The 115,343-nt window shown below is 65.1% G+C and carries 85 protein-coding genes and 6 pseudogenes (1 of these 91 running past the window's edge); 43 read left to right on the plus strand and 48 right to left on the minus strand.

What is annotated here, in order from left to right; translation table 11 throughout:
- The 3 genes and pseudogenes from SSPN_RS0134330 to SSPN_RS60900 all read right to left on the minus strand — a co-directional run.
- A pseudogene (locus SSPN_RS0134330) lies at positions 1 to 333 on the minus strand (hypothetical protein); the annotation flags it as partial.
- Between the two features lie 299 nt (positions 334 to 632).
- Positions 633 to 1,013: a hypothetical protein gene (locus tag SSPN_RS0134335; RefSeq protein ID WP_029536013.1), complete on the minus strand. Its 381-nt coding sequence runs from the start codon at positions 1,011 to 1,013 to the stop codon at positions 633 to 635.
- 178 nt (positions 1,014 to 1,191) lie between these two features.
- Positions 1,192 to 1,755: a hypothetical protein gene (locus tag SSPN_RS60900; RefSeq protein ID WP_420188569.1), complete on the minus strand. Its 564-nt coding sequence runs from the start codon at positions 1,753 to 1,755 to the stop codon at positions 1,192 to 1,194.
- Between the two features lie 812 nt (positions 1,756 to 2,567).
- On the opposite strand from SSPN_RS60900, the pseudogene SSPN_RS52735 reads away from it, so the two are divergent.
- Positions 2,568 to 2,994, plus strand: a pseudogene (locus SSPN_RS52735) (transposase); the annotation flags it as partial.
- Here the strand turns inward: SSPN_RS52735 and SSPN_RS58000 are convergent.
- Positions 2,919 to 3,479 (minus strand): hypothetical protein, encoded by a 561-nt coding sequence (locus SSPN_RS58000; protein WP_029536014.1) that lies wholly within the window; start codon positions 3,477 to 3,479, stop codon positions 2,919 to 2,921. The pseudogene SSPN_RS52735 and the gene SSPN_RS58000 sit on opposite strands and share 76 nt — an antisense overlap.
- Before the next feature lie 432 nt (positions 3,480 to 3,911).
- Positions 3,912 to 4,226 carry a hypothetical protein gene (locus SSPN_RS0134365; RefSeq protein WP_237710897.1) on the minus strand — a complete coding sequence of 105 codons (315 nt, stop codon included), beginning with the start codon at positions 4,224 to 4,226 and terminating at the stop codon, positions 3,912 to 3,914.
- 93 nt (positions 4,227 to 4,319) lie between these two features.
- Between SSPN_RS0134365 and SSPN_RS57235 the strand changes: the two genes are divergently transcribed.
- Positions 4,320 to 4,574 carry a hypothetical protein gene (locus tag SSPN_RS57235; RefSeq protein WP_010313964.1) on the plus strand — a complete coding sequence of 85 codons (255 nt, stop codon included), beginning with the start codon at positions 4,320 to 4,322 and terminating at the stop codon, positions 4,572 to 4,574.
- Positions 4,575 to 6,071: 1,497 nt separating this feature from the next.
- Here SSPN_RS57235 and SSPN_RS63090 read toward each other — a convergent pair.
- Together SSPN_RS63090 and SSPN_RS0134375 are read right to left on the minus strand one after the other, a co-directional pair.
- Positions 6,072 to 6,173 (minus strand): annotated as a pseudogene (locus SSPN_RS63090) (IS5/IS1182 family transposase); the annotation flags it as partial.
- Positions 6,137 to 6,478 (minus strand): hypothetical protein, encoded by a 342-nt coding sequence (locus SSPN_RS0134375; RefSeq protein WP_010313968.1) that lies wholly within the window; start codon positions 6,476 to 6,478, stop codon positions 6,137 to 6,139. The gene SSPN_RS0134375 and the pseudogene SSPN_RS63090, both read right to left, overlap by 37 nt.
- Before the next feature lie 675 nt (positions 6,479 to 7,153).
- On the opposite strand from SSPN_RS0134375, the gene SSPN_RS0134380 reads away from it, so the two are divergent.
- Positions 7,154 to 7,771: a helix-turn-helix transcriptional regulator gene (locus SSPN_RS0134380; protein ID WP_029536016.1), complete on the plus strand. Its 618-nt coding sequence runs from the start codon at positions 7,154 to 7,156 to the stop codon at positions 7,769 to 7,771.
- Between the two features lie 742 nt (positions 7,772 to 8,513).
- On the opposite strand, the gene SSPN_RS0134390 is transcribed toward SSPN_RS0134380, so the two are convergent.
- The 5 genes from SSPN_RS0134390 to SSPN_RS47250 are packed head-to-tail and all read right to left on the minus strand — an operon-like array spanning position 8,514 to position 27,784.
- The gene (locus SSPN_RS0134390; RefSeq protein ID WP_010313974.1) at positions 8,514 to 14,903 is read right to left on the minus strand and encodes a type I polyketide synthase; all 6,390 of its coding nucleotides are present in this window, start codon (positions 14,901 to 14,903) and stop codon (positions 8,514 to 8,516) included.
- A gap of 5 nt (positions 14,904 to 14,908) precedes the next feature.
- Entirely contained in the window at positions 14,909 to 20,878 is a 5,970-nt protein-coding gene (locus SSPN_RS0134395; protein ID WP_029536017.1) for a type I polyketide synthase, read from the minus strand.
- A gap of 60 nt (positions 20,879 to 20,938) precedes the next feature.
- Positions 20,939 to 22,507, minus strand: coding sequence for a PfaD family polyunsaturated fatty acid/polyketide biosynthesis protein (locus SSPN_RS0134400; RefSeq protein ID WP_237710898.1), 1,569 nt, complete (start codon positions 22,505 to 22,507; stop codon positions 20,939 to 20,941).
- A gap of 5 nt (positions 22,508 to 22,512) precedes the next feature.
- Positions 22,513 to 26,001 carry an FAD-dependent oxidoreductase gene (locus SSPN_RS50100; RefSeq protein ID WP_010313979.1) on the minus strand — a complete coding sequence of 1,163 codons (3,489 nt, stop codon included), beginning with the start codon at positions 25,999 to 26,001 and terminating at the stop codon, positions 22,513 to 22,515.
- Positions 25,994 to 27,784, minus strand: coding sequence for an AMP-binding protein (locus SSPN_RS47250; RefSeq protein WP_010313982.1), 1,791 nt, complete (start codon positions 27,782 to 27,784; stop codon positions 25,994 to 25,996). The genes SSPN_RS50100 and SSPN_RS47250 overlap by 8 nt, the downstream gene beginning before the upstream one ends.
- A gap of 602 nt (positions 27,785 to 28,386) precedes the next feature.
- Here SSPN_RS47250 and SSPN_RS0134415 point away from each other — a divergent pair.
- Positions 28,387 to 28,866 (plus strand): annotated as a pseudogene (locus SSPN_RS0134415) (flavin-containing monooxygenase); the annotation flags it as partial.
- Positions 28,867 to 29,279: 413 nt separating this feature from the next.
- Here the strand turns inward: SSPN_RS0134415 and SSPN_RS0134420 are convergent.
- The 5 genes from SSPN_RS0134420 to SSPN_RS0134450 form a co-directional block, all read right to left on the minus strand.
- The gene (locus SSPN_RS0134420) at positions 29,280 to 29,777 is read right to left on the minus strand and encodes a hypothetical protein (RefSeq protein ID WP_010313985.1); all 498 of its coding nucleotides are present in this window, start codon (positions 29,775 to 29,777) and stop codon (positions 29,280 to 29,282) included.
- 768 nt (positions 29,778 to 30,545) lie between these two features.
- A complete protein-coding gene (locus tag SSPN_RS0134430) occupies positions 30,546 to 32,312 on the minus strand; it encodes a hypothetical protein (protein ID WP_010313989.1) in 1,767 nt (588 codons plus the stop codon).
- Positions 32,312 to 32,638: a type VII secretion target gene (locus tag SSPN_RS0134435; protein ID WP_010313991.1), complete on the minus strand. Its 327-nt coding sequence runs from the start codon at positions 32,636 to 32,638 to the stop codon at positions 32,312 to 32,314. Before SSPN_RS0134435 ends, SSPN_RS0134430 begins: the two co-directional genes overlap by 1 nt.
- Before the next feature lie 624 nt (positions 32,639 to 33,262).
- On the minus strand, positions 33,263 to 34,306 hold the full coding sequence (locus SSPN_RS47255) for an alcohol dehydrogenase catalytic domain-containing protein (RefSeq protein WP_044576570.1): 1,044 nt from the start codon (positions 34,304 to 34,306) through the stop codon (positions 33,263 to 33,265).
- A gap of 614 nt (positions 34,307 to 34,920) precedes the next feature.
- Positions 34,921 to 35,337 carry a cold-shock protein gene (locus SSPN_RS0134450; protein ID WP_010313997.1) on the minus strand — a complete coding sequence of 139 codons (417 nt, stop codon included), beginning with the start codon at positions 35,335 to 35,337 and terminating at the stop codon, positions 34,921 to 34,923.
- A gap of 1,022 nt (positions 35,338 to 36,359) precedes the next feature.
- On the opposite strand from SSPN_RS0134450, the gene SSPN_RS0134455 reads away from it, so the two are divergent.
- Both SSPN_RS0134455 and SSPN_RS0134460 read left to right on the plus strand, forming a co-directional pair.
- Positions 36,360 to 36,554 carry a hypothetical protein gene (locus tag SSPN_RS0134455; protein WP_010313999.1) on the plus strand — a complete coding sequence of 65 codons (195 nt, stop codon included), beginning with the start codon at positions 36,360 to 36,362 and terminating at the stop codon, positions 36,552 to 36,554.
- Between the two features lie 95 nt (positions 36,555 to 36,649).
- Positions 36,650 to 37,267, plus strand: a complete 618-nt coding sequence (locus SSPN_RS0134460; RefSeq protein ID WP_029536018.1) for a helix-turn-helix transcriptional regulator — start codon at positions 36,650 to 36,652, stop codon at positions 37,265 to 37,267.
- A gap of 641 nt (positions 37,268 to 37,908) precedes the next feature.
- Here the strand turns inward: SSPN_RS0134460 and SSPN_RS63095 are convergent.
- On the minus strand, positions 37,909 to 38,199 hold the full coding sequence (locus SSPN_RS63095) for a group II intron maturase-specific domain-containing protein (protein ID WP_202798983.1): 291 nt from the start codon (positions 38,197 to 38,199) through the stop codon (positions 37,909 to 37,911).
- A gap of 866 nt (positions 38,200 to 39,065) precedes the next feature.
- Here SSPN_RS63095 and SSPN_RS0134465 point away from each other — a divergent pair.
- From SSPN_RS0134465 to SSPN_RS0134480, 4 genes are all read left to right on the plus strand, one after another.
- Complete coding sequence (locus SSPN_RS0134465; protein ID WP_029535146.1) at positions 39,066 to 39,890, plus strand: HARBI1 family protein; 825 nt, start codon at positions 39,066 to 39,068, stop codon at positions 39,888 to 39,890.
- A gap of 1,021 nt (positions 39,891 to 40,911) precedes the next feature.
- The gene (locus tag SSPN_RS47260; RefSeq protein WP_083822267.1) at positions 40,912 to 42,981 is read left to right on the plus strand and encodes an acetolactate synthase large subunit; all 2,070 of its coding nucleotides are present in this window, start codon (positions 40,912 to 40,914) and stop codon (positions 42,979 to 42,981) included.
- Positions 42,944 to 44,077, plus strand: coding sequence for an alcohol dehydrogenase catalytic domain-containing protein (locus SSPN_RS0134475; RefSeq protein ID WP_237710899.1), 1,134 nt, complete (start codon positions 42,944 to 42,946; stop codon positions 44,075 to 44,077). The genes SSPN_RS47260 and SSPN_RS0134475 overlap by 38 nt, the downstream gene beginning before the upstream one ends.
- Before the next feature lie 8 nt (positions 44,078 to 44,085).
- Complete coding sequence (locus tag SSPN_RS0134480; protein ID WP_010314007.1) at positions 44,086 to 45,090, plus strand: beta-ketoacyl-[acyl-carrier-protein] synthase family protein; 1,005 nt, start codon at positions 44,086 to 44,088, stop codon at positions 45,088 to 45,090.
- 857 nt (positions 45,091 to 45,947) lie between these two features.
- Here SSPN_RS0134480 and SSPN_RS0134485 read toward each other — a convergent pair.
- A complete protein-coding gene (locus tag SSPN_RS0134485; RefSeq protein ID WP_010314010.1) occupies positions 45,948 to 46,271 on the minus strand; it encodes a hypothetical protein in 324 nt (107 codons plus the stop codon).
- 56 nt (positions 46,272 to 46,327) lie between these two features.
- On the opposite strand from SSPN_RS0134485, the gene SSPN_RS0134490 reads away from it, so the two are divergent.
- Together SSPN_RS0134490 and SSPN_RS0134495 are read left to right on the plus strand one after the other, a co-directional pair.
- Positions 46,328 to 47,812 (plus strand): class I adenylate-forming enzyme family protein, encoded by a 1,485-nt coding sequence (locus SSPN_RS0134490; protein WP_010314012.1) that lies wholly within the window; start codon positions 46,328 to 46,330, stop codon positions 47,810 to 47,812.
- Positions 47,813 to 47,814: 2 nt separating this feature from the next.
- Positions 47,815 to 48,741 carry a DMT family transporter gene (locus SSPN_RS0134495; RefSeq protein ID WP_044576403.1) on the plus strand — a complete coding sequence of 309 codons (927 nt, stop codon included), beginning with the start codon at positions 47,815 to 47,817 and terminating at the stop codon, positions 48,739 to 48,741.
- A gap of 265 nt (positions 48,742 to 49,006) precedes the next feature.
- Here the strand turns inward: SSPN_RS0134495 and SSPN_RS60910 are convergent, their stop codons facing one another.
- Positions 49,007 to 49,393, minus strand: a complete 387-nt coding sequence (locus tag SSPN_RS60910) for an alpha-hydroxy-acid oxidizing protein (protein ID WP_237710900.1) — start codon at positions 49,391 to 49,393, stop codon at positions 49,007 to 49,009.
- Between the two features lie 101 nt (positions 49,394 to 49,494).
- On the opposite strand from SSPN_RS60910, the gene SSPN_RS0134505 reads away from it, so the two are divergent.
- Entirely contained in the window at positions 49,495 to 50,256 is a 762-nt protein-coding gene (locus SSPN_RS0134505; RefSeq protein ID WP_272941790.1) for an adenylate kinase, read from the plus strand.
- A 350-nt stretch (positions 50,257 to 50,606) separates the two neighbouring features.
- Here SSPN_RS0134505 and SSPN_RS47265 read toward each other — a convergent pair whose 3' ends face one another.
- The 4 genes from SSPN_RS47265 to SSPN_RS55865 are packed head-to-tail and all read right to left on the minus strand — an operon-like array spanning position 50,607 to position 54,634.
- On the minus strand, positions 50,607 to 52,325 hold the full coding sequence (locus SSPN_RS47265; protein WP_010314019.1) for an amino acid adenylation domain-containing protein: 1,719 nt from the start codon (positions 52,323 to 52,325) through the stop codon (positions 50,607 to 50,609).
- Positions 52,326 to 52,361: 36 nt separating this feature from the next.
- On the minus strand, positions 52,362 to 53,606 hold the full coding sequence (locus SSPN_RS0134515) for a cytochrome P450 (protein ID WP_010314023.1): 1,245 nt from the start codon (positions 53,604 to 53,606) through the stop codon (positions 52,362 to 52,364).
- The gene (locus tag SSPN_RS57240; RefSeq protein ID WP_237710901.1) at positions 53,599 to 54,054 is read right to left on the minus strand and encodes a hypothetical protein; all 456 of its coding nucleotides are present in this window, start codon (positions 54,052 to 54,054) and stop codon (positions 53,599 to 53,601) included. The genes SSPN_RS0134515 and SSPN_RS57240 overlap by 8 nt, the downstream gene beginning before the upstream one ends.
- A gap of 37 nt (positions 54,055 to 54,091) precedes the next feature.
- Entirely contained in the window at positions 54,092 to 54,634 is a 543-nt protein-coding gene (locus SSPN_RS55865) for a hypothetical protein (RefSeq protein WP_010314026.1), read from the minus strand.
- A 622-nt stretch (positions 54,635 to 55,256) separates the two neighbouring features.
- Here SSPN_RS55865 and SSPN_RS0134535 point away from each other — a divergent pair.
- Both SSPN_RS0134535 and SSPN_RS63350 read left to right on the plus strand, forming a co-directional pair.
- Positions 55,257 to 56,735, plus strand: coding sequence for a flavin-containing monooxygenase (locus SSPN_RS0134535; RefSeq protein WP_010314028.1), 1,479 nt, complete (start codon positions 55,257 to 55,259; stop codon positions 56,733 to 56,735).
- Positions 56,736 to 57,119: 384 nt separating this feature from the next.
- Entirely contained in the window at positions 57,120 to 57,416 is a 297-nt protein-coding gene (locus tag SSPN_RS63350; protein WP_395475375.1) for an iron-containing alcohol dehydrogenase, read from the plus strand.
- Between the two features lie 2,447 nt (positions 57,417 to 59,863).
- Here SSPN_RS63350 and SSPN_RS0134545 read toward each other — a convergent pair.
- Together SSPN_RS0134545 and SSPN_RS0134555 are read right to left on the minus strand one after the other, a co-directional pair.
- Positions 59,864 to 60,322: a DUF6314 family protein gene (locus tag SSPN_RS0134545; RefSeq protein WP_044576587.1), complete on the minus strand. Its 459-nt coding sequence runs from the start codon at positions 60,320 to 60,322 to the stop codon at positions 59,864 to 59,866.
- 291 nt (positions 60,323 to 60,613) lie between these two features.
- The gene (locus SSPN_RS0134555; protein ID WP_010314035.1) at positions 60,614 to 61,069 is read right to left on the minus strand and encodes an SsgA family sporulation/cell division regulator; all 456 of its coding nucleotides are present in this window, start codon (positions 61,067 to 61,069) and stop codon (positions 60,614 to 60,616) included.
- Positions 61,070 to 61,945: 876 nt separating this feature from the next.
- Between SSPN_RS0134555 and SSPN_RS0134560 the strand changes: the two genes are divergently transcribed.
- Both SSPN_RS0134560 and SSPN_RS47275 read left to right on the plus strand, forming a co-directional pair.
- Positions 61,946 to 62,566: a TetR/AcrR family transcriptional regulator gene (locus SSPN_RS0134560; protein WP_237710902.1), complete on the plus strand. Its 621-nt coding sequence runs from the start codon at positions 61,946 to 61,948 to the stop codon at positions 62,564 to 62,566.
- A complete protein-coding gene (locus SSPN_RS47275; RefSeq protein ID WP_010314039.1) occupies positions 62,563 to 64,233 on the plus strand; it encodes an MDR family MFS transporter in 1,671 nt (556 codons plus the stop codon). The genes SSPN_RS0134560 and SSPN_RS47275 overlap by 4 nt, the downstream gene beginning before the upstream one ends.
- A gap of 70 nt (positions 64,234 to 64,303) precedes the next feature.
- On the opposite strand, the gene SSPN_RS0134570 is transcribed toward SSPN_RS47275, so the two are convergent.
- The 3 genes and pseudogenes from SSPN_RS0134570 to SSPN_RS47280 all read right to left on the minus strand — a co-directional run bounded on the left by SSPN_RS0134570 (position 64,304) and on the right by SSPN_RS47280 (position 67,871).
- Positions 64,304 to 66,463 (minus strand): xanthine dehydrogenase family protein molybdopterin-binding subunit, encoded by a 2,160-nt coding sequence (locus SSPN_RS0134570; RefSeq protein ID WP_010314041.1) that lies wholly within the window; start codon positions 66,461 to 66,463, stop codon positions 64,304 to 64,306.
- Complete coding sequence (locus SSPN_RS0134575; protein WP_010314043.1) at positions 66,460 to 67,422, minus strand: FAD binding domain-containing protein; 963 nt, start codon at positions 67,420 to 67,422, stop codon at positions 66,460 to 66,462. Before SSPN_RS0134575 ends, SSPN_RS0134570 begins: the two co-directional genes overlap by 4 nt.
- A pseudogene (locus SSPN_RS47280) lies at positions 67,409 to 67,871 on the minus strand ((2Fe-2S)-binding protein). Before SSPN_RS47280 ends, SSPN_RS0134575 begins: the two are co-directional and overlap by 14 nt.
- 239 nt (positions 67,872 to 68,110) lie before the next feature.
- On the opposite strand from SSPN_RS47280, the gene SSPN_RS0134590 reads away from it, so the two are divergent.
- The 3 genes from SSPN_RS0134590 (at position 68,111) to SSPN_RS0134600 (ending at position 70,074) form a co-directional block, all read left to right on the plus strand.
- Positions 68,111 to 68,698: a TetR/AcrR family transcriptional regulator gene (locus SSPN_RS0134590; protein WP_010314046.1), complete on the plus strand. Its 588-nt coding sequence runs from the start codon at positions 68,111 to 68,113 to the stop codon at positions 68,696 to 68,698.
- A gap of 52 nt (positions 68,699 to 68,750) precedes the next feature.
- The gene (locus SSPN_RS0134595) at positions 68,751 to 69,332 is read left to right on the plus strand and encodes a class I SAM-dependent DNA methyltransferase (protein ID WP_010314049.1); all 582 of its coding nucleotides are present in this window, start codon (positions 68,751 to 68,753) and stop codon (positions 69,330 to 69,332) included.
- A 235-nt stretch (positions 69,333 to 69,567) separates the two neighbouring features.
- Entirely contained in the window at positions 69,568 to 70,074 is a 507-nt protein-coding gene (locus SSPN_RS0134600; RefSeq protein ID WP_010314051.1) for a metallophosphoesterase family protein, read from the plus strand.
- 247 nt (positions 70,075 to 70,321) lie between these two features.
- On the opposite strand, the gene SSPN_RS52760 is transcribed toward SSPN_RS0134600, so the two are convergent.
- From SSPN_RS52760 to SSPN_RS0134620, 6 genes are read right to left on the minus strand one after another with little or no spacing between them, the layout of a single operon-like run.
- Positions 70,322 to 72,160, minus strand: coding sequence for a polyketide synthase (locus SSPN_RS52760; protein WP_010314053.1), 1,839 nt, complete (start codon positions 72,158 to 72,160; stop codon positions 70,322 to 70,324).
- Positions 72,157 to 73,047 (minus strand): ACP S-malonyltransferase, encoded by an 891-nt coding sequence (locus SSPN_RS47285; protein WP_010314054.1) that lies wholly within the window; start codon positions 73,045 to 73,047, stop codon positions 72,157 to 72,159. Before SSPN_RS47285 ends, SSPN_RS52760 begins: the two co-directional genes overlap by 4 nt.
- Positions 73,044 to 73,820: a polyketide synthase gene (locus SSPN_RS52765; RefSeq protein ID WP_101376831.1), complete on the minus strand. Its 777-nt coding sequence runs from the start codon at positions 73,818 to 73,820 to the stop codon at positions 73,044 to 73,046. Before SSPN_RS52765 ends, SSPN_RS47285 begins: the two co-directional genes overlap by 4 nt.
- A complete protein-coding gene (locus SSPN_RS49585) occupies positions 73,817 to 74,563 on the minus strand; it encodes an enoyl-CoA hydratase/isomerase family protein (RefSeq protein WP_010314057.1) in 747 nt (248 codons plus the stop codon). The genes SSPN_RS52765 and SSPN_RS49585 overlap by 4 nt, the downstream gene beginning before the upstream one ends.
- The gene (locus SSPN_RS52770; protein ID WP_083822270.1) at positions 74,542 to 75,885 is read right to left on the minus strand and encodes a hydroxymethylglutaryl-CoA synthase family protein; all 1,344 of its coding nucleotides are present in this window, start codon (positions 75,883 to 75,885) and stop codon (positions 74,542 to 74,544) included. The genes SSPN_RS49585 and SSPN_RS52770 overlap by 22 nt, the downstream gene beginning before the upstream one ends.
- Before the next feature lie 49 nt (positions 75,886 to 75,934).
- Positions 75,935 to 76,228 (minus strand): acyl carrier protein, encoded by a 294-nt coding sequence (locus SSPN_RS0134620; protein ID WP_010314059.1) that lies wholly within the window; start codon positions 76,226 to 76,228, stop codon positions 75,935 to 75,937.
- A 351-nt stretch (positions 76,229 to 76,579) separates the two neighbouring features.
- Here SSPN_RS0134620 and SSPN_RS52775 point away from each other — a divergent pair, with 351 nt between their 5' ends.
- The 9 genes and pseudogenes from SSPN_RS52775 (at position 76,580) to SSPN_RS62335 (ending at position 85,427) form a co-directional block, all read left to right on the plus strand.
- Positions 76,580 to 77,806, plus strand: a complete 1,227-nt coding sequence (locus tag SSPN_RS52775) for a cytochrome P450 (protein WP_083822271.1) — start codon at positions 76,580 to 76,582, stop codon at positions 77,804 to 77,806.
- Between the two features lie 13 nt (positions 77,807 to 77,819).
- On the plus strand, positions 77,820 to 78,062 hold the full coding sequence (locus tag SSPN_RS47295) for an acyl carrier protein (RefSeq protein ID WP_010314061.1): 243 nt from the start codon (positions 77,820 to 77,822) through the stop codon (positions 78,060 to 78,062).
- Positions 78,059 to 79,240, plus strand: coding sequence for a beta-ketoacyl synthase N-terminal-like domain-containing protein (locus SSPN_RS52780; RefSeq protein WP_010314062.1), 1,182 nt, complete (start codon positions 78,059 to 78,061; stop codon positions 79,238 to 79,240). The genes SSPN_RS47295 and SSPN_RS52780 overlap by 4 nt, the downstream gene beginning before the upstream one ends.
- On the plus strand, positions 79,240 to 79,986 hold the full coding sequence (locus SSPN_RS52785) for an enoyl-CoA hydratase/isomerase family protein (RefSeq protein WP_083822272.1): 747 nt from the start codon (positions 79,240 to 79,242) through the stop codon (positions 79,984 to 79,986). The genes SSPN_RS52780 and SSPN_RS52785 overlap by 1 nt, the downstream gene beginning before the upstream one ends.
- Positions 79,987 to 80,018: 32 nt before the next feature.
- Positions 80,019 to 81,215 (plus strand): cytochrome P450, encoded by a 1,197-nt coding sequence (locus tag SSPN_RS52790; protein WP_010314063.1) that lies wholly within the window; start codon positions 80,019 to 80,021, stop codon positions 81,213 to 81,215.
- A 328-nt stretch (positions 81,216 to 81,543) separates the two neighbouring features.
- On the plus strand, positions 81,544 to 82,677 hold the full coding sequence (locus SSPN_RS0134635; RefSeq protein ID WP_010314064.1) for a carboxylate-amine ligase: 1,134 nt from the start codon (positions 81,544 to 81,546) through the stop codon (positions 82,675 to 82,677).
- A 97-nt stretch (positions 82,678 to 82,774) separates the two neighbouring features.
- Positions 82,775 to 83,878: a transaldolase gene (tal, locus tag SSPN_RS0134640; RefSeq protein WP_029536027.1), complete on the plus strand. Its 1,104-nt coding sequence runs from the start codon at positions 82,775 to 82,777 to the stop codon at positions 83,876 to 83,878.
- A 93-nt stretch (positions 83,879 to 83,971) separates the two neighbouring features.
- Positions 83,972 to 84,580: pseudogene (locus SSPN_RS62330) on the plus strand (GntT/GntP/DsdX family permease); the annotation flags it as partial.
- A gap of 226 nt (positions 84,581 to 84,806) precedes the next feature.
- Positions 84,807 to 85,427 (plus strand): GntT/GntP/DsdX family permease, encoded by a 621-nt coding sequence (locus SSPN_RS62335; protein WP_337466392.1) that lies wholly within the window; start codon positions 84,807 to 84,809, stop codon positions 85,425 to 85,427.
- Positions 85,428 to 85,612: 185 nt separating this feature from the next.
- On the opposite strand, the gene SSPN_RS0134650 is transcribed toward SSPN_RS62335, so the two are convergent.
- From SSPN_RS0134650 to SSPN_RS0134660, 3 genes are all read right to left on the minus strand, one after another.
- Positions 85,613 to 86,758 carry a magnesium and cobalt transport protein CorA gene (locus SSPN_RS0134650; RefSeq protein WP_010314068.1) on the minus strand — a complete coding sequence of 382 codons (1,146 nt, stop codon included), beginning with the start codon at positions 86,756 to 86,758 and terminating at the stop codon, positions 85,613 to 85,615.
- Positions 86,759 to 87,107: 349 nt separating this feature from the next.
- The gene (locus SSPN_RS0134655; protein ID WP_010314070.1) at positions 87,108 to 87,449 is read right to left on the minus strand and encodes a hypothetical protein; all 342 of its coding nucleotides are present in this window, start codon (positions 87,447 to 87,449) and stop codon (positions 87,108 to 87,110) included.
- Positions 87,449 to 88,936, minus strand: a complete 1,488-nt coding sequence (locus SSPN_RS0134660) for an SDR family oxidoreductase (protein WP_010314072.1) — start codon at positions 88,934 to 88,936, stop codon at positions 87,449 to 87,451. The genes SSPN_RS0134655 and SSPN_RS0134660 overlap by 1 nt, the downstream gene beginning before the upstream one ends.
- A gap of 132 nt (positions 88,937 to 89,068) precedes the next feature.
- Here SSPN_RS0134660 and SSPN_RS0134665 point away from each other — a divergent pair, with 132 nt between their 5' ends.
- On the plus strand, positions 89,069 to 90,430 hold the full coding sequence (locus tag SSPN_RS0134665) for a cryptochrome/photolyase family protein (protein WP_010314075.1): 1,362 nt from the start codon (positions 89,069 to 89,071) through the stop codon (positions 90,428 to 90,430).
- 209 nt (positions 90,431 to 90,639) lie between these two features.
- On the opposite strand, the gene SSPN_RS0134670 is transcribed toward SSPN_RS0134665, so the two are convergent.
- Complete coding sequence (locus SSPN_RS0134670; RefSeq protein ID WP_010314077.1) at positions 90,640 to 90,867, minus strand: hypothetical protein; 228 nt, start codon at positions 90,865 to 90,867, stop codon at positions 90,640 to 90,642.
- Between the two features lie 322 nt (positions 90,868 to 91,189).
- Positions 91,190 to 92,236 carry a YncE family protein gene (locus SSPN_RS0134675; RefSeq protein WP_029536028.1) on the minus strand — a complete coding sequence of 349 codons (1,047 nt, stop codon included), beginning with the start codon at positions 92,234 to 92,236 and terminating at the stop codon, positions 91,190 to 91,192.
- 894 nt (positions 92,237 to 93,130) lie between these two features.
- Here SSPN_RS0134675 and SSPN_RS0134680 point away from each other — a divergent pair.
- Positions 93,131 to 94,255 (plus strand): hypothetical protein, encoded by a 1,125-nt coding sequence (locus SSPN_RS0134680; RefSeq protein ID WP_010314082.1) that lies wholly within the window; start codon positions 93,131 to 93,133, stop codon positions 94,253 to 94,255.
- 38 nt (positions 94,256 to 94,293) lie between these two features.
- Here SSPN_RS0134680 and SSPN_RS0134685 read toward each other — a convergent pair whose 3' ends face one another.
- The 3 genes from SSPN_RS0134685 to SSPN_RS47305 form a co-directional block, all read right to left on the minus strand.
- On the minus strand, positions 94,294 to 94,626 hold the full coding sequence (locus tag SSPN_RS0134685) for a LysM peptidoglycan-binding domain-containing protein (protein WP_010314085.1): 333 nt from the start codon (positions 94,624 to 94,626) through the stop codon (positions 94,294 to 94,296).
- Positions 94,627 to 94,782: 156 nt separating this feature from the next.
- Positions 94,783 to 95,079, minus strand: coding sequence for a hypothetical protein (locus tag SSPN_RS0134690; RefSeq protein WP_010314087.1), 297 nt, complete (start codon positions 95,077 to 95,079; stop codon positions 94,783 to 94,785).
- Positions 95,080 to 95,170: 91 nt separating this feature from the next.
- On the minus strand, positions 95,171 to 95,767 hold the full coding sequence (locus SSPN_RS47305; RefSeq protein WP_010314089.1) for a hypothetical protein: 597 nt from the start codon (positions 95,765 to 95,767) through the stop codon (positions 95,171 to 95,173).
- 299 nt (positions 95,768 to 96,066) lie between these two features.
- Between SSPN_RS47305 and SSPN_RS0134700 the strand changes: the two genes are divergently transcribed.
- The 6 genes from SSPN_RS0134700 to SSPN_RS0134725 all read left to right on the plus strand — a co-directional run bounded on the left by SSPN_RS0134700 (position 96,067) and on the right by SSPN_RS0134725 (position 102,552).
- Positions 96,067 to 96,783 carry a LuxR C-terminal-related transcriptional regulator gene (locus SSPN_RS0134700; protein WP_044576598.1) on the plus strand — a complete coding sequence of 239 codons (717 nt, stop codon included), beginning with the start codon at positions 96,067 to 96,069 and terminating at the stop codon, positions 96,781 to 96,783.
- A 70-nt stretch (positions 96,784 to 96,853) separates the two neighbouring features.
- On the plus strand, positions 96,854 to 97,927 hold the full coding sequence (locus SSPN_RS47310; RefSeq protein ID WP_010314093.1) for a trypsin-like serine peptidase: 1,074 nt from the start codon (positions 96,854 to 96,856) through the stop codon (positions 97,925 to 97,927).
- A 41-nt stretch (positions 97,928 to 97,968) separates the two neighbouring features.
- Entirely contained in the window at positions 97,969 to 98,934 is a 966-nt protein-coding gene (locus SSPN_RS0134710; RefSeq protein ID WP_010314095.1) for a DNA/RNA non-specific endonuclease, read from the plus strand.
- Between the two features lie 316 nt (positions 98,935 to 99,250).
- Complete coding sequence (locus SSPN_RS0134715; RefSeq protein ID WP_010314097.1) at positions 99,251 to 100,015, plus strand: hypothetical protein; 765 nt, start codon at positions 99,251 to 99,253, stop codon at positions 100,013 to 100,015.
- 111 nt (positions 100,016 to 100,126) lie between these two features.
- Positions 100,127 to 101,440, plus strand: a complete 1,314-nt coding sequence (locus SSPN_RS0134720; RefSeq protein WP_010314099.1) for a hypothetical protein — start codon at positions 100,127 to 100,129, stop codon at positions 101,438 to 101,440.
- A 101-nt stretch (positions 101,441 to 101,541) separates the two neighbouring features.
- Positions 101,542 to 102,552, plus strand: a complete 1,011-nt coding sequence (locus tag SSPN_RS0134725; RefSeq protein ID WP_010314101.1) for a hypothetical protein — start codon at positions 101,542 to 101,544, stop codon at positions 102,550 to 102,552.
- A 537-nt stretch (positions 102,553 to 103,089) separates the two neighbouring features.
- Here SSPN_RS0134725 and SSPN_RS0134730 read toward each other — a convergent pair.
- A complete protein-coding gene (locus tag SSPN_RS0134730) occupies positions 103,090 to 103,278 on the minus strand; it encodes a hypothetical protein (protein WP_010314103.1) in 189 nt (62 codons plus the stop codon).
- A 236-nt stretch (positions 103,279 to 103,514) separates the two neighbouring features.
- Positions 103,515 to 104,762, minus strand: a complete 1,248-nt coding sequence (locus SSPN_RS52805; RefSeq protein ID WP_010314105.1) for a helix-turn-helix domain-containing protein — start codon at positions 104,760 to 104,762, stop codon at positions 103,515 to 103,517.
- 733 nt (positions 104,763 to 105,495) lie between these two features.
- Between SSPN_RS52805 and SSPN_RS0134735 the strand changes: the two genes are divergently transcribed.
- A complete protein-coding gene (locus SSPN_RS0134735) occupies positions 105,496 to 105,771 on the plus strand; it encodes a hypothetical protein (RefSeq protein WP_010314108.1) in 276 nt (91 codons plus the stop codon).
- A 407-nt stretch (positions 105,772 to 106,178) separates the two neighbouring features.
- Here SSPN_RS0134735 and SSPN_RS0134740 read toward each other — a convergent pair whose 3' ends face one another.
- Together SSPN_RS0134740 and SSPN_RS0134745 are read right to left on the minus strand one after the other, a co-directional pair.
- Positions 106,179 to 108,218: an NADH:flavin oxidoreductase gene (locus SSPN_RS0134740; protein WP_010314109.1), complete on the minus strand. Its 2,040-nt coding sequence runs from the start codon at positions 108,216 to 108,218 to the stop codon at positions 106,179 to 106,181.
- A 9-nt stretch (positions 108,219 to 108,227) separates the two neighbouring features.
- Entirely contained in the window at positions 108,228 to 109,586 is a 1,359-nt protein-coding gene (locus SSPN_RS0134745) for an MFS transporter (protein ID WP_010314111.1), read from the minus strand.
- Between the two features lie 211 nt (positions 109,587 to 109,797).
- Between SSPN_RS0134745 and SSPN_RS0134750 the strand changes: the two genes are divergently transcribed.
- The 4 genes from SSPN_RS0134750 to SSPN_RS0134765 all read left to right on the plus strand — a co-directional run bounded on the left by SSPN_RS0134750 (position 109,798) and on the right by SSPN_RS0134765 (position 113,755).
- A complete protein-coding gene (locus tag SSPN_RS0134750; protein ID WP_202798975.1) occupies positions 109,798 to 111,711 on the plus strand; it encodes a GntR family transcriptional regulator in 1,914 nt (637 codons plus the stop codon).
- A gap of 221 nt (positions 111,712 to 111,932) precedes the next feature.
- Positions 111,933 to 112,529 carry a hypothetical protein gene (locus SSPN_RS63100; RefSeq protein WP_394378928.1) on the plus strand — a complete coding sequence of 199 codons (597 nt, stop codon included), beginning with the start codon at positions 111,933 to 111,935 and terminating at the stop codon, positions 112,527 to 112,529.
- A gap of 6 nt (positions 112,530 to 112,535) precedes the next feature.
- On the plus strand, positions 112,536 to 112,958 hold the full coding sequence (locus SSPN_RS0134760) for an ATP-binding protein (protein ID WP_029536032.1): 423 nt from the start codon (positions 112,536 to 112,538) through the stop codon (positions 112,956 to 112,958).
- Positions 112,955 to 113,755: a SigB/SigF/SigG family RNA polymerase sigma factor gene (locus tag SSPN_RS0134765; RefSeq protein WP_010314119.1), complete on the plus strand. Its 801-nt coding sequence runs from the start codon at positions 112,955 to 112,957 to the stop codon at positions 113,753 to 113,755. The genes SSPN_RS0134760 and SSPN_RS0134765 overlap by 4 nt, the downstream gene beginning before the upstream one ends.
- Positions 113,756 to 113,856: 101 nt before the next feature.
- Here SSPN_RS0134765 and SSPN_RS0134770 read toward each other — a convergent pair whose 3' ends face one another.
- Complete coding sequence (locus tag SSPN_RS0134770) at positions 113,857 to 115,017, minus strand: PP2C family protein-serine/threonine phosphatase (RefSeq protein ID WP_010314122.1); 1,161 nt, start codon at positions 115,015 to 115,017, stop codon at positions 113,857 to 113,859.
- Between the two features lie 119 nt (positions 115,018 to 115,136).
- Here SSPN_RS0134770 and SSPN_RS0134775 point away from each other — a divergent pair, with 119 nt between their 5' ends.
- A protein-coding gene (locus SSPN_RS0134775; RefSeq protein ID WP_010314124.1) for a MarR family winged helix-turn-helix transcriptional regulator crosses the window boundary here: on the plus strand, positions 115,137 to 115,343 show its 5' end (the start). The gene runs 261 nt beyond the window's last position; only the first 207 of its 468 coding nucleotides appear in the window; the start codon lies at positions 115,137 to 115,139; the stop codon falls past the right edge of the window.

Here is a 115,343-nt window from a genome sequence, read left to right on the forward strand (position 1 = left end):
CACCCTGGCGACAGCAACCTTTTTCGCCCGGGACCGCATCGCGTCCCCATCTTTCTTATTCTGCCACTGCTGCGCGTTCGGGCGAAGCGCCGCCAACTCCACCGCGTGCTCCTCAGTCAGCGGCCCCCGCTCCGCCAACGCCTCCAACTCCGCCACCCTGGCGACAGCAACCTTTTTCGCCCGGGACCGCATCGCGTCCCCATCTTTCTTATTCTGCCACTGCTGCGCGTTCGGGCGAAGCGCCGCCAACTCCACCGCGTGCTCCTCAGTCAGCGGCCCCCGCTCCGCCAACGCCTCCAACTCCGCCACCCTGGCGGCAGCAGCCTTTCGCATCCAGATCGACGTCAGCCGACCACGCGTCCAAGTCGTTCTGATCAGCCCCAGTCCACCCCGATACTCCCTCCGGCCCCGCAATCCTTTCGGCAGCAGCCTTTCCGGCCCGGTACCGATCCGCGTCCGCTTCCTTCTTTTTCTGCCACTGCTGCGCCTTCGGCCGAAGCTCCGCCAACTCCGCCACCCAGTCCCTCAACGCCTTCGAGATCACCTTCGACGGACGCCTGTCCGCCGGACGCCGATAGAACCGAAATCAACAGTTACACCGAAAACTTGACAGCCCCTCCCACGGAAACGGCTCACCGAAAAGGCCTGTCAGGGCCTTCACCCTCAAACAACTCAACGGAACCCTCCCAGTCGTGATAGTCGGAGAGGAAATCGGCGAAATCAAAACCCCCGGCAACCGACCCAGCATCGCTGGCACCCGCAGCATCGAAACGCGCATCACCAGACAAATAACCGGCCTGATTCACCCCCCGCACAAACCGATCCCCAAACTCCCCTACCGCACCCACCGCATTCGGCCACACCGCATCCCCCGCAAACGGGTCACCGAAAGGTCCCCTGTCAGGCCCTTCGGCTCCGAACAACCCAACGGGATCCGCCCAGTTGTGGTAGTCGGGGAGGAAGCCGGCGAAATCATCCGCTCCGGCATCCTGTCCCAGGAACGCGGGCCCCACCCACCCCGGTCTCCATCACCGCCCGGTCATGTTTCCTCCGCACCCGCTGCGCCGCCTTCGGCCGGAGCGCCGCAAGCTCCGCCGCCTGCTCCTCAGTCAGCGGCCCCTGCTCCGCCAACTCCTCCAACACCGTAACACGGGCGGCAGCACCTTCCGCCGCTTCGCCCCCCCGGAACTCTCACCGGTCTCCGCCTGTGTCCTCTTCGTGCCTTTCGGGCCGGTTTTCCCGGCCGCCGACCCGAACGCACCGGGCTGACGCTTCGGCCCCGCCACCTCGGTGGGCAACCCGGATCCCCAGCCCTGGCTGCGCAACCCAGAACCACTGGACGGCAACACCACCATCCCCACTGGTTCCGCTCGGCTGGAGCTCCGCCAGCTCCGCCTCCTGCTCCTCAGTCAACTCCCCCTGCCCCGCCAACTCCTCCAACTCCTCAACCCGATCGGCAACAGCCCTTATCGCCCGGTGATACCTCGCATCATCTTCCGTCTTCTGCTGCTTCTGTTGCGCCACCTTCGGCTGGAGTTCCGCCAGCTCCGCCTCCTGCTCCACAGTCAACTCCCCCTGCCCCGCCAACTCCTCCAACACCACAACCCGACCGGCAACAGCCTTTCTTTTTTGGTACCGCTTCGCGTTCTTTTCCTTCTGTTGCTGTTTCCACCGCGCCACCTTCGACTGGAACTCCGCCAGCTCCGCCGCCTGCTCCACAGTCAACGGCCCCTGCCCCTCCAACTCCTCCAACACCACAACCCGATCGGCAACAGCCTTTCTTGTTTGGTACTCCTTCGCGCTCCTTTCCTTTTTTTGCTGCGATCGGCTTCGGCCCTTTTCCCCTGGTAATGCTTCGCTCTACCTGCCCTCCCTTGCTCTTTCTTCTTCGCCACCTTCCGGTGGAGCGCCGCAAGCTCCGCCGCCTGCTCCTCAGTCAGCGGCCCCTGCTCCGCCAACTCCTCCAACACCACCGCGGTCACCGTGGCAGAAAGCAAGTTGTCAGCGGAACTCGAGTCCGCACCGCCACTCAGGTCACCAGCCAGGTAACGGACCAGTTTCCCCCGCAACTCCTGCACCTGCTGATCCCGCAGGTTCGGCGGGCTCGTCATCAACTCGTGTGCCATCACATCCCGGAACGGCTGCGACTCCTTAAGAGACCCCAAAACCTCATCCGCAGCAGCGTACACTCACGGGCTTCCCGGGAAGCCCGTGAGGTCACGTTGGAGGAACCCGATGCGGTGGTGGGGGCGGTGTCACCGGGAGGCCTACTACCAGGCCAGGACAGACGCCGTCGCGCGCCGTCTCGTTTCGGACGTCGTTCCTGGATCGTGTCCGGTACCGGCTTCACCCCGTCGCCGCCCGGCTGGATCCAGATCTCCGCCCGTGCCGGTCCATCGACATGCAGAAACGGCAGCGGTGCAGTCAGTCCGACGTCGTCAGTCCCGGAACGGGCGTCCCTGGGGAGGTCCTTGTGCGCACGGTCCAGCGTGTCGTGCAGATCGTGTGTGACGGGAGAGAAACCGGGCCCGGCGTGTGCCGTGTCATCGGATTGTGCCGTGTAGACGATCGTGCAGACGTGCATCGTTCACTTGCTGCGCCACAGTTTCCGTTATGCCTCCCGTAAGGACTGGAGCGCGATCGCCAAGGACCTCAAGCCGGTCTACACCGCGCCCTCGGAGCAAGCGGCGCTGGACCGGTTCGCCGAGTTCAGCGAGAAGTGGGAGGCCCGGTACCCGGCGATCGTGCGGCTGTGGACCAACGCGTGGGCGGAGTTCGTGCCGTTTTTGCAGTTCGACACCGGAGATTCGCACGATCATCTGCACGACCAACGCCATCGAGAGCATCAACGCGCGCATCCGCCGCGCGGTGAACGCTCGCGGCCACTTCCCCAGCGAGCAGGCTGCCTTGAAGTGCGTCTATCTCGCAATCATGAGTCTTGATCCCACCGGAACGGGCCGCAAGCGCTGGTCCAACCGCTGGAAGAAGGCCCTCACAAGGAGCCCCTCCGCACGTGCCTCGTCTCGCAGCAACCGTTCGACAGCAGCATCGTCCCTCAAACCACTAAGCACCTTGCCAACCGCCACCCGCCGCCATAGCACCTGCTGTGCTTCAGAAGTCTTGTTTTCAGGCTCCGGAGCCACCGTGGCGGAAAGCAGGTCGTCGGCAGTACTCGAGTCCGCACCGCCACCCAGGTCACCAGCCAGATAACGGACCAGTTTCCACCGCAACTCCGGCAACGGCTGATCATCCCGGGGGGCCGTCATCAACTCGTATGCCATCACATCCCGGAACGGCTGCGACTCCTTAAGAGACCCCAAAACCTCATCCGCAGCAGCGTACAAACCGTCCACGACACCATGACCTTGCTCGTCAGCCAACTGCCGCAACGCCCGACCCGCATCCGCGAACGCCCGCTTTACCGAACTAACCCGAGAAATAACGTCCAGCGCTGGATCATCACCGACCCCGCGCACCATCGCGAATCCGACGACGCCGCAGCAACATCAAGACGATGCGAATCCCCATGTCCGGCGACGGAGTCCACATGGGAATCCCCATCGCGGCCGGGACTCCCACTCGGCGTCGGCTGCCCTGCGGGCACACCACCATCGGAGTCCATGACAGAACCGGATCTGCCAGTCTCCGGCAGCGCGGCATCCGCGGGCACACCAGAAGCATCTGGGGTCACCGCTGGTGAGTCCGGTGTCTGCGAGGCATGCACCCCCAGCGGCCGGTTCCCAGGCACATCCACACCATGCGCCCCGGACACTCCAACTCCTCCAACACCACAACCCGATCAGCAGCAGCCCTTTGCCCCTGGCGATACTTCGCGCGCCTTTCCTTCGATTGCTGTTTCTGCTGCGCCACCTTCGGCTGAAGCTCCGCCAGCTCCCCCGCCTGCTCCTCAGTCAACTCCCCCCGCCCCTCCAACTCCTGATCACCCCGGCATCCGCCGCGCCCTGGGGCACCTGCACCCCACCTACATCCGCCACCGCCCAATCAAGCCACGCATCCAGATCGACATCAGCTGACCACCCGTCCCAGTCGTCCAGATCAGTCTCAGTCCACCCCGACACCCCCACCCCGGTCTCCGTCACGTCCTGGTCCTGCTTCCGCCCCGCGACCTTCGACCGGGGTTCCGCCAACTCCACCTCCTGCTCCACAGTCAGCCGCCCCGCCCCCTCCCCCTCCTCCCACACCGCACGACGGGGCTTCTTGGCCAAGCTCCTATGAAGTCACAAACGCCCGTCCGGCCGCGTGCGTGGTGACGCCCGGCGGGCCGACAAATCCCAAACAGGACAGCCGAGACGTCAGTCGTGAGTCGGGTCAGACCCACCCGCAACGTCACCACGAACATCATCACTGACATCTCCTATAAGGGGATCTGGGGCTACGCCCCGCTGCTGGTCACGTTGGCCAACACCCGGGAGGTGCTGTTCCTGCTCAACCGGGCGGGCAATGCGCCCAGCCACCTGGAAGCGGCGACGTGGATCCGCCTCCTGCTCCTCAGTCAGCGGTCCCTGCGCCGCCAACTCCTCCAACTCCGCGACCCGATCGACAGCAGCCTTTAACCCCTGGCGATACCTTTCATAATCTTCCGTCTTCTGCTGCTTCCGCCGCGCCACCTTCGACCGGAGCTCCGCCAGCTCAGCCGCCAGCTCCTCAGTCAACTCCCCCCGCCCCGCCAACTCCTCCAACTCCGCAACCCGATCGACAGCAGCCCTTCTCCCTTGACGACACCTCTCGTTATTTCCCGCCTTCTGCTGCTTCCACTTCGCTACCATCGACCGGAGCTCCGCCAGCTCCGCCGCCAGCTCCTCAGTCAACGGCCCCCGCCCCGCCAACTCCCCCGGAAACACCCCCAACAGCAGCGGGTTCTTGCGGCCCAACAGCAGCGGATGCGTCCACCTTCCGCCGCTTAACCCCCCGCGAACCCTGGCCAGCCTCCCCCTGCGTCCTCTTCCTGCCCTTCGTGCCGGCTCTCCTCGCCACCGGCCCGGACTCACCACCCCGACGCTTCGGACCCGTCACCGGCAGCCCAGCCCCCCAGCCCTCGCGCCGCAACCCAGAACCACTGGGCGGCAATACCACCTCCGCAGCCGCTTCCGCCCCCGACATCGGAATCACCCACACCCCGGCCGCAGCCAGGACATCAGCGGCCTCGGCGACCTCCCCCTTCTGCGCATCCAGCAGATCCACCCCAATTCACCCGAAAACGCGCATCACCAGACAAATAACCGGCCTGATTCACCCCCCGCACAAACCGATCCCCAAACCCCACCACACGCCCGGCACCCGGCCACACCGCAGCTTCCGGAGACGGGTCACCGAAAGTGCCCTCGCCGGACAGCCCGACCGAACCCACCCCGTGGTCGTCGCTGTACTCACCAAGGAAACCAGCGAAACCGTCCCTCCCGGTGCAGTGGCCGATCTGCTGGCCATTGGGACAGCCGAGACGGTGCGCAGATAGGTTCGCCAAAGCGAGATCGACACCAGGGCGCGTGCGCGTATAGCCTCTGAAGAGTCTGCGGAGTTGCAACGGCTGCACCGAGAGAACGCGTAACTAGGGCGTGACAACGCGATTCTCAAGGCGGCATCGGTTTTCTTCGCGGCCGGGATCGACCGGTCACATCGCTGATCGCGGAGTTCATTGCAGAACACCAGGACCTCCACAAGGTGGGCCTGTGGTGGGGTGTCGAATCGATCCGTGCCGCGCTCCTGAACTTGGTATGAATGCCCGACGCCCGACGCAGCGGTCATACAAGTGAACGTCTCCGGCCCCACCTGGACGATTCGTCTTGAGCGAGCTTGGCAAATCCAGCCAAGAAACCTCGTCCACGGCCTCCGGAACCCGCCGTGGGGCCGCCAGCAGAAACCAACGTTCCTAGCCAAACATCGCCCCTCACGGATTCTCGTCATGCGCGCGTTCGGCGTCGCACCCGCGACATCAGAGCGACACTGCCAGCAAAACACGACATTCCACCGGAAGTGTGCCCCCTTAACCCTGCCAATAGAAGAAAAGGGGCATCGGTCTCTCTCCGGCTCCAAGGCTCGGAGCCGACCACCGGGCCCGTGAGTCGTTTCTGGTAAAACGCGATCACGTCAGGGTTGCCGCAGTAGCCGCCGTCGGCCATCACCCTTCGACCAGCCAGTTTCGGGGTGATGCCGGAGACCGGTGGACGGTCGTGCCCTTTTGGCGGAGATCCGCGAGCGCGGGGGTCAACACACCCTCAGCAATGTTTAGCCACGCAGACCCGGTGACCTCCACGCCGTTGTTCAGAGCCGATGGCGCCTCTTCGAGAGCGAGTTCGGCGCCAACGCCCAGGCGGAGCGCGCCCGCAGGGACATGTTTCGTGAGCTCGATGACACGCTCAGGTTTGCGGTCGAGCCGGTAATTCGCGGTACGGATGCGCGCGTAATCGCGCAGTTTCACGTCTAGGCCGAAGGCGGTCGAGAACAGTGCAACTCCACCCATGACGGCGCGTGCATCTTCATGGGGCGACTATCCAGCGATCCGATGAGCACCAGGTGAGGCGGTGACGTCGGCTTGACGTCCATCCCGACATCTCCGGCAATAGAGGGGTCCGTCCTCGCCAGGAAGCCTCCCAGAACCCGCCGACAGTCGGCAAGGTGGATGCAGGCACGGCTGCGGGACCTCACATTCCGGGCAACGAAGATCCGCCTACCCGCCAAGGTAGCTGTGACGGGCGTCTCGCCGTAGCCCGTCTTGGGCTGAAACGGGGGCAAAAAAGGTTACACGAAAGGTCAGTTCTCCTTGCGACGGCCACTATCGGCACGAGTTTCAGGCATGGTTGGTTGACAGCGCCAAAACAAAGAGGGAATCCCCGACGAGGATCGACCTGCCAGCCGAAGCCGGGCACGCGGTGCAGCGGCGGCCGGAGTCCGAGATCGCGGATGCCCATGAGCATGCCCGACGGTGCCATACGTTGGGCAAGGAACACGCGAGCCTGCTCCATAATGTCTGGATTGCCCGTTTATCGGATGGGCGGAGGCGTTTTGCCCTAGCGGCACAAGAGCCCTGAGCAGGCTGTTTCGGTTCTATAGGCGGCGTGGAGACGACGTAGAGAATTCGTGAAGACTGCCTTCGCACACTGGGACCACATCGTCACGGAGCGTGTGGGAGATCCTGATGGACCAAGTGCGAGTGGCTGTGCAGGCAGCAGACCCGATCACCGTGGCCGGCCTGACGAGTTACCTGAAGTCGCGGTCGGAGTTAATCCTTGTGCCGAGCCCAGCTGAAGCCGACGTGATCGTATTCGCTGCGGATCCCGTCAGCGCGAAGGTGTTGGCTGATCTGCGACAGTCGGCACAAGAGGTGCCGGTTCCTCGTGTGCTGGTGACGAATGAACTCGATCCGTCCAATGTGCTCAGGGTGGTCGAAGCCCGCGTGGTGGCAGTCTTGCCGCGGACCGCCGCGACCGGGACGCGACTGATCAACAGCGTGATCGCCGCGGCCAAAGGCGGCGCCGTAATGCCGCCCGACCTGCTGGGCGAGTTGCTGAAGCAGGTCGACCACCTGCAGCGCGAGGTGCTGACGCCGAAGGGTTTGAACGCTTCCGGGCTGACCAACCGCGAAGCCGACGTGCTGCGCTTGATGGCCGGCGGGCTGGACACCGCGGAGATCGCGCAGAAGTTGTGCTATTCGGAACGGACGGTCAAGAACGTCATCTACGGTATGACCAGTCGCCTCAACCTGCGCAACCGGCCACACGCGGTGGCCTTTGCGATGAGGGCCGGAGCGATCTGATGGGTACGCGGATAAGGGCAATGCCGATTTCGTCCCGGCGGCGGCAGGCTCCGAAATAAGCGTCGCAAGGCCGTAGCGCAGGAGGAGAACTAGGGGCCCATCAGGGACACTCTTCCCGCGAGAACGACTCGCCGCGTGCTTCCCTACAGTGACGAGCAGGGCTGCGACCGCGAGCTCACGATCACGTTCGTCGGCCGCCAGCTGGTGTTGACCGCACCGAGCCGGTTGCACCAGGTGTGACGGCGAGGCCCGCCGGTAGCTAGGCGAGCGACGATGCGACCCGCGTGGATTGGGCAGCAGGCCGCCCGGCCACGCGCGGGAGCAAGCAGAACTGGCTTTAATGGTGCGCACGCACCGTGCTGTCCACGGATATGGCCCGAAGGTCGGCGCTTGTGGTACGCAAGCGCCGACCGCGGTGCATCGGACGCCGCTCACGCCGCAGGCCACGACGGACTCGCCGAGTTAGCCGGCACGCCACAACGGGCGACGCCAAACCACCTCGCTCATCGCCCCGCCCGCCTGGCGTGCTTAGCCAGATCGTGGCCCCGACGGACGATCAAACGTATGGTGACCTGATTGGCTTTCGGCCGGCAGAACACTAGGCCGTCCCAGGCGAAATCGACGGGTCCGGCCAAGCGAGAAACAGCCGAGAATGGGCATCGGTCTCGCTCCGGCGCCAAGACTCGGAGCCGGCCCGTAAGCCGTGCATCTTCTGGGTTCAGTTATAAGAACGCCCAAGGACTCACGGGTTCTGCTCAACGACGCGCAGCGCGAGTTCCGGAACGTGGTAGATGCGAACGCCGTCGACCCACAGCGAAGCGTCGGCCACCGCGAAGCGGCCGTCGGGGTCCTCGCCGAGTTCCAGCACGTCCAGCTCGACTGTCACTGTTTGGTTGGCCGGCGTGACCTGTCCCCGGTACTTCCAGGTCAGCGGCCGATCGGTCACCAACGAAAACCGCGGGTCGGTCAGGCCGTCGCCCAGCCCACGGTCGATCAGGTAGAACCTCAGCAGCTGGCACATCGCTTCCACCCCCAGCGAGCCCGGTTGCACGGGGTCCTGGAAGAAGTGGGCCTTGAAATACCACTCGCCGGGCCGGACGTCCTTCTCCGCCACCACTCGGCCGAGCCCGGCCTTGCCGCCGTCGGGCCAGTATCCGGTGATGCGATCCAGCACCAGCAGCATCGGACCGGCCAGTCGCAGCGAGCCGTGCCCGTCGCAGGGAACCAGCTCCCGACACGAGTCGCCGGATAGTCGCTCGCCTCTCGTGGAGGGCAGGCCGACTTGCTCGGCGAATGCTTGTGCGGGAAAGAACCCGAACACGCTCGAAGCATGCAGCAACCGTTGCCCATCGGCCTCGACGTCCACAGCGAAGGAGACGATGATCGTGCCGTAATACCGGGAAATGTCCAGCAGGGTGACCGTGGTGCGTAGCGTCTGCACCGACTGGTCCACCTCGCCGAGAACAGTGGCGCTGCCGTCCAGATTGCGGAATAGAAGGTCCTCTTCGGACGACAGCGTGCATCCCGTGTAGGAGGCGAACCACCCGCACGGCTGCAGCGCCACTTCCATCAACACCGCCAACGGCATCACCGGATACCCGTTCTCCGCCCAGTACCAGGCATCCACCGGCAGGTCGTATTCGGCGACAGCGTGACCGCCTGCGGTCATCGCGCCCTGCGGCACGTCGACCGAGACGATCCGCGAGATGAAGTGGTACGGCGGCCCCGGCAACCGCGCCGAACGCCGCACGCCATCGAACGGGGCGAACGCGGGGCCGAACGCATCGGTCGGCTTGCCCCAGGCCGATGCGAGAAGCCCGGAACGGCCGAAGATGCCGCTGCCGACTTCGGCATCCGGAGAGGGAACCAAGGTCGCCAGCGGCCAATCCGGCACCAGGCGCAGCCCGACTCGCCTCGCGTGGAACGCCTTGACCCCGTCCACCGTGCACAGCACATCGGCGGTCAGGGTCGGTACCGGGCCCGCCGAAACTTCGGTGACGAAAACTTCGTAGGTGATCGACCGGCTGTCCGGGGTCACCTGGCCACGGCAGCGCATGGCCACCGGCTCGCCGGTCACCGGCTCGAACCGCCAGCCGTCGGCGTCCACGGTGTGCCCGAGTGCCGCAAGGTAGAAGGCCATTGCCTGCAGGCAGCCTTCGTACATCAGGGTGCCGGGCATGCACGGGTCGTTCTTGAAGTGGCCTTCGAAGAACCAGTCGTCGGCGGAGACCGGTGTTTCCGCCCGCAGATAACCGCGTTTCCACGGACCGCCAGCCGGATCGAACTCGGTGACCTCGCGCAGCAGCAGCATCTTTCCGTCAGCGATGCGCGGCGTGCGGACGTGCGCCTGGGTGCACAGCCATTCCGTGCCGAAGCAGTCGTCCGGCCGCCCAGCCGCGAATGCGGCGACCTGCTCGGCGGAGAAGCTGCGCGCCGAGCACAACACCTGCGGTTCGTCGAGCCATCGAGCGGGTTCCGGGGTCTCGTCGGCCGGATCCCACAGGACGCCGCTGGTGTCGGCAAGCTCGTGGTCGCTGAAGAACCCCGCCTGGCCGCCCCGCACGCTCAGCCTGAGTTCGCCGTCGACCCGGCAGTCGTAGTGAAAGAAGAAAAGGCGCGTGCCACCGTGGTCGCCGTGCCCGTCGATGTGGATGTCGAAGTCGAGCGTCTCACCGGGCGCGGGTGGGCTGCCGTGAAAAGTCAGCTCGCAGCCCAGCAGCCGGTACACGCGTTCGCCGCGGTTGAGCAGATCCACCCCCATCCAGCTGATCAGGAGCAAGTCCGCCTGTCCTGCCTCGATCATCAGACCGGCTGGCATGCGCCCGGTCGGATCGAGATACCACGCATCGGCGGTCACGTCGGTCTGGGTCCAGATCGTGCCGGTCCCCAACCGCCCGCGCGGCGCATCGATCCCGGTCACCCGGTCGGCCAGCAGCATCGGAGGCTGGGGCATCCGGACCTGACGCCGAAACCCGTCCTGCGCCCGGAACTCGGGCCCGAACATCTCCGAAATCCGCCCACTCGCCAACTGCACAAGCTGCTCCCGACCGAAAATTGGGCCGCTCAACTGCCCGGTCGGGTGCTGGGTCAAGGGCGCCTCTGAGCAACGTACCTGGTCAACGGTGCCCTGCACCTCGTTCCGACCGGGCGTACCGGGTCGGCTCATCAGGACCATGCGTGATTTTTCGAGCAGGGCGAGGTATTGCTGATGTACCTGGGCATGGCTTTCGAGGAACTCCTGGTGCGTCGAAGCGACGATGCGGTGCCATTCGCCGTCCGCGTGGAGTGTCGCCCTCCCTACCGGAGTCTGGGCGGGTGCCGGAGCCTGGACTGGCAGTGGCGGCTCGCCGGCCGGATCCGGGACCGGTGCCAACAGCTCGCCCACTGGAGGAAGCACCGGTGCCGGATGCATTCGCTGCTCCGGGTGCGGTTCCGGTAGCACGATCGGCGGTGGATGTGCCGCGGTGGCGAAGGCCTCGACCACGGGGCGTGGCGCGGGCCGACCGGTCGCCAGCGCGCCGAGGAGCCGTTCGTGGTCGACGATGACACCCGCTGCGACCAATTCCGCGACCGCGCGTGTGAGCTGGCGCAGACTCCGGCCGTCAGCCGAATCCAGGGCTACGGCCACATGTTCGCGGTCGCCGAGAATGCGTTGAATCCATCCTGTGCACAGTCCACGCGGCCCGTGCTCGATGAACACCCGGACCCCGTCGCGCCACGCCCGCTCGACGGTCCCGATGAAATCGATTGTGCCGACCGCCTGGGCGGTCACCGCAGCCGCGGCATTCTGCTCGGTCACCACGTACGGCTCGGTGGTGGCGCAGGAGTAAAAGCGCAGGTCCGGCAGGTCGAAGGTGGGCCTGCGGTGCAACTCCCGATACTGGTGCCGTACCTCGTTGACCTCCGGGACGTGCGCGGCGATGTCGTAGTCGAGCGGCAGTGCGTTCGGTTGTCCCAGCCGCCGCAGCGCACGCTGGCAACCCTCGGATTCACCGCCGAGAACGCTCACCCCGGGCGTGTTCATCGCCATCAGGTGCACGGCCGGTTCGTCGGCGACGGCCTCGCGGACGGCTTCCGCTGATGCGCTGACGATGTAGGCGGCCCATTTCTCGCCCGTAACGCCGTTCCGCCGCCACACCCGGCGAACAGCGGCGAACTCCCCGGCGAGCGCGCTGGTCAACACCACGGAGTCCTCGACCTCCGCAACCAGGCGCGGTACGTCGCGCCATGCGCCCATCGCGACCAGTGCGCTGGATTCCCCCGAGGAATAGCCGATGACCGCGGTGGGTTTCACGCCGAGCAAGCCCCGCGTGATCTCCGTGTGCAGCTGACCGAGTACCGACGCACCCCAAATCTGGTCCAACGCACGAGGCGCCGTCCCGGCGAACGCCCATCCGATCAGTTCGGTCAGCGACCCACAACGCTGTTCGACTCGTTGCCGGATATCCGGCAGTGCGAGCATGACCTCTCGCCCCATCCGTGGGTAGCTGGCGGAACCATTGGAGAACACGAATGCTGTTTCGCCCACAATCGGTTCGGCCCGGAACGCCACCCCTTCCGGCTGGAGGCCCTGCCCGGCCAGCCAGCGTTCGGCGGCCCCGATCCGATCTTGTAGCTGAGTATGGTCGGCGGCCAGGACGACCAGTCGCGCCGGGCCCAGGTCGGCCTCCCGGCCCGCTCGCGCGGATGCGAGGGCAGCGGCTGCATCGGCGCCGGAAAACACGTGCAGTCTGCCGCCCCCATCGGCGATCCACGAATCCACGGAGTCAGCACGGAGTCCGAGATGTCGCTCCTGCGCCCCCAGCGTCGACACCGCCACAGCCGCGCTCCGACTGCCAACGGACGGATCGGCCGGCTGGTCGACACGCGGTATCGCCCCATGCCGCACGGCCACGGCGGCACACGCCACAGCAAGCAACCCCTTGGCCGCATGCGGCACCCCGAAAACCTCGGCGGGGTCAAAGGATTCGCTGGATAGATGAGCCACCTGATTCTGCTGGTTCGCAATTTCAATGGAAATCGGATCCCTAATTTCCATTGAAATTGCACCGTCACCCACGACGAGGCCAACGTCCGGCTGGGGGGCCGTGAGGACAGCGAGTACGTCGTCGCCGTCCCGGCGCGCGTCGTCGAGGCGTTTGAGGACCAGCACGACGGCTGCATCGCCGGGTGGGACGTCGATGTTCAGGTCTGCGAGAGCTTTGCGGTGGACCTGCTCGTGGGAGAGGTCGACGGCACCGACCAACACCGCATCGGCCTCCCGCGAGCGCAAGGCTCGCTCGCCGATTTCGAGCGCCACCAGACCGGATGCTTCCTCCGCCGAAACGGTGAAGCTCGGTCCGGCAAGGTCCAACTGGGCATTGATCCGGTTCGCCACGACGTTCGGCATCGTGCCGACGACCGCGGGAGCGTCGAGTACCGGCGCGAAAGCGTTCGGATACTGCTCGCGTTGCTCCGATTCGCTGAGGTTGCTCGCCACGCGTGTGCGGGTCGGATAGCGGGCCACCTCGGCATCGCAACCCATGCCGATCAGCACCATCGTCCGATCCCGAACCAGACTGACATCGCGCACCGCCTCGCGGGCGGCTTCCAGAATCGACACCTGCTGACCCAGCGACTTCTGCAGGTCCGCTGGTGGCACGCGAAGTTGCGGGACAGCGACCGCGTAGTCGACGGCACGGCCCAGGCGAGGGATCCCACGAAGTAGAGCATCGCGGAACTCGTCGAAGTCCGCGCAGTCGGCGACTCGCGCGCCGATCGCGACGATCGCGACCTCATCGGGTCGCGAGTGCGAAGACCGGTTGGAGGCGGTCTTCGCACCCACGACGACGTTGTCGCCTGTCCATTGTTCGAGGACCAGGTGGGCGTTGTTGCCGCCGAAGCCGAACGCGCTAATTCCGGCGCGGCGGTGGCCTTCCCATGCTTCGGCTTCGTGCAGCAGGCGCAGTGGGGTGTGACGCAGCGCTTCGATCGGCTCGTCGGCTCCGAGCGTTGGAGGGCGAATGCCGGCGTCCATCGCGGCAAGCACCTTCAGCACACCGGCGGCTCCTGCGGCCGTGATGAGGTGGCCGGTGTTCGACTTCGCCGAACCGATCGGCAGATCCCGCGCCCCGGCGAAGGCCCGCGATGTGCTGCGAACCTCGACCGCATCGCCGAGGCTGGTACCGGTCGCGTGGCACTCGAGAAGCGACACCGACTCAGGCGGGATGTCAGCGTCGGAATAGGCCTGCTGGAGCGCGCGAACCTGGCCCTCCTCGGTGGGCACCAGGATGCCCTTCGACCGTCCGTCGTTGGACAGTCCTACACCGCGAATCACGCCACGAATCCGAACGCCCGCGGCGAGGGCGTCGGACAACCTCATCAGGGCGACGAAGGCCGCACCTTCGGCCGGGACCAGACCGTCGGCATCGCGGTGAAAGGGACGGCTGCGTCCAGTAGGGCTCAGTGCGGACAGCGCACTGAACGCCTGGTGGATCGCGAGATCGTCGGTCCGGTTGACCGCGCCCGCCACCATGAGATCCGCCGTGCCATCGTGCAGGCGATCGCACGCCAACTTGATCGCGTAGAGGGACGAAGCGCACGCCGCGTCCAACGCGAACGCGCCCGCACCCAAGCCGAGCGCGGCCGCCGCGAAATGCGCCGGGACACCGGAGGAAAACCTGTTCAGCGCGCTGGGTTCGGGCCCATCGAGCAGGCCGGACAAAACCGCCCGGACAGCGGGCGTCTGGTCGGACAACCACACGCTCTCGGCAAAACGCACCATGCCGTCCGTGGGCAGCGACAGATTGCCGAGCACCAGTCCGGCGCGTTCGTGGGGCTGGTCGACGCCTGCTTCCCCCAGCGCTTGACGCGCACCGTGCAGTACCCAGCGATACGACTCGTCCAGCACGTCGATCCGCGCGGCATCGACCTGTAACCCACCGGGATCGAAGACATCGGCGAAGCGGGAGACATACCCGCCGACGTCACTACTGATGCCAATTGGCACGTCGCCGGCCGACAGTCTCCAGCGGCCTTCGGGAACCCGGGTGAGACTGACACGGCGTTCGATAACGTTGTCCCAGAACACATCCGGGTCAAGTGCGCCCGGTAGTACGCACCCACGACCGACGATGGCGATCGGCTCGAACACGCCCGTCACCTCCCGCGCGGGGCGCCATCGGGGCGGGCCACCAAGCGAAGCCGGTGAAGCTCGGCGACGGGTGTGCCGTCGGCGGCGCAGAGCTGGAGGTCGCACTCGGCATGAGCGCTGTGCACCTCTCCCGCTCGGATGACGCTCGTGCCCGCACCGTCCAGCATTCCCGGACGATGCAGCCGGAATTCGCCGACGCCCATCGGCAGCGCGGCGGTCCCAAGCGCCCGCTCAGCCCACAAGGTCGCCAACTGGATCCCGCCGTCCACCGCCGCCGGATCGGTGTAACGGTGCTCATCTGGCCAGCCCAGCACACGCGCGCCGACAACCGTCCCAACCGCTCCGGCCGCCGACACCCCGTCGACGCTGCGGAGGGCCTGGAACGCCGGACCGTGGAACAGCAGGTAGCCGTCGTAGATCGGGCTGTCGCCGAAGGCGTCCAGGCCCGCCGGCACGTCCCATCGGCGCGGTGCGCCGACCGCAGTTTCAATTGAAACTGCGGTCTGCCGGTAGCCCAGTTGCGCTCGGTAATGGGGCAACTCCCCCGTGCCATGCAGGACCAGGGATCCGCCGGCCTCGCAGGATATGCGCACGATATCGCCGTCTCCGGCGAAGTGGTCAAGGGTGATCTTGCGGAGTACGTCGAGGTCACGAAGCGCGGCGGTGCCGGACGTTCCGGGCAAATGCGCCGCGGCGGTGAACCACTCCAGCACCATCGCGACCGGAACCACGGTCGTTCCGGCAACGGAGTGGTCCGCCAGATACGGATGCGACCGGTCGGTGACCACGATCTCCCCGGCTGCGCCGGGCTCGGCTTTCGGGAAGGTGCCCGCGACGCACACGACCTGCACAGGATCGCGCGCACCCAGTACCTCGTCGACGAAGGCTTTCGCCCCTGCTTCGAGCGGGATCAGCTGGACTCCGGAGGCCCGCAAGCGGTCGGCCAGCGACGCATCCACCATCCCGCCGTCCCACGGGCCCCACGCAATGGTGCGGACCAGGCACCCCGGGCGTTTCGCGCGCTCTGCCGCGGCGATCTGGGTGATGACCTCGTTGGCCATGCCGTAGTCGCTCTGCCCCGCGTTGCCGTAGCAGGCAGCGACCGAGGAGAACACGCAGAGGAGATCAAGGGGATCTTCCGCTGTCACGTCGAGCAGCGTGCGCAGACCGTCGACCTTCGTGCCGAAGACGTAGTCGAACTGTTCGCCGGTTTTGTCCTTGATGGTCTTGTCCGCCAGCACCCCGGCACCGTGCACGAGCCCAGTGATCGGCCCCCACTCCGCACGCACTTCCGCCAGGGCTTCGGTCAGCGCCGCGCTGTCGCGGACATCCACGGGCAGATAGCGGGCCGGCGAACCGCCGGATTCCAGCGCGTCGAGCGTCGCCCGGATTTCGCGGCAGGAAAGCACTCTGGCGGCTTCGGACCTGATCCGCTGCGGTGCAGGTGGCTCACCACTGGTCCGCAGGTGCTCGGCCACCGCCTCCCGCACAGCTGCCTCGCCGGACACACCACGCAGGTAAGTCGGCTCATCCGCCAAGGGCGTGCGGCCGAGCAGGACGACCTTGGGTTTGCGTGCGGCGGCGAGGGCTCGCGCCGCCATCGCGGTCACACCGCGCGCTCCGCCGCTGATGACGATCACAGAATCCGGGCCGATCACATCGGTCCACGAGTCGCCGAACGGCGCCACGGCGTGGTGGAGCACGGTGCGGACGCCGTCAGCGGTCAGTCCCACGTCAGTCACCGCGCCGCCGGTGAGCAGCTCACGAGCGATTGCCCGGGCCAGCTCGGCGCCGCTGCGCCCACCCCGCTCGCAGTCGATCGCCTTGACCGCCGTGCCCGGCCATTCCTTCGCGGCGGTACGCGTCAGCGCCGCGACCCCGCCGAACCACACGCGTTCCGGCGCGGAGCCGGACAGCCCGAAGTCACCACCGGTGTCCTGCACCGCAACGAAAACCCTGGGTGATTCCGAATGACCAGCGACCATCGCGCGAGCCACCCGCAAAGCGTCCCGGTTGACCGCGATGGCCTCCTCTGCCGAGCCAGCGCGCAGGCCCCCGAGAAAGATGACGCCGTCGGTGTCGCCCGGGACGTCCGCGGTGACGAACGCGCGCACACCGTGCGCGACGAGTTCGGCCGCGAGGGGCTCGGCCACGCCGGTCCCGTCCTCGGTGATCGCTATCGAAGCGCCGATCAACCCGGGCAGCGCGAAGCCGGCCGCCGGTGCCCGCCGGGCGGAAACGGCGTGTCGCGTCAACTCGGTTGGCTTGTCACTCGGTGTGACTTCCTGGGGTGCGGCTGGTTCGGCTCCGACGTGCGCCACGCCGCTATCCCCGGCGCCGAGCAGTTCAGCCACCTCGCCGAGCGTTCCGGCGGCACCCAGCAACGCCGGATCAACCTCTGCCAGATCGGGAACCCGCTCCCGCACCGCCGAAAGAATCTCCACCCGCTTGATCGAATCGATGCCCAGATCCGACTCCAACTCCATACCCGCATCAAGCACGCTCAGCGGATAACCCGTCTTCTCCGCCACCACCTCCAACAGCAACGCCACATCAACACCGTTCGAATCCGGCTCCGAAGGCGGGTTCTCAACCGAAGCCGGGTATGCGTTGTATGACGGCGCGACGGGATCAGGAGCGGGAACCGGAACACCCACGGGTTCCGGTGGAGCCGATGGCACTTGGGGCACGGTGTAGCCGGCATGGTCCCACGGGGGAACAGCGGGCTGCACGGCAGCCGCTTCGGGCACGCTAGCGGGAGAGAACCCGCCGGGCGCTGCTTGCGGCACGCCGCCGGAAGACAATCCGCCAGGCGCTGGCTGCGGCACGCCGCCGGAAGACAATCCGCCGAGAGCCGCTTCGGACATGCGGAGGAATGCCAGGTGCGTTTCGGCCATCACGCGCTGGTAGGTGGCATGCGCTTCACTCGCCTGTCGCTGCGTCTCCCGCAACGCGTCCAGCCAGGGGTCCGAAACGGGGTGAGTGGAACCCTTGACCAGGTTGCCTGGTAACGGGTGCCCCTCACCTGGCACCCAATCGGGGGGAGGTCGATGTCCGTGTACGACAGGTTCGTCCACGGGTTCGGGAAATGGGGTGATGCTCTTGGCTTGCTGTGGTGGGTTGGGCGGCGGGAGTTCGTGGGCGCCGCCGGGCGGTGGATACGGTTTGCCGTAGTTCGCGCCGAGCAGGTCCACTGTCATGCCGGGTTTTTCGTCCATTCGGGGTTCCTCGATCGGCGTGAACGGGCACCACAGTGCCTCGAAGTTCAGGGGGATACCGCGCACGGCGAGCTGGGCCAGCCCTTCGTGCAGGGCGGTGACCCCGTCGGTGCGGGCGTGATCCAGGCTGACCGACAGGTGTTCGCGTCCGGCCAGAATGTCGCTGGTCAGCCTCGCGAGGGTCGCTCCCGCACCGACCTCGACGAACGTACGGACACCGTTGGCGTGCATGGTCTCGATCTGGTCGACGAACCGGACCGGCCGTTGAAGGTGGTCGGCGAGGCGGTCCCGGATCGCGTCCGGGTCGGGCGGGTAGCGATCGGCTTCCGCGTTCGAGTACGCGTCGATTCGCGGCGGCTCGAGGTCCACAGCCTCAAGGGACTCGCGCAGCGGTGCATGGGCGGAGTCCATGAGCGGGCTGTGGAATGCGGCGGCCGTGGTCAGTTTCCGGGCGGCTCGGCCAGCTTCGGCAAGCCGCTTCGCGAGCCGGTCGATTGCCTCGGTGGTCCCGGACACCACGACCTGTTTGGGTGCGTTGTGGTTGGCGATCCACAACTGGCCGCCGAGATCCGCGACGATCGAGCGGACGTCATCGATGGGGCCTGCGACCGCGAGCATAGCTCCTTGTGAAGTGGCGGCGTCCCGCATCAGTTCTCCGCGCTTGCGTGCAAGCCTGATGAGTGTCTCGGCGTCGTAGCAACCAGCGACGTGCAACGCAACCAGTTCGCCGAAGCTGTGCCCCGCAACAGCATCCGGCGAGACGCCCAAGGTGCGCAGAACTTCCAGCAACGCAAGGCTTTGCACCGCGAGAGCCGGTTGTGCCCATTCCGTGCGGGTCAGCCGGCGGTCTTGTTTAGCCCGCTCGTCCTCGGTGAAGACGGGCGGCGGGAACACCACGCGGTGCAGCGCGACACCGTCGAAGCAGATTCCAGCGGCCAAGTCCCACGCACTCCTGGCGGCCGGGTGCAGCATCGCCAACTCCGCGCCCATCCCGACGTACTGGCTCCCCTGCCCAGAGAACAGGAGTCCCAGCTTGCCCGGATCGATACGGCGAGGCGCATAGTAGACACCTCGCGGGGCGGACAACGCCGTCTCCGGATCCGCTTCGATGCGGTCCGCCGCCGCTTCCAGCTTCGCGGTCAGATCGGCTTCGGTGGTCGCCACGATTGCCAGTTTGGACTGGGCGGTGTGGTCGAACGCGCCTTGCGTCTCCCGCGCGATCGTGGCCAGCGGGCGGGAGACACCTGAGCTTGCCCGGCACGCGCGCACAAGCGCCTGCGGGGAATCGGCCGAGAACAGAACCAGCTCGGACGAGGCTGCCCTGGTCAACTCGGGCGCACGGCTCTCCGACCCCGGCGAGGGCCGGTACTCCTCCAAGGTGACGTGAAAATCTGTTCCGCCGAAGCCGAAGCTGGACACGGCAGCGCGCCGGGGATGGCTGCCGTCGCTGATCCACGGACGTGCCTGGGTATTCAGGTAGAACGGGCTGTCGGCGAATCCGAGTGCCGGATTGGGACGGTCGACCTTGATCGTCGGTGGCAATACCTTTTGACTCAATGCGAGCGTGGCCTTGAGCAGACCGGCAGCGCCCGCTGCGTTCTTGGTGTGGCCGATCTGCGACTTCACCGAGCCAAGCGCACACCACTGGGCGTCGGACCGTCCGGCCGCACCGAACACAGCTCGAAGGGCGGCAAACTCGGCAGCGTCCCCGGCGGCAGTTCCAGTGCCGTGCGCCTCGACGAGCTCCACCGTTTCCGGACCGTAGCCGGCTGCGTCGTAGGCCCGGCGAAGCGCCCTGGCCTGTCCTTCGGGAACCGGCGCGTAGATGGAGCTGCCCCGCCCGTCCGAGGCGGTGCCGATGCCACGGATGACCGCGTGAATCCGGTCGCCGTCGCGCTCGGCATCTTCGAGGCGGCGAATCGCGAACATGACAATCCCTTCCCCGAGAACCATGCCGTCGGCATGGTCCGAGAAAGGTCGGCAATCGCCAGTTGGAGAAAGCGCAGGTGTCTTGCTGAAGCAGGTGTACATCACCGGATCGTTGAGCGTGTCCACCCCGCCCGTGATCACCAAGTCGGCCTGACCGGTGGCGAGTTCGTTTGCCCCGCTGGACAACGCTGCCAACGAGCTCGCACACGCGGCGTCCGTGGTGTAGTTGCTCCCGTGCAGGTCGAACCTGTTGGCGATCCGCCCGGCCACGACGTTGCTGAGCAAGCCAGGCAGGCTGGCCTCCTGCCACGGGACGTAGCTGGCCGCGATTCGATCGCAGATCGCCTGCGCCTGGTCCTCGGCGATGCCGCTCTCCCGCAACGCCTTCAGCCACACCGGCCGCTGGATACGACTTCCCATCGTGGTCAGCAGTTCCAGTGACGACGTACCGAGGATAACGCTCACCCGCTCGCGATCCACACCTGACAAGCCGGTAAGGCCCGACAGCAGTTGTTCGGCTGCCACGAGTGCAAGCAGTTGACTGGTGTCGGTGGCTTCCAACATCTTGGGGGGAATGCCGTGAGCGAGCGGATCGAACGGCACCGGGGAGAGGAACGCGCCGCGGTGCGCATAGGTCTTGTCCGGTGCCGCCGGATCCGGGTCGTGGTGGTCCTCGACCAGCCAGTGCGTCGCGGGCACCTCGGTGACCTGGTCTTCTCCCGCCACAGCAGTGCGCCAAAATCCGCTCGGATCGGAAGAACCGGGCAGCAGCGCGCTGACCCCGACTACCGCGATCGGCGGCGTGATCCTCGCTGTCGCCTCGGGCATGGCCTTGTCCTCCGGTGTCATCGGGGTTGTCGAGATCAGGACCCGTGAGTCAGTGGCTTCTCATGTCAGCCTGCGCGGCGTGAAGCGGAAAGCCGTCGCGGGCACCGGCACCCCGTAGGTGCGCAGCTGGTGGGCTCTGGTCACCACCGCCGCACCTTCCAGCAGATTGCGGGCGACCTGCACGACACTGCGGTTCGCCGGATCTTCGAGGAAACTGCCGGCCACCCAGCGGTTGAACGCCCCCGTTGCCGGCCCGCACCAGAGCTGGTAGTCGGTGCGGCGCGGCGTCTCGCCACGGATCGCCCACCAGCTCGACCTGCCCAGGTACCACCGGAACACCAGCGCCATGCGGTGTTTCGGATCGGCCTCAGCGCGAGAAAGCTCGTCAGGATCCCGTTCCAGCCAGTAGCGCCGGGTCTCCGCCCAGATATCCGCGATCGTGGCGCCCAGCACAGTGCGTTCGAGCTTTTCGGCCTCGCGGGAGGGGATTTCGTCGAACGACCGATACTGGCGGTAGATCTGGTACAGCTGGTTGGCACGCGGGCCGAACATGGTGCCCTTGCGGAGCACCTGCACCTTGGCGCCAAGCTCGAACATGTCTGAGGCTGGTGCCATCATGACGTCCGCGATGTCGGCTGCCGCGAGCATTTCCTTCGCCTCCGCCGAGATTCCGGCCTCCAGGCAGGTCTGGTTCACCGAGCCGGTAAGCACATAAGCCGCTCCGGCCGCAAGGGCCGACGCGACGCCCTGGGGCGTGCCGAGGCCACCCGCAGCACCGATCCGAACGTTGCGCCCATGCCGGAAGCGGGTGCACAACGCATCGCGCAGCTCCATAATCCGGGGCAGCAACGATCCAAGCGGCCGGTTGTCGGTATGCCCACCGCTGTCCGCCTCCACGGTGATGTCCTCGGCGACGGGGACATGCTTGGCAAGTTTGGCTTCGTCAGCGGTGATCCGGCCATTCAGGACCAGCTCATCCAGCAGGCCCTGCGGTGCCGGGGCGAGGAACTTCTCCGCGACCTCCGGGCGGGAAACCTTCGCGAACAGCCGTGTCCCGCGAACGATCCGACCACTGCGGTCCGTTCGCAGTCCGGATGCTGCCAACTGGACCGCGGTAGGAGTCAGATCCATGAACGCGGAGGCGGAAACCGCCGGCACCTGCTCCCGGAGGAGCATGTCGACCAGGTTCCTCTCCCACGCCGGATTCTGTGGTGCGTGGATGAGGTTCACTCCCCAGTTCTGCCGTCCCGGCAACGCTTTCCGGAGATTCTGCACCACCGCCGTTACCTTCGGAACGGGGATACCGGCGGCGCCGAAGAAGCCGAGCATGTCCGCCCGTGCCATGACGATCACCAGCTCGGCGGTCGCGATTCCGTTCGCCATTTCGCCCGCGACATAAGGAAACCGCGTGCCATGAACCTCGTTAAAGGACCGGTCACCCAGCCATTCCGGGTACAGCGGCGGCAAGGTGGCCAGGACACGCCGACCGCGCGGGTCGCCGACGATGGCGCCGATTCCGTTGTCAGGCGTCGCGACGATCTGGACTTCTTCCCGAATCCTTGCCGCCACGTCAGCAAGCGACTCCCGCGCTCCGGGCGGCACGGCGGTGGGAGCAGTGGTCGAGGACATCTTCATCACTTCTCCAGCAGCGTCTCGTCGAGCACTTTCCGGAAGGTCGCGGCCAGCCCGCGCAGGTCAGCCCCGCCGATGATGGTGAAGTGGTTGCCGGGCACCTCATGCACGCGCAGTCGAGCCATCGGCACCGACGCCCAGCCGTTGTGCGGATCACCCACCGGTATCGCTGGTCGCCGCGCCTCACCGAACACCGGCGGAAAAGGTTCGACAGCGCGAAGCAACGTCATGGACAGATCAGACGGCCGAGGCCGGTAGGCGATGTTGGCTTCCAGATTCGATTGGAACACCGGCAACAGCCGATCGAGTAGTCGATCCGCGGCGACCGCGCCCATGATCCGAAGCTCCCTGCTGACCAGCTCACGGCACTGGGCCGGTGTCAGCGCGGGATCCACCTTCAACGCATCCCCTCGGGCTCCCGACATCGCCCGGTGCACCGCCACCAACTCCTCCAGGGCGGCACGCTCATCCCAAACCGGTGCGGTCTGCCCGCCGTGCGGAAGGTAGCTGTCGATCCCCACCACTTCCGCGACCTCAGCCCCATCACGCCGCAACCGGCAGCCGATCTCGTACGCGACCAGACCACCGAACGAGTAGCCACCAACGACGTAGGGACCACGCGGCTGGACCGCGCAGATGTCCTCGAGGTACCGGTCGGCGAGTTCCTCGACGGTCTCGAGTGCCGGCTCGCTGCCGTCATATCCGGGGGCTTGAAGCCCGTAGAACGGGTATCCTGGGCCCAGCTCTTCGGCCAGCGCCTGTAACTGATGTGCTGCTCCGACCGCGCCTCCGATGCAGAAGAAGGGCCGTGGCGGAGTCAGCGCAATAGCCAACATCGGTTTCCGCGCGATCTCACGCCGGTCCGCGTGCTCACCGTCCATCAACGTGACCAGTTGGTGTGCAACCGCTTCCAGGGTGGGATGTTCGAGCAACAGCGTTGGCGGGACGCGGAAGCCCAGCCAGTCGGACAGCTCGGCCTGCAAGCCGGTGGCCGTCAGCGAGTCGAGCCCGTAGTCATCCAGCGGGGCCTGTGGGTCGATCCCGGCCACGGGACAGCCGAGTCCGGCCGCGAGCTGCCGAGTCAGCCAGTCCAGCAGCTCGGCTTCGGACCGCACCCGGTGTCGCGGTGCGCCGAGCCGGTCTTGCCCGCGGCTGTCGCCGGCCACTGGAGCCGCGAAGTAGCGGTGCGCGAGATCCTGAGCATAAGCCACATTGGTCTCGATCAACTCGAAACCCAGGAGACTCCCGACGTGGTAAGTATGTCGGTCTCCTTGCATGCGCTCGAGGCGATCGAGAACACCGTCCTTGAGATCCGCGGCGCGGAAGTGCGGCATGAACGGCCATCGTCCGGCGACCAGCACCTCGGTAACCTGACCACCCATCGCGGCCACGTCAGCACGAAGCTGCCGGACGATGTCCGTGGTGTCCAGGCCTTGTGCCCCGTAGGAGTAGCAGGTGTAGACGTCCGAGTCGGCATACCGGTTGTGGTAGGCGACGCAATGGCCGGGTGGCGGTGCCGCCTCCTTGGTGCGCACGAGATACATGCCGGCTCTGGGCAGTCCGGAAATCCGGCAAAGCACGGTGTAGTAGTCGATCGTGCGTACCCTCGACGCGATATCCCGCTCGTCGGCGGTGGCGTCGAGCACGTCGACGACCTTGTCGAGCGGAGCGGACAGGACGAGCGAATCCGCATGTACAGTACCGGAATCGGTGTGCACGACGACGCCGCTGGATTCGCGTTCGATCGATGTGATGCGCGTACCGGTGCGCACATCGGAAAGACTGTCGGCAACCCGCTGCCAGAGCCTCCCGAAGCCGCCGGATACCGTGAATGGTCCGGCATGGCCGGTGGTTTGCGGACCGACGGAAACCAGACCGGTCATCTCGGCATGTTTGACGAAATACAGCGCAGGGACATCGTCGTGCGGATAGCCGTATCCCGAAGCGGTGTAACCGGATCCGAGCGATTCCGTCATACCCAGGAGATCGTTGCCGACCACCCAATCCGATGTCGGCTGAGACAACGACACCGCAGAGTGCGCCAGGCCGGGCGTCGCGATGCCTGGATAGGACTGCTCCCGCAGTTGCGTGTACCTGGAGAACTCCGATCTCCGGAAGAAAGCTGCACCCGGCGATCGGCGAAACCACCGGTCGGCGTCATATTCGTAGGTCGCTGTGGCTTCCACCGTGTCGAAACCGAATTCTGCCGCCAGTTCGGCAAACCGCTCGTAGCGCGGTGTGCAGATGTGGGCGCCCAGATCGTAGGCACGCCCGTCGACGTCGACTGAGACGGACTTACCACCGACGACCGGCTCGCGCTCCAACACCACCACGGTGTGCCCGAGGCGCTCCAATTCACGCGCGACAGTCAGCCCGCTTGGGCCCGCACCGACGACGCAGACTGTTGAGGTGCGAGGCCCCCTTGACCCAGTTACTTGGTCATGGGTGCCCCTTGCCTCAACGCGCTCCGTCCGCGCGGCGTGCATCTTCCGGTAGATCAGGGCACGGGCGTGGTTCACCGAGGCCGTTTCAAGCGGCGACCGGGCGAGCGCGATGCCAAGACCTTCCGGGGCCTCAGCAGGGTCGAACACGAGGGCTTTCGCCGCGTCGGTGTTGAGCACGGCGTCGAACTGCACTCGCGCGATCGTGTGGTGTCCCGCAGTCCACACGGCCGATGGATCGAGCGCGGCCTGATTGCCGTCGGTGGAGTCGGTCACCGGATGCAGCTGAATTTGCAGCAGTGCACCGAATCCGCCGGTCGAAACTTGCTCGACGAGCTCATCCCGGAGGGCAGTCGGCGGTCGCCGGTCGGCAGGATCCCTGGCGAGGAAATCCGGTGGCACGGGCGGAAAAATTCGATGGTCAGCGACGTGCTGTCCGCAGTCGGCCGTGTCTTCCGCTGGTACGAGCCGATAACGCGCCAGCCAAGGACGCCCGGTGGCGTCCACGTGCACGCGCGGCGCCTGCGAGTGGTAGTGGTACCGCATGAACGAGACCGGATCCCGGACCTGCTCCCAAAGCAGTTGCCCGGCGCGCGGACTAGCCCGCACCATGTCCTGGCGGTCCTGATCGTTTCCCAGTAGGAAGCGCACGAAGGCCGCGGCATGGCCGGCGAAAAGTGCGCGACCGGTGTTCAGCGTCAGATTGAACAGCGACCCCCCGGAACCAGCGGGATCCAACCACAACAGCGACGCACCACGGGTTCCGGGCGCGATGTCGTCCGACGATTCACCGTTGCTGTACCTGGCAATCAGCGGGTACTGCTTGCCGGCCGCGAAGAACGGGTGCACGGAGATACCCGCGGCGTCAACGAACTTGATATGCCCGCGCACACAAACGCCTGCACCGTGGAAGAGGCGTTTGCCGGTTGAGGTCAGCACGGTCTGGAATTTCCGGAGCAGTGCGGTGAAGTCCGCGTCGATGTCGTGCAGTCGCGGATCATCCGGCCCGGTGCAAATCCACAGGCCCGGGACCAGAAGTTCGCTACTCATCGGACTGCTCCTCCAAACGCTGAATGTACTGCGTGCGACATGCGGCGCGGCGCACCTTACCGCTGGTCGTCTTGAGCACCAGTCCCGGAGCACCCACGACCACCTCGTCGCATGCGATCCCGTGGGATTCCCTGATCGCGCGACGAACCGCCCGCGTGATTTCCTGATCATTGTCGGCAAAAGGCGTGCCGGCCACGGTTTCCACGAAGATGATCAAGCGCTCGCCCTGGCCGGATCCTGCCGAGGGAACCGAGAAGGCGGCAACCCCGCCCGGGCGGATCAGCGGATGGCACCCGCGAACAGATTCCTCGATGTCCTGCGGGTAGTAGTTATGGCCCCGGATAACGATCAGTTCCTTGAGCCGGCCGGAGACGAATAACTCTCCATTGCGGAAGAACCCGAGATCACCTGTCCTCAGATACTCGCGGGGGTCGTCGTCGGCGACGCGAGCACGGAAAATCTCGCGGGTCTCATCCTCCAGACCCCAGTACCCCTGGGCCTTGGTGGGCGAGTCGACCCAGATCTCCCCGACCTGCCCTGGGCCACGCGGCTTGCCGGTGGCTGGATCGACGATGCGAACATTGGCGTCTTCCTTGGTGACCCAACCGCTGCCGTAGAAACCGGCGGCATCCCGCGTGGTGTCGGCCTTGACCGGCTCTACCCGGCCCTTCTCCAACTCGCGCTTGTCTACCCACAGCGGACCGCCGCTGCCCATGCTCAAGCTCAATGTGTGCTCGGCCATGCCGTAACCCGGGTGGAACGCCGCAGGTTTCAGTCCGGTCAGCAGGAAAGCATTCCAGAACCGCTTCATGGTCTCCGGTAGCACCATTTCTCCAGAGGAACCGAGAACTCGCACAGAGCTGAGGTCCCATTCGGCGCGCTGCTGCGTAGTCGTTTTCCGGACCATCAGGTCGTAGGCGAAATTCGGCGCCGACGTGTGCGTGGCGCGCACCCGGGACATGACGTCGAACCACACCGAGGGCCGCTGCAGGAAGCTGAGCGGAGACATCACGTAGGTCCGCCCGGAGTGCCCCGCGATGGTGTTCAGCATCAGTCCGAGATCGTGGAAATGCGGAACCCAGGTGACGGCGACCGTGTCGTCGCCCAGTGCCAAATCCGCGGCCAGGAACTGCAACTCGTGGCTGATGTTGCGATGGCTGACGATCACGCCTTTGGGGAACCCGGTCGATCCGGACGTGTACTGCAGGAAGACCGGCTCGTCCGGATCATCCGGGATGTACCAATGTCGCGGCTCGACCACGTCCACCTCGCCACCGTAGCGTGAATCGGTGGCCAGCCAAGGAATCCCGGGCATTTCTGGCACTTCGGGCGGCAAAGAGCGTGCTCTCAACGCCGCATCGATCGCCCCCTGGTAGGCATCGTGAGTGAGCACGACACGCGCACCGGAGCTGGTGGCGACAGCCGACAGGGCCCCGGTTTCCTGCGCGAGTTTCAGCGGGTTTGGCGGGGCGACCGGTACCGGGATCACTCCGCACGCGAGACAGCCGAGGAACGCGCTGATGAAATGCAGCGATGGCAGGTACACCAGCAACGCCCGGTCGCCACGCCGGAGGCCCTCTCCGTCCAGGAGCGACCTGACCCGCTGCGCGTCGTGAGCCAGCCGACGCACCGTCATTGACTCGACATCGCGGCCGTGGTCGTCCACGAACACGAAGAGCTCACGGTTCATGTCACGCTCGTGAAGATCGACGAACGCGGACAGAATCGTGCCTGCACCGAGGCTCGACGCCGGGTTCGGATCTGGCTCAACTTCCAAATTCATGGCGAGTCTCCCTGTCTACGGCCGGGCCGCAGACCCACTTGATTCGCCCAGCAGCTTGTGCTGGCATCGCCCCGGACGCACCGAGCGAACGGTCTTGCACCATAACCGGCCCAATCCAACTTGGACACCGAAAACCTAGGAACCCCGGTGCGGCGGACGAAAGGCCACCTTCCCGAAAATGCCTGATCAGTCAGCATTTCCTACCTGTCCATCCACGCAACGTGATCTCGCCAGCTTACCGGCTGATATACGCCCCGAGAAACTCACGACAAGCGCCGGGCCACTTCGGCAGGTTCGTGAGCTCTGTCCCCCACGTCGCTACCCCGGTAGGCTGGCCATCCGGCGGACGGACGACCGACCGCCGACAGCGCAGGCATGCCACCCTCGGAACCCCCACGTGGCGCAAGTGCGTGACGCTTACCGAAAACCGCGCGGCCTAAAGCGCCAGTTGCCTCTCCCGGAGATACCTCATAGGCATGGTTTCCTTGCCCGTTGGTTCGCTCCCCGGGCGGTCTCTTGACGAGAGCACGCCCGGAAAGTTAGGGATTCGACCAGAACCGGCAACCGCGACGGTATGAGCGGGTTGGCCCTGCGAGGAGCGCATGAACCAATACCTCAAGGCCGTGATCGTCGGCACCGGCTTCGGAGGACTCGGACAGGCCATCCAACTGGAGAAGGCCGGCATCCGGGACTACCTCGTCCTGGAAAAGGCCCAGGACGTGGGCGGCACGTGGCGGGACAACTCCTACCCCGGATGCGAGTGCGACGTGGAGACGCACCTGTATTCGTTGTCCTACGAGCAGAAACCCGACTGGCCACGTGATTTCGCCACCCGGTCCGAAATTTTCACCTACCTGAGCAACATCGCGGACAAGCACCGGCTGAGATCCAAGATCCGATTCGGAGTCGGTTTAACCGGTGCGACCTGGGAACCGGACCAATGCAGGTGGCGGCTCAGCACCACGACAGGTGAAGAACTCTTCTGCCAGTTCCTGATCTCCGCAGTCGGCGGACTGCACGTCCCACGGCTGCCCGAGCTTCCTGGGCTCGAGACTTTCAAGGGCCAAGTCTGGCATTCCTCGCTGGCGGTGACCGCGGGGCTGGCGGGGGGCCGCGGGGCGAAGACGTTCATCGAGTCCGCCTCGGCGGAGAGAATCCGCAAGTTCCATTGAAATCGAACCTTCGATTTCAATGGAACTTGCGGACCGTCGGCGTGTCGCACCCCGACACGCCGACGCCTGTGGACAACCTCCGCAATTTCAATGGAAATCGTGGGCGGGTACGGACGTGCCAGGACCCGCAGCCTGGAAGGTCTTTGTTCTGGACGGAAACTTGCGAACCGGATATGGCGCTGGCGCCGACCGAACGGCACAGCCGCCGGTATCGAAACGGTCCACCACCTGGCCAACCTGCCACCCACCTGGGCAACCTGCCACCCACCTTCCCGCCCGAAACTACCTAAACCGGATAGGTCAACCTTGCACACGCCCTGGGGTCAGTGCCTCGCTCGTTGCAGCCTGACCGATGGCCACCCGAGTGTGTCGGGATTTCCCCAATCAGCCGGGGATGCCTGACATGTGATTCGGGAAAACCCCTTGCAGGGCTGGCGATGATGGTCCGTCAGGACACGCGAATCACGGCTTTCCCCTAGCGCATAGGATATGGCCTGGTCGCAGGTGAGGCTGTTCCCGTCCTCGAAAGCAACGTCGAACGCCCGCGAGCCGAGAACCATGCGGGCCTGTTCCTCGCTTGCCCGATGCCGGGCTACGTACGGCGGGAAGCCGAACAGCGGCCTGCCTATCTCGCGCCACAAGGTGTGGCTGGCCCCCAGCAACCGAGCGGCGCTTTCAGCGTCCTGGTCGACCGCGGACCAGGCGAGCAGCTCGATGGATATGGCCATTCCGACCAGGTCGTTGAGCTGCTGCTTGAGCCGTAGGCATTCCCGAGCGTATGAGCTGGCCTGCTCTGCGTTGCCTTCCGTCCAGTTGTTCAAGCCGTGACGGTCTGTCCAGGAGCCGCGCTCTCGTGTTCTTGGCTTCCCTGATTCGGGTTGTGCTTGACCGGCCCACCCTCACAGTCGAGTCCTTGCGGGGTCGTGTGACTCCCGGTGCGAAGACGTTCATCGAGTCCGCCTCGGCGGAGAGAAGCCGCAAGTTCCATTGAAATCGAACCTTCGATTTCAATGGAACTTGCGGACCGTCGGCGTGTCGCATCCCGACACGCCGATGCCTGTGGACAACCTCCGCAATTTCAATGGAAATCGTGGGCGGGTACGGACGTGCCAGGACCCGCAGCCTGGAAGGTCCTTGTTCTGGACGGAAACCTGCGAACCGGATATGGCGCTGGCGCCGACCGAACGGCACCGCCGCCGGTATCGAAACGGTCCACCACCTGGGCAACCTGTCCACCACCTGGGCAACCTGCCACCCACCTTCCCGCCCGAAACTACCTAAACCGGATAGGTCAACCTTGCACACGCCCTGAGGTGACGCCTATGGCGTGCCGCCGTACACCGGATTCGAACCGGCGCATGCTCGCATGCTCCGGGCCAATGTTCCCCATCCCGGGGTTGTCATCGCCAACATGGCGCACGTGGTCCGGCCGGCGGTTTTGTCGCGCTCCAGGAGGTTGACTGGCATTCCTGGTCTTGCCAGAGCGGCTCGAGGAGTTCTGGAGGTGCCACCTCAGGCGAAAGTCGACGCGCTTCCTCCCCGCCCTGAGAACGGGGCATCCGCGATACATCCTTCCGGCGATAGCCCGCCTATGCCTTTCCGTAGGTACCGGACTCGATGTTCGAGCGCACGTGGACGTCTGCGGTCTTGCTCCCGGTCTTCCACAGCGTTTCTCCGATACCCGACCTCGGGAACGCGGTGTTGCTGCCCGCTGAATTGACCCCGCCGCGCACCGCGCCGGTCGCTCCCTGCAGCAGCGCGCCCTTCCAGACGTCGCCGGGCTGGCCGTTGCCCCTGGCCACCTCGATGCTGCACTTTACCGCGCCGCTGGTCATGCCGTTGAGGGCATCCTTCGGGACATCGTAGAAAAGAATTTCTTGCCAGCTATTGCGCGTGCCGAACGAGGCACCCCACGCATTGTTCTTCCGCACGAACGCCAACTGCTCGCGGAAGCTGGTCTGCTCGCGGGCGGCCGTGCGGGCCGCGTCGAACTGGTCCCAGGCGTCGGTCCGATTTCTCGCGAGGTCGTGAGCGGCGTCGCTGAGCGCAGCGTTGTCTCTGGCGAGGTCCGCGTTCCGCTGCCTTTCGAGGAGGTCCCGCCGGGATCTGTCCAATGCGGTCTGCGCATCACGTAGACCACCAGACGCCTCGGTGAGCGCGCGGCGGGCATCGTCGAGTTGCTTAATGCCGTCCTCAACCCACTCCGCGTTGTCGGACGCCCGGTACAGGTCGACCGTCCGGGCGGCGGCGTCGACCCGCTTCGTGGCCTGGTCGACCGCCTCGCGGTGCGCCCACACGGCGCGTTCGCGTGTCGACACGTCAGCGGCGGCTCGAGCGACTTCGTCGACCGCCGTGGTGTGCTGTTCGCGCGCGCTCCTGTGATTGTTGCGTGCCAGGGTGAGCTCGCTGGTGAGGCGCTTGCCTGCATCGGGTGTGTTCTTGACGCCGAGGTTCTCCGCGTTGTCGTACGCGGTCTTGACGTTGTCAAGCAAGCGTTCCGACTCAGAAGGCAATGGTTTGGGCGGATTCGGCTTCGGTGTGGGGCCTATCTTCTTGACGAGGTTCTTGGCCTGGCTGTCGAAGGCGACGAACACCGGCAGGCCGTCCGGCCCGCGTTTCACGTTGCCCGCATCGTCCAGCACCTTCGAGATACCGCTTTTTTCCAAAGCGCCGACGAACGCACCGCCCACACCACTGATTCCAGCGCTGATGAACACCTGGGCCGGGTCGATCTTCTTGCCCAGGAGACCCGACGCCGTCAGGTTCGCCGCCAAGTCGATCCCCATGTCGCGGACGCCCTCGACAAGCATCCGGCCGTAGCCGACGCTGAGCCGTTCGCTCTTCCAGGTCAGCTCCGAGACCTCGGCAATCCACGCGCGGCTACGCACCAGGAAGTTCACCAATACCCGCAAAGCCTGGGCAAGCATCTGAAGCACGCGGACGCCGGTGCTGACCAGATACGCAAGCCAGGCCTGTGCCCAAGCCAGCAGCGCCGGAAACATGGCTGCTGCGGCGTAGAAGGCCAACGTCGCGGCGATCATAACAGCCAACTCAACGATGATTTGCGTGACCTGGGTGTGCTTCCTCGCGTGCTGCTCCTGCTGCGCGGCCACCACCTCCGCGGTCTGCGCGATTCGTTCAGCGCGATCCACCACACCCCGGATGCGGCCGGTGAATGCCGCCGCCGCCTCACCCCTCCACGTCTCCAGGCCGACGCCGGTAATCTCGGCTACCCGAGCGCTGTGCTCGCACAGGTAAGCCGACAGGTCGGCCCAGCCCTGGGCGCTGCGGTGCAGAGCCTGCGCGTTACCTCCTGGGTTTCGGAGACCGACCTCAGAAAGCGCGTCCTGCGCCATTAATTCGCGTCCTTCATCGGAGTGGCGGCCGTCACCGCGGCCTGGGCGTCCACATCGGAGAAGTGCCTGGCCTCGTCCTGCAAGGCGTCCGCGACCTCCACGACTTCGCGGTACATCTTCATGAGCTGTTCCACCGTCTGCGCGGTGGTTTCCTGATACTCCCGTTCGGATTCCACGGCGTCCGGCGTCGAGCCGTACGCTCCGCGCATGTTCTCCGCCTCTTCCCGGAACGTCAGAATCCGCGCCCGCAATTCGTCGGCCGTGGTCCGGAGCTCCTGACTCATGCGCCGCAGGTGCTCCACGTCCACACTGACAACGTTGGACACGGTCTTACCTCCTCCGATCGGTGGGCTACGCAACCGAAGATGCCAGATCAGCAAGGCCGTTCAGGCCCGACTTCACCAAACCGACCGAAGCCAATCGACAAAAGTTCACCCGCGGTCTTTCACCGCGTTCCTCAGAGCGGAAAGGACATCGACACGTCGTGCCCGCGCACGGACGCTTGCGGTCGCGCGCCAACCTCTCGACGCGGGGAAGCGTCCGTGGCGGCCAAAAGGAGGGTGCCGCAGCTGAGTTCGCCGTAAGTCACGTTGTAGCGCAGGAGCCCGCAATGCGCCCACGACGTCGGTGCCGTCCGGCGCCGGCGACCGGACCAGGCAGGTCCGGTCGCTGTACCGGCTGGAACCGATCCACCTCGCGGTCCCCGCCGGATGTGATCTCGATCGGAAACATGCCGATCCGGTAGGCTGCACCGTCGCGCACCATGATAGAACGCAGTTGTGCCTTGCTGCGCCATCCATCGCGAGAACTCGACGTCGCCGCCCGCCGTCAGCGCGCAGGCGAACCTTCTGCAGCCGCCACGGTCGACTTGCCCGACCCGCTGTTACCTCGCAGCGTGATCAGTTGCGTACTGAATCTCCGCTTACGGGCGCCATGACCGCGCGTCGTGGCTAAACATCTGGCCCGCCGAACTCGGTGAGCTGCTCTGCGGTGAGCACCTCGAAGTCCGGCAACACCTGGAGCTTCAACCCGATGCCGCCGCTGATCAACATCAGTGCTTCGTCGAATTCCTCCAGCGGCAAGGCGTGGGTCAGCAGCGGATCGGTTTGAATCGCGCCTGATTCGATCAGACCCATCGCAAGGCCGAAATTGTTGAGCACGGCCATCGAGTGGTTCACCCCGGCCTCCTGCTCGTTGAACGGAACGCGTGACAGTTGGGTTCGCGCGCCCGCGTGAGGCGTCCCGAACAGGAGCAGGCGGCCATCGGTATGCACCGCATCGAACGCCCCTTCCATCCCCTCCGGATCGCCGGTGCAGTCGATCACAACATCGAACTTCCCGCCGCTGACCTCGGCGATGTCCGTGGAAATCGGATTCGCGCCCAGGTCCATCGCGAGAGCCAGCAGCCCTGGGTCGGGGTCGACGATGGACACGTCAATACCGCTGAGCCGCTGCGCCTGCAGCACCAGCAGGCCCGTCGCGTTCGCGCCGACCACCAACGAACGCTGCCCAGCGACCACTCCGAACCGGCGCACGCCCATGAGTGCGCGCGAGGCCGGTTCGGTCATGGCGCCCTGCTCCCAGGTCATCAAGGCAGGCAGCCGGTAGCAGTTGGCAGCGGGCACGGCAACGTATTCCGCGAACGCACCGTTCACGGACTCGCCAATGGCACCGCGCTGCCCGCACTCCGTCGCGTTATTCGAACGGCACGCCGCGCAGTGCCCGCAGGGCAATGCCGGATCGACTGCCACCCGGTCTCCGACCCGCCAGTGCCTCGGCACAGCCGGTCCCAACTCGACGATCTCGCCGCTGAACTCGTGCCCCGGCACAACGGGGTACGAGGCGGATGCGAACTCGCCGTCGGCGATGAGCAAATCGACCTCGCAGACCCCGCACGCACGGACCCGGACGACCACCTGCCCCAAGCCTGGTTCCGGATCAGGTATCTCACCCACGCTGATCGTCCCCGTCCGGCTGATGATCGCAGCCTGCATCGGCAACGCACCTTCCTCCCCGTCGTCGGCCGCCACCATTCAGAATTGCGCTCATTTGAGCGCGATGGCACGACGCCGCCCAAACACGATTGCCGAACTATTCAAGGACCAGCCGCGAGTCCGGACAAACGCACGAGGAAATTCAGTACCCTAAATCACCGTCACCTTGCCCATTCGCGCAATGGGTGCTCGACTACCTCTTGACAAATGCACTCCCAAACGAGCGTTTTCCAACCTCTTCTTGCGTTGCGGTGCGGGGTGCGGAACCGCAGCGGCCTGCTCGGCTGTGGAATCCCGGACTTGTGTATGACCAGGATTTGTATATGACCAATGCGCGGCGTCCGGGCTCCTCGCGAGAAGACCGCCTAGAACCGCCGACGGTGCCGGTTACGCGGCTGGACCAAGGCGGCTACGCCGCTTGCGGCAGCCTCGTACCCTGGGGCTTCAGGCGTCGCGGCTGCGGATCGACCGGGATGAAGGAGGCTCGAACAGAAAGATTGGCCAGCCTGAACCAAAAGCCGTTGGGCCGTGACAATACGGCGCGCTCAACGCCGTATGCCCGGCCTGGACACTCTGCGTCCCGGCCGGGCATACGGTTCTAATTCAGTGCGCGGTCAGGCTTCCACCCAACCGTTGCGCTGCGCGAACGAAACGAGCTGCCTGCGCACTTGGAGGATCTGCCCGCCCGTCATGCTGGGCGCAGCCTCGATCAGTACATCCGTGATCTTCTGGGAGAACTCGGCTGCCGACAGAACCTCGCACAGTTCCTCGTCGTCACGTTCCTGTTTCACGGCCGGGACCTGCGCCGCCGGTGCCTGCGAAACCGCGCCGAGCAACCGCACGGCCACAGCCTTCGTGCCCTGGTTGCTGGACGCAGCCTCGAACTGCACCCGCATGCCACCTTGGAGGACCTGCTTCAGTTGTTCGTCCAGGATAGACGCGTGCAGGAACACGTCCTCACCGCCAGTATCCGGTTCGATGAAACCGAATCCCCTGGTCCCGTCGTACTTTACGATTGTTCCCGTCTTCACCGCTTCCGCCCCTCAAACCGCTAGTGCACACTACCGCACCGCCAACAATTACCTCCTCAGTATAAGGCCCCCCACGCGGAAAACAAAGACCGGGTCCCCACCGATGTCACTCCGGGCTGGACAAAGTACGAGAACGCGGTCACGAGCTTCCCGAATCGCCCGTGACCGCGTTCCGTACCGGTGCTCCCTAGGCACGGACAAAGGGCGCAACGACGTCAGGGAGGAGCCCGGCCAATGCTCTTCACCGGTTCCCTCCAGAGACTTCGCCGCGTCCACTCGCTTGCGGACGCGGAACCAGCCGATCGCCAGCGCCGCCGCGAGCACCGGCGCCCACAGCAGGGTCAGAGCCGAACCGGCTGCCGCCGAAGATTTTCGGGCAGTCCTGCTTGCGCACGGAGGCACCGAAACCGCGCACTTCCCAGCACGAACCGCAGTCGACCCGCCCGGACGGGCACGATCGGTGAGCCCGGCGGCGCGCTGCACGTAGTCGCCGGCGTTCATCCGGTTGCGCCAACCATCGGCTTGCAGCGCAAGCGAATGCTCCCGACGACGCAACCATCCCCACATGAACAGCTACTTGATCGCGCAAGCACGGACAGAAACCTTCAATTCGGGACGCCGCCGTGGTCAGGGACCTGGACAAGGATGACGTCTGGTGACTTGCCTTCGCCGGAACCCGCCGGAGGTGATCCAGGTGCCAGCGTTGGCCGACGACGGGTGGGGCGGAGCCAGCAGGCTAGAGGGATGGCACGGTGCCCGGTTCGCGCCCAGGTCCTGCTCAGGCCGGAGGTTCCTTGGTGCATTGCCGCGATCACGCCCGATAGCCATAGCGCGTCTGGCCGGGAACCTAGCGTGCCTGGCTGCTCCTGTGAGGCGCATCGCAGCAACCTTACGGTGGGTGAACGGACGGGGGCGACGAGGCAAAGTAGCCGAGCCGAATGGTCAATCCCGGTTGTCAGGAAGGATTTTGGCGCCGGGTTTCAGGCATGGTTGGTCGACGGGCTTGGACAAAGGAGGGAACGTTGAAGAAGGTCGATCTGCCTGAGGATGCGGTATCCGTGCTGCGACAACTGGAGACCGAGATGTCGGAGGCTCGCGAGTATGTCCTGCGATGCCGCGCGGCGGGTAATGAAGAGGCTGCCCATCTCCACGATGTGTGGATCGATCTGCTCCTGGAGGAATGGGGCCGGTGCCGGCTGTCCAAGCAACCCACCTGATCAGGGCAAACGGGCGTGAAGGCGGCGTAGAGAATTTGTGAAGGGAGCTTTCCCACACTGAGACCACATCGTCACGGAGTGTGTGGGAGATCCCAATGGACCGAGTTCGAGTGGCTGTTCTGGCCGAAGACCCGATCACCGTAGCCGGTCTGGCGAGTTGCCTTAAGTCACGGGAGGAGTTGTTCGTGGCGCCGAACCCGGCTGAAGCCGACGTGATCGTATTCGCTGCGGACCGCGTCAACGCCAAGGTCCTGGCCGAGCTGAGACTGTCAGCACAACAGGTGTCGGCGCCCAGAGTGCTGGTGACCAACGAGTTCAACCCGGCCGATGTACTCAGCGCGGTCGAATCCCGCGTCGTGGCCGTGCTGCCTCGAACCTCCGCGACCGGTTCGAGGCTGACCAACAGCGTGGTCGCTGCGGCCAAGGGCGCCGGGACGATGCCCCCGGACCTGCTTGGTGAGTTGCTCAAGCAGGTCGACCACTTGCAGCGCGAAGTGCTGACGCCCCGGGGTTTGAACGCTTCCGGGTTGACCAACCGGGAAGTTGACGTGCTACGGCTGATGGCCGACGGCATGGACACTGCGGAGATCGCGCAGAAGCTGTGCTACTCGGAACGAACCGTCAAGAACGTCATCTACGGGGTGACGAGCCGACTCAACCTGCGCAACCGGCCACACGCGGTGGCTTATGCGATGCGAGCTGGAGCGATCTGACAGGCAGGTCGGCGCGTATCCGGCTGCGGGCAGCGGGAGGGTTCGCGGTGCTCCACCGCAGCAGTCGGCGAAGCTCGTACGCGTCGCAAAGCCGCAGCACGACGAAATGCATCGATGCTCGTCATGGATTCGATGCCGAGGGCTTCGTACCGATGCGTGCCTCCATGCACTGTTCTTCCAGCGGGCCGTGATGCGTCCACGAGGTTCAGCGACGGCGGCCGAGTGGGGTGGGCGGCCGGCCTTCTCGATCGTGATGTCCGTCGGCTTGGCCGCTATGAGGTCACGGACCTGGGGTGTTGGTCCTGGTGACCTCGACAGCGGACTGTGTCGCAGTTGCGTGCCCGTTGGTGCACGCTCGAAGCTTCTGAGCAACGCCGCATGAACGCGATTGATCGCGTGGGTCAATCAGTGGTTGAGTCGGCTGTTTCGCTGGCCTCGCCGTGATCAGAAACAGAGATGGCCCATGCCCACGTATCGCGGCAGTTGGCGAATACACCTCGACTTGCGCCGCAAACGCACCCCGCGTTCGGTATGCCTCCCGCAAGTACTGGGAAGCCATCTCCCGCGTCCCCAAGCGCGTCTACGCCACCCCGTCTATGTCCGGGGCCGTCGAGCCGTGCCGGACCGTTTCTGCGGGCCGCTCACCGAACCCGGCGTCCGCCGCTGAACGCTTGGGGAGCTTGTTGCCCCGGTATCGATAACGGGTGACCGCCACCAATGCCGGGTTGAACACCTCGACCCCGTCCGCCGAGATCGGCCAGCCACCTCCCGGTGGGGGTGGTGAACTTGCGGCGGAACGTCTTCCACCTCCAGCGGTGCCGTCCGCGCAACCAGCGGATGATGCGCCAGTCCACGAAATGGCGCTTCCGGTTGAGGTATTTGCAGAGGGCGTGCCGGAAGTAGGGCGTCCAGCCCCGCAGGATCTGGTTGATCGTGCTCGATCACGGCTCCCATATCGACGGCCGCTGGCCGACCGAAGCACTCCGCTGCAGGGCACGATGCCCGTGGTCCCCTCGCTTCCTACCGTGCATGGGCGAAATCCCGTGACGCCGGTGCATCACAGGATTTCGCGGATCCGTTTCAGCTAAGACTTTTCGTTAGATCGCCGGAGTCAACGCCCATGCGTGGGCCGAGGATCCGTACGTGATGACGGTTCCGCCCCGGCTAGGACGGACTTTGCCGCTCGTGAATTTGAACGTCGACGCAGGAACAAATGCGCGAGCAGCACGGCGGTTATCCACCGGTACCGAGAGGCCCAGACGCGGGCGTGGTACTGGCCCAGCCCGGTTTGCCCCTTGGCAGCCAGAGCGACGTTTAACAGTCGGTATGATCACAGGCTGGCCGATGTCTCGGCGGCCGGCCAACCGGTAGTGCTGACGGTTATCAGGTGCACAGGTTCTTCTGCGCGGATACATACTGTCTAGTTAGGACATTCGCTGCGAACTTCGACGGCATGACTGTCAAGCATGCTCGCAGGACTTGGTTGTGCCGCATGGCACTGTGGGCGCATCTAGTGCCGCGGCTACGCACCTTGATCGGTCTATCATGTGCCAGCTGCTTAGGCGACCCCACCGCCGTCACCGGTAGACCTGTTCAGGCAGGTCACGACCAGTGCAGACACTGTCCACACACTGACCCTTTCCGGGTAAGCATCTGTGGCTCTGGGTAGTCGTCGTGGCTGCGGCTGGTGCGTGTGGCGGTGACACGCCGAAGTTGTTGTGATGCAAAGTTAAAGCGCGGAACCCCGGGTATGAATTTGGTCCTACCACAGATCAACTTCATAGGAGTTCCGCGCCTGATGAGTGTGACATACACCGCGACGTTGCCGGTACGCGACCTGACCGTGCTGTACCTGTCGAGCTTGCTGCACACCCAACGCCTGCGGTGCGGCACCCGCAAGCACCGGAGATCGCTGAGCACATACAAGCAGGCGATCCTGGTGCTGCGCTGGTTTCTCGACGGCACTCGCGTGAAACAGCTGGCCGTCGATCACACGATCAGCTCCTCCACCGCATACACCTATCTCCATGAGGGATTCGCAGTGCTCGCCGCCCAGGCTCCAGCACTGGAATCAGCACTGCTGGCAGCGAAAATCGCAGGCCACGGCCACATCTCCATCGATGGCACCCTGATCGAAACCGATCGGGTCCGTACACCCGGCCCCACTCGTGGCGTGGACCTGTGGTGGTCGGGAAAACACTCCAACCACGGAGGCAACATCCAGGTCATCACCGCCCCCGACGGCTGGCCGCTATGGACCTCCCAGGTGCGCCCGGGCCGCGAGCACGACACCACCGCGCTCCGCGCCCACCCCGAAATCATGCCCGCCCTCACCGCCTGGACCAGCGATGACCTGCCCGTCCTGGGCGATTTAGGCTACGAAGGCGAATCCGGCACCATCACCGTCGCCTTCAAGAAACCGAAAGGCGGCGAACTCACCGACGACCAGAAAGCCCACAACAAGACCCACAACGGCAAACGAGCCATCGGGGAACGCGGAAACTCCGTGCTCAAAACGACCTTCAAAGCACTCCGCAACATAAGCCTGTGCCCCCGGAAAATCGGCACCATCGTCAAAGCCGCCCTCGTCATCCTTCACACCGAACACGACCGCACAACATGATCACCCACAGCGACCAACCGTTACCCGGAAAGGCTCACTGGTCATACGGAGAGCGTGTGGTTACGGGAAATACCCACAAGATCAACACCGGTCAGTGGTCGGCATCGACGACCCCGACGACGAGGCGTCGTATTTGCCTGATCTTGAGGCTGCTGGCTACGAGCTCAGAGTCAGGGAATCACAGGACCGCTGCCTGCACGGTCGGCGGGGTGGACATCCACCGGGATACCCATCACGCGACACCTTCGACCACCTCGGTAGCCGGATCAGCAAGGAAGTGCGCACGGCGTAAGCAACCTGACCGGCAACCAAACCCGCCCCGAACGCCGCGCCCAATCCAAGGGAAATCGAGAACCAATCGCCTTGGGTTTCGCGACACCGTCCACCGCAAGGACGACCAGAACGCCTACTCCGGAACTGGCGCACAGGCCATGTCCACTTTGCGCAATCCCGCACTCGGCCTGCCAGAGCTGGCCGACATCACCCAGTTCACCCGAATTCCGTAACGGGTCGCCGCCAATCGCAGTAAAATCGTGCCACCTTAGCGGTGGTTACCAGTCCAAACCGGCTTTGACGATCCCGTGCGACTGAACTGTCCGAATGGCCAAGCATTAGTGGCCATTAGGGCACAGTCCCAACCAAACCGTATCGTCTCTGACGAAACGAGCGTCAGAATTCGCCTCGTAATCGCGACCAACGACATTTGGCCCGGTTGGCGGCAGAATCAATGCCCCAAGCGCACACCTGGGGTAGACCGATTTCCGCACACCGAAAACGGAGAACATTCCTGGAGGTGGAGACAGGGAGCGCCTGGACCAATCCTCTGACTTCCCTGCAGGGTTTCCTTGCGATCCCGTTTATTGCACGTAAGACGGCGACCAATGACGCTCATTTCCGCTAAGGATACTTGCACGGAGCGGCATCTGTCATGTCGTCGGCGGATAATCCTTGGCGTCGGTTCTCGTGTGGGGGTACGCCGGTGCCGAGTGCATTAATGGGTCTTCCTTAGGAGGCTTTCTCGATGACCATCCCGTCGCCAAGGCATACCGAACAGATATCCGGCGCTCAAGCACTGGTCCAAAGCCTGGAACTAGTCGGGGCGGAGGTGATCTTTGGTTTGCCGGGGGGTGCGATCCTGCCAGCATATGATGCACTGATCGATTCGAAGCGGCTGCGGCACGTATTGGTACGGCACGAGCAATGCGCCGGACACGCGGCAAGGGGATACGCCCAGGCGACCGGGAATGTTGGGGTTTGTCTGGTTACTAGCGGACCCGGCGCGACCAATCTCGTCACCCCGCTGGCCGACGCGCACCGAGACTCGATCCCGCTTGTGGCGATCACCGGTCAGGTCCCCAGCACTGCGATCGGAACAGACGCTTTCCAGGAGATTGACGTCCTAGGGATCACTCTTCCCATTACCAAACACGGATTCGCGGTCACCAACGCCGAACAAATACCCGCCGCGATCGCCGACGCTTTTCGAATTGCCAGGACTGGCAGACCTGGGCCGGTGGTTGTCGACGTGTGCAAGGATGCCTTGCTCGCCGACACTCCCTTCACCAAACCACGAGCGCCTACGCCTCAGGCGCCGACCATGTGTGACGAGGGGTTGCTGCGTAGCGCCCTAAAGCTGTTGAGTTCGGCAGCGCGGCCGGTGCTATACGTCGGCGGCGGTGCCATTCTCGGGGAAGCTGCCCCGGAGTTGTTGCGCTTCGCAGAGCATGCCGGGGTACCTGTGGTGACCACGCTTATGGGGCTCGGCGTTTTCCCGGACAGCCATCCATTGCACATGGGCATGCCGGGTATGCACGGATCAGTGGCGGCCGTCGGCGCTCTGCAGCAGGCTGACTTGCTCATCGCGGTCGGGGTTCGCTTCGACGACCGAGTGACCGGACAACTGTCCACGTTCGCTCCCGGAGCGAAGGTCGTCCACATCGACATCGACGCCACCGAGGTTTCCCGGATCCGGCACGCCGACGTGCCCCTAGTCGGCGATTGCAAACAGGTCCTCGGCGAACTCCACAGGCTAAGCGCCGCAGCAGCCGTTCGCCACGACTTCACGGCCTGGACGAGGATCTTGCAGGGATATCAGAAGACCTATCGCCCAGCCTACGAACAGCCCGCGGACGGGCTGTCTGCCCCAGGCGTGCTACGCAGGCTGAGCGAACTGGCCGCGCCGGACGCGGTCTACGTGACCGGGGTTGGCCAGCACCAGATGTGGACTGCCCAGTGCATCGGCTTCGAGCGTCCGCGCTCGCTGATCACCTCCGGCGGGCTTGGCACGATGGGAGTGGCGGTGCCGGCCGCAATGGGTGCGAAATTGGCGTTGCCGGAACGCGAGGTCTGGGCGATCGACGGCGACGGCTGCTTCCAGATGACGCATCAGGAGCTAGCCACGTGCGTAGCCGAACGAATCCCAATCAAGATAGCTGTGATCAACAACGGTAGTTATGGCATGGTCCGGCAATGGCAGAACCTTTTCTACGACGAGCGGTACTCGCACTCTGAGTTGAACGCCGTTGGGGCAGCGCCGGATTTCGTGCGGCTCGCCGAAGCATACGGCTGCGTCGGCCTGCGATGCACGACGGTCGATGAAATCGACGAGGTGGTTCGGGGCGCTCAGGAAATCACCGACATTCCCGCCGTCATCGATTTCCAGGTGCCCGCCAACGAGTTGGTGTGGCCGATGGTCGGGCCAGGTGCCAGCAACGATGACATTGCCATCGCCCGGGGTATGTCACCACGCTGGGATGCGAGCATCGTCCGCGAGGAAGTCATCACGAGAAACTCGAGTCACGAGTTGGTCGGAGCCTCGCCCCGTGCAGTTTTCGTGGTTGCACGGGACACGCCTTACGTGGTACCGCGCATTACGGCCACAGTGCGCCGCTGCGGCCTCACCATAGACCGGATGTCGCTGGAAAGCCACGGCGGACGGCAATATTTGGATCTGTTCTTGGAACCCTCCGGGGATCGTGGCGGAACCTTGGTGGACAGCCTCCGGGACCTGGCAGATGTTCTCGAATGCAATGCTAAAGCACGGGAGGAAAGTCATGAGTACGAGCGGCTCGGCCACAACGCAATCGGGTAGCCAAGAAACTACGAGCTTGCCACGTCAGCGGCGCGCAACCATGAAAGCGCTCACGCTCGTGGCGCACAACGAGGTCGCGTTGGCAGAACGGCCGGTACCGCGCCCAGGCCCGCGCGAGGTGGTAGTGCGAACCACCGCGTCGATGATGTGCGCGAGCGATGTACACAATCTAAGCGGCGCAATGGCCGTGCCGGTGGGCCGGATCCTCGGACACGAGAGTGTCGGGATCGTGAGCCGCGTTGGCGACGCGGTGACACGAGTACGCGAAGGCGAACGGGTGGCGGTTACCTCAGTCACGCCGTGTGGGTGCTGCGATTTCTGCCAGAGCGGGGCACCACAGCAGTGCGGTGGTGGGGTTGGTGGCTACAAGTTCACCACGCAACAGGACGGAAGCCTGGCTGAATATTTCGTCGTGCCGGACGCCGATTTCAACGTCGCCAGGATCCCCGGCGAGCTGACCGACGAGCAGGCGTTGTACGCGACCGACTCAATGAGCACGGGGCTCGCTGCGGCCGAACAGGCTGACATTCCTCTTGGCGGGACAGTTGCGGTGTTCGCTCAGGGCTCGGTCGGTCTCTCCGTCACGGCAGGAGCCCGCTTACTCGGCGCTGGCACAGTCATAACCACTGCGACTCGCCCACTCAACGCCCGGCTGTCCGCGCAGTTCGGCAGTGATCTGGTCATCAACCCACGCCACGAGGATGCGATCAACAAGATCCGGGACGTCGTTGGCCAGCACGGGGTCGATTGCGCCATCGAGGCACTCGGCACCCACGAGACCTTCGAACAGGCCGTTCGCGCAACGAAAGCCGGCGGCACCGTGGTCAACGCCGGCTACCACGGCTGGCAGGCCACCGGGCCGCTGCCGATTCCGCTGGTGTCCTTCGGCTTCGGCATGGGTGGCAAGACAATCCGGGCGATGCTCTGCCCCGGCGGTTCCGAGCGCCTTCAGCGGTTGTTCCGGCTCATGGTCAACAAGCGCATCGATCCCACACCGATGACTACGCACCGCTTCGGCTTCGCGGACGCGGCGAAAGCCTTCGACCTTCTCGCTTCACGCGCTGACGGAATTATCAAGCCGCTCATCACGTACTGAGGGACGACATGACACAGACTGCAGGCATTCTCGGCGCTGGCTATTCGGTCCCGAACGGGGTCCGACGCAACGACGACCCGGCATATGCTTCGCTGAATCAGAACCGCAATGCGCAGGGCGTGATCGAGGCGGCCGTCTTCCGCGGCCTCGATCGCCGCCGAGTGCTCGCCAAGGGCGAACGCATCGAAGACCATGTCGTCAAGGCCGCTGATGTCGCGCTGGGCAAAGCAGGGCTCGAGCCCGTCGACATCGACCGGTTGTACGGCTACATCACCGTGCCGGAATACCTCACTCCCAACAGCCTGTACCACGTGCACCACCTGCTTGGGCTTCCCCCTGAAGTCATGGTCGTGCCGATCAACAGCGAGTACAGCAACTTCCTGCTCGGCGTCGTGCACGCAGCCGAGGCAGTCGAAGCCGGCCGGACCCGCAACTCGCTGGTCGCCTGCGGCGCCAACTGGACCGGGCACATGGACTACACCAAAGGCCACGCGGTCAGCATCGGCGACGCGGCCGGTGCGGCGGTGGTCGGTCCGTCCGATCGATTCGTGGTCGTTGACCACTTGACGCGGACCGCAAGCAGCCAATACCACGGCCTGACCATGACCATGAGAACGTTGCACCTCAACGGACTCACGCTGCTCCCCACCGATCCGGTCACCGGACTGCCGACCCCGACCTACGACATGACGCAGACCGGGATCGAGGACCTCGGCGGGCTGATCAAGGACGCCGTCCCGGTAGTGGCACTGGACCTGCTCAAACGCAATGACGTGGACCCGAACCAGGTAACCCTGCTGACCCACCAGGGTTCCCGGATCCTGATGGACCACTGGAACGAGCGCATCAAACCCCGGGAATACCTGGACACCCTCGCCGAGCACGGCAACATGACCCTGGCCACCTACCCGGTCAATCTTGCGTACTACCTCGACGAGATCACCACCGAGTACACGCTGATCGTGGCAGTCGCATGCGGCCTACACGTGACCGCATTGCTGCTGCGCAACTGAGCTGCTGCCACGTCCGGCAACATCGACCAGATATTTTGGTTCGAATCTGTGATTCGATGGCGAAACCTTTCGGGTTTCGCAGCGACCAGCGCTGCAAGATGCAGGCGCTGGTCGCTGCGTTTCGTTCCGGGTGGCTGCGGCGGTCGGTGTCCGTCTCGGGGCTCCGTAGTGGTCACGGCGACCGCGGAAGCCACTGATGCGATGCCGACGTGATCGACCCCCTGCCCGCCGATCGCGGAACCTGACAACGAGCGCTGTAACGGGCATCTCACACACAACGGTCCGCCCCGAAGAATCCACGGCGGAAAGACTTGCATTTTCGGGTAGCGTTTCCCAACCCTTTCGGGCATTGCGAGTGAAAGAAGCTGGCGCTCGCGGGTAACGAGGCCCCACACTCACGGTTCGTGATGATCACCGAATCGGCCCGGCCATCCGGACATGGAGCCCCAGAGCCGGTCCATCCGGCAGCCAGAAACGCTCCGACGTGAGAGCCGCGCCCCGGTCCGATTCCCTTGCGATCCAACCAAGCACCTCATGCAGCGAACTGCCTGGAAAGCGGCCCACATCGCTACAACAACGTTCGACGATATTCTTCGGATAATTTCCGAATCAACCGCACACAGGGCGTTTGCGCAGAAAACGGCCACCCGCACAATCCCGCGCCAGCCTTCCTGCGAACATTCAGCCAACCCATCGATAGGTGGAGGAGATTTGACCGCGAGTCGTCCCGCGATGACGGCACCTTCTTCGAGAACCCTCTCCGGACGCCAGCGCACAGAAATCGCCACCAGTACGGGCCGAAGGCGCCGAGCTTTGCCCGAGCTACTACCTACCGCAAGCGGGCCGACGAACACGCCTCAACCGTGGCCTAGGTCTCCGGGACTGCGAGCATCATTGGTGACGAGACAGCGCATCGCGAGAAAATCGACGGCCAGATCGAACTGACCACCGGAAACATCGAGGCGGTCATCAGCCGTGGCAATCTCTGGCACCACGGGATTGACGACAGTTACCAGATCGAGGATCTCGACTTCATCAAAGTCTAGGTCAGCGATGCCGAGGATCTTCCGGTCGTACGCGCAACATGTGACGAAGTGTTCGCGCCGCACACGAACATCGCTTATCTCAACGTAGCCGCGTGCCGACCAGATCTTCTCGTCGAAATTGAAGGAATCTGCCAAAGGAAGGCCACTCGTTCATGAGACACACCCGATACGTCGCAGACGGTAATCAGTCCATGTCTTCCAACGGAAACCTCGTCGAGCAACTGGAATGGCTCGCAAGGGCGAACAGTTGGCTGGACCGGCCCGCCTATATCGTGGATGAGAAGACCTACCAGTACCGGGATATCTATGCGGGCGCCGGGCGCGCCGCAGCTGGGTTCAATGACTGTGGTCTCGGCGTGGGAAACCGGGTGCTGCTCGCCTTGCCCGACAGCATCGACCTCGTCTGTGCATTACTCGGCGCCCTGCGCACCGGCATCGTTGCCATACCTGTCAACTCGGACCTGCACCCCGATGAGTTGCGCCGCGCCGCCGAGATCGCCGAGCCCGACGCTGTCGTTTGTGGACCCGAGCTCGCCCAATACTTCCCAGATCCGTTGATATCCCCGGGCCACCTGCAAACGGACCGCCCCCTGCCGCCGTACGCCGAATTCCCTTCGGATACGCCAGCACTCGGGCTGTTCACCTCTGGTACCACCAGCGACCCCAAATTGTGCTTCCACAGCCACGGCGACCCGTCGATTTACGATCAGGGCATCGGTTCGATCATCGACGTCACACCAGCCGACGTCTGCTTTTCGGTGTCCCGGCTGTACTTCTCGTACGGCTTGGGCAATTCGATCTTCCTTCCGCTTTTCCGTGGCGGTACTACCGTGCTCAGTCCGGAACGTGCGACAGAAGAAATAGCGCTATCCCTGATCCGGGAGCACGGCGTGACCGTGTTCTACGGCCAACCCAGTTTCTACGCCAGGCTGCTCGGTCATCCCGATCACTCGCTGCTCGCCAGCTTGCGGCTGGCGGTCTGCGGCGGCGAGGTGCTGCCGAACGCGTTGGAGCGCCGACTGCGAGAGGTGCTCGGCGAACGGCTGCTCAACGTTTTCGGCAGCACCGAGATCGGGCATGCGGTTTTGGCGAACAGCACGACGGACTACCGCGAGTTCACCGTCGGGCGAGTGGTGGAGCCGTACCGGTTGCAAATCGTGAACGAACTCGGGGAGGTGGTCCCGCCAGACGTCGAGGGGTTTCTCGAGGTCGCCGGACCAACCATCGGGCTTGGTGTGCCGCGCGGCAGCGATCAGCCGCAGCGGACTGGAGATTCCTGGTACCGCACCGGTGATGTAGCGACGGTCGACGAAGACGGGTTCTTCCGCATTCATGGTCGCGCCGACGACATCGAGATCGTCGCAGGCGCCAACGTGCACCCGACCGAGGTCGAAGACCTGCTCATGACTCATCCGGCGGTCCATGAAGCAGCGGTCTGCTCGGCTCGGAATGCAACGGGTGTCTCGGCACTACGCGCGTTCGTCGTGCTGACGGGTGACGCGGAACCCGACACCGTCCGCGCAGAACTCATCGTAGCGGCAAAGCAGGCACTCACCTGGTACAAGGTGCCGGAGGACGTCGTCTTCGTCCCTGCGCTTCCCCGCAATCCGACCGGCAAACTACTGCGCCGACAATTGCGCGTCTTGGCGGCGAATTCAGAACCGGAAGGTACATGATAATGGCGCATGCGGCGGCGGAGCCAGGGAAGAAAGACGGCATAAAAACAACCCTTGCGGTAGCGATCACGATGCTGCTCTGGGCTTCGGCGTTCGTGGGAATCAGATACGCTGGCGCCTACTTCTCACCTGGTGCGCTGGCATTAGGCCGGCTGATGGCCGGATCGGTGGGCCTCAGTGCGATCCTGGTACTGCGTGGCGAAGGGTTGCCGCCGCTGTCGTCGTGGCCAGGCATCATCGGCGTGGGTGTCTTCTGGTTCGGGCTGTACACGGTGACGCTCAACTGGGGTGAGCAGCATGCCGACGCTGGGACGGCAGCGCTGGTCGTGGGCACGGGCCCGCTGCTGTTGGCGCTATTGAGCGGATGGCTGCTCAAGGAAGGCTTTCCTCCCCGGCTGCTGATCGGCATTACCATCGCGTTCGCAGGTGCCGTGTTGGTCGGTCTGTCCACAGGCGACGGTCACACCACTGTGCTGGGTGTGCTGCTGTGTCTGGCTGCCGCCACCGGATACGCGGTCGGAGTTACGGCGCAGAAGACCGCTCTCAGGCGCGCTTCTGCGCTGCAGGTGACGACGTTCGGCTGCGTGGTCGGTACTTTGGCGTGTTTGCCGTTCGCTGGGCAGCTCGTCAACGACCTGGCCGCCGCGCCCCTCGGTGCTTCGCTCGCGATGGTCTACCTGGGCTTGTTGCCGACCGCGCTGGCCTTCTACACGTGGGCGTATGCGCTGGTGCGGACACCGGCAGGCCGCCTGGGAGCAACGACATACGCGGTTCCGGTATTGGTCGTGTTCCTGTCGTGGCTCCTGCTGGGTGAGGTACCCACCCCGATCGCGTTGGCCGGCGGTGGCCTAGCGCTGCTCGGCGTTGCGGTGTCCCGGGCCAAGTGGAAACGCGCCGATTCAGCGCCGGCCGCCGAGGCGCACGATTGACCGGCGAAGCGCCCAGTGCCCACAATGGAGGTTGGCGCGATGTACTTGTTCCGCAGTCGTTTCCGACTACTCGGAAGGCCTTTGCCAGACGAGGACCAGTCCCGTGAACACCGCACCACCGACTGGTATCGGCGTCACCGACGTTTCCACTCCACTGGAAGTACGCACCTGCCTGCCCACGCCGCCGCGTGGATGAAAGCGCCCCGCGCCCGACCCGTCGGATTCCAGGGTCCGGCGCGGGGCGCTTTCATCGCTCCCGATCTGGTTACTCCTCCGCCGGAAGCTCGATACGCGGGAACAGTGGGGTGGGCTTGTCAAGTTCGTCGCCGCCGTCGCCGAGCTGCGCGGCGACGCGCTGGGCGGCACCGGGCAGGAATGGGGTCAGCTCGTCGGCCACCAGGCGCCCGGCGTCGACAAGCGTGCGTAGCACGACCTCGAGGTTGGTCCGCAGGTCCATCTTCTCCGGGATCGGCGGGCTGCCCCAGTCCCTGGCGGTGGCGAAGGACCAGTCCAGAGTGACGATCAAGCCCTTCGCACCGGCGTACCTGGCGCGCTCCATGCGCGCGAGGATCCGGTCACGATCTCCAGCCCAGTAGATCTGGAAGAAGGTCTTCGGGGTTGGCCTCCACGACGTCCTCGCGCCACGACCCACGCCGACACGTGGTGACCGCGCGAATGCAACGTGTCCTGGCCGAAGAGTTTTGATACCCGGCCCTCCTGCGGCAACGCGACTGCAACGGCAACAGCATGACGATGCGGCCACTGTTGCCGGACGTTGTGGAGGGCGAGACGAAGATGCCGTGGACCGAAACCAGCCGCACGACCGCGGAGGCGAATCAGGACGTCCCCCGGCGCGTGATCCTCATCGGACCTCCCGGGGCGGGCAAGGGAACCCAGACGCACACCCTGGCAACCCACCTCGGCGTTGCCCACATCTCCACCGGAGACCTCTTCCGCCGCCACGTCGGTGGCCGGACCGTTCTCGGCGAGCGGGCTCAAACCTTCATGGTCCGGGGCGAGCTGGTCCCCAACGAGATCACGCTGGCGACGGTGCGCAACCGACTCGCGGAAGGCGACGCCGCCGGTGGCTTCCTGCTCGACGGCTTCCCCCGCACCGTTGAGCAGGCCGTGTTCCTGCAACAGCTCCTCCGGCAATCGGGAACCGGCATCGACGCGGTCCTGGAAATGCATGTCGAAGAGGACGAAATCGTGCGTCGCCTCGCGGGTCGGCGAACGTGCCGGGAATGCGGTCGCAGTTGGCACGTCGAGTTCGATCCGCCCCGCGCGGAAGGCTCGTGCGATGCGTGCGGCGGCGCGTTGGCCCAGCGCGACGACGACCGCGAGGAGGCGATCCGCCGCCGCTTGGACCTCTACGAGCAGGAAACCCGCCCACTCCTCGACTTTTTCCGAGAACGAGGTCTGCTGGTGCGAATCGACGCACGCGGGCCCGTCGCGGAAGTCGGCGAGCGAGCGATCAGCGCTGTGGGCACAACAGACCATAGTGGACGATCCTGATCGCACATCTGCAACGCGACTGAAGCCACCGCCGACACATGCCCCACACCCCCGAACTTCCAGTTCGATACGCAGTGTCGCGCTGGCACCGGACACCTCATCGCCAGCCAACTTGTCGAGCCGGACTCAACCGCGCGGTAGCCGTAGCAGGCTTTTGCCGTTGTAGCCCTGATCGCTGTAGGTCTCGAACCGTCACCAGCCCGCCGCCCGATCATGTGCAGCGCGTAACACTCGACGATGCCGTGCTTGACCTCTCTGGTGGGCACCGTGCTCGGTGTCGCTGTCGAGCCGGATGGGTTCGTCGGCCACAGCCCGACGTCGGCTGGCTGGGGGCCTTCCCGTCAGCGTCCTCAGCCGAGCGAGGCGAGCAGCGCCTTGCGATCCACCTTGCCCGTGGCCGTGACGGGAAGCGTGTCCCGGAGCACGAACCTCGCGGGAACCATCCACTCTGGCAGCGACCCCTCTGCGGTCGCCCGCAGGTCCGACTCCGACAGTCGGCTGCCGGCGACGGGCTCCACGAACGCCAGTAGATACCGCTGTCCTTGCTCGTCATGCGGTGCGAGCACGGTGACCTGGCGGATCAACGGGTTGCGCGCCAGGTTAGCTTCGACCTCCTCCGGCTCGACCCGGTTTCCCCGGACCTTGACCATGCGGTCGGCACGCCCCACGAAATCGAGCACACCGTTGTCCAAAGTGCGCATGTAGTCGCCGGTGCGGTACATCCGGCTACCCGGGGAACCGTAGGGATCGGCGAGGAAACGCTCAGCCGTCAGGTCTGGCCTACCGTCGTAGCCCCGGGCGGGGCCGGTGCCCGCGACGTAGGCCTCGCCGGTGGCCCCAGGGGGCACCGGGCGCAGGTCGTCGTCGAGCACGTAAACCTGGCACTGGTTCATGGCCCGGCCCACGGGAACGCTGCTCTCCGCCTGGTACGGCGCTGTGATCAGGTGCCACGTCGAGATGACGGTAGTCTCGGTGAGGCCCCATCCATTGGCGAAGCGGAGATCAGGGAAGCGGTTCAACAACCGCTCGATCGTTGTTCCCGCCACGACGTCACCACCGGTCCAGAGCAGTTCGAGACCGCCTAGGAAATCCAAGGCGTGGTCGACCACCGAGTTCAGCCGGTAGGGGATCAAAAGGGCCGAGGTCGCGCCGCTCCGCTTGATGTACTCGGCCATGTCAGAGGGGCTGACGTTGCCGGGCGGGGCCACGACCACGCGGCCGCCGCCGAGCAGCGGAACCCAGATGCCGTAGGTGGTTCCGTCGAAGATCGGCGGGGAGGAGAAGAGCACTGCTCCCTGGTTGATCTCGCGCCAGCACTGGTCGGTCGCGAAGGCGGTGACGGTGCGATGGGTGATCGCCACCCCCTTCGGCGTACCGGTGGAACCCGAGGTGTGAGTGATGTAAGCCAGCTGTTCCGGGTGGATCACGGGCAGAGCCCCGCTTACCGTGTCAACCGGCTGGTCGACACGCAGCACCGGCACCTCGGTCCCCTCCGGGGTGGACAACAGCGGATGGAGCGCGGTCTGCTCATCCACCAGCAGCATGGAAGGACGGACCTGCGCCACGAGGGTCTTGCCACGGTGCGGGTTCACGTCCAACGGGAGCGGGACGTAGACCGCGCCCGCCCTGAGAATGGCCAGCAACGCCACGACGAGATCCACCGAGCGGTCCATCAGCACCGCGACCCGAGCCTCGGGGCCGAGTCCCCGTGCGAGGAGGGCGAGAGCCAGCCGTTCGGACCGCTGGTCGAGCTCGCCGTAGGTGAGGTGGCCGTGCTCACCAACGACCGCCGTGTCGTCCCGGTGCAAGGCGACCTGTGCCGCGAACATCTCCGGCACGGATTCACCAGAGGCGATCACGCCCTCGGCGAGCGCGGAGACCAGGCTCTGGGGCCTGATGTCGGGCCAGGCAGTGCGGATGTGCGTCAGGCAGGTCGCACGATCCGACTCGCGCAGCGTCCTCTCCCAGCCTGCCGGAGCGGGCAGCGTCGAGGGCCACAGCGAGTGCTGGCCCTCGAGGTTGACCAAGACGTCGAACGGTCCCGCCTCGTCGGCGAAGGGATTCGGCATGGTGAGCGCTCCTCAGTTTTCGCGGTCGCCGTCCGGTCAGGCGCGCCAGGTCACGGGGAGTTCCTTGACACCGAAGACGATGAAGTCCTCGTGGAACCGGAGTTGGTCAGCCGGGACAGCGAGTTCGAGCGTCGGGAACGCCTCGAACAACGCCGTCAGCGCGATGCGCAGCTGAAGCCGCGCGAGCGCGGCCCCCAGACAGAGATGCGCGCCGTGACCCAGGGCGACGTGTGAGCTGGGCGGGCGACTCAGGTCCAGCTCGTCAGGGTTCGTGACGAAGGCGGGATCTCGGTTGGCGGCGAGTTCGGAGAGCAGCACGAGTTCGCCCGCGCTGATTCGGGTGCCCCGGATCTCGACGTCCTCGGTGGCGATCCGAGCGGGGCCCGCTGAGATCGCCGTCAGGTAGCGCAGCAGTTCCTCGACGGCGGACTCGACTCGATCCGGGTTTTCGCGCAGCCACTGCGCCTGGTCGGGATGCAGCAAGAGCGTGAGGATGCAGAGTCCGAGCATGCCCGCCGTGCTCTGGTGGCCCGCGAGGAGAATCAGCTCGCCGATCGAGGTGAGTTCCTCGTTGTCGAGCTTGTCGCCGTGATCGCGGACCAGGGTGCCCAGCAGGTCGTCGCCCGGCCGTTCCCGCGCGCGTTCGACGAGTGACTTGAGGTAGGAATGGCTGGCCCGCCTGATTTCCAAGCGCTCCTCGTCGGAGCGCGTGACGTCCGTCTGCTGCCTCGCACGTTGCTGGAATTGGATGTGGTCGTCGTATGGAACTCCCAGCAGTTCGCAGATGACCAGTGACGGAACCGGTAGCGCGAAGTGCTCGATCAGGTCGACGTTCGGCCCCTGCGCGCGCACCGCGTCGAGGCAGTCTGCCACGACAGCGGAAACATTTGCTTCCCGCTGGCGCGTTCGGTTGGTGGTGAAGGCAGGCATGAGCATCTGCCGGAACGCGGTGTGCTCCGGCGGGTCCATGCGCTGCAGGTTCGCCTTGCGCTCGGGCGCGCTGTCGAGGGGACTCGTGCGGGGCGTGCCGGGGTTGTGCCTTAGATTCTTGATGTCGTTGCTGAAGCGCCGGTGGTCGGCCAGCACTGCTCGCACGTCCTCGTGACGGGTCACGAGCCACGCCTCGATCACGCCGCCGGGAAACGGATTGGCCAGGGCGGGCATGGCAATCGTGGTTCTCGGCAGCTCTCCCCTGTCGCGTGCCGCAGCGACCTCCGGGGGAACCGAGAAGGTCTGGAGATCGCGCACTATGTACGCGGGCAGTTGCGGCTTGTCACTCATGGCCATCCTCGTCGGATCGTTGGTACGCGCGCGGCTGATCGTGGGCATTCGCACGCGACGGCTCGAGCAGCGACTCGCGGTGCCTCGCCAAGCCCCGCACGACCTCGACCCCTTTTCCGTCCTGCTGTCCCAGCGCCGCCATCCGAAGACTGGGGGCGGTGTCACCGCCGAACCGCGTGCACACGTACGCGTGCGCATCGTGGAGCGACCGAATCGCCGCGATGAGCTCCGCGTGCGGTTCTCCCAACTCGGCCACCGTCGCCATGTCCTCGCGGAGCTTCCTCATGGCGTTCAGCAAGTGGCGGTGGTCCCTGGTCTGGAGGCCGCTGAAACCCGGTCGCACATGAGGAGGCAGCATCGTCGGCCGAACCCGCTGTTCGTAGTCGACAGGGCTGAAGTCGGCGGTCAGTCGCAGCGCGGCGGTGGAGCCGAGCGTGGTCAGACGCACGAAATCGACGCACCCCCGCACGTCTGCCTCAGCTGCCTCATCGCCCGCTCGGACGGCCTGGGACAAACTGGTCACCGCCTGCGTCGTGGTCTGGATCAGCGTGAAGAAGAGGCGGGGCCCGGAAGTCGCTGCCAGGGAATGCAGATGCCTGACGGCGCAGCGCGAAGTCGAAGACCAACGTGGGCACCCGCAGCAAGTCCGTCCACTGAGCCTGCCCCAGGGTGGTGCCGCCTCGCTCGACGTCGTCCAGCATGTCGAGGTAGCTGACCAGCAGGCTGGTGAGAAAGATCGCTCCGGAGTCGCCGTGGACGCGGACCACACCGAAATGACGATCGTGCTCGTCCTGGTCCAACGCGCGCCGTCCGCTCCGGGCCGGAGGGATCGGCTCATGGCCGAGAAGTTCGTCTGTGAGAACTCGTCTGGCTCGGTGGCGCTCCGGCTCGGTCACCCGCAACACCTGGTCGTCCCTGTGGTCACCCACCAACCGGATCGCCGCCCTGGCCAGCGATTCGCGCTCCACCGGGAGATGATTGGGATCGAGTAGGCGTAGGAAGCTGTCGGCTTTCTGTTCATCAGGCATGGTGTTCCATTTCTCGCATGACATCCCACGCCCCCGCCTCCGCGAAGCGCGTGGCCACAGCAGCTCCGATCTCACGGCTATTGCTGATAATGACAGCGGCTCTTCCCTCAAGGGCTCTTCCCTCAAGGTTGCTCGCAGACACGACGCCGCCCAATTTCCCGGATACGGATGATGCGCGCACGAATGGGAAGCGTGAGATAAATATGGCCAGCGCGAAGCCAAGTTGGATTCGATGGACACTAGTTGATGTACGAGGACAAGTGGAAACCCTACCTACCGCCAGCCGTCGCCGTAATCATAGATCCCAGGCGGCGGGCACATGAACCCCGCGTTGCGCATATGTGCACCACACGTTGCACAAAAGGGCAACTCTGCAGGCCGACACGTTGCCCAGGGCTCTGTTACAGCGCTCCACTGAGCTGGCAGACACGTGAGCACTGCCCTACGATCATGGTCCTGAGGAAGTCTGGTGATTACCAAGTCTCAGCTTGCGCACGTCTTTGCCACGGAAACCAGTTCCTGCTCTAAGAGTTGCGAGGGCGAGTCGCACCTGCTACCAGAAAACCAGCCAAGCAAGACACTCCCTTAACATGCATTTTCCCGCGCCGTGAGGAGCAGAAACGTGAAGCTTTGCGTGATCGGAGCCGGCCTGGCAGGCGTCGCAGCCGCGAAAGTGATGAAGGAAGACGGGTTCGACGTGACCGTCTTCGACAAGTATGACCAGGTCGGTGGAATCTGGTCGCCACAAGGGTTCTACGACGGCCTTCGCAACCAGTCACCCGACCGCCTTTACGAGTTCTCAGATCTGCCCAACCCCCGGTACATGCCGCGCGCGGCAGGTGTCCAGGAATATCTGCAGCAATACGCCAAGAAATTTGGGGTGCTGGAGTTTATCCACCCGGACACGGAGGTCGTGTCCGTCCGTCCCGTGGCTACCGACGGCATGCCTGGATCCAACGGATGGGATGTCCACGTCCGATCCGCCGCCACGGGCCCGGCCGGCCGCACCGAGACGTTCGACTACGTCGTAGTCGCCAGCGGCGCCCACCACGTGCCTTACCTGCCCGACATCCCCGGTCGGGAACGCTTCACAGGCGAAGTGACGCACTGCAAGGACCTGCGCGACGAGCAGATCACCGGACAACGTGTCACCGTGGTCGGCGGCGGCAAGTCCGCATTGGAAGTCGCCACCCGTGCCGCCTCCAACGGTTCCACGGTGACGCTCGTCCAGCGGCATGCGAACTGGATGTTTCCCGAACGCCTGCTCTTCGGGACGGTGCGCTCCAAGTGGCTGCTCTTCTCCCGCCTGTCCGAGGCGCTGCTGCCGACCTACCATGATCCGGCCTACGTGCGCCGCATCGACCGCATCCCCGCATCGATCAAGAAAACGGCGTGGCGCCTCATCATGCGTGACACCCTCGCCACGAGCGGGCTGTCGAAACTGGCCCTGCACCAGCCAACGACGCCACTGCCCCACGGGCTGGTTCGCTTCGGGTCCATACCCCGTGGATATGTCCGCCATGTCCGCCAAGGCAACATCCGCGTCCTGATCGACGCCGTCGACTCCTACACGAAACACGGACTTCGCCTCACCAGCGGCGCAGAAGCACCCGCAGACATCATCGTGTTCGCCACCGGGCAGCAGAGGAAGTTCCCGTTCCTGGAACCGGCCATCCGCGTGAATGACCAGACTGGACACCTTCGCCTCTACAAGGGCATCGTCCCGCCGGAAACCAAGCGCTTGGGGCTCATCGGATTCCGCCACCTGTTCCAGTTCCCGCTGGGGATGGAGCTGTGCTCCCACTGGCTCTCCAGCTACTTCCTGCAGACGCTCCGGCATGCACCCAAGCACGAAGAAATGGTCAAGGAAGTGGAGAACAGACTAGTGTGGCAGGACCGGGTCTTCCCGGGCAGCGGTGGATACGAGTTCGGCCCCTACACCCTGCACTCCGCGGATGAGCTCCTCGACGACATGGGTCTGCCCACGCGCAGGGCCAGCAACTTCCTCGCCGACCTGCTGCTTCCAGTAAACGCCGAGCACTACGCAGGACTCGCCGCCGAGCGACGCGGACGCGTCCACGCGTCGAGTAAGAGCTCCTAACCTCGGCGTTGCATCGAAGCACCGCAGTTGATGGGCGCACCGGCGAACGCAGGTGGCACCGGCTGAGTTGGTGGAGCCGGGCAGGGCCGCGGTACTGATGCCACCGTCGCCAGTGTGATCACTGCAGATGGGTGACGGTGGATCGTGACAGTTCGATGATCAGCGCACTGAAAGGTGCCGGATTCCGTTGAGGGTCAACGGGATTGTCACCGCGGAACCGACCCTTGCGGTGGCGGTGATGACGGCCAGGCACAAATGTGCGAGCAGCACGACGGTTATCCAGCGGCACCGAAAGGTCCAGGCGCGGACGTGGTGCCGGTCCAGCCCGGTTCCCCTTGGCAGCCGTGGCAACGTTGAACAGTCGGTATGACCGCAGGCTGGCCGATGTCACGGCGGCCGGCCAACCGTAGCGTGGACGCTTATCAGTGCGCACATCCTTCTGCGAGGATTGCCCGCGTCCTCGGCCTGCCATCGCGAACGCCGGAGCAAGGGTTTGAATCGTATGCGGTTGCCATCGAGCGGCTCAGAGACGCCGTCGGTATCCCGCCCTCCTTCGCCGAAATCGGCGTCGAGGAAACGTCCTTCCTTGCCGCTTTGCCGACGCAAGCGATGAACGCCTATGAGGACCAATGTGCTCCGACCAACCCGCGTGCTCCCGTGCTCGAGACATGCAGAAGCTGATGCTCGATGCCTTCTACTACTGCAGTAACCAGCAGAACTCTCCAGTGGATCACAGCATTCCTTCCTCGCGGAACGGACAAGTCCGAACGACGGCAGGCGCGTCACGCTAAGGCTCGATCTACCGGAGTTTCCGGGTTGTGGTTCGGATGTGAGTAGGTGAGATGCCCTCTCGAGCTTGGACGATTGATCTTGCTGAAGGACCACTGCGTCGAACCGAGAGGGCATCTCTGGAGTGCCTTACGACGTGAGGTCACAGCCGTGGTGACTGACTGCGTCGATTGGAGAGTGTCCAAGACTGGTCCTCGCCCGCTGTCGATATAAGACTGACGGAGATGGTTGACACCCGGGTTTGATGATCATAGGGAGATCCGGGTGAGTGAACCCCAGTTGGACCGCGAGGCGCGCGGCGCCTCGCGGTCCTGCGTCATGTGGAGGGACGTAGTGCGGAGGCCCCCGGATTTATCCGTGGGGAGGAAGCGCGTCAAGTGGCGGTCGGGTGCCGTAGAAGATGATGTGTTGCTCGCCGTAGCGCAACCAGCCGCCCCAGTCCTACGGCGACACATCGATGCAAACCGAGGTAGCTCTCATCGGGCGCTTCTCACCCGAGCGACCAGCCCGCGTCGCCGTCGGTGACAGTCGCATCGTCGAAGGGGCAGCGGCGGCATTGTGCCGGAGGCGCGATCCCAGCCGGCCGTAAGCGGCGGGGCGACAACGAAGCCCCCACCGCGAACTCCCGGCCGTCGCCTGCTGCCGGGCATCAGTGGCGGGACTGACCATCGGACGATGCCCTTGTTCACCCCAAACGGAGGGCCATACGTACATGAACCGTGCCGTAAGGCAATCACATACGCCTACGATGTGATCCATGCCACATTCGTTTCCGTTCGTGTCGGGGAGATCCGCGAATGCGGCGGATGGTGTGGAAAACCTGGCCATTCGCCTTCTCGAGGTGCTACCGCGCCCATTCGCGCTTCCCGGGCGGCGAATACATCCCGGCACTGAAAGGAGCCACCACAATGGATCTTTCTACCGCTCCCCTTCTCACAGCAGAGCCACGGCAGCGCGTGGACAGCGACCACGAGCCGGTCGAGCTAGCCTCGCCAGGCTGCCTCAAGCAAACAGTCACTCCGGCCGTCGCCATGTTCGATGAGAGCCACATTGTCCGTGGCTACGACTGACTGACCCGGCTACGGCATGGTCTATAACGCGTCGAGGCAAATTAGGAGGTGGAAGCGTCCCGGAAGCACACGCCGAAGACCACCTACTGATCGGGAACTCAAAGGTGTGATCTTCCTTGGTCTGACATGATCGCTGGTGTACGGGACGCGCGGAGGTTGCCGGCTGGGCGCAAGAGGATTTGCAGCGCAGAGTGGTCGCAGTGGTTCATGCTGGGATGACTCAGGCCGCGTTCGGGCTTTCCGGTCTGGTGTGGACAAGCAAGGCCGTGGCCGAGCCGATCCGGGTGCGGCACGGCATCGTTGATGCCTGCTCGCTCAGGGCGTGTGCAAGGTTGACCTGTCCGGTTTAGGTAGTTTCGGGCGGGAAGGTGGGTGGCAGGTTGCCCAGGTGGTGGACAGGTTGGCCAGGTGGTGGACCGTTTCGATACCGGCGGCTGTGCCGTTCGGTCGGCGCCAGCGCCATATCCGGTTCGCAAGTTTCCGTCCAGAACAAAGACCTTCCAGGCTGCGGGTCCTGGCACGTCCGTACCCGCCCACGATTTCCATTGAAATTGCGGAGGTTGTCCACAGGCATCGGCGTGTCGGGATGCGACACGCCGACGGTCCGCAAGTTCCATTGAAATCGAAGGTTCGATTTCAATGGAACTTGCGGCTTCTCTCCGCCGAGGCGGACTCGATGAACGTCTTCGCACCGGGAGTCACACGACCCCGCAAGGACTCGACTGTGAGGGTGGGCCGGTCAAGCACAACCCGAACCAGGGAAGCCAAGAACACAAGAGCGCGGCTCCTGGACAGACCGTCACGGCTTGAACAACCCGATTGATCTCCCACCGGAAACCGCGCCCTCGTCTCGCGTCCCACCTGGACAAAACCCGCCGCAACCCTCAGATCAACCTTGCACACGCCCTGCCTGCTCGCTGTTGGCAAGTACCTGCGTTCTTAGGGCCTGTCGCCGCAGATGCCGATTCGCAGGGCCTGCGAGCAGGATTCCGGGGTCGTGCGTCGATGGTTCGACGAGGGCTGCCCGGCCATCGCCTCCGCACCCTGGTCCACGAGTCGCAACCAACGACAACGTGCGCGGTCCAAACACGTGCTGGAGACGGCCATTTCGCAGGAACGCCGTATTCAACGCCATCGACCGTGCCCCAAGCGAACGAGCCGAAGAGCTATCGCCACCCTTTCTGGCCGCACCTCGCCTGCGCACCTTGGTGCTTGCTGACGCAGTCGCGTTCGCAAATGCTTGACAGCTCGACCGGTGAACGACCGAGCTCAGGCTTCGTCCTCGACCGACATGCGTCGGAACGCCGTGGTGGACGTATAGCTCTTGGCCGGGCCGGTGACTGTCCACACCTGCCACCAGGCATCCGGGCCGTGGATGACGAACTCGCCCAGGTAAAGATCATCGCAGCAGGGATGGCGTACCGACCACCGGCCGTGGCGCAGATCGAGATCGTGGAAGAAGCCGCCGTGGTCGAAATGCACGTCGGCCAGCCCCGGGCCACGCACCCGGAAATGAAGGACCCGTGTCGCCGGTCCCCGGTGCTCCCCCATGACCAGCGTTCCACGCTCCTGGTAAACGAGCACGTCGTCATCAAGGGTGAAACCCGCAATGCCGGTGAACACCGCCAAACCCGAACCGGCGGAATCGACGATCTTCCGGTCCAGCTCCCACCGTCCGGCGAAGTAAGCGACGAGGTCGGTAACCCGGAAGTCGGTTGCGGTGCGCACGGAGTCCACATGTGCATTCTGCCGCACCAGGCGCCGAGAGCAGCTCTATCCGCCGAACGCGGTCGAGGTGATCGCGGCAACGCGCGCTGACCAGGAGAAACACGACTTCGAGTGCCGCCACAGTTCCGTGTTCGCCGACGCCGAGTCCACCTGGGGAAACAGCGTGCCGCCGGAGAAATGCAATCAAACTTCGAGGCGGCAAAGATCGATGTCGGTGGCGTGGCCGCGAAGGTGCATCCCGTCCCCGGACCAGTCCATGCGGAGGCCTGGGTGACAATCGGGGAATACGGCTCAATCGTGCTCGGCGGGACTTCGGTCATTCCGCCGATCGTTCAGGAGCACTCTGCTCAACGCATCATCGACGCTCAGCCACCGGTGTTCATCGCCGGATGCAATGATGGCATAGGTGTCGTTCAAGAATCGTGCCAGGACATCAGTCCTCGTTTCGAAGACGCCCTGTCCCGACGGGGCGGTCAGCGCGATCACCACGAGCTCAGGGTTGTCAGGTCGAGGGCTGATGCGCACGTTACCTTCCCCGCTGCGGCTTACCAGCCCGGCGGCGAGGAGGTCGCGGGCGATCATGCAGTGAGCCCGGCTGTTCCGACCGGGATTGAAGATCATGCCCACCGCGTACGGATCGCGCGTTTCGTACCGCAGTTCAAGTTGGATCGGCGGGCTCACCACTGGTGGGGTCGCCAGGTCGAAGACCGTGGCGAAGCGGATGATCAGCCTATGGTTTCTAACCATCAGATGCACTCCTGAAGCATCGAATCCCCCATCAAACGCAGCATGGTTCCCCGTAACCACATCTGCTTCACCGCATCGTCAGATTCACGCGCGCTACCAGGCACCGCGCTCATCAAGACCGGCGAACCAACGGGACAACAATATTTTCGCGACTTCCGGTCACGACGAAACTCGCGCCCCACAGGGGAGTCCCGGGCAGCGAGCATGCCCGGATGAACATCCTCGATTCCCCGAAGCATCGCCAGCTCTTCTGGACAGCTGAAAACGCAGAGTTCAACGAGAAGCACTTCCCGCTATCTGATATGGGCCCACAATGGCTCACTCCCGCCCCCCAGCACAGCTGAAGCGAACAGCGGCGCGACGACTTCTGCCAGGCTCAGAGCTGTGCCTACAACCCGGACGTCTTCGATCGCTTTCCCGCTACCGTGTCGCGACTGCGCTGCCTATCCCAGTACACGACGATGTCGCCGATCTCCACACGCCCGGACTGAGCCAAGAACAATCGACCGTCGATAAGTAAATGTGCCACCCATTCTCAAGCCATATGCGATGAATCCCCAAAGACGGGAGGCGTGGCCGAAGCGGTGCGGGAACTGGTTGCTCGCCCCGCTCCCGGCCGGGGGTCGCCTCGCGTCTCCGCGTCCGCGGCCATGACGAGGACGACACTCGCGTGCGTCCACACATGCCGCAGGTGGCGGCCGCGTGTTGCTCCGGCGCGGCTCAGACCGGTTGCCAGGAACGCCCCGATGTTCTTCGTCCAAGCCTCGAAACCGGGATGAAGCCGGCAGGCGAATGCGTCCGAGCACACAGCGGACTTCGGTGCACCCACCAGCCGAGAGTGCAATAATGCACTATGCCATGAATCGTGCAACAAACATGCGCAGTCGGCGTATGGCGGCGACCGCTGCGCAGGTGACTTCCCACGCCCGCAGGCTGACCGCGGAACGCGGTCTGTCCGGGTTCACCGTCGAGGAGGTCTGCGAACAGGTCGACATCTCCCGCCGCACCTTCTTCAACTACTTCGCTTCGAAGGACGACGCCGTCCTCGGAGTTCCCGCACGCGGCGACGACGACGCGTTCAAGGCCCGGTTCGTGGCGGGCGGTGCCCCTGCGGGCACCGGGCTCTCACCGGCCCTGCTCGAAGACCTCGCCGAGTTGGCGGTGCAGCGCTGGGAGCGCTCCGACATTACAGCCGAGAGCATCCGCGACGTCCTCACCGCGTTCGAACGCGAGCCCCGGCTTTTCACCCGGATCATCGAGAAGTTGCTGCGCGACGAGCAATCCGACGTGGAACTCGTCGAGCAGCGCGAAGGTCTCACCGCAGGCGATCTTCGCGCCGCTGCCGCCGTGCAGCTCATCCGCGCGCTCACCAGGGCGACCGCGCGGGAATTCCTCACCCGGACGAACACCGACACCTTCGCGGAGATCCTCGCCCGCCGGCTCGCCGCCGCCCGCGACCTCTTCGCACCGAATCCCGACCCCGAACGGAAATCATGACGGCCACCGCTCCCGCCCCTCTCCTGCTGACGCAGCGGCGGATTTGGATCATCTTCAGCGCGCTCATCGCGGGCATGCTGCTCTCGAGCCTCGACCAGACGATCGTCGCGACCGCCATGCCGACGATCGTCGGCGACCTCGGCGGCGTCGAGCACCAGGTGTGGATCACGACCGCCTACCTCCTAGCGACCACGATCGTCATGCCGATCTACGGCAAGTTCGGCGACGTCCTCGGCCGGCGCCGGCTGTTCCTCATCGCGATCGCGCTGTTCACGGTCGCCTCAGTGGGCTGCGCGTTCGCCACCGACTTCTGGGTTTTCGTGGTGTGCCGAGCCATGCAGGGCTTAGGCGGCGGTGGGCTCATGATCCTGTCGCAGGCGATCATCGCCGACATCGTCCCGGCCAACGAGCGCGGCAAGTACCTCGGCCCGCTCGGCGGCATCTTCGGCCTGTCGGCCATCGGCGGTCCCCTGCTAGGCGGGTTCTTCGTCGACCACCTCACCTGGCAGTGGGCGTTCTACATCAACATCCCGGTGGGCATCGCCGCGTTCGTCATCGCGCTCGTGGCGCTGACCCTGCCGAACAAGAAGGCGACCCAGCCGATCGACGTCCTCGGCGTCGTGTTCCTCTCGATCGCCACGACCTGCCTCATCTTCTTCACCGATTTCGGCGGTGACAAGGCGCACGGGTGGGGCGCGATCGAGACGTGGGCCTGGGGTTTCGGCCTGCTCACGGCAACGGTCGCCTTCGTCATCACCGAGGCGCGCGCCGCAGACCCGGTGATCCCGCTGAGCCTGTTCCGCAACCCGATCTTCGTGAACGCCACCGCGATCGGACTCGCGCTGGGCCTGGGCATGTTCGCCGCCATCGGGTTCGTGCCGACGTTCCTGCAGATGTCGTCGGGGACTTCGGCGGCCGCCTCCGGGCTGCTGCTCCTGCCGATGATGGTGGGCCTCATCGGCACGTCGATCGCCTCGGGCGCCGCGATCACCAAGACCGGCCGGTACCGGCTCTTCCCGATCCTCGGCACGATCATCACGGCGGCCGCTATGGTCATGATGACGACGCTCGCCGCCGACACCCCGATCTGGCTGATCTGCGTCTACCTGTTCGTCTTCGGCGCCGGCCTCGGACTCATCATGCAGGTGGTCGTGCTGGTCGTGCAGAACGCGGTTCCCGCCGCCATGATCGGCACCGCGACGAGCACCAACAACTACTTCCGCGAGGTCGGTGCCGCGCTCGGTACCGCGGTGTTCGGCACGATCTTCACGACCCGCCTCACCGAGAACCTCACCGGTGTCTTCACCGCGTCCGGCGCCTCGACGTCGGACGCCTCGACGGCCACCGCGACGCTCGATCCCCAGAAGCTGAGCCAGCTTCCCGCACCCGTGCGCGACGGGGTGGTCACGGCCTACGCCGATGCCCTCGCGCCCGTCTTCTGGTACCTCCTGCCGTTCATCGGCATCGCCTTCGTCCTCGCCCTGGTCCTGAAGCAGATCCCGCTCTCGGACGTCGCCGGGCTCGTCGCCCGTGGCGAAGCGATCGGCGGCGAGGAGGCAGAGCGGCTGGAAGCCGAGCTGCGCACGGGGAAAGCACCGGAGGCCGGCGCGGCTGGCGTCGCCGCGCCGTGGACCACCAAGGGGGAGCACGAGGAACCGGTCGGCTAGCCGCCTGCCGGCTCAGCCCGCGAGTACCGCCGACGCCGTTTCAAGGCTCGGCGGTACTCGCAGGCGTCTCCTAGTCCAGGAGGTCCTCGATCGTGATCGGGATGTGGCGGACCCGGATGCTCGTAGCGTTGTAGACGGCGTTGGCGACGGCCGCTGCCATGCCGACCGCGCCGATCTCGCCCAGTCCCTTCGCGCCGACGGCGTTGTGCAGCGTGTCCGGGTATTTGACGAAGTGGACGTCGACATCGGGGATGTCCGCGTTCACCGGGACCAGGTAGCCGGCGAAGTCGGCGTTGGCCAGCCGGCCGCTCTCCTCGATCTCCAGGGCCTCGTGCAGCGCGGCGGACACGCCCCAGATCATCCCGCCGATGGCCTGGCTGCGAGCCGCCTTCTCGTTGATGATCCGGCCGCAGTCGAACACGCCGAGCATCCGCGACAGCCTGGTCTCGCGCGTCCACTTGTGCACGCGGACCTCGCAGAACTGGGCGCCGAACGAGCTGAACGAGTGCTTCGTCAGTTCCTCGCCGGGCGCCGAGGAACCGGTCGCGGAGATCGACGAGCGGCCCACTGCCCGCAGCACCTCGCCGAACGTCATCACGCGGCCGTCTTCGGCCAGCACGCGCCCGTCCTCGTAGGAGAGCTCCGCGCCCTCGAACGGTGCGCCCGGTGACGACGTCAGCGCGAGCAGCGCGTCGATCACCTCGGTGGCGGCGATCATGACGGCCGAACCCGCGCTCGCCGTACCCGTCGACCCGCCGGACATGCCACCGGAGGGCAACGCCGAGTCGCCCAGCTTCGGCGTGATCCGGTCCGCCGGGATGGCCAGCGATTCCGCCCCCACCAGGGCGAGCACCGTCAGCAGGCCGGTCCCCGGGTCCGAACCGCTGGTCGCCACCACGGCCGTGTCGTCTTCGTGCAGGGTGATCTCGACGGTGGCGGGAAACCGCAGGGCCGGGAACATGGCGGTGGCCACACCCATGCCCACGAGCCAGTCGCCGTCGGCGCGACCGCGCGGCGAGCGGTTCGCCCAGCCGAACCGCTCCGCGCCGAGCTGGAAGCACTCGTCGAGGTGCTTGCTGGACCACTGCAGGTCCTTGCCGGGCGGCGCGATCGAGTTGTTCCGCAGGCGCAGCTCGATCGGGTCCATGTTCAGCGCGACCGCCAGTTCGTCGATCGCGCTCTCCAACGCGAAGGACCCGGGTGCCTCCCCCGGTGCCCGCATGTACGTGGTCGGCGGGATGTTCAGCGGCACGATCTGCTGGCTGATCGACAGGTTCTGGGTGGCGTACCACTCCCGCGAGGTGCCGTGCGAGGTCGGCTCCACGAAGGACCGGTCCGCCGGTGTGCTGCACCACGAGTCGTGGCGCAGCGCGATCAGCGTGCCGCCGGCATCCGCGCCGAGGGAAATCTTCTGCACCGTCGCGGCGCGGGTAGCCGTCGCGGTGAAGACCTGCTCCCTGGTGAGCGCGGCCTTGACCGGCCGACCGAGGGCCTTGGCCACGGCGGCCGCCAGGAATGCCGGTGCGGAGGTGCGGGCCTTGCCGCCGAAAGCCCCGCCCACGAAGGGGTTCAGCGCGCGGACCGACGAACCCTCCAGGCCCAGCGCAACGGCCAGTTCGCCCGCCTGCAGATCGGAGCCCTGGTTCCCGCTGTAGACGGTCAGGCCGCCGGCGTCCCACACCGCGACCGCGGAGTGCGGCTCCATCGCGGCGTGGTTCTGGGTCGCGGTGCGGTAGGTGGCCTCGACGACCACCGGGCTCGCGCCCAGAGCGTCCTCAATGGACTCGACGTCGTCCGCGAGGACCGTGATGTCTTCGTTGGAGGGTGCAGGTTCGGCCGAAGCCAGGCCGTCCGGTAGCGAGGTCAGCGCGGGCCGGGCGTGGTAGGTGACCTCGATGAGCAGCGCCGCGTCCCTGGCCTGCTCGAAGGTCCCGGCCACCACGAAGCCGATCGGCTGGCCGTAGTAGGTGACCTCCCGGTCCTGCAGCGGAACCCAGGTTTCGCCGAAGACCGGGGAGCTCGGCTTGCGCAGTTCCAGCGGGTCGAACGGCGTGTACACGCCGAGCACGCCGGGAGCGCTCTTCGCGGCCGTGACATCCATGTCCTCGATTTCGCCGTGCGCGATCGTGCTGAGCACGACGTACCCGTACACCATGCCGGGAAAGTTGTTGTCCGCCCCGTACTTTGCCTGGCCGGTGACTTTCAGTGGGCCGTCCAGCCGACTGGTCACAGGCGGCTCCCTTCGGTCAGTTCGAGCAGTGCGCGGACGACGGTCCGCTTCAGCAAGGACACCTTGAAACCGTTGCCGGACAACGGCCGAGCACCGTCGGCCGCCACGGAAGCCGCGTCCTCGAAGGACGCCAGGGTCGCGGGTGCACCGCGCAGGGCATCCTCGACCGCGGGCAGCCGCCACGGCACGGTCGCCACGCCGCCGGCCGCCACCCGGGCGTCGACGATGCGGGAGTCCTGGACGTCCAGCGCGACCGCGACGGAGCACAGCGCGAACTCGTAGGACTGCCGGTCCCGCACCTTGACGTAGGTGGAACGCGCCGCCCAGTCCAGCCGCGGCACCAGGACCTCGCCGATCAGTTCGCCGGGGCGCAGATCGGTTTCCACCTCGGGCGTTTCCCCCGGCAGGCGGTAGAAGTCGGCCAGTTTGACCGTGCGGCTCCCGGTGGCGCTGACCAGCCGGAGCTCCGCATCGAGCGCGACCAGCGCGACCGCCAGGTCGCTGGCGTGCGTCGCGACGCACGAGTCACTGGTGCCCAGCACGGCGTGCATCCGGTTCGCCCCCGAGATCGCGGGGCAACCGCTGCCGGGTTCCCTGCGGTTGCAGGGCGTGGCGACGTCGCGGAAGTACGTGCAGCGGGTGCGCTGCAGCAGGTTCCCGCCGATGCTGGCCATGTTCCGCAACTGCTGGGAAGCGCTCTGCAGCAGGGCGCGGGAGATCGCCGGGTACACACCGGCGTGCTCGGCGACGTCGCTCATCCGCTCCAACGCGCCGATCCGCAACCCGTCACTCGTGTCGATGCCGCGCAGCGGCAACTCGTTGATGTCCAGGACTTGTTGCGGCTTGAGGACGTTGAGCTTCATCAGGTCGACGAGGGTGGTCCCGCCGGCCAGGAACGTGCCGGGTGAAGCGAGCGCGGCTTCGACGGTCGGCGGTGCCGTGAGTTCAAAGGGACGCATCAGCCTGCCTCGCTTGTTCGACTGCCGCGACGATGTTCGGGTAGGCCGCGCAGCGGCAGATGTTGCCGGACATGAACTCTCGGACGTCCTCGACGCCCTGCTCGACCGCGGCTACGGCCGACATGACCTGCCCGGACGTGCAGAACCCGCACTGCAGGGCGTCCTGGTCGACGAACGCTTGCTGAACCTTGCTGAACCGGGTGCAGCCGATCCCCGTCGGACAGGCCCTCCACCGTGGTCACCGCCCGCTTCACGGTGGCGGCCAGGGTGAGGCACGAAAGCACGGGCCTGCCGTCGACGTGCACGGTGCAGGCGCCGCACTGCCCACGGTCGCAGCCCTTCTTCGGGCCGGTGACGCCGAGGTGTTCCCGCAAGGCGTCCAGCAGCGTCACGCCGGGATCGACGGTCAGCTGTTCCGTCCTGCCATTGATTTCGAGTGAGATGTCCACTGGATCTCTTTCCCGCAGATCGTTCGGATGGGACGGGCATGGCGGCGTGGGTTGTCGTGGTGGGAACTGCGGCGATAGAATCACCGAACCGGATAATTATCCGTTTCAGTGCCCGGAAACCACGCTAGCGGATTCTTATCCGCTCTGCAACGAGAGCGCTCGCCCGAAGGTTGCCCCAGGTAGAGCGCGGTCGGTGTATTACATTCCGGGGAGGACGCGGCAGCCAACCGGGAGGGACGATGACGACGGGCGCGGTAAGTCCCCGACGGGCGGACACCCGGCGCAACCACGAGCGCATCCTCACCGCGGCGGCGAAGTCGCTGGCCGACTCTGGCGAGATCTCGTTCAACGCCATCGCGAAGCAGGCCGGCGTGGGCGTCGGCACGGTGTACCGGCACTTCCCCGCTCCCGAAACGCTCATCCTGGCGGTCTACCAGCGCGAATTGCGGCACCTCGTCGACGTCGTGCCGCCCCTGCTCGAGCAGCACTCCCCGGAACAGGCGTTCCAGATCTGGGTCTCCGACCACCTGACGCACTACATGATGACCAAGCGAGGCCTGGCCAGGGCCCTCGGCGCCGCCAGGTCGTCGCACGGCGAACTGCCCGCCAACGCCCACGAGGTGATGGTCGGCGCGGTCGCCATGCTGCTGGAGGCCAACGTCGAGGCCGGAACCGTCCGCGCCGACCTGGATCCGGAAACGGTCCTGCGCGGGCTGGGCGGCCTGTTCTACCTCGATCCCAGCGGCGACTGGCAGGGCCCGACCGCCCGGCTCATCGACCTGCTGTGGCGAGGTATGTGCGCGGACGAAAGCCGCCGGGAAAGCTGACCGACCGCGAGCATCCGCTCCCGTCCCGGACACGGCTTGCGATGATCGAGCCATGACTGAAGGAACCGGACGCACCACCGTCCCGAACGGTCCCAACGCGTGGGACGGCAACGACTACCAGCGGCACTTCGACGCACTGGCCGCTTCCGGGGTGGACGTGCACGGCGAAGCCGACTTCGTCCGCTCCTACTCCCCCGCGAACGTCCTCGACGCCGGCTGCGGGACGGGCCGCGTGGCCATCGAACTGGCCCGGCACGGCATCGAGGTCTACGGAACCGACCTCGACAGCTCGATGCTGGCCACCGCCCGGCAGCTGGCCCCGGAAATTCGGTGGACCCAGGCCAATCTTGCCGAACTCAACCTCGGGCGGACCTTCGACGTGGTCGTGATGGCCGGAAACGTACCGCTGTTCACCCCGGTCGGCACCCAGGAAGCACTCGTGGCGGGCGTGGCCCGCCACGTGCGCCCCGGGGGAAGGCTCATCGCCGGCTTCAGCCTCGACCGAGGCTACCGGATCACCGACTACGACGCGCACGCCGCAGCGGCCGGGCTCACGCTGACCGACCGGTTCGCCACGTGGGAACGAGCCACCTTCACCGACGGCGACTACGCGGTATCGGTCCACACCCGCTGACCACCGCCACCATCCACCGAGCACCGAGCACCGAGCACCGAGCACCGCAACCGTCCACAAGAGACGTTGAGAGGCAACGTCGGCGAACGTGGGATCCGTCGGGTTGGCAGGTGGCGGTCACGACCATCAGGCTCGACGCGCTCCGCAGTTTTGAAGAAGACAATGCATCGGCGATTGCACGGGCCGATCCGCCGCGCTGTGGCGCGGCGGCAGTAGGCTCGTCGACACTCGGGGCATGCACCTGCTGCTGATCGCCGACACTCACCTCCCGAAACGCGCCAAGGCCCTGCCGGGCGAGGTCTGGGACGCGGTGTCAGCCGCCGACGTCGTCATCCATGCCGGTGACTGGGTCGATGTCGCGCTGCTGGACGAGCTGGAGGCGCGCAGCGCGCGGACGATCGGGGTGTATGGCAACAACGACGGCGCACAACTGCGGAACCGGCTTCCCGAGATCGCCCGCGCCGAGCTGGACGGCGTCCGGCTCGCGGTGATCCACGAGACCGGCCCCGCTCAGGGACGGGAGGCCCGGTGCGACCGGTGGTTCCCGGACACCGATGTGCTCGTGTTCGGGCACAGCCACATCCCGTGGGACACCACGACGCCCGGCGGTCTCCGACTGCTCAACCCCGGTTCGCCCACCGATCGCCGACGCCAGCCGCACCGCACGTACCTGACCGCTGAGATCTCCGGCGAGCAGATCGGCAACGTCGTGCTCCACCGCCTACCGCCGCGCACGGCTTGAACGCCCAACGCTGCTCGGATCTCGCACCCGGTCGCCGGACTCCGCCGGCGTGTCCTGGGGCGACTTGCGCCGCCCGTCCAGCATCAGCCCCCGCAGATACAAACCCCATTCGCCCGCTGCTCACTACGGACGCCGTGATCAATATTCCGATCGTTGACATCTTGACGGTCAGCACAGAGCAGTGCTGCGAGGTCGCCCTCGAAGTAGCTGCTCAGCCAGGCAACTTCGGCATCCGTTGAAGGGGAAATCATGAGTGCTCTAAATTCGTCTGGTCATCTTCAGATGATTTTCCGAGTGGGCCTGCTACTTCGGGCCAGCAGGCCCTCCGATCGAACGGGTACGGAACGAGGGCGACACGACGTGGCCGTTGGTCTACCGGCCAGAAGACGGACCAGTCGACCGTGTCTCCCGCCAGCCACCGCTCGGCCGAATCTATTTCAGCGGCAGGCATGCCAACGTCTCGGAGACGGGTCTGGTTCTCACCTGCGGAGCCCGTGTGAAGCAACGGGTGATCCTTTTCTTGGACAAACGCCTGCGCCGCCTCAACGAACTCGTCAGAGTCGTGGGCAGTGATTATTATCCGGCTGTCCAGTTGTTCTCGACCCACGCACAGCGTCCATACAGCCGCGGCGAAATCGGGAGCTGGGAGGCCGGTAGTGTCATTAGGCGTCCGGTGACCGTGCTGTATAAACGATGCGAGCTTATCGACTAGTCGGGTCAGACTCTTCGTGGTGCGAGCACTTACCGGGATTGTCCAGCGGGCTTTTCTGGATACGGCTAAGGAGGGGAACAGCGGAGCCTCCTCCAAAACAGCATGCGCATTCGCGCCGCCCACGCCGAGTGCGGTTACTCCGACCCGTCGTGGCTTGCCGTCGGGCCAAGAGAGAGTCGTCGTAGCAATCTCGACCGGGTGGCGATCGACGGGCACATCGCGATGTAGATCGGACACACCAGGCGTCATAGGGATGGTCCGGTATCGCAAAATTTGAATCGCCTTGGCAAGGCTGGCTGATCCCGCTCCGCCCTCTAGGTGCCCGATATTCGCTTTTGCTGACCCCAGCCAAAGCTTTCCGTCCGGCCCGGCGGCTGTACTGCTGGACGCCCGGGTCAAGTCTCGTAAAGCCTGAACCTCAATGGGATCACCCTTTGGGGTACCCGCAGCGTGGCACTCCACGTAGCCTAGATCATTAGGCGTCAACCCCGCCTGTGTGAGAGCGCGGTTGATGAGTTCTCGTTGAGATTCTGGGTCAGATCGGGTCAAACCGCCACGCCGGCCATCATGGTTGACCGAGCTTCCGCGAACAATCGCGAGCACGGGATCGCCGTCCGCTATTGCGTCATCGAGCAATTTTACGACGAAACAAAATACGCCTTCGCCGCGGACGTAACCGTCCGCGTCCGCACTGAAACACCGAGCCTCGCCGCTCGGCGTTACAGCACCGAACCGCTGCATGACAGCCTGCATATGCCCGTGAAGATAGACGTTAGGACTGCCAACGAGTGCCATGCGGAACTCGCCCGCCCGCAGGCCCGACACTGCCTGACTCAGTGCCGTCAGCCCACCGGCACAAGCAGTGTCGAGAGTGATGCTGGGTCCACGTAGGTCGAAATGATGCGAGATCCTGGCGGAGACAAAGGTAAGGAGCAGCCCGACAGCGCTGTAGCGGTCGACCACGTGCCGAAAAGCCATGCGGTCACGCATGTCTGAGCAAGTGGTCGATACAAAAACCCCGACATCCTCGCCGGCGAGGGACCGGGGCGGGATCCCCGCGGATTCCAGGGCCTGCCAAGCTGCTTCCAGCATCAGCCTCTGCTGAGGATCCATCCACACCGCCATCCGGTACGTGATACCGAAGAGGGCGGGCTCAAACCCAACTACATCCGAAAAGAATGAAACCGTAGGTTCCTCAATGTCCCCGATATCGGCGCGGTAGTCGTCCAAGCGACCCGCAGGCGGATGTGACATGGTCCGCTTGCCACACGCGAACAAGTCCCAGAATTCGTCAGCGTCGTCCGCGCCAGGAACCCGCGCCGACATCCCGATTACAGCCACCGGCGCCTGCCGCCGCACGCCGTCCGGGCTCATGACTTTGCCCTCGCGATCTGTGCCCGGCTAACACCAGGAATCTGGACGAGCATACGAGCAAGTACCTGACTATTTCCAGGCTGCAGGAACCGAATATCGGGATACTGACTTGCCACCCAGCTCACTGATTCGTGCCAGCGCACTGGCTTGACCAAATGAGCGACCAATATATCGGCGATCTCAGAGACGATATGAGGACGAGCTGTTACGTTAGCTACCACTGGGATAACTGGCGGACTCGGCACGAAGCTGGCGATAGCCTTCGCGAACCGTTCAGACGCCTGAAGCATATGCCTGCTGTGGAAGGCGCCAGTGACCCGAAGGCGTCTTACATCAATTGCCTTCAGGCTATGCATAATGGCTTCTGCTTTGACCATTTCGCTCGCCGTGCCAGCTAGAACGATCTGTTTCGGCGTATTTATGTTGGCTATTTCCACCGCATTCAGATCGGCGTCGAGCAACGCTGCTCTTATGACCTGCTCATCAATGCCGACTACCGCTACCATGACTCCATCAGCGTACTCACTTGTAATGGAGGCGCGGATCCGGACCATTTCAAGAGCGGTGCGGAAGTCAAAAACGCCGGCGGCTTCAAGAGCGTTGTATTCGCCGAGACTGTGCCCCAAAACCACATCGGGTGCGAAGCCTTGCTCGCGTACTGCTCGCAGGGCAAATGCATTCAAGATATAAGTGATAGGCTGAGCGTATTGAGTTTGCGAAAGTGTCTCCTGATCGGCGCCCGCGCAGAACTCGGGCACGTCATAGCCGAGCGCCTCCGATGCGACATTCGTCAGATCGTGATACCGAAAGAGAAGTTCGAATCCCTCCTGTGCCTTCAGGACTCCTTGCCCGGGAAAGAGTAAGGCGACATTCGTCGAATCGATCATTGAGTCGAACTCCGAAGCACGCCGTAGCTTTGCTGTGCCAGTCCTGCGACTTCCGGAAGCGTTCGCGAGCGCATATGCGGGTCAAGTTCGCGTTGCATTGCGGCATCGGACGCTTCAAGGCATTTGCGGGACAACTCTTCCTTGAGTAATTCCAGGCTTGCACGAGGCGCACGTGCGATCATCAAGGCGATGTTCCTGGCCTCTGCGGGTACCTGATCATGTGGCACTACCGTGGGCCCACAGCCGCGTTGCTTTAGCTCGCGCCCTCGATAACCTCGAGCTGTCAGCAGCATCTCCGTTCCCAGCGTCTCCCCAAGTTTTGCTGGGACTACATACGTTGCGCCGACGTAGGGGGCAATCCCATACTGCATAAAGTTCGCTGCATAGTAAGACCGTTCACTCAGCACTACCACATCAGCATATAAGCCGAGTACGAGTCCGCCGCCGAGAGCGTGGCCTTGCATCTCTGCCACAACCGGCAATGGGCAACTGGCGAACACTCGCGCGAAGCGTCGATACTCGTCCAATGGCAGGCCATCTGCAATGCCAACTAGGGTGTCTCTAGTTGCGCCTGCGCAGAAGATATCCGGCATTCCTGCAGCGACGACAACACGCGTTTGGTCATCTGCTGTCGCGGCTTGAACTGCGGCAAGAAGATTGTCAAGCCATTCGCGGCGAAACGTATTTCCTTGCTCCCGATCAGCGAAACGGACGATCGCCAGTGGACTTTCCAGCTTCACGGAAATCGGCCCGAAATCCATATCTTTCTTCACAGCATGCCCTTCGCGGCGAACGAGTTGATGCTGGCAACAACATCAGGTTGGTTGACGCGAGCACCAAAGACGCGTTCGGCGAGTTTCGCGTACCTGTTATCTACTGGGAAGAGCACACGATGCGCTTCCTTCAGGTCTGCAATGGTGTCGCGTTCAGAGCGACGCAGTGCGAGCAAAATAGGGCGCACAGCAGCGCGAGGATCCTCAACGACCTGATCGGCCCAGCCTGTTTTGACCGCGTCGTGGGCGCTGACTTCCTCGGCAAGAATTGCCGTTCTTAGTGCGCGGTGTTCCCCGAGCCTGCGGGCTATTGCCGGCATAATGATAGTCGGCAACATACCGAAACAGACCTCGGTGAGGCGGAACGAAGCCTCAGGCCCAGCAACAACTATGTCGCACGCGGCGGCCAGCCCGGCACCGCCGCCGATAGCTTGCTTCTCGACCACGGCGATTGTTACCACTGGCGTCGTCGCGAGCCGATCAAGCAAACGCGAAAACTTAGCTGCGGCCTCGCCGCCCGGACTTTGCGCGAACTCTTTCAGATCAGCACCGGAGCAAAAGTCGTTTCCTGCTGCGGTCAGCACGAACGCCCGACAGTCTGCGTCGGTCTCGGCTTTGTCGAGCGCAGCGGTCAACTGGTCGACGACCTCCGCGGTGAGGCGGTTCGCTAGCGTCGGTGAAGCGAGTTCGACGACCAGGTGCGCTGGTTTCGACGTTACTGTCAAGACTTGACTGACTGCCACGATTCCTCCGTGGTTCTGCTCCTGGGTAGGCTCGGCGCCGGTGTGCGACGAGACCTGTCAACAGTGGACCGCGGGACTGGCAGGCTAGGAACGCCGCGGTACCAGCGGTAATCCCGGTGGTACTCATCGATCCTATCGAGGAGCAGAAGTGGTCCCGCAGGCAATGCGTTAGTCAAGAGGTCCATGTAATTGTGCACCTGGGGCTCTGAGTACCGAGTGCCAAACACTGTCTTGCTTGCGCTATCCAGGATGTCGTCATAGCGGCTAGGTGCTACACGAGTCCGTACATCAAGAGCGCTGTCTAGTCCTTGCATAGCTGCAAGTGCAGAATGGCCGGGTGAGACAGTGAGTCCGAGGAACTCCGAGGAACATCCACCACCATAAGAGTAGATACCTAGTTCATATCTTCCGTTATCCGGGTAGTGCCTTAGAGAGCTGGTCAGGGCCATCAGCGTACAACCCGCATAGATGTTGCCGACCTGCCGTGGGACCTCCAAGGAAGGAGTTACCCGCTGGCCGAAATCTTCATCGGCGAGCGAAGGCTTGAGCCCAACTAGCTTACGCAACGCCGTTCGATGTGCGCCTTTCACCATTCCAGGAAAGGGTGTGTGCATGGCTAGCGCATCGAAGCTCTTTTCGAAATCTTGCCCGGTGTTGTCTGCGTAGCATTGAAAGGAGCCGAGTAGGCAGTCAATGTATGACATGATTGATAGATCGACGTTGATTAGATCTACGTCGATCTTGGGGCGCGAAAAGTCGTCGTTGTCGAAACTAAAGGAGCCGTACGAATATGGATTCCATGTTGCAATACGCGGATCGCCGAGGAGTAGCGCTACGGCCCCTGCGCCCTGACTGGGCTCAGCCATGCTACCTCGAAGTGGCACGGGTAGGTCTCCGGCGATGACCAGCGCTTTTGCGCCTTCCCTGCCCGCTGTTAGCGATCCGGCAACCATCTGTAGTGCGGCTACACCACCGTGGCAAGCCTGTTTTACTTCAAAGACCCTGCACGTCCGGGGTAGCCCTAGTAGCCGGTGCACCGTGGCCGCAGCGGATTTAGCGAGGTCGATTCCGCTTTCGGTTGCGACTGCCAGGGTCTCGATTTGTGCGACTTCGTCTTCGTGTAACCGCTCGAGCACCGGGCGTGCGGCGTTGACCGCAAATGTGACGATGTCCTCACAGGGAAGAGCTACGCTCTTGCGGTACATCATCAAGTTACCCATGCGAGTGGTGTCGAGGTTTCGCGCTTCGAAAAGTTCCTCAACGTCCACGTAAACGGACCCGAAGTACGCGCCAAAATCCTCGATACCAATAGTTCTAGCCACGACGAGAGGCCCCTTTCAGGAGATTGGCGCCAGGCTTGTTAATGTGCGATCACGCACTCTTCGAAGTGGCGTCTGCGGTCATCGAAGTGGCGTCTGCAGTCAAGTATTCGGCAAGTTTCGGAACCGTCGGATTATCGTAAATGTCTTCCAGGGTGAGATCTCTTCCGAACTCACCGCGAAGATTCTCAACAAATTCGACTGCAAGGATAGAATCCAGGCCGATGTCAGCGAATTTGCGTTCATCGATTTCTTCGGCGTCGACCAGCAGGAGGTTCGACAGTATACCCACGATCGCACTACTAGCGTTTTCGGTAATTGTGCTCGGCGAGTCCTGGTTGTGCATAATCAGCCTCGTAGCAGTGTTAGGCGGGAGATAATTCGCGGGGCGGCAAGTTGCCGTCGAAACGGCAATTTAGCAACACCGTAGGCAACGTGATGCACACTACGCAATACTCCATTCGGGTGACCAGGGGGGCCTGGGTGGCCCACGTGACCAGGGATGCTGGGGTTGCCTGGGTGCCCAGGGTGCCCTGCGCGGGTGGCCGGCGTGGCCAGGGGGGCCTGCGTGGGTTGCCCGCGTGACCAGGGTGTCCTGCGCGCCCAGGGTTGCCTGCGTGACCTGCTGTGTCTTACGATCAAACTATTCGGACGTCTGTTGACTTTATAAGCAAAAAGTTATGATCGGAGATCGCCCATGCCGCTGTGCTGCGGCGAATGCGCCGACGTTGTCGAAGATTTCGGTTCTGTCACGCTGTACGAACGTGGCCACCCATATGACGTTTTGGCGCGTCTGAGAGACGCGGGACCAGTGCACAAGTTGTCATCCGCCGCTCTCGGGCATGACTTCTGGGGCGTCTTCACGGCTAGTGAGGCACAGCAAGTACTGGTTGACGATGATACCTTTCTATCTGGCTATGGCGTCTTTCCGTGGAACGGCGTGCATAATCCAGATCCGTTGCGAGGAAGCATTGTAATCGCGTCCGACGGCGACCACCGCAAGACTACTCGAACCGTGATGAACGGCTTGTTCACCAATGGTGCTGTTGCCGCGAGGAAGTCCCGGCTTGCTGCGGTGATCGAGAAGCCGGTTCTAACGCGTGTCAACAATGGCGTGTTTGATTTTGGTACCGAGATTGCCTGGCCGGCGGCTATGCGGATCATGAGCGATCTCGCAGGAACGGGATCGGGGTACACGGACCAACTCGGGCCACACGTCCTCGGTGTCCTCGGCAACATGGCACCGGAGATAGCACAAGATCGTCAAGAGGCCAGCACGTCTTATGCGGCTGTGGCGGCTATTCTCGATGAGGCGATTGGAAGCCAGGATAAGCTAGCGCCGGACAACCTTATCGGACGGTTGGAGACAGCTCGTCTTAGTGGTGAGCTGTCTCGGCGAGACGTTCTGGCGAATTTGATCGCGACTATCGTCGGCGGTACCGAGGCGCCGCGGCTGGTACTCACAAGTGTGGCCGTGCTCCTCGCGCGTGAACCAATGTGGCTGGAAGCCGTGTCCAGTGGACGTGTGACGTTGCCGGGTCTTGTGACCGAGTTGCTTCGCTGGACCTCCCCAACCACCATGATCGGCAGGACGGTTGCAAAACGTGTCCGGCTGGGAGGCGTTGACCTTCTTCCAGGAGAGACCGTCAGGATCATGGTTGGCGCCGTTTGCCGTGATCCTGCATGGTATCCCGATCCGGATGTGTTCAACCCGTCGAGGCCGAATCGGAGCGGGCTTGTCTTCGGACATGGCCCGCACCGTTGCATCGGTGCGGCGGTAGCCCGTGAGCAAATTGCAATTCTGGTGGATTTACTCGTGCGTGAACGACTGGTCGTTGAACTGGCCGGGCAGCCGACATTGTCACAATCTAATGCTTTCGTTGGACATCTTTGTGCACCAGTGCGCGTGATACGAAAGAATTGAGAAAGGCAATTTAATGACCGAAGAAAATCTTTTGGAGGCGGTGCGTGATGCAATCCTGCGAACGCTGCCGGAACTCGACCCTGAAGTAATCACGCCTGACTCCACGCTGTCCGGCCTGGGCGCGAACTCGCTTGACCGAGTCGACATCCTGATGGATGTGAACGAAGCACTTGGTTGTGCGCTGACCTCCCAGGACCTGACGGCTGGTGCAAACCTGCGGGCGCTTGTTGCCGCGTTGCACGAGCACGTACGATGAAAATAGCTATTACTGGAGCGTCGGTTCTCAGCGGTCTCGCCGACGGCTTGGACGAGTTCACGACACTCTTGAGCACTGGGCGGTCTTGTACCGCTAATACGATGGGGACCTTCTCTTTGCGAGAGTGGTCGCAGCGCTGGCTTCGCGATGACGCGAAGACGATCGGAGCGTTGACGAGTTCCGCAGGACGCGCGGCCTTACCTGCTAAGACGGCCGCATGCGTAGCGGTGGCCGCCACTCGCATGGCGGGGTGGAGTGAGGCTGAGTGTGATGAGGCTGGGCTGCTGGTTGCTGGTAACAACCTCGCTATGGCATATCAGGCCGAAGCACATTCTCACTATCTGCATGGACGATTCCGTGCTGGACATATCGTGAACTATCTGGATACAGACGCAGTGGGGACGGTCAGTCAGACACTGGGGATACGAGGCGAAGGCTGGAATGTAGGTGCTGCCTCTGCGAGCGGTGCTGTTGCTGTCGTTCAAGCCGCGAGGCTTATAGAGCAGGGTGAGGTGAAACGCTGTCTCGTAGTTGCGCCAGCGGTAGAGCTATCTCCGATGGAGACGGCCTCGTTCACTGTTGCTGGCGCAATGGCGGGCGATTCGACCGATTTTTGTCGGCCGTTTGATCGAGAGCGATGCGGTTTTGTATTCGGGCAAACCGCGGCAGCGGTCACATTGGAACGTGCCGACCTGACGGTTGACCGGGCTTTGGCGCACATAGTCGGATACGGCCAGCGGCTCGATGGTTACCGGGGCTCGGAGCCGCACGCCGATGGGCAAGTGGCGGCAATGCGCACAGCTCTCGCGAGGGCTGATGTGATTCCAGCTGAAATCGACTTGGTCAGCGCGCATGCTACTGGATCGAAGCGGGGTGACCCGACTGAAGCGGCCGCATTGGCTGAGGTGTTCGAGGAGTCGCAGCCGGTCATTAACGCAACTAAGGCTATAACAGGGCACGCTTTGAGCGCTGCTGGCATGCTGTCGTTAATCGCGGTGATCCAGCAGATGCGTCGTGGTTTCGTGCATGGAAATCCTCTTCTTCAGAATCCAATTGGGCCGCCATTAGCCCACGTTGGCCCAGATAAAGTCGATGCCAATATTCGTTTGTCGCTGTGTAATAGTTTTGCTTTTAGTGGTATCAATGCCAGTTTGCTGGTCGCGTCGGGAGATGCGTAATGCCTGCCGAAGGGTTCGTCACAGTCACGCGTGACGAAGGAAGCACGATTGCCGAATTGAATCGTCCAGACGAGGGAAACATTCTCACGCTCGAGATGCTTGACGCTTTGTCCACGGCGTTGCATGAGGCTGAGCATGACCCGAACTGCTCGGCGTTCGTACTTTGTGCGGCCGGCGATAGCTTCTGCATGGGTGACGATTTGCGGAAATTGGCCAGTGAGAATATTGACGTGTTCCTAAGTTCCTATTGGCGGTTTGTGGCTAACTTGGCTAGCGCGGCAGTTCCCACGGTAGCCGTTGTGACTGGGCCGGCCGTTGGCGGCGGCGTTGGACTAACGGCAGCTTGCGATATAGCTATTTGTGGCCCAAAGGCAACATTTCAGTTGCCAGAAGTATTCTTTGGCATGCTGCCAACGATCTTGCTGCCGCCCCTCGCTTGGAGAATTGGCCCGCAGCGCGCGTTAAGGCTGGCCGCACTGGGTGAAATAGTGAGCGCCGAGATGGCGCCTGAACTGGGTCTGGTGGATCTGCTCAGTTCAAATCCTGTGGCGGCTAAACGTGAGGTGCTTGAAGTTTTGCACCGTTCGGATAGGGATACTATAGCGGTAGTCAAGCGTATACATCGAGCCGAGTTCTCTCTCGATACTTGGTTCAAAGAATATCGCAAGCTACTGTTGGATGTGCGCTGGAATGATCCAAAGGTGGTTGATCGAGTTCAGCGCATGATCAGAGAAGGCGTACTGTAGAGATATGACACTCGCTAATTAAGGAATTTGACATGATAGAGGAGCTTGGAAAAGATTTCGTCAAAGATCCGCATAAGTACTACGAGCGGATGCGTTTATCTGGTCCGGTTTCTGAAGTTGTGCTTCCGCGCGGCCTTAAGGTTTGGATAGTAACGGGGAGTGCCGAGGCACGTTCGGTATTAATGGACCGAAGGTTGTGTAAGGATATTTGGTTCGGGACGGCGTTCGCCGGAAAGCATCTGCGTCCCAATGCGGTTCGTACTGCATGGCATCCTGATCTTGTTCGGTACAATCTACTTAACGTCGATCCTCCCGTGCATAGCCGACTGCGTCGCGCAATGGCGCGGGCACTTGACGCTGATTTGCTGAATCGGGTTGGCGAGCGTGTTGAAGTGACCACGAATGAGCTCGCAAGTAGGGTTCCGGTGGGTGAAACCATTGATCTAGTCGAGGCATTCGCTGCGCCGCTGGCATTCTCAGGCGTAGCCGAGTTGGTTGGAATCCCAGAACCTAATCGTGAAGATGTGCATCGATGGACGATCCCATTGGTTTACTTTAGACCCGCCGAGGAGGTTTCAGAAGGTGGCGAGAATCTACTAGCACTCTTGAGGGGCCTGCTGGAGGATAGGCGAAGCCAACCTGGAGATGATCTCTTGTCTCGGCTAGCCCATCCGTCTGATCCCTCTGATGTGCTTAGTGATCAGGAATTAATTTCGCTGGTCAGCAACATGGTGATGGCAGGTTATGAAACAACCCAGCAGTTGATTTCCGTGGGTGTTCTCGGACTTATTGAACACCCTGAACAGCTGGCGATCTTGCGTAGCGATCCGACCCGGGTTCCGAAGGCGTTAGACGAACTTCTGCGATGGGTGAGCCCTGCTCCTTTCAGCACGCCAAGATACACTACGGAAGAGATCGAAATTGGTGGCGTGCGGGTGCCGAGAGGTGAGATTGTGCTCGTCGCTGTGGATGCAGTCAATCATGATCCCGAAGTTCGGTCTTGTCCACATGCGATTGATTTCGATAGTTCACCCACGCATATCGCTTTCGGGCGAGGTATTCACTTTTGCGCTGGTGCTTCGTTGGCGCGCATGCAAGGAGAGTTGGCGTTTGCTGCGCTTCTTGAGCATTTCAAAGAATGGGAATTGATTTCCACCGTTGAAGATCTTGAATGGACACACACGCATATCACTAGAAGTCTTGAAAGTTTGCTGGTGCGACTGTCGTGAAACACTGCGTTGTGGCGCTTGTGCCTTTCAGTATTTCGGCCCATTAAGACGTGCACATTAGTTGCCGCAGCGCAGTCCACACCAGACTATTCACCCGGCAAACCGCACAAATGGTGGGCTGTTCCTGGACTTCAGTTCCAGTGGCAACACCGCCTTCCGCACAGCAGCCGACGTCCGAGGTTGATTCGACGGGGCTCCGCGACCGGTGCTCGGCGGCCGCGCCGAGAGCCACGGTTGAACCGGTCCTAGGGCGGGTACGGCATCGGCAACGGCCTGTTCACCCCACGTGACCGGCCCGGTCAGTACGTGCTGCCAACGGGAAGCGGAAATGGTCAGGCCAGGCGATCAGCCAACCCTGCTCACCCTGGGAGTCGAGGAGGAATTCCTCCTCGTGGACCCGGAGACCTTGCAGCCTGCGGGCAGCGGGGTGGCTGTTTCGCGCGTCCGGCACGGCGGCGATGAAGGTGAGGTGCACCCCGAGTTGGCTCCCGCCCAGATCGAGGCGGCGAGCTCGGTGTGCCGCGACCTCCACGAACTGCGCCGGACGTTGATCCAGCTGCGCATGGAGCTCGCCACCGCCGCCGCCGAGCACGGCTGGCGACTGGCCGCCATCGGGGCGGCGCCGACCGGGCAGCCAGGGCCACCGCCGGTCACCGACACGCCCCGATACCGGCGGATATACGCCGAGTACGGCCCGATCGTCGAGGAGCAAGGGGTGTGCGGGTGCCACGTGCACGTGGGCACTCCGGACCTGGAATCGTCACTGCGCGCGAGCAACTGGCTGCGCCCGTGGCTGCCGGCCCTTCTGCTGGTCACCACGAATTCGCCGTTCTACCGCGGTGTCGACACCGGCTACGCGAGCTGGCGCTTCGCCCTGTGGTCCCGGTTGCCGACCGCGCGCCCGGCGCCCCACGTCACCTCGGTGGCTCACTACCGCGGCATCCTCGACTGTCTCCTGGCATCCGGCATGGTGATCGACCCCGGCATGCTCTACTGGTACGCGCGACCTTCCGCGCACGTGCCGACCCTGGAGGTTCGGGTCGCCGACGCCGCCGCGACCGTGGACGAGGCCGTGCTGCTCGCCGGGCTCACCCGCGCATCGGTGACCGCCGCGCTCGCACCGGACGACCGGCTGCGCGGCCCCGAAAACGTCGATGACCAGATGCTGTGGGCCGCGTGCTGGCGTGCCGCTCGGGACGGGCTCGAGGGAGATGCCCTGGACGCCACCACCGGTCGGCTGATCCCCGCCTGGCAACTTCTGACCGGTCTGGTCGAACACCTGCGCCCGGTGCTCGAAGACAACGGCGATCTCGAGTTGGTCACCCAGCTGTTGCAGACCTTGCGGGCGCGCGGCAGCGCCGCGAGCCGCCAGCGTTCGGTGTACGGCCGGCGCTTCGACATCAGGGATGTCGTCGACCACGCCGTGACCGAGACGTGCCGCACCCGAGCCTCAAGGCCCTGAACAGCCATTTCGACTTCGCTCCCGGTGGGGGGCGGATCACGTGTTTTCGGCGGATCTTCCGGGTAAGTCCCGGTATATGACTCGGACAGGAGATGCCATGAGGACACCACTGCACGCCTTGGCAGAGCATGGACAGAGCCCCTGGGTCGACTACTTGTCCCGGCGGTTCGTCCGCGACGGTGACTTGGCCGAGCTCGTGGAGCGGGGACTGGCCGGGGTGACGTCGAATCCCACGATCTTCCAGGGCGCCATCGCGGAAGGCGACTACTACGATGACCAGCTCCGCGAGGTGCTGGCCACGGAGACCGACCCCAAGGAGGTCTTCCTGGCCATCGCGCGCGAGGACATCCGGTACGCGTGCGACGTGCTCCGCCCGGTCTTCGACCGCAGCAAGGACACCCGGGACGGATGGGTCTCCTTGGAAGTCGATCCGCAACTGGCGAACGACACGCAGGCCACCATCGACGAGGCCGCTCGCCTGCACCGGATGATCGATCGCCCGAATCTGTTCGTGAAGATCCCCGGTACGCAGGCCGGCCTGCCGGCGATCGAGGAAACGATCGCCAGCGGGATCCCGGTCAACGTGACGCTGCTGTTCTCCCTGGAGCGGCACCGCAGCGCCGCCGAGGCTTACTTGCGGGGGTTGCGGCGACTCCGCGACAACGGCGGGGACCTGCGGTCGGTGACGTCCGTGGCGTCGTTCTTCGTCTCGCGGGTGGATACCGAAGCCGACCGCCGACTGGACGCGATCGGTGGGCACGACGAGATCAAGGGCACCCTCGCTATCGCGAACGCCAAACTCGCTTACCGGACCTACGAGGAGTTGTTCACAGGTGCCGACTGGGAGGAACTCGCGGCGGCCGGCGCGAGCCCGCAGCGCTGCCTCTGGGCCTCCACTTCGACCAAGAACCCGCAGTACAGCGACGTTCTCTACGTCGAAGAGCTCATCGGTCCCCAGACGGTGAACACCATGACGAGGGAGACGCTGCAGGACTTCCAGGACCACGGGCGCGTCGCGTACACGCTGGAGCGCGATGTGGACGAGGCCCGCCGCACCTTCGACCGGTTCGCCGCTGCTGGTGTCGACTACGACGACGTGACCGCCGTGCTGGAACGCGAAGGAGTGGACAAGTTCGCCGCCTCGTTCCAGAAATTGTTCGACGAGATCACGCACAAACGCGACCAACTGGTGCGGACGTGACCGCCCTCGGTCGAACTGCGCGGTAAGACGACGCCGCAGTGGAGTGGAGTCCGTGCTGGCCCCACCATTGGAGGTGGCGCGAAGGAGCGCGACATGTTCGACTCGGCCACTTTCGCCGCAGCTGACGCGATCCACCAGCCGTGGACCGGTCACGACACCCAGACCCTGGTGGTGGCGGCGATCGGGATCGCCATCGTGGTGCTGCTGATCGTCGCGGCGAAGGTGCACGGCTTCCTCGCCCTGACCATCGGATCCCTGTTCGTCGGGATCGGGTCCGGCATCGGACTGGGCAAGGTCGCCCTCTCGTTCGAGAAAGGCGTCGGCGACGTGCTCGGCGGCGTCGGCGTGCTGATCGTCCTCGGTGCGATGCTCGGCAAGCTGCTCGCGGACTCCGGCGGGGCCGACGAGATCGTGGACAAGATCCTGACCGGCGCACGCCACGGCTTGCCGTGGCGGATGGCGCTGATCGCCTTCATCATCGGCATCCCGATGTTCTTCGAGATCGGTCTCGTGCTGCTGATCCCCGTCATCATGCTGACGATCCGCCGGTCGAGGCTGCCCGCGATGTACCTGGCGATCCCGGCCCTCGCCGGCCTATCCGTCCTGCACGGCTTCGTTCCCCCGCATCCCGGGCCGCTGGTGGCGATCGCGAACGTGCACGCCAACGTCGGCATCACCCTGGCCATCGGCCTGATCATCGCGGTGCCCGCCGTGATCATCGCCGGACCGCTGTACGCCGCGGTGGCGGCGCGCCTGGTGCCCATCGGCGCCCTCGGTGCGGGCGGAGACCTCATCGCGCGCGGGTCGGGCGCGGGGTCTCCCGGGCGGTGCCGGGGGTGGCGAGGCGTCTGGGGCGGCGTCGGCCGAGGGCGAGCGCACGCGCCGCCCGAGCTTCACCTGGACGCTCGTCACGGTCCTCACCCCCGTGGTGCTGATGCTGGTCCGCGCCGCAGCCGACGTGTGGATGAGCAAGACCGCGTGGATCTACCCGTTCCTGCAGTTCATCGGGGACCCGATGGTGGCGTTGCTGATCGCCGTGCTGCTGGCGATGGTGACGTTCGGGACCAGTGTTGGCTTCACGCCACTCACCCTGACGACGAAGGTCGGCGAGAGCCTGCTGCCGATCGTCGGCGCCACGATGATCGTCGGGGCCGGTGGTGGCTTCAAGCAGGTGCTCGTGGACGGCGGCGCAGCCATCGCGATCGGTAAGGTCGCCGTTGCGTTGAGCCTGTCCACACTCGTGCTGGGCTGGCTGGTGGCTGTGATGGTGCGGCTTGCGACCGGGTCGGCCACGGTCGCAACCGTTACGGCGTCGGGCATCGTGGCCCCGTTCGCCGCCGACCTGCCGCCGACGCACCTTGCGCTGGTCGTGCTGGCAATCGGTGCCGGCTCGCTGTTCTTCTCCCACGTCAACGACGCCGGCTTCTGGATGGTCAAGAAGTACTTCGGCATGACCATCGGCCAGACCATCAAGTCCTGGTCGGTGATGGAGACGATCATCTCCGTGGTCGGCCTCGCCCTGACGCTGCTGGTGTGGACCTTCTTCTAGCGCCAGGTCAGAAGCAACGAAATTCGATCTCGAAGGAGCCCGCCGGGCTGACAGGGTTCGAACCTGCTCCCCTGCCCCGGCCAGATCCGCAACAGACGGTCAGTTGCGAAAACCTCGCAGCCGCAGGACAAACCCCGTGCGGCATCGGGTTCGCCGGTGACGGACGGGCCGTCACCAGGCGGTGATCAGAGCCAGCCGCGGCGTTTGAAGATGGCGTGCAGGCCGAGGCACACGGCGGCCATGAGGACGAGGGCGAAGGGATAGCCGAGGGCCCAGTGCAGTTCGGGCATGGCATCGAAGTTCATCCCGTACACCGTGCCGATCAGGGTGGGGGCGAACAGGATCGCGGCCCACGCGGAGATCTTCTTGATCTCCTCGTTCTGCGCATAGCTGGCCTCGGTCATCTTCTTCATCTCTTCGTTCTGGGCCTGGGTGACCAGCGTGGCGTTGACCGTGAGGATGTTGTCCAGCATCTGCCGGAACCCGTCGACCCGCTCGGCGACGGTGGTGGCGTGGTCGGTGACGTCCCGCAGGTACCGCTGGAGCTCCTCGTCGATGCCGTACTTCTCGAAACCCGCCTCCAGGCTGCGCAGGATCCCCAGCAGCGGACCGGTGGCCCGCTGGAACTCGATGACCTCGCGCGAGAGCTCGTAGATCCGCCGCGACACGTGCGGATCGGCGCCGAAGACCTCGGTCTCGATCTCGTCGATGTCGTTCTGCAGCCCGGCGATAACCGGCGCGTAACCGTCGACGACGTTGTCCAGCACCGCGTAGAGCACCGCCTCCGGCCCCCGGCCCAGCAGGTCCGGGTCGGCCTCCATCCGGTGGCGCACCGCCGCCAGGTCCGGGGCCTGGCCGTGGCGGACCGTGAGGACGAAGTTCGGGCCGATGAACAGGTGCAGTTCGCTGAAGCTGACTTCCTCGGGCTCGTCCAGGTAGCGGGCGGCCCGCAGCACCACGAACAGCGTTTCGCCGTAGCGCTCGATCTTGGGCCGCTGGTGGGCGACGATCGCGTCCTCCACCGAGAGCTTGTGCAGGTCGAATTCCTCGGCCGCGGCCAGCAGTTCTTCCTCCGCGGGCCGGTAGAGCCCGATCCAGGCCATCGTGCCGTCGGCGCCGGGCAGGTGCCGGTACGTCTCGGCGAGGCTGGACGGCGTCGCCACCCGGCGGCCATCCCGGTAGATCGCGGTGTCCACCAACGGCCGATCCGCCAACGGCACCTCTTCGGCCACGTGCGGATCCATCGACCGCTCCGGCGCCCGTGCCCGATCCCCCGGGTTCGTCGCCTCCCGGACGCGCTTGGCCCGGCGCAACGGCCGCCACTCGGACATCGCACACCTCCTGGACGATCGCGGGCGAGCGTTGGCCACGGGACGGAAGCGCGTCCCGGTCGCCATCGCGCTGAGCGTACCCAGTGCCATCCGTGGTTCGTCGAAGTCGGCCCGTCAACCCGGCCCGTTCGTCAGCTGTGCTTGCGCCAGCCTGCTCGATGATCGCGCGAAGGCGTGGAACGAGATCGTCCGCATTGGGCGCGTTGTCGGATCGGGCAGCCACTGGAACAACAGGACACGGCCACCTACTCGCAGCCGTGGGCGCTGACCGAGGGAAAGCACCATCTCGGCGACCCTTCCGGCCACGCCAGCACCGGCGCGCGCCCCCGAACGGCGGGCGCCACCGTGCTCACTCGGGACGGTCGAGTTGCTCGCCGTGGTGTTCCAGCAGCGCCGCCAGTCGCCGCACCTCGGCCGCCACCGTCGGATCTTGGTCGCAAATCCGGTCCGCGAGGTGTCCAACGCAAGCCACCACCGCTGCGCAGCACCGCAGGATGTGCCCCCGCGCTTCCGGGGAAGACCAGCACTCCTCGCGCTCCAGGCAGTTGCCGACCAGCCAGCACGCCAGGCTGAGCTCGTGGACGATCTGGTTGTGCAGTCCAGACACTTCTTCGTCGTACATGCGTGGAGGGTGCGGGATGTCGCTGGCTTCGGCCCGCCGAATCGGCGGCCTGCCCGGCAACCGGATCATCAACAGTGTCGATCGAGCGCACCTCGCGAGGCTGCGCCGAGGATTCTGCGCACCATGCCACCGAAGACCAAGCCGTGGAAGGGCGCGACACCCCACCAGTACACGTGTCCGAGCAGCCCCCTCGGGATGAAGACCGCGCACTGCCGGTAGCGCGCGCCGCCGCACGCGGGTTCGACGGACAGCTCCAACCACGCCCGCCCAGGCACCTTCATCTCGGCGCGCAGCCGGAGAAAACGGCCCTCCTCCATTCTCTCGACGCGCCACCAGTCCAGCGCGTCTCCGGTGCGCAGTCGTCGCGGATCCCGCCGGCCGCGGCGCAGGCCGACGCCACCGGCCAGTCGGTCCATCCACCCCCGCACCGCCCACGCGAGCGGGAACGAGTACCAACCGTTGCGACCGCCGATGCCCTCGACGACCCGCCAGACGTCCTCCGGGGACGACTTCGACGCACCCTCGCGCACATCCCGGTAGACCGTGCCGCCGGACCACGGTGGGTCCGTTGGAAGCGCCTCCCACGGGGCACCGGTCGGCGAGGCGTCCGCCCACCGCGTCTCCACCTCGCCACGCTGAATCTTGCGCAACGCCATCGCGACGGCGTCCCGGAAGCAGGTCAATCCGCCCTCGGGTGGCGGGAGTTGATCTCCGACGTCGTGGTCGGAGCAGACCGCCTCGTTGATCAACGACTGGATGAGCGGCGCGCCGATGCTGCGCGGCACGGGCGTGACGATGTTGATCCAGTGGGAGCTGAGCTCGGGCGAGAGGACCTTGACCGGCAGCATCCGCCGCCGCGGCAACCCGGCCACCGCCGCATAGGTGTTCATCATGTCCGCATAGGTCAGCACGTCCGGGCCGCCGATGTCGAAGCTCCGGTTGACGTCGGCCGGCAGGTCTGTGGCGGCGGCAAGGTAGTGCAGCACGTCCCGCACGGCGATCGGCTGGACCCGGTTGCGCACCCAGCGCGGCGTGACCATCACCGGCAGGCGCTCGGTGAGGTAGCGCAGCATCTCGAAGCTCGCGGAGCCGGAGCCGATGATCACCGCCGCCTGCAGCACCGCGGTGGGCACGCCGCTGCCCAGCAGGATCTCACCGACTTCGGCACGCGAGCGGAGGTGCTCGGAAAGCTCCCCGGAAGCGGGATGCACACCACCCAGGTACACGATCCGCGAAATCCCGACCCGCTCGGCCTCTCGAGCCGCGATGGACGCCGAACGCCGGTCCAGATCGCTGAAGCCCTTCTGCTGCAAGGAATGCACGAGGTAGAACAGGACATCGGCGCCGTCGCAGGCGGCCCGCACCGCGTCGGCGTCGAGCAGGTCCCCGCGCGCCACCTCAACCTGGTCCCGCCACGGCACGTCGCGGAGCTTCTCCGGCGAACGGACCAGGCAGCGCACTCGGTGGCCATCGGCGAGCAGACGCGGCACCAGCCGACCGCCGACGTAGCCGGTCGCTCCGGTCACCAGGCACAACTTCGATGCACCAGCCGCCATCCCGCCAACCCTAAGGACCGCTGGTCCTACCGCAAGTCGCGCTGGTCTTGCCGTGCGGTACAGGCCCATCCGCGATCCGGCCGACTGGTAGCCTCCGTCAGATTCCGGTGTAGACAGACGAGGCCGAAGCCATTGCGCACGACGATCTGCCTTTTCACCCGCGATCTGCGGGTGCACGACAACCCCGTCCTGCGCCACGCCGCGCGGGCCGATCGCGTGGTTCCCCTTTTCGTCTTCGACGAAACGTTGCTCCAGCTGCCCTTCACCCGGCCGAACCGGATCGCGTTCCTGCTGGGTTGCCTGCGGGACCTACGGAGATCGCTGGGCGAGGCCGGCGGCGGCCTGGTCGTCCGGCACGGCACCCCGGCCATCGAGGTCGCTCGGCTGGTCGACGAGGTGGGTGCGACGGAGGTACACGTCGCCGCGGACGTCAGCGCCTACGCGCGGTCCCGGGAGAACGGGCTGCGGCTTGCCCTGGCCGAACACGGCTGCACGCTGCACGTCCACGAAGCCGTAGTCACCGCGCACCCGCCGGGCCGCGTCACGCCAGCCGGTAAGGACCACTTCGCGGTGTTTACCCCGTACTTCCGGCGCTGGGTGGAAACGCCGCCGCGGCGCATCGCTGCGGCACCGGAGGCGCTGCGGATGCCCGATGGCGTGCGGACCGGGCCGATGCCGGCCCGCGAGGACCTCTGCCCGGGCGCGCTGTCCCCCGAACTGCCCCGCGGCGGGGAAACCACGGCTCGGCAGCAGATGCTGCGGTGGTTCGAACAGGGCGTTGCCGATTACGACGAGGGGCACGACGACCTCGCGGGGGACGCGACGTCACGGCTGTCGCCCTACCTGCACTTCGGCTGCCTGTCGCCGGTGGAAATCGTCGCGCGCGCCGGCCGCAGCGAACCCGAACGCGCTTTCGTCCGCCAGCTCGCCTGGCGGGATTTCCACCACCAGATGCTGGCCGCGCGGCCGGGGTGCAGCCACCTCGACTACCGGTCCCGGGGCGACCGGTGGCGCGACGACCCGGAGGCGTTCCGGGCGTGGCGGGACGGGCGCACCGGCATACCCATCGTCGACGCCGGGATGCGCCAGCTCAGCAGAGAGGGCTGGATGCACAACCGAGCGCGGCTGATCACCGCCAGTTTCCTCACCAAAACCCTCTACCTCGACTGGCGGCTCGGCGCGCAACACTTCTTCGACCTGCTCGTCGACGGGGACGTCGCCAACAACGACATGAACTGGCAGTGGGTCGCTGGCACCGGGGCCGACACCCGACCCAACCGGGTGCTGAACCCGATGCGCCAGGCCGAGCGGTACGACCCGAGCGGCAACTACATCCGCCGGTACGTGCCGGAACTCGCTAGCCTCCCAACGGCCGCCCTGCACGACCCCCGGCGCATGGATCCCACTGAACGCGACCGGCTCGGCTACCCCGCGCCGCTCGTCGACGTCGATGAGGCCAACGCGCACTTCCGCAACACGCGGGGGAGGTCCTGACGCCGGAGCCGCGCGAAGAGGCCCGCCGAATCTTCCATTCCGTTCAGCGAGCCTCCACCAACATCGAGATCCGAACCTGCGCCCCCTCGCCCCCGGCGAAGTCCACAAGAGACAATTACCGGCGAAACCCGGTAAACCACAGCAACAAACCGACGCTGGACGCACGAAATGCCCAGCCGGGACTGGCAGACATCGCACGTGTTGTCGGGTCATTTCGCGCGAGCGGTGCTCCGCTGTCGGCCGCGCTTGGCGGTGTACGGCAGCACGAACAAGTACACGCCGGTGAACAGGAGCAGGGCGAGCGGGAGCAGCGGCACGTAGGACACCCAGATGACGGGCTCTTCCTGTGCCAAGGCGACGGTGGTGATGATCACGGTCGCCGTGAAGGCGACGGCCAGCCAGCGGTGGCTCTGCCGAATCCACTTGTTCAAATTCATCGGGAACTCCTCTGAAGACGGGCGGCCCCGGACACCGGCGACCTACCGGGGTGGGGACGTTCGGTTGCTGTGGACGTTGGTGATGGCGATCGACGGCAGCAGCGCCGCGCCTTCGGCCACCTCGGACGGCGATTTCGCCGTTGGCCGTTCACGATGTCCACGGCAGTCACGCTAGGCGCGGCTCGGGGGCCGACGCTTCTCGATTCCTGACCGGTCTGGTCGCGACGCCGTAATCCCCTCCGTCGCACGCGCCGCCTAGCACCTTGCACAGGTTCGGCGAAGCTGCGCAGCAGCGGCGCAGCGGCGCATCGCGATGTCCTGGTCAGCCGACGGGCTCTCGTTCCAGCAGGGCCGGGTGGCCGCTCGTTCCGCTGGGCACGGGGTAGTAGCTGTGGTGGGTGGTGGGGTCCACGGTGACCACATGCGCGTTGTCGGCGAGATGCCCGGAGCCCCTCACCTCCAGCTGGTGGTCGTGCTGGTCCAGCACCGTCAGCCAGCCGCTTTTGGCTGCCACGTACAGCCGCCGCGCGCTCGGGTCGTAGGCGAGCACGTCGGGTTGGTGGCCGACCGGTGCGGTCGCGGCGACCGCACCGGTGTCGATGTCGACGGTCAGCAGCTCGTCGTTGCCGTCGCAGGCTACGAACGCCAGTCGTTGCGGTGGGTCCAGCGCCAGCCCGTGGTCGTGGTCGCAGCCGTGCAGCGGGATCGTTCTGGTGACGGTGAGCTTGGTGGGGTCGATGACGGCGAGCTCGTCACGGGCTTGGACGTCCACCAGCATCTGATCCGCGACCGGGTCGTAGGCGACGTTGCCGACCTCGCCGCCCAGAGTGACGGTGCCCCGTGCGGTGCCGCTGGAGGCGTCGATGACGGTCTCCGAACCACCGCGTTCGTCGGTGGTCCACACGGCGTTCCGGCGCGGGTCGAACGCCAAGCCGTCGGGGTACGCGCCGGTCGGGGTCTGGTTGATCACCTGACCGGTTTCCTCGTCGATCGTGACCATCGCGTTGCTGCCGGTTGCCGTGGCGTACACCCGGTGAAGCGCGGGAACTACGAGCACACCGTGCGCTTGTGGCACGTTCGGGATCACACGCACCACGCGGTGCGCGCGAACGTCGATCTCGACGACCTCACCGGCTCCGAGATGCGCCGCGAAGAGCAGTCCGCGTTCCGAATCCAGGCTGGCGTAGTCGAATCGCGAGCTGCTCCCGGGTAGCTCCACCTCGCCCACGGCGCGCAGCGGCAGGGCCACCGTCGTTGGCGCCGGTGAACAGGCCGCGGCCAGTGCTACCACCAACACTGCGACGAAGGCCCCGATCGACGACAGCGTCCAACGTGCGCGCCGCCATGCGGCGCCGTGAGCTGATCGCATTCCAGCCATGCGTTTCAGGGCCGTCGACAACGCCGTGGCACTCGCCCACGCACTGCGGACGGTAGTCGACGCCACCAACGCCAAAACAGCAAAGTAGCGACACTGCGGCGAAGGTGGCCGGATTCGCCGGAGTAGGGTCATTCGCCTTCTGTTGCGGTATCCGCGTGGAGGCGCAGTTCGGCCTCCACGGTGGAAGCCTTCGCCCCCTGCTCACCAGGAGTCGGTTTCCTGATGTCTGCTTGCTGCTGCGGTCCCTCAGCCGGTTCGGAGGAATGTTCCCGTGGTGTCTGCTTTCCCTGCGCCATGACATCCGCCTTCGGACATGATGCAACGATCGGATGACGGAGCATCCGTCCCCTCCGCATTCCCCCGTGGCCAGTACGGCAAACCACGGCTACCGGCCGGACGCGACGCGGGCCGCGCTGGTCTGGCGGGCCGGGAGCGCACCTGGCGCGCACTGTCCAATGTGAACAAAAGATCCCGTTGTTCACAGCACCCAGAACGTGGACCAGCGAAGAATGGACGGTGGTGCCGGGAGATGGTGGTGCCGGGAGTCGTAGCCGCACGGCGTGGCGGTAGCACCGCAGCCCGCCACGGTCTGGTGGAACTTGACGGTTCCGCTTCCACCGGCTCGCACCACGAGGCGAGCACGCGAAGGGCTTCTCCGGGTTGCAACTGCCGACGGCTGGGCGACGATGGAGTCGTCCTCGTGAGAGGCCGAGGAGGGCGTGGTGAGCTTCGAGCAGACGATCAGCACCAGGGCCGAGGCGCTCCAGGAACTCGCGGCCTTCCCCCTGGTCGAGACGCTCTTTCGCCCTAGGCGACGAGATCCCCGATGGCCCGCTTGCCTACCGGTCCAAGCACGAGCCGCTTCCCCTCACAGAGCTCGAACAGATGCTCGTGCTGAGTGCGATGGGCGGGACGACGGGCTGGCACTACTCGATCACCCGCCACGCCCGCTACGCCCCGCACGTCTCGAACTACGCCGGTGCGGCCGCCGGACGCACCTTCCCCTCCGCGGCCGGGTTCCACACCTCCGAACTGTTCTTCACCGACGACTCCGGGCTCTACTTCTTCCCGACCCGCGACGCGGGCGCGCTCGTCGACCCGGCGGCCGAAGAGCTCACGCCCGAGCTGATGGTCGAGCGCCACCGCGAGCGCGTGCACCGGCTCTCCCCCGGACGGCTCTACCTCCCCGCGGAGGAGCCCTACCTCGAAGGGCACAACACCTGGTGCGTCAACGTGCCCGGCTCGCTGCTGGTGATTCCGGTGGCCGACATCGCCCAGCACCTGATCGCAGTCCTGTGCTTCTTCGCCCAGAACGGCTACGCGATCTACGACGACGTCAACGACCGCAAGATCCCTGGACTGGAGAAGTTCAGCGGCCTGGTCGACGTCGAGGAGCCGTTCCCGCTCACCTTCAGCGAGCAGTACGCGCTCACCGAGGCCACCGCGGAACTCGGCACCGCCTGCTACGCCGGCGTGCTCATGCTCCAAGCGATGGGGCTCGGCGGGTGGATGTTCGACGGGATCGACCGCTTCTCGATGCTCGGCGCCTCCGGGAATCCCGACGTGCCCGGCCTCGGCTTCCGCTACGACGAGGACGAACGCTGGTCCACCCCCAACCCCACCGGCCGGGAAGGGGTTTTCGAGGCATACTGCCCACCGCACCACCCCGACATGGCCGCCGCGGTGGAGGCGTTCGCCCAACGCAAGTTCGGGCCCGGCGGCCCGTTTCACCGCAACACCCCGGGCGCCTGGACCGACACGCCCCGGGTCCGCGGAAGCGCCCTAGTCCACGACGACGAGTTCAAGGCGTGCGTCGCGCTCCAGGCCCAGTACGTCTTCGACACCTTCGGGAAGTTCCCGGCAACGGTGCCGACGGTGTTCATCCTGAACTACGTCCAGGCGCACCACCTCGACCTCGACTTCTACGACCGCTTCTTCAAGCCCGGGGCGTACTTGCGCACACACGCCACGCACATGCAGAAGTGGCACGGCTGCGGAGAGGGCGCGTGACGCCCCCATCCGCGCCGGTGGTCTCGATATCCGGGCCGCTACACCCCCGATGGGCCTTGCGGGTGCGGAATGCAGATCGTCTGTCCAATCTGGATGACGTTCGGGTTGGCGATGTGGTTGTAGTGCCCCAGGAGCTGCCACCTCACGTGGTTCTGCTCGCCGATCTCGGAGAGCGTGTCCCCATCCTGCACGGTGTAGGTCTTGCAAACGTTCCCGTTCTTCAAAAGGCGCAGAACTTGGCCGGGGAAGATGAGGTTCGCGTTCTCGATGTTGTTGATGCGCTGGAGCTCCTGCCAGGGGACGTGGAACCATTGGCCGATCTCGGAGAGCGTGTCGCCCTCCTGCACCGTGTAAGTGTTGCAGTTGGTCATTGCTACGCCTCCTCGTGGTCAGCTGCGCGCTCGGCGCACAGACATTCCGTGTCCATGTAAGGCGCAGCCCGCGTGCTGCGGCAATGAGCAGCGGGATCCATTGAGGATCCATCTGGCCACGAACCTGACCGGTGCGCCGAGCGATCCTGGCATTGCTCAACCTGTTACCAACGGTTCGGCCGCATCGATACTCGTCCGCACGTCGTTCAGGAATTTCTCGTCATTGCCGACCAACGCCCTGCCGCCAGCTGCGAGGCCGCTCTGCAACAACTCCAGGTAGTTGTAGGCCTCGGCGACCTTGCGGAACGCGTCATCCGCCATGCGTCCCGCCAAAGCCGACCAGTAGACCGACCACGACTGAGCCCAAGCCTTGTCGTTCCAGCCCAGCGGCCATTCCCGGCCTTCCAGCGCTACGACCACCGCAGTGCGCGCGTCTTTGAGCTGGGACCGCACGAGCTTGCTCGCTGCTCGGGCATCATTGCGCTCCCTGCGCTCCCGAGGCCGGGCGGGACGCGAACCGACCGGATGGCTCCGCCGAAGGCCGTCAGTGCCGAAGGCTTTCGCCCGGTAGTTCCAGCGGGATCGTGGGCAGCATGATGCCCGAGTCGATCGGGGTCGCGTGCGTGACCAGCGCCCCCTCCTCGGCAAGCTCCAGCAGGTTCGGGAGCGACCACACCAGGCCGCCGACGCCGACTACATGGCCCATCTCGTAAGTGATGACGTCGTTGAGCGTGCCCTCTTCTTCCATCTTCGCCAGGTCGGCGGTGTCGAACGACATCGCGCCCTTCGCGGGCAGGAAGGCCGAGGCGCCTGCGCCCGCCGTCGGTACGTGCGTCGGGCCGGCCTGACCGAGGATCCTGCCGGGACCATCGATGCTCACCCCTTGGGCGAGGATGAGGAGGTCGTCGATGACGTCACCATCGATTTCGACCTCCGGCAGATCACCCACGATGACGCGAGCCCACCGGTCCGCGGCCTGGGCGAACGCGGCCTGCTGCACCTCCGTCAGCCCACCGAGGAACCGGACCTCGATGGTGAACGAGGACTCGGTCGCGGCAATCGCCTTCGCTTGACCCGCATCGGCACGGGCGGTGTAGACGGTGGGGGGTGCGCGTCGCGGTTTTCGCCATGATGAACACATCCTCCGCGAACAGAAAACGGAACAACATCTGGAATATTCCCTCCCGGTCCAGATGCGTTTCGAACATGACACCGCCCCCTGCGCAATCGCAACAGCCGAAGGGCCTGGCGCCCTTACCCAAAAGCCGTTGCGGGCTAATGCTAAGCACATTCCCATCTGCGGCAGATCGAACGGTCGACGAACTAGGACCAATTGCCGTACCCACAACGGTCCTCGGCTCGGTAACGTGAACACGAGCCGGGCGACCAGCTGGAGGCGAGGCGCCGAGTGCCGATGGCGCGGTGCCGGGGTGGTTCACAATGATCGAGCTCATAATCATTGGCGCGACGAGGTTCTACCGGGAGGGATTGGCCCTCGTCCTGCAGAACACCGACGGATTCGTGGTCGTCTCCACCCATGCGCAGCCCGAGGAACTCGAACCCGATCTGACCGCGCGCAAGCACCCGGTGGTACTGCTTGACATCGCCGACTTGCCGGACGGCCCCAGCGCCGTGATCGCCTTGCTGGCAAGGAATCCCGGGCTGCGGATCATCACCTTGGGCGTTTCCGACCAAGAATATGACATCCTTGCGTACGCCGAGTTGGGCGCGGCCGGTTACCTGACACGGGAACATTCGATCTCCGAACTGATTCGGACGATAAGCAGCGTTGCCAATGGGGAGTTGCGTTGTTCGCCGCGCGTTGCCGCTGCCCTGTGCCGCAGGGTGGCCGAACTGTCGGCGGAGTTACAACCCAGTCCGAGCGCGAGGGTCCTGAGTCGCAGGGAAGCGGAAGTCGCCGTGCTGCTGGAGCAGGGATTGTCCAATCAGGAGATCTCCCGGCGGTTGTGCATCGCCTTGGCGACAGTAAAGAACCACGTGCACAACATCCTGGACAAGCTGGGATTGCAGGGCCGTGCCGCGGCCGCTGCTTGGGCCCGGCAGCAACGCTTGGACCACTCCGTCCTTGTCCGTTCCACGCTGCACCACGCCCTCCCGCCCAATAACAGACCGCACTCCAACTGCCGCCCGGATTAGCCCGCGGGAGGTAATTGCATGGCGCAGCTGGTTACCGCCGGACCACGGATGTTGGCTGATATGAGGGGGAATGATGTCCGGGCATGAGGTCGTAGCAGAAGCACTGCGCCACGAACGCGATCTGCCACGGATCGAAGAAGAGTTGAACGACGACAACGCAGTTGTCGTCCGCAAGATCGCCCCCGGGCGCTCGCAGTACGTGACGAAGCCAGTCGTCGGTGCCGAGCCGGGCGAGCTGCCACGACTCGAGGCGGAATCGCGCGGGCACCTGGAGGAGTTGGTCCCGGCCGGACGCACCGCTGTCCGGAAGCTGCTGCGCGATGGCGCCCGCGCCGACGTCGATGCGGACGAGCGCGCGGCGCTGGAGGCGATCGTCCTGCTCATGGCCAGGCCCGCGATTCTGGTGCAGGACAGTCAGTTCTTCCCGGCGCCACAACCCTGGACCGACGAACTCGAAAACCACCGGGCCGCCATCGAGGACGTCCTGCCCCGCGTCGGACGGATCGAGGTCGAGGGGCATCCGGACATCGATTGGGTGGGGACGGGTTGGTTGGCGGCAGCGGACGTCGTGATGACCAACCGGCACGTCGCAACCGAGTTCGCCAGCAACGATGGTCGCGCGTGGTCGTTCGCCCCCGGCATGACGGGACGGGTGGACTACAACGAGGAACTGTCGGCTTCGCATCCCCGAGAGCTGCGGCTGACCGAGATCATCGGCATGCACGACGCCGTCGACCTGGCCTTGCTGCGGTGCGCGCCGGACGGCCCTGGCGGAACGCCTCGCATCGATCCCCTGCCCATCGCCCGCGCCCCCGGTGTTCGCAGCGGGACCAAGGTGTACGTCGTCGGTTATCCGGCCGCCGACTCCAGGCGCAACGATCCGGAGGATATGCAGCGGATCTTCGCCGGCGTCTACAACGTCAAGCGACTGCAGCCGGGCGAGGTTCGTTCCGCATCGGGCAACGTCATCCACGACTGCTCGACCCTCGGCGGCAATTCAGGATCGTGCCTGCTCGACCTCGAAACGTCGATGGTCATCGGCCTGCACTTCGGAGGTCGATACCTCCAGGGCAACGAGGCGGTGCCGCTGTGGCGGTTTGCGGACGACCCGCTACTCCAGCGGGCCGGGGTGGAATTCTCCTGAAGAGCACCCGACGAGTCGACCACGACACGAAAGGCCCGATCATGCAGCACAAGCTGTCCGTTCCGCTCAACATCACGGTAGAAGTGGGGGAATCGACCGCTGCCGGAATCGCTCAGGTCGAGTACCTCGATGGCGCGCCGCTCGAAATCGCCCGCCCCCGCACCTACTACGAGGGCTACACCGGGTACGACCCGGAGTTCCTCGGGCCCGAATTACCGCTGCCGGAACTCTCCGAGGAACAGCGCCGCAACGCCGCGAAGGCCAACAACGGCCCGCCCGGCGGAGATCCCACTGTCCTCGCCTACACACACTTCAGCATTGTCGTGAACCGGCGCCGCCAACTCGCCTACTACACAGTGGTGAACATCGACGGCAGCAGGAGCATCGATTTCCAGCGACAGGCGGACAAGTGGTACTTCGACTCCCGCATCGCAGAATCGGAGCAGATCGGCGAGGCCCTCTACCGGCGCAACGCGCTGGACCGGGGGCACCTCGTCCGGCGGCTCGATCCGGTCTGGGGAGACGACCTGGCACGAGCCAACGACGACACGTTCCACTTCACGAACTGCGCGCCGCAGCACGAGAAGTTCAACCAGGGGAAAGAGCTCTGGCAGGGTCTTGAGAACTTCATCCTCGACAACGCCGACCTGACGGACAAGAAGATGACCGTGTTCACCGGCCCGGTCATGACCGATGACGACCCGCTGTACAAGGGCGTCCGGCTCCCGCTGGCGTACTGGAAGGTCGTCGGCTACTGCAAACCCGCTGGTGCGCTGCGCGTTTCCGGGTACCTGCTCGAGCAAACGCAACTTATCGAAGACATGCTCCCCTTCGAAGCCGTTTTCGATGCCGGGACGTACCGCGTCTCGCTGGAACAACTTCGAGAACGCGTGGGTCTTGATTTCCAGTACCTCGAACCGCACGAAACCCCCTTGACATCCGACGGGCTCGAAGCACGACTGGACCGGGTGCCGTTGAAGGACGACTACTCGAACTTGGTGCTCTAGAAGCCGTTTGCAATCTAGTCCTGATTGATGGTGCAGGTAACGGAACGTTAGTTTTCGCCGCAGGCGTAGTACCGCCAGACGAGGGCATCGGGTGGATTTGTCCTCGACCCGGCACACGATCAACCGGCAAGTCACGCGGTGCTGCCGCCTCTGGCGGCTCGAGCGGCGGGCACCGACTGGTTCGCCGATGGGTGGACCGCCTGGATCCTGTTTGGATCGATGTGCTCATTGCTGCCGCCCGCGCGCCACCGGCTTACTGGTCTTGCCCGCCCGCGTTCCAGCGAACGGGCAGCTGCGCAGCGAGAGTGGAGGAGCCATGCGGTACCGCCCGATCGATCGAGATCCAGATGATCAGCGCCTGGGGCGTTTCCTCCCCGACGATTGGCGCCACGTCGAGCAATACCCGTTGACCGCTGCAAGCCAACCCGCAGAAGTACCGGTGGTGATCGGTGTCAACTGGTACACCGAATTCGACCGCCCCCAAGCGGGCCAGGACGGTGTTCCGTTCGTGGCCCGGGAGGGGGCGAAGTCGCTGACCAGGATTCGGGGCGGGCACGCCGTGTGCCTGGAACCCGGCGGGGAACCCGACCGCGAGGAGTGGTGGAAGTTCTACGACCAGGGCAGCGAGGGCGCCTGCGTCGGATTCGCCTGGACCCGGTGCATGACGATCCTCAACGAGGAGATGTACACGGCCTGGTGGTTGTGGGATCGGGGCAAGGAACGCGATCAGTGGCCCGAGACCAAACCGGGCGATTCCAACGGGACGTCCTGCCGCGCCGCGGCCGAGGTCTTGGCCTCGACAGGGCACGTCGACTGGGCGAACTCCTACGCCAACGACGACTACACCGAGCGCACCCACTACGCCGCCGACGCGGCCGCCGGCATCAAGGTGTTCCGCTGGGCAGTATCGGTTGATGACGTACATGCCGTGCTCGGCAACACTCGCGCGGACGAGCTGGGTGCCGTGCCGATCCTGAACTCCTGGGGCACCGACTACCCGCACCGGGTGTGGATGCCAGACGAGGTCCTGGATCGGCTCATGCGGGAAGACGGCGAAATCGCCGTACCGACCGACCGCTAGCCGGGCCCAGCCCTTGCGAGCGATGAGCCTCGTCCGGAACCTGCCGGATCCTCTTTGGTCCATGCAGAACCGTCTTTTCGCGGTGCAGTGTCTGCGATCTGGGGAGGAGAGATGGAGTCACATCTCGGCGATGTGCCGTACTGGGAGGTCGAGTTCGACGCTGCGGGCGTGCTCCGCCAGGGTGGAAACCTGCCCGAGACGACAGCGGGGCTGCGCGAGCTATTCGTCTTCAGCCACGGCTGGAACAGCTCCTTCGACGGGGCACGTGACCTGAACGCGGCGATGTTCGGGCTCATCGCGGGGATGCTCTCGGCCGAGCAGCGGGCGAATACGGCGTTCGTCGGCGTGCTGTGGCCCGCACTGCTGTTCCCCGAGGATGCCCCGGGAGATACCGGTCCGCCGGTCCCGCGATCATCGGCGACGCAGGACCTAGGAGCTCTGGCGTCCCCACAACGCACCGGGGAAACGTCCACCGGTGCCGACCTCGCGAAGGCGCTCGCGCCTGCCTTCCCGGCCCAGGAGGAGCGGCTGGACGAGATCGGCCAGCTGCTCGACCGGCAGCCGCAGGACCGGGACCGGCTCTTGGAGTTCCTCCGCCTCACGAGAGGACTCGTGACCACTTCCAGCAACGCCCCGGAGGACGCGGGCGAAGCAGCGGTGCTCAGCGCACCACCGGGACGAGTGTTCGACGCGATGGCGGCCCTCGCACCCGTCGACGGTGGAAGCGAGCGGGCGCTCAGCCCGTTCGGGCGGATGTGGCGGGGAGCGCGAGAGACGTTGCGGGTCCTCAGCTACTACGAGATGAAGGAACGCGCCGGGGTGGTCGGCCGCGACGGCCTCGGCCCCCTGCTCGGGCAGATGGCGCACACCATCCCCGGTGTGCGCGTGCATCTCCTCGGCCACAGCTTCGGCGCCCGGCTCGTTTCGTTCGCCCTCAGCGGGCTCCCGCCTGAGCTGCGTGGCGCGAACAGCCCGGTCAAGTCCCTGTACCTGCTGCAGGGCGCTTTCAGCCACTTCGCGTTCGCACCGCGAGCTCCGGTGCGGGACGGCGCGGGTGTGCTGGCCGATTGCGTCGACCGGGTCGACGGCCCGCTCGTGTGCACGTTCAGCGAGGCCGACCGCGCAGTCGCCTGGTTGTATCCCAACGCCAGCAGGCTGGCCTGGCATGACGCCGAGTTGGTGGACCGGATCAACTACCGCTGGGGAGCGATGGGCTACGACGGCTACCAGCAGAGCGGGGCCCAGACCCTCAAGATGGGCCAGCAGGGCACGGACTACGGGTTCCAGCCGGACGTGTTCTACCGCCTCGACGCCAACGACGTCATCAACCGGAACCTGTCCCGGTTCGCCCAGGCCCACTCCGACATCCGGCATCCAGAGGTGGCGTGGGCCGCGGTGTCGGCTGCTCGATCGCTGCGCAGGTGAGAGCCGTGAACTCCCCACGAACCGCTTCGCGCCGAGACTCCGATTGGCGATGGCCTTGGGGGTACAGGGCACTCGCCCGCATAGACGAGCTGAGGGCATTCGTGGACTGGGCGGAGAACTGCTCCGCGCCGAGCGGGCTGTGCACCGAGAAGTTGGCGGCCAATGCCCGCGACCACCTCGAGTGCGCTCACAGCGATGTCCTCGGCACTCAGTGGCCGCGGCGGGCGCACGGGGTGGACAGCGCGCTCGCCCACATCCACGCGGCCCACGTCCTCGCGCTCCAGATGGTTTCGCTCGAAGATCTCCACGGCATGCTGGCCGACCTCCTCATGCTGCTCGAGGCGAGCCTGCTGCCCGAGGACAGGCGCCGTTTGGCCGTCGAGCAGATCTTCAAGAGCTCCGAGGGCGGCAGACTCGTCCAGGCTCAACGACAGACCGTGATCGACGCCGTGCGTGAGGCGTACCGGGCTCAAGAGCGCGAGGTCGTCCGCGAGCGCAGTTTCTCCCAACTGGTGTGGTGTTGGGCCATCGGCCTGCTGGGCATAGCTGTCACGATCGCGATTTTCAGCGCCCTCATTCCGACACTGCTGCCGATCTGCTTCGGGCCCACCCCCAACGTGCCGTCAGCACAGGTTCTCGAACCACCTCGCGGACTGATAGTCGTGTGTCCGCTCGACCAACACCCGTTCACCGGAAATATGAACGTGAGCGCGGCGTTGGCCGCGTCGAGTGGCGACTACGCAGTCGTCGAAACCGCCGGGTTCGTTGCGGCGGCGGTGACCGCTGCCGCAACGCTACACCAGCTCAGAGGTAACCCGACCGCATCCAACGTGCCGCTCGCGCTCGCGTGCCTCAAGCTCCCGGCCGGTGCCTTGACAGCCGTGCTCGGGCTCCTTCTCATGCGCGGCGATTTCGTACCCGGTTTGACGTCCCTCGATTCATCGGCGCAGATCATCGGCTGGGCCGTCATCTTCGGAGCTGCACAACACCTGTTCACCAAGGTCGTCGACGCCCGAGGCCAAGAAGTCATGGAGGCGGCACCAAGTCCGCAACCCGCGTCGGCGCCCCGAGGGGCACCGGCGCAACGAGAATCTCTCCACAGCCGAGCGTGACGCCAACGCCTCGGGTACCTCGCCCGACGCTCGGAGCACGGTGGAACCCGGAGCTGGCTGCGCCTCCGGCCCCGGCGCCGTCAGATCCAGCCGGCGAGTAAGAAGATCGCCCACGACAGCACCGACGCGACCAGGATCACGCTCATCCGTTCTAAAAGTTTCGCTGGATCTCTAGGCGCGCATACAAACGATCTGGACTCGTCGACTCCCATTGCGTTCCGCTTCTGCCCAAGGGATTCCGCAACAGCCCCCCCCTCGGACGCCTTCCGGCGTCGACCCCAGTTTTCGACGTCACCCAGCTCGTCCAATATAGACACGGTTGAACGCGTACTCCCGCGCCGGGATACGAGGTGAGGGGCACCCTTGAGCGGCACAGTCGCCCAAGGGTGCCCCTCACCTGTTTCGACATCACCAATATCGGCCAATATCGACACCGATTGAACGCGTTCTCCCGCGTCTCCCGCGCGTAGGGGGTGAATTCTCGATCGGCTCGTTGCGTAGCGCCGGGTGACGGTTCCGGGAACCGGCCGCCCTTCCTCACCGGGAAAGCGAGCTGCTGACCGCGCCCAGGATTAGCACCGAACGGTCCACCTCGGTGCGGGTGCCGTTCTCGATGACGTAGCTCGTCACCTTCACCCGCCAACCGGAAGCGACGTTGACCTCACCGGTCCGCCACTGGTCGGTGTCGACCAGGTCCGCCGGTCCGGTCGCGCGGCGCACCGACACGTGCGCGAACTGCAGCAGAGCCTGCTGCTGCCGCGTCTACGAACCTTGATCGGCCTATTGATCATCATGCGCTCGCAGCCCACCCACCATCCCGGCCGCCTTGGGGAGGTGGCAATTTCGTGCGAAATGGGCCATGAAACAGTGGCCCTCTCTGCGAGATCCGCCACAGCTTAGCCGGAACATTCTAAACCTTCAGACACAACGGTGGCCCCGGTGAAACGACCGGGGCCACCATGTCATGCGGCGACGCCTACAAAATCGGAAAGCTCCCGCAGGTCAGTCTTAATAGATCTTCTCTCTCGCTGAAGAATTCCGCGCAACATGCTGTGCACACGACTGGTAAAGATCAATTGTTCGGGAGCGACTTCTTTTGCTTCCTTGAGCAGGTCCAGCGCTTCGCGGTATTTCCTGCGGAGGTAGAAAGACCATGCCACGGTAATCAAATGCGACGTGCGTCGTTCCGCTAGTTCAGGTGGCAGGCGGCCCATTGGGACCGAATCCGACAGATCGATCGCGCGAGAAGGGTCGCCCATTTCCAGGGCGAGCCATACTCGATGAATCGCGACGTTCGTAGGTCCAAATGCTAGCCAGAAATCGTTGCGATCCTGCCCGATGCGTTCTGCGGTACGTTCAATCTCACGAAGGTAATCCCGTGCCGCTGAATGGTCGTTCATGGTCGCCGCTCCAACCGCACCCTTTAGCAACAAAGAACCGTACATGCTGAGGTGCTCAGGACTAGCATTTTTGTCGTTTCTGCGGAGTGCGTCCGCTGCCGCAATGGGCACATCAGTGGATTCGGCTAGACGTCCAGCGTGGCGCAGAACAACGGCTAATCTCCATGCCCCCCCCGCGATCAACAGTGGATCTCCGGTTTGTTCCGCTGCTGCCATAGATCGTTCTGCGGCAACCCACGGCAAGCGTGTTTCGCCGAGACGATCCAGCATTCCGCTCGTTACGCGATAGACGAGAGCTTCCAAAGTCTTCGCCTCGCGCTTACTTGCGTCGCTGTCGGCTTGGCGGACCGCGTGATAGCTGTCCGTGATCATCTCGGGCACCAGAGGTGCCATGCGTGACCACTGCTCAGTCTGAGAACAGACAAAAGCGAACGAGATGGACCTTCTGAGCTCGTCTGTGTTTACCGGACCACGATCGGGAACCCCAATAAGTGACGCGATTCCGTCATACCTGAGCATTGCGGTTTCAATCGCTGGCACCACTTCGGGCGCGGTGCCCAACGTTGCGCCATTAGCACCCAGACGCGGCGTAGAATGGAATGGTCCCGGCAGTAGTTTCGTTGGCTCTAATTTTAGCGCTTCCGCGACTCGCAGAATCGTTGATAGCTTGTCCAGGTCGCGAGCACCACGCTCGATCTGCGACAACCATTCTTCGGAACGCCCAAGCAAACCGGACAGAACCGCCTGGCTGTAGCCGCGTCGCCGCCGGAAGTAGGCGATGCGTTCGCCGACTGTCGCTTCATCGTCCAACCGCATACCTATCAGGGTACGGTGCGTCCGATCGGGTTCCCCAAACAAAACGTTGGGGTTCATCGAGCTTTCGCCCCCTAACTTCGAGGCCAGGGCGGTCCCCGTCGTTGGAAGCCCCCCGACATCGGCGGGGACTGCTCCACCAACACCAAGCGGTGCGGAAGGAAAACGGGCGTGGAAGCGAGAAGTTCAGCGGGCAGTACGCAACTGTTTGCGGACCAAGCGGAACCGTCCGGTGCCGTCCGGGATGTATGGACTGATCATCTTGGGACCGTCCACGAGCGAAAGCCTGGCACGAAACAAACGAGATGTGGGCTCGTCATGGGCGTTGTCTCCAACCGGCTGCTCTCCGCCCGACCTTGCGAGGTATGCGTAAGCGATGCACTCGCCGAGTACACCCGTAACCACGACTGCCGAGCGAGCGGTTGCGGCCTCTTGTGCGCACCGGAGTTCGTCGGGGGCGTTCACCCGCAGTCAGGTTGATCTCAGACGCGGCTCGGTTCGTATGTGTGCTGCGCCCCGACACGCGGCGCACTCCTCCCCTGTTGGAACCGGGCCGTCGCGGCCGGTTGGCAAGTTGTTTGGGTCCTTCCGGGCTTGCCAACCGGCCGCTCCCGCCTCACCGGCAGACCCCCGGACGGTCGATTGACCTGATACGGCCTGTCCGGACGATCGATCACGTAAAGTGAGGGGAGGTGTTCAACCATCGTGCCGAGCCGAGGAGTAACCGAGTATGGCAACCGTCCGCGTGCACCCGATCCAGCTTGAGTACAGCGTTGCGAAAGACGACACACAGACATGCAACCTGTGCGGTGCCGAAGAGCGTTGGACGTCGAAGCAACAGCCTACGGTGTTCGGGGACGCATTGAAACGATCGCTGCACCTGGTGCACCTGGTGAAGGCACACCTGCCTGACGTCCAAAACACCTTCACGCCCGCTGAGCGGAAGAAGGAGAAGGACATCGATGCGGGGCAGACGACAGCCACTGTCGGGCAAGCCGAAGGATGAGTTCGAGCGGGACATCGATCACTGGTCGCAGGGTGACGACAAGGTAGAGGACCTGGTTAACACCGACAACGACGACTGATCAAGCCCGGACAGCAGCGAGGCCCCGCACCCACGGATAACCCACGGTGCGGGGCCTCGTCGCATCAACAGCCTTGCTCGCAACGACTACAGGCAGTATCGACGGTCCAGCAGCGTTTTTTGATCATGGGTATCATCGGCGGATCTCGCCAGGAGGGCCACTACTTCATAGCCGATTTCGCCCGAAATCGGCGGCAGCCTCAATATCCGATCAACGTTGCTTGATGCGGCACAAGCCGGCGGTCTGCCGACGCCGACATCAGGCTCCGAGAGCGTCGGAGATCTGCGATGTGGAACGGCGCGCTTCCCCGCACCGCCGGAGCCTGTTCTCATACGGCTGAGCAGAGCCGGAATGCGTCCAGCACAGCGGCGTGCACGTTGCGGCTGCTGACCGCGTCGCCGATGCGGAACAGCTGGAACCTGCCGTCCTCGTTGCGCAGCCGGTCCTGCGGTGTTCGGTCGAGGAGCTTCGTGTAGTCGATCTCGCCTTCGTTCGTCGAGTGCGGTTTGAGCTGCTCGTAGAGCTCGGCGTTGGGCAGCGTTCCGTGCTCGACGACGACGTGGTCGAAGCGACGGGTGAACGAGCGGCGGATCGGATCGCTGGTGAAGGTGGCCAGCAGCGCGTCTCCGTCGCGCTCCACGCCGACCAGCCGGTGCATCAGGCTGATGCGGACGTCGTGGTTGAGCATGGTGCGGAGGTACGGCGGTGCGTTGACGCTGCCGACGTCGACCGCGACCGTCCGTTCCGGGCTGGCCCACTCCACCTGCGCCGCGCTGCCGGCCAGCAACTCCACGACGTCCAAGCCGGGATGCCCGCCGTGGTCGTCGTAGACCAGCACCGAACCGGTCGGGAGCACGGCACCGGAGATGACGTCCCACGTGTCGTGCACCAGATCCGCCCCGAAGTCCAGGAAATCGGTGTTCGGCACTCCCCCGGTCGCGATGATCACCACATCGGTATCCGGCCCGCGGAGCTCATCGGCTTCGACGAGGTGGTTGAACTGGAACCGCACCCCCGCGCGGGTACATTCGGCCACCCGCCAGTCCACGATGCCGATCAGATCCCGCCGCCGCTGCACCCGGGACGCCAAGCGCAGTTGGCCACCGGGCCCGGGAGCAGCCTCGAACACCGTGACGTGGTGGCCGCGTTCGGCCAGCACCCGTGCGGCCTCCAGGCCAGCAGGCCCGGCACCGACCACCACCGTGTTCTTGGCTTGCGGCGCTGCGCTGATCCGGTGCGGGAGGCGGAGCTCCCGACCGGTTGACGGGTTGTGGATGCAGGAGGCGGGTTCTCCGATGTAAGCGGCGTCGATGCACAGGCTGGCCCCTACGCAAGGACGGATCCGTTCTTCTTGCCCGGCCTCGATCTTGGCGACCAGGTGCGGGTCGGCGATCAGGGCACGCGTCATGCCGACGAGGTCGAGCAGCCCGTCGTCGATGGCGTGCCGCGCGGTGGCCACGTCCGCGATCTTGGCCGCGTGCATGATCGGCACGTCGATCTTGCGCTTCACCCGGGCGGCGAGGTCCAAGTGCGGTGCCGAGGCCTCGCCCATTGGCGGAATCACGTCGGACAGACCGCTTTCGGTGGCGATGTGGCCGCGGATGACGCTGATGAAGTCGATCCCCGCGTCCACCACCACCTGAGCGATGGCCAGGCCCTCGTCCTCGTCGACACCACCGGGGAGCTGTTCGTCGACGGCCATGCGGATGCCGACGACGAACTCATCGCTGACCGCGGCGCGGATCGCGGCGATGACCTGGAGGGGGAAGCGCATCCGGTTGTCGAAGGAACCGCCGTAGTCGTCGGTGCGGTTGTTCAGCGCGGGAGACCAGAAGCTGTCGAGCAAATGCCCGTAGGCCTGGATCTCGATGCCGTCGAGGCCGCCCGCCTCGCAGCGCGCGGCGCCGGCCGCGTAGTCGGCTGCGATGCGTTCCAGGTCGGCGATCTCGGCCTGCTTGGTGAATGCGCGGTGCGCCGGTTCCCGGAGGTTGCCGACCGACACCGTGGGGAGCCACGACTCGGTGTAGTTGCTGGTGCGGTGGCCGAGGTGCGTGATCTGGCACATAACCGCCGCGCCCTCGGCATGCACCTCGTCGGACAACTGCCGCAGCCACGGCACGATCTCGTCGGAGTACAGGTGCAGGTTGCCGAACGACGGCGGACTGTCAACGCTCACCACCGAGCTGCCGCCGATCATGGTCAGGCCAACCCCACCGCGCGCCTTCTCCACGTGGTAGGCCCGGTACCGCTCGGTGGGCATGCCGTCCTCGCCGTAGCCGGGCTCGTGCGAGGTGCTCACCATCCTGTTGCGCAGGACGAGGTTCTTGATCCGGAACGGGGTCAGCAGCGGGTCGCGGGTGACTGACATCTTTTTCTCCTAGCTGGCTCGTACTTCGGACTGCGGCGGGACGGCAGCGGATTCGTGCAGCGCCTGCCCCTTGGTCTCCGGGGCCCAGGCCACGCACATCGCGGTTCCGATGACCGAGAGCCCAGCCCCGACGAGCATGGTCGGACCGAGCCCGATCGCTTCCAGCCCGACCGGGAGCAGGTAAGTGCCCGCAGCCGCACCGACGCGGCTGATCGCGCTGGCCACGCCGACCGCGGACGCCCTGATGTCGGTGGGGAACAGCTCTGTCGGATAGATCCACTGCAGGATGTTGCCGCCGCCCTGGGCGAGGGCGTTGACGACGAACAGCAGGATGGCCAGTGCGGCGGCCATACCGGGGAACGAACCCAGCGCAGCCATCGACGCGGACACGCCCACGAAGGTCCAGATGATGACGGGTCTGCGCCCGTAGGTCTCCACCCACCTGATGCACGGCACGCAGCCAGCCAGGGTGACCAGGCTGACCACCATTGACCACAGCAGCGCGGTGTCGCCCGCTTCGAACCCGTAGGCACCGAGGATCACCGGGTAGAAGGTCCAGATGGCGAACGCGGGCGCGACCTGGCAGAACCAGAACCCGCCGACGAACAAGGTGCGCCGCAGGTAACCTCCGGTGAACACATCGGACAGTCGAGAGTTCTTCGCCGGTTCGGTCTCCGCCAAGCGCGCGAGTTCCTGCTCCGTCGGGTAGCGGCCGAACGCCGTACGAATCGCTTCCGCCGCGTCCTGCGGGCGGTCGTGGCGCAGCAGCCAGCGAGGAGATTCCGGTGTTCCGATGCGGGCCAGCAGGATGATCAAGCCCGGCACCGCCGCACTGGCCAGGACCCAGTTCCACAGGTCCTCCCCACCGGCCGCAGCCACGAGGTAGCCCACCGCGTAGGACGCGGATGCACCCACGAACCACGCGGCGACCAGGGCCCCCATCGTGCGGCCCCGTCGGTGCACGGGCAGCCATTCGGCGAGCAACGACGTGGCGATCGGGTAGTCGGCCCCCACCGCCACCCCGGCGATGAAGCGCAGCAGGACGAGTTGCCACGCCTCAGTCACGAACAACGACAGCGCCGAAGCGGCGACGAGGGCGATCAAGTCGATGGTGTACATGACCTGCCGGCCGACCCGGTCGGTCACCCAACCGAACACGAAACCGCCGACCAGCACGCCGACCAGCGCCGCGGCACCGACCAAGCCCTCGGCGAGGGACGTCAGCCCCAGCTCGCGCGTCGCCCCGGTGATGGCCACGCCGATGACGCTGAGGATGTAGCCGTCGAGGAACGGCCCGCCAGCGGAGAGGAAGAAGAGCTTGCGGTGGAAGCGCCCGTAGGGCTGGTCATCAATGATGGAACTACTCACGACGAGCTCCTCATCGCGGGCCCTGCTCGGGCGCGGCGGACGCGCAGAGCACCGACTGCGGGGTCCGGAACCTCCGGGCCTCGCAGACTGCGTCCCGTGCGTTCGCACCGCCGGAGCGGGCGGTGTCGTTGTGGTCGAAGCGAGCTCGCGGTGCCTTGTGGGTGCCGGCGGCGTGGCCACCGAAGTATGCGAACGGTCCGAGTTGTCAACAATGCCCCGTGGGCATCTGTGGAGCACGGTTGTTCACCTGAACCAGAAATTCGCCTACTCTTCAACCGTGGTCGGCAGGCCCCGCAACCCCGTGGTCCTCACCGATACCGAACGGGCCGCACTGCTGAAGTGGACCCGCAGCCGCACCTGCTCGCAGGCCCTCGCGCTGCGGGCCCAGATCGTGCTGTGCTGCGAGCACGAGAGCACCAACACCGCGGTGGCCCAAAGCCTCGGCATCTCCCGGGACGTGGTCGGCAAGTGGCGGTCCCGCTTCCTCGACCAACGGCTGGACGGCCTGCACGAGCAACCCCGTCCAGGACGGCCACGCGCGGTCGATGACGACGCGGTCGCGACCGTTCTCGTCCGCACGCTCGCACCAGCCCCGGGTGCCAGACACGCCTGGTCGACGCGTTCGATGGCGGCCGAGACCGGTCTGAGCCAGACCACCGTGAACCGCATCTGGAGCGCCCACCGCATCCACCCGGCACCCGGTTCCTCGCCGCGGCGCGCCGGCCAGGTTTCGCTGCTACCGGCGGAGATCCACGACGTGGTCGGCCTGTTCCTCGACCCCCCGATGCGGGTGCTAGCCGTCTCGGCCACCCCGCACAGCACACCCCTACGCGATCAACGGCCCGCCGGACGCAGCGTGGACCGGCGGCGCGCCGAAACGCGCAACCTGTTCGCCGTGGCGAACGCCTTCGCCTCGCTCCGGGGCGTGACCACCGGAACGTCCGGGAGTCACGCTCCCCTGCGCGAATTCCTCGAGCACCTCGACCGCACAGTGGCTGCCAGCATGAACGTCCACCTGCTCGCCGGCGGCCTGGACGAGTCGGCGCTGCGAACGGTCGACGAGTGGCAGCACGGGCACCCGCGCTTCCGCTGCGACAACGCACCCGACCCGTCGTCCTGGATCGACGAGATCGACTTCCTCCTGGCGAACAACCCGCTGCCCGGCCACGAGAACCTGTTCGGTTTCGCCGCGTCGCTGACCAAGGTCCGCAACGACGTCCGGGCCTGGTGCAGCACCTGGACCCCGCGCACGAGCCCATACTCGTGGGCGAAGAGCCCTCGCGCCCTGTGGAGCGGCGCCGCCAACCGCGGCATTAATAACGACTCGAAATCTGTGAGCGAGACTGCGTCGGAGCAAACGGGACACGACCTGGAGCCCACCAGCGCGATACCGGACGATTCGGCCACGGCGTCCGGAACCACGGACCGGGTCGTGCATCTGGTGCGTGAAGCACTCGCCACGGGCCAGTACCACGCCGGAGAGCGCGTCAAGGAAGCGCCGCTGGCCGCCAGGCTGGGGGTTTCGCGGGGTCCGATCCGCGAAGCCCTGCGCGTCCTGGCCGAGGAAGGAATGCTCGAGCGGCTCCCAAACCGCGGAGCCGCAGTCCCCGACGTCAGCGCGACGAACATCCTCGACCTCTACGCGGTGCGCGCCTCGCTGGGAGCGCTGGTGATGCGCCGGGTCGCGGTGCTCGGCCACGCCCATCTTCAACCGGTCAACGCGGCCCTCGCCGAGGTCCGCGCCGCGGCGCGCAACAGCGACGACGTGCGCATCGGCGAAGCCGACCTGTGCTTCCAGGACGCGATCGCGCGGACCGCGAACTTGCCGCAAGCCTCCTCGTTCTTCGAACGCCTCACCATGCGCCTGCGGATGTTCATCTCCGTCCTGCGACTGGGCTATGCCGAAGCCGGTGACTTGATCGCCCGCGAAAACGCCACGATCTTCGACGCGCTCCGCAACGGCGACGGCAACGAAGCCGCGCGCCTCTGGCGCGTGAAAGTCGAACGCAGCGTCCGCTATATGGTCGCGCAGCTACCGCGGGACCACTTCGACCCGGACCTCTGGATCACCATCGCGGGCAAGCCGAACCCGCGCCCGGGCGACCCGCGAAACTTGCCGCGCTAGTCGACCGATCCGCACCCGCCGGAGTGTCCTTCTCCTGTCCCGTCAATCCAACTCGAAGAGTCCTGGTGGACTCGCGCTGCCGTCCGATCAGCAGCGATGATCGTTCGAGCCCACAGATCGCCGGAGGAGGTCCTGGCCGCGCCGGAGCTGCGAGACCTGCTCGACCTCGACCGGCCCAGTGGCCCGCTGATGATCGCGGTTACGAGCGCTCGGTGGCCCAGGTGAGCCTGTGCTCGCAGCCGGAGGTCGAGGCGATGTTCGCCGGTTTCGACCTGGTCAGCCCTGGCATGGTCGGGCTGCCGGCTTGGCGCCCCACCAACGGCGAGACCCCGAGGACAGCGCGGCGCCGAACGCTGGCTACGGCGGAGCCGGCCGCAAGCCCCGGACGAATCGTCCACAGTAGCCTCCCCGGTTCCCGCTGCAGCAGTTCATCGCCGCGAATGATCAGCTCGAATGCCTCGCCGTCCCCAGCAACCGCGAGGTGCGCGGTGTTCGCCATGACTCGTGCTCCACTCGGGTTGCCCCGAACGTTCGCCGTTCGGTGTCGCTCCGCAGGCAGGGGGAAGCACACCTGCGGAGCGACACACGTGCTGGTACCCAGGTACGCCAGTTCCCGAACAACATCGGGCGGACGGGTACTGGATCTCGCTGCGGAATTCGTTGTCGTGCGGCAACCAAGCTGGTCTCGCGTCGCCGCGGCCGGGAGGCAGGAGCCGTGCCCCGGACGGGATCGCGGCAACATGCTGGCCTTGCAGGCCGCATCGGTATCCGTAGTAAGGTCGCGGCGAAGCGACGGCGCGCGTGACTCAACGGGGTGATCGAGAATGACCGAGGGCGCAGCAGCCAGCCCTGAAGAGTCCACAGTGGTCGAAATCCGCATCGCGGCCCGGCCCGGACAGCTCCCGGTGCTGCGTGCCGTGGTCGGCGATCTGGCCATGCGCTCGGACTTCGACGTCGATGCGATCGCCGACCTCCGGTTGGCCGTCGAGGAAGCGTGCGCATCGCTGGTGCAACTGGCCCAGCCGGGCTCGTGGCTGTCCTGCCAGCTCTCCAGCGATGCCGTCCAATTCGCCATGACCGCCGAAGTCGAGTCGGCGGACGGTGCCGGGCCTCGCACCGATACGTTCAGCTGGAGGGTGCTCACAGCCTTGGCGGACAAGGTGTCGACCGAGGTGGTAGCCGTTCACCCCGGAAGCGACCATCTGGTGCGGATCGAATTGATCAAGACACGGACGGTCGGGCCATGAGATCCTCGATCCGAACCGGCACGCGGCCGGATCCCGACGACGATGCGCTGGCCGCGATGTTCGCCGAGTTAGTCGCCTTGGACGACAGCGATCCACGCCGCCAGGTACTTCGGGATGAGCTGATCGAGGCGTACCTCCCGGTGGCCGAGCGCATCGCGCGCCGGTTCAGCCGCCGAGGCGAACCGCTGGAGGACCTCACCCAGGTCGCGAGGCTCGGCCTCATCAACGCCGTCGACCGGTTCGACCCCGAGCTCAGAACCGACTTCTTGGCGTACGCGGTCCCCACCATCACCGGCGAGGTGCGCAAGTACTTCCGCGACTCCGCGTGGGCGGTGCGAACTCCGCGACGGGTGAAGGAACTGTACCTGTTGGTCTCCTCCGGCATCTCCACCCTCGCGCAGGAACTCGGACACGCGCCAACGCCCAGCGACCTCGCGCAGCGCCTGGGAATCAGCGTCGACGAGGTGTACGAGGGCTTGGAGGCGGCCAACGCCTACCGCAGCGCCTCGCTGGACGAGATGTTCACCCACGCGGACGGGGTCGCGAAGGTCGACGCGCTCGGTGAGCTCGACAAAGATCTGCACGGCGTCGAGGATCGCGAAACGATCCGCCCGCTGCTGGAGGAGCTCGCGGACCGCGACCGGCGAATCGTGCTGCTCCGGTTCGTCCACGGCCTCACCCAGACGCAAATCGCCGACCAGGTCGGTGTGTCGCAGATGCAGGTGTCCCGCATCCTCAGCCGCACCCTCGGACACCTGCGGAAGAGGCTGGACAAGCCGGCTCAACCGGACGAGTAGGAACTCCAGGCGCTTGGCCGGCCTGGTGCTTTCGCGGCGGACGCTCGTCGAGTTGCATCGAGTGCTGGTCGACTGCCGCGGTCGGCAGTCGACCAGCTCGGTCACAGATCCGTCCCGTTCCAGTCCAAGCACACCGCTACGGCGTCGTCGTCCAGATCGTGGTCTGCCAAGAAGACGCGGATGTCGCTCATCAGCGCGCGGACGGCTTCGGCCGGCGGCAGCAGGCGACTGGCGCGCAGTGTCCGCTGCAGCGAGGCGACGTCGTAGTTCCGCGACGCCCGGGCTGCCGCATAGACGCCGTCGGTGAGCACGAAGAGCCGGTCGCCGGGTTCGAGTTGGAACTCCTGGGCCTGGTATTCGGTCTCCTCCAGCATCCCGAGCGGGAGCTGGGCGTCGAGCTCGATGCGCTCGATCTCGTCACCTCGCACCCGCCACATGCGCGGCGACCCGGCATCGACCACCCGCAGCCGACCACTGCGCAGGTCGAGCTCGATCAGCAACGTGGACACGTACTGCTTGCCGACGTGGTACGACCAGATGGCCTGATCGGCGAGGGCGGCCTGGTCCACCAAGTCCGCTCCGCCGCGCCGGGCGTTCCGCAACGCGGTGATGGCGAGCGTCGTCAGCATGGACGCCGTCAGGCTCTCCCCCATCCCGTTGGTGACCGCGACGCTGAGCGTCCGCCCGTCCTGGCTCCAATCGAAGTTGTCGCCTCGCACGGCGTACGCCGGTTCCAACTGCCCGGCAAGCCGGAAGGAACGCGTCTCGACCGAGCGCACCGGCAGCAGCTGCCATTGCATCTCGGCGGCCAGCGTCAGCCGATGCCGCCGGCGCACCTGTCGGTAGCGGTCCGTGACCACCTCGGCGGTGAGCACCAGCCCGGCGACGACTTCCGCGATGTCCAGCAGCTCCGCGCGAATCTCGGCGGACAGGTCCTCATCGGTCACCAGCTGCAGCACTCCCATCCGGTCGCCGCGGACGGCGAGCGGGAGGTGCAGGGCAGTTCGGCCTTCGTGCTCTCCGACGATCGCGGCCTGGTCGCGATAGGCACGTCCGGCGGCAGTTCCGGCGAGCGGGATACTGGGAGCATCGCGGTGCACGACCGGCTCCAGCACCACGAGTCGGAGATCGACGAGGAACATCTCGCAGTCCCGGACCCCGTAGTTCTCCCGCAGGGCCTCGCCCAGGACCTCGACCACTTCCTCGGGATCCGCCTCCCGCAATGCGCGTTCCACCAGCTCCCAGCGCGTGGGTGTGCTCACCGCACCTCCTGCTTCCGGCCCGGCAAGATGCCGGGCGACCTCGTTCCTCGACGTGAGAAGATGGCACCGAGCCGGGACGCACGCCGATGCAGCCTGCCCGCAGGAGGGAGTACGACATAGTGCGCCAGTCCGACCCGCTGCCGGACGAATTCCTCGATGACGTCGAAACCGCCGCTCGCGCACTCGTCGTGGTGTGGGGACGCAGCGCGGAACGGTTGCGCCCGAAGGTGTCGCCGTCCCAGCTGCGAGCGCTGATCGTCGTGGACCGCCACGCGACCATCAACCTGATGAGCCTGGCCGACGAGCTCGGTTCGATCCCCTCCGTG

Source organism: Saccharopolyspora spinosa NRRL 18395 (assembly GCF_000194155.1).
GTDB lineage: Bacteria > Actinomycetota > Actinomycetes > Mycobacteriales > Pseudonocardiaceae > Saccharopolyspora > Saccharopolyspora spinosa.

Bases quoted from the DNA above. Each gene is read 5' to 3' on its own strand.
- SSPN_RS0134460 (WP_029536018.1), top strand. From the start codon at position 36,650: ATGGACCGAGTTCGAGTGGCTGTTCTGGCCGAAGACCCGATCACCGTA.
- SSPN_RS0134505 (WP_272941790.1), top strand. From the start codon at position 49,495: ATGCGGCCACTGTTGCCGGACGTTGTGGAGGGCGAGACGAAGATGCCG.
- SSPN_RS0134430 (WP_010313989.1), bottom strand. From the start codon at position 32,312: ATGGCGCAGGACGCGCTTTCTGAGGTCGGTCTCCGAAACCCAGGAGGT.
- SSPN_RS52780 (WP_010314062.1), top strand. From the start codon at position 78,059: ATGAAAATAGCTATTACTGGAGCGTCGGTTCTCAGCGGTCTCGCCGAC.
- SSPN_RS47250 (WP_010313982.1), bottom strand. From the start codon at position 27,784: ATGAATTTGGAAGTTGAGCCAGATCCGAACCCGGCGTCGAGCCTCGGT.
- SSPN_RS0134750 (WP_202798975.1), top strand. From the start codon at position 109,798: ATGCCCCGTGGGCATCTGTGGAGCACGGTTGTTCACCTGAACCAGAAA.
- SSPN_RS0134465 (WP_029535146.1), top strand. From the start codon at position 39,066: ATGAGTGTGACATACACCGCGACGTTGCCGGTACGCGACCTGACCGTG.
- SSPN_RS0134635 (WP_010314064.1), top strand. From the start codon at position 81,544: ATGGTCAGGCCAGGCGATCAGCCAACCCTGCTCACCCTGGGAGTCGAG.
- SSPN_RS0134590 (WP_010314046.1), top strand. From the start codon at position 68,111: ATGACGACGGGCGCGGTAAGTCCCCGACGGGCGGACACCCGGCGCAAC.
- SSPN_RS0134395 (WP_029536017.1), bottom strand. From the start codon at position 20,878: ATGCCCGAGGCGACAGCGAGGATCACGCCGCCGATCGCGGTAGTCGGG.
- SSPN_RS0134765 (WP_010314119.1), top strand. From the start codon at position 112,955: ATGAGATCCTCGATCCGAACCGGCACGCGGCCGGATCCCGACGACGAT.
- SSPN_RS0134660 (WP_010314072.1), bottom strand. From the start codon at position 88,936: ATGGCGGCTGGTGCATCGAAGTTGTGCCTGGTGACCGGAGCGACCGGC.
- tal (WP_029536027.1), top strand. From the start codon at position 82,775: ATGAGGACACCACTGCACGCCTTGGCAGAGCATGGACAGAGCCCCTGG.
- SSPN_RS0134735 (WP_010314108.1), top strand. From the start codon at position 105,496: ATGGCAACCGTCCGCGTGCACCCGATCCAGCTTGAGTACAGCGTTGCG.
- SSPN_RS58000 (WP_029536014.1), bottom strand. From the start codon at position 3,479: ATGGTGCGCGGGGTCGGTGATGATCCAGCGCTGGACGTTATTTCTCGG.
- SSPN_RS0134555 (WP_010314035.1), bottom strand. From the start codon at position 61,069: ATGGTTAGAAACCATAGGCTGATCATCCGCTTCGCCACGGTCTTCGAC.
- SSPN_RS0134740 (WP_010314109.1), bottom strand. From the start codon at position 108,218: ATGTCAGTCACCCGCGACCCGCTGCTGACCCCGTTCCGGATCAAGAAC.
- SSPN_RS0134670 (WP_010314077.1), bottom strand. From the start codon at position 90,867: ATGAATTTGAACAAGTGGATTCGGCAGAGCCACCGCTGGCTGGCCGTC.
- SSPN_RS52760 (WP_010314053.1), bottom strand. From the start codon at position 72,160: ATGAGCCCGGACGGCGTGCGGCGGCAGGCGCCGGTGGCTGTAATCGGG.
- SSPN_RS0134380 (WP_029536016.1), top strand. From the start codon at position 7,154: ATGGACCAAGTGCGAGTGGCTGTGCAGGCAGCAGACCCGATCACCGTG.
- SSPN_RS50100 (WP_010313979.1), bottom strand. From the start codon at position 26,001: ATGAGTAGCGAACTTCTGGTCCCGGGCCTGTGGATTTGCACCGGGCCG.
- SSPN_RS47260 (WP_083822267.1), top strand. From the start codon at position 40,912: ATGACCATCCCGTCGCCAAGGCATACCGAACAGATATCCGGCGCTCAA.
- SSPN_RS0134475 (WP_237710899.1), top strand. From the start codon at position 42,944: ATGAGTACGAGCGGCTCGGCCACAACGCAATCGGGTAGCCAAGAAACT.
- SSPN_RS0134720 (WP_010314099.1), top strand. From the start codon at position 100,127: ATGGAGTCACATCTCGGCGATGTGCCGTACTGGGAGGTCGAGTTCGAC.
- SSPN_RS0134620 (WP_010314059.1), bottom strand. From the start codon at position 76,228: ATGCACAACCAGGACTCGCCGAGCACAATTACCGAAAACGCTAGTAGT.
- SSPN_RS0134490 (WP_010314012.1), top strand. From the start codon at position 46,328: ATGTCTTCCAACGGAAACCTCGTCGAGCAACTGGAATGGCTCGCAAGG.
- SSPN_RS0134710 (WP_010314095.1), top strand. From the start codon at position 97,969: ATGCAGCACAAGCTGTCCGTTCCGCTCAACATCACGGTAGAAGTGGGG.
- SSPN_RS47295 (WP_010314061.1), top strand. From the start codon at position 77,820: ATGACCGAAGAAAATCTTTTGGAGGCGGTGCGTGATGCAATCCTGCGA.
- SSPN_RS0134480 (WP_010314007.1), top strand. From the start codon at position 44,086: ATGACACAGACTGCAGGCATTCTCGGCGCTGGCTATTCGGTCCCGAAC.
- SSPN_RS52785 (WP_083822272.1), top strand. From the start codon at position 79,240: ATGCCTGCCGAAGGGTTCGTCACAGTCACGCGTGACGAAGGAAGCACG.
- SSPN_RS52790 (WP_010314063.1), top strand. From the start codon at position 80,019: ATGATAGAGGAGCTTGGAAAAGATTTCGTCAAAGATCCGCATAAGTAC.
- SSPN_RS0134560 (WP_237710902.1), top strand. From the start codon at position 61,946: ATGCGCAGTCGGCGTATGGCGGCGACCGCTGCGCAGGTGACTTCCCAC.
- SSPN_RS0134675 (WP_029536028.1), bottom strand. From the start codon at position 92,236: ATGCGATCAGCTCACGGCGCCGCATGGCGGCGCGCACGTTGGACGCTG.
- SSPN_RS0134495 (WP_044576403.1), top strand. From the start codon at position 47,815: ATGGCGCATGCGGCGGCGGAGCCAGGGAAGAAAGACGGCATAAAAACA.
- SSPN_RS0134760 (WP_029536032.1), top strand. From the start codon at position 112,536: ATGACCGAGGGCGCAGCAGCCAGCCCTGAAGAGTCCACAGTGGTCGAA.
- SSPN_RS0134575 (WP_010314043.1), bottom strand. From the start codon at position 67,422: ATGCGTCCCTTTGAACTCACGGCACCGCCGACCGTCGAAGCCGCGCTC.
- SSPN_RS52775 (WP_083822271.1), top strand. From the start codon at position 76,580: ATGCCGCTGTGCTGCGGCGAATGCGCCGACGTTGTCGAAGATTTCGGT.
- SSPN_RS47310 (WP_010314093.1), top strand. From the start codon at position 96,854: ATGATGTCCGGGCATGAGGTCGTAGCAGAAGCACTGCGCCACGAACGC.
- SSPN_RS0134650 (WP_010314068.1), bottom strand. From the start codon at position 86,758: ATGTCCGAGTGGCGGCCGTTGCGCCGGGCCAAGCGCGTCCGGGAGGCG.
- SSPN_RS0134680 (WP_010314082.1), top strand. From the start codon at position 93,131: ATGCTCGTGCTGAGTGCGATGGGCGGGACGACGGGCTGGCACTACTCG.
- SSPN_RS0134685 (WP_010314085.1), bottom strand. From the start codon at position 94,626: ATGACCAACTGCAACACTTACACGGTGCAGGAGGGCGACACGCTCTCC.
- SSPN_RS47255 (WP_044576570.1), bottom strand. From the start codon at position 34,306: ATGCAGGCTGCGATCATCAGCCGGACGGGGACGATCAGCGTGGGTGAG.
- SSPN_RS0134700 (WP_044576598.1), top strand. From the start codon at position 96,067: ATGATCGAGCTCATAATCATTGGCGCGACGAGGTTCTACCGGGAGGGA.
- SSPN_RS0134600 (WP_010314051.1), top strand. From the start codon at position 69,568: ATGCACCTGCTGCTGATCGCCGACACTCACCTCCCGAAACGCGCCAAG.
- SSPN_RS0134715 (WP_010314097.1), top strand. From the start codon at position 99,251: ATGCGGTACCGCCCGATCGATCGAGATCCAGATGATCAGCGCCTGGGG.
- SSPN_RS47305 (WP_010314089.1), bottom strand. From the start codon at position 95,767: ATGTGTTCATCATGGCGAAAACCGCGACGCGCACCCCCCACCGTCTAC.
- SSPN_RS63350 (WP_395475375.1), top strand. From the start codon at position 57,120: ATGTCACGGCGGCCGGCCAACCGTAGCGTGGACGCTTATCAGTGCGCA.
- SSPN_RS47275 (WP_010314039.1), top strand. From the start codon at position 62,563: ATGACGGCCACCGCTCCCGCCCCTCTCCTGCTGACGCAGCGGCGGATT.
- SSPN_RS55865 (WP_010314026.1), bottom strand. From the start codon at position 54,634: ATGCCTGATGAACAGAAAGCCGACAGCTTCCTACGCCTACTCGATCCC.
- SSPN_RS0134375 (WP_010313968.1), bottom strand. From the start codon at position 6,478: ATGGGTGGAGTTGCACTGTTCTCGACCGCCTTCGGCCTAGACGTGAAA.
- SSPN_RS47265 (WP_010314019.1), bottom strand. From the start codon at position 52,325: ATGCCGAATCCCTTCGCCGACGAGGCGGGACCGTTCGACGTCTTGGTC.
- SSPN_RS0134655 (WP_010314070.1), bottom strand. From the start codon at position 87,449: ATGATCCGGTTGCCGGGCAGGCCGCCGATTCGGCGGGCCGAAGCCAGC.
- SSPN_RS0134515 (WP_010314023.1), bottom strand. From the start codon at position 53,606: ATGAGTGACAAGCCGCAACTGCCCGCGTACATAGTGCGCGATCTCCAG.
- SSPN_RS47285 (WP_010314054.1), bottom strand. From the start codon at position 73,047: ATGATCGATTCGACGAATGTCGCCTTACTCTTTCCCGGGCAAGGAGTC.
- SSPN_RS0134595 (WP_010314049.1), top strand. From the start codon at position 68,751: ATGACTGAAGGAACCGGACGCACCACCGTCCCGAACGGTCCCAACGCG.
- SSPN_RS0134400 (WP_237710898.1), bottom strand. From the start codon at position 22,507: ATGTCCTCGACCACTGCTCCCACCGCCGTGCCGCCCGGAGCGCGGGAG.